112 protein-coding genes (2 of these 112 only partly in view) are annotated in these 111,762 nt (G+C 64.3%); 55 read left to right on the top strand and 57 right to left on the bottom strand.

What is annotated here, in order from left to right; all coding sequences use genetic code 11:
* On the bottom strand, positions 1-416 hold the beginning of the coding sequence (locus CSQ92_RS03130; protein ID WP_099393214.1) for a TonB-dependent receptor plug domain-containing protein. It extends 1,582 nt beyond the left edge of the window; the window shows 416 of its 1,998 coding nt (coding positions 1-416); its start codon is at positions 414-416; its stop codon lies off the left edge, out of view.
* A gap of 277 nt (positions 417-693) precedes the next feature.
* Between CSQ92_RS03130 and CSQ92_RS03125 the strand changes: the two genes are divergently transcribed.
* The 8 genes from CSQ92_RS03125 to CSQ92_RS03090 all read left to right on the top strand — a co-directional run bounded on the left by CSQ92_RS03125 (position 694) and on the right by CSQ92_RS03090 (position 8,837).
* Positions 694-1,518, top strand: a complete 825-nt coding sequence (locus CSQ92_RS03125; RefSeq protein WP_099393213.1) for an IclR family transcriptional regulator — start codon at positions 694-696, stop codon at positions 1,516-1,518.
* Between the two features lie 39 nt (positions 1,519-1,557).
* Positions 1,558-2,712 (top strand): acyl-CoA dehydrogenase family protein, encoded by a 1,155-nt coding sequence (locus tag CSQ92_RS03120; protein ID WP_034782861.1) that lies wholly within the window; start codon positions 1,558-1,560, stop codon positions 2,710-2,712.
* A gap of 11 nt (positions 2,713-2,723) precedes the next feature.
* On the top strand, positions 2,724-4,262 hold the full coding sequence (locus CSQ92_RS03115; RefSeq protein WP_099393212.1) for a class I adenylate-forming enzyme family protein: 1,539 nt from the start codon (positions 2,724-2,726) through the stop codon (positions 4,260-4,262).
* Positions 4,263-4,322: 60 nt separating this feature from the next.
* Positions 4,323-5,489: an ABC transporter substrate-binding protein gene (locus CSQ92_RS03110; protein ID WP_034782864.1), complete on the top strand. Its 1,167-nt coding sequence runs from the start codon at positions 4,323-4,325 to the stop codon at positions 5,487-5,489.
* Positions 5,490-5,593: 104 nt separating this feature from the next.
* Entirely contained in the window at positions 5,594-6,466 is an 873-nt protein-coding gene (locus CSQ92_RS03105; protein ID WP_034757323.1) for a branched-chain amino acid ABC transporter permease, read from the top strand.
* Positions 6,463-7,425 (top strand): branched-chain amino acid ABC transporter permease, encoded by a 963-nt coding sequence (locus CSQ92_RS03100; RefSeq protein ID WP_099393211.1) that lies wholly within the window; start codon positions 6,463-6,465, stop codon positions 7,423-7,425. The genes CSQ92_RS03105 and CSQ92_RS03100 overlap by 4 nt, the downstream gene beginning before the upstream one ends.
* Positions 7,418-8,131 carry an ABC transporter ATP-binding protein gene (locus CSQ92_RS03095; protein WP_099393210.1) on the top strand — a complete coding sequence of 238 codons (714 nt, stop codon included), beginning with the start codon at positions 7,418-7,420 and terminating at the stop codon, positions 8,129-8,131. Before CSQ92_RS03100 ends, CSQ92_RS03095 begins: the two co-directional genes overlap by 8 nt.
* Positions 8,132-8,135: 4 nt before the next feature.
* Positions 8,136-8,837: an ABC transporter ATP-binding protein gene (locus CSQ92_RS03090; protein ID WP_034782870.1), complete on the top strand. Its 702-nt coding sequence runs from the start codon at positions 8,136-8,138 to the stop codon at positions 8,835-8,837.
* A 40-nt stretch (positions 8,838-8,877) separates the two neighbouring features.
* Here CSQ92_RS03090 and CSQ92_RS03085 read toward each other — a convergent pair whose 3' ends face one another.
* On the bottom strand, positions 8,878-9,876 hold the full coding sequence (locus tag CSQ92_RS03085) for an HDOD domain-containing protein (RefSeq protein ID WP_099393209.1): 999 nt from the start codon (positions 9,874-9,876) through the stop codon (positions 8,878-8,880).
* 158 nt (positions 9,877-10,034) lie between these two features.
* Here CSQ92_RS03085 and CSQ92_RS03080 point away from each other — a divergent pair, with 158 nt between their 5' ends.
* Positions 10,035-10,619, top strand: a complete 585-nt coding sequence (locus tag CSQ92_RS03080) for a DinB family protein (protein ID WP_099393208.1) — start codon at positions 10,035-10,037, stop codon at positions 10,617-10,619.
* Between the two features lies 1 nt (position 10,620).
* Here CSQ92_RS03080 and CSQ92_RS03075 read toward each other — a convergent pair whose 3' ends face one another.
* Entirely contained in the window at positions 10,621-11,013 is a 393-nt protein-coding gene (locus tag CSQ92_RS03075; protein WP_099393207.1) for a VOC family protein, read from the bottom strand.
* 79 nt (positions 11,014-11,092) lie between these two features.
* Here CSQ92_RS03075 and CSQ92_RS03070 point away from each other — a divergent pair, with 79 nt between their 5' ends.
* From CSQ92_RS03070 to fghA, 5 genes are all read left to right on the top strand, one after another.
* Entirely contained in the window at positions 11,093-11,644 is a 552-nt protein-coding gene (locus CSQ92_RS03070) for a GNAT family N-acetyltransferase (RefSeq protein ID WP_099393206.1), read from the top strand.
* A 223-nt stretch (positions 11,645-11,867) separates the two neighbouring features.
* Positions 11,868-12,539: a signal peptidase I gene (gene lepB / locus CSQ92_RS03065; protein ID WP_034782876.1), complete on the top strand. Its 672-nt coding sequence runs from the start codon at positions 11,868-11,870 to the stop codon at positions 12,537-12,539.
* Between the two features lie 48 nt (positions 12,540-12,587).
* Complete coding sequence (locus tag CSQ92_RS03060) at positions 12,588-13,451, top strand: NAD-dependent protein deacetylase (RefSeq protein WP_099393205.1); 864 nt, start codon at positions 12,588-12,590, stop codon at positions 13,449-13,451.
* The gene (locus CSQ92_RS03055; protein ID WP_099393204.1) at positions 13,451-14,005 is read left to right on the top strand and encodes a hypothetical protein; all 555 of its coding nucleotides are present in this window, start codon (positions 13,451-13,453) and stop codon (positions 14,003-14,005) included. The genes CSQ92_RS03060 and CSQ92_RS03055 overlap by 1 nt, the downstream gene beginning before the upstream one ends.
* 72 nt (positions 14,006-14,077) lie before the next feature.
* Entirely contained in the window at positions 14,078-14,944 is an 867-nt protein-coding gene (fghA, locus tag CSQ92_RS03050; protein WP_099393203.1) for an S-formylglutathione hydrolase, read from the top strand.
* A 9-nt stretch (positions 14,945-14,953) separates the two neighbouring features.
* Here fghA and CSQ92_RS03045 read toward each other — a convergent pair whose 3' ends face one another.
* The 4 genes from CSQ92_RS03045 to CSQ92_RS03030 form a co-directional block, all read right to left on the bottom strand.
* Positions 14,954-15,619 carry a dienelactone hydrolase family protein gene (locus CSQ92_RS03045; RefSeq protein WP_052140159.1) on the bottom strand — a complete coding sequence of 222 codons (666 nt, stop codon included), beginning with the start codon at positions 15,617-15,619 and terminating at the stop codon, positions 14,954-14,956.
* Positions 15,620-15,804: 185 nt separating this feature from the next.
* Positions 15,805-18,123: a xanthine dehydrogenase family protein molybdopterin-binding subunit gene (locus tag CSQ92_RS03040; protein WP_099393202.1), complete on the bottom strand. Its 2,319-nt coding sequence runs from the start codon at positions 18,121-18,123 to the stop codon at positions 15,805-15,807.
* Entirely contained in the window at positions 18,116-18,583 is a 468-nt protein-coding gene (locus CSQ92_RS03035; protein ID WP_099393201.1) for a (2Fe-2S)-binding protein, read from the bottom strand. Before CSQ92_RS03035 ends, CSQ92_RS03040 begins: the two co-directional genes overlap by 8 nt.
* Positions 18,584-18,609: 26 nt before the next feature.
* The gene (locus CSQ92_RS03030; protein WP_099393200.1) at positions 18,610-19,908 is read right to left on the bottom strand and encodes a cytochrome c; all 1,299 of its coding nucleotides are present in this window, start codon (positions 19,906-19,908) and stop codon (positions 18,610-18,612) included.
* 207 nt (positions 19,909-20,115) lie between these two features.
* Here CSQ92_RS03030 and CSQ92_RS03025 point away from each other — a divergent pair, with 207 nt between their 5' ends.
* The 7 genes from CSQ92_RS03025 to CSQ92_RS02995 all read left to right on the top strand — a co-directional run bounded on the left by CSQ92_RS03025 (position 20,116) and on the right by CSQ92_RS02995 (position 26,167).
* A complete protein-coding gene (locus CSQ92_RS03025; protein WP_034782883.1) occupies positions 20,116-21,768 on the top strand; it encodes a Na+/H+ antiporter in 1,653 nt (550 codons plus the stop codon).
* Between the two features lie 194 nt (positions 21,769-21,962).
* Entirely contained in the window at positions 21,963-22,550 is a 588-nt protein-coding gene (locus CSQ92_RS03020) for a YfiR family protein (RefSeq protein ID WP_257219108.1), read from the top strand.
* Positions 22,547-23,818 carry a diguanylate cyclase domain-containing protein gene (locus CSQ92_RS03015; RefSeq protein WP_034782885.1) on the top strand — a complete coding sequence of 424 codons (1,272 nt, stop codon included), beginning with the start codon at positions 22,547-22,549 and terminating at the stop codon, positions 23,816-23,818. Before CSQ92_RS03020 ends, CSQ92_RS03015 begins: the two co-directional genes overlap by 4 nt.
* A gap of 16 nt (positions 23,819-23,834) precedes the next feature.
* On the top strand, positions 23,835-24,338 hold the full coding sequence (locus CSQ92_RS03010) for an OmpA family protein (RefSeq protein WP_034782886.1): 504 nt from the start codon (positions 23,835-23,837) through the stop codon (positions 24,336-24,338).
* Positions 24,335-24,838, top strand: coding sequence for a gluconokinase (locus tag CSQ92_RS03005; RefSeq protein ID WP_257219107.1), 504 nt, complete (start codon positions 24,335-24,337; stop codon positions 24,836-24,838). Before CSQ92_RS03010 ends, CSQ92_RS03005 begins: the two co-directional genes overlap by 4 nt.
* A gap of 70 nt (positions 24,839-24,908) precedes the next feature.
* Complete coding sequence (locus tag CSQ92_RS03000) at positions 24,909-25,226, top strand: DUF3144 domain-containing protein (RefSeq protein WP_034782889.1); 318 nt, start codon at positions 24,909-24,911, stop codon at positions 25,224-25,226.
* The gene (locus CSQ92_RS02995) at positions 25,226-26,167 is read left to right on the top strand and encodes an acyl-CoA desaturase (protein ID WP_099393198.1); all 942 of its coding nucleotides are present in this window, start codon (positions 25,226-25,228) and stop codon (positions 26,165-26,167) included. Before CSQ92_RS03000 ends, CSQ92_RS02995 begins: the two co-directional genes overlap by 1 nt.
* On the opposite strand, the gene CSQ92_RS02990 is transcribed toward CSQ92_RS02995, so the two are convergent.
* From CSQ92_RS02990 to CSQ92_RS02970, 5 genes are all read right to left on the bottom strand, one after another.
* Positions 26,140-26,682 carry a gamma carbonic anhydrase family protein gene (locus CSQ92_RS02990; RefSeq protein ID WP_070259099.1) on the bottom strand — a complete coding sequence of 181 codons (543 nt, stop codon included), beginning with the start codon at positions 26,680-26,682 and terminating at the stop codon, positions 26,140-26,142. The two genes, CSQ92_RS02995 and CSQ92_RS02990, sit on opposite strands and share 28 nt — an antisense overlap.
* A gap of 31 nt (positions 26,683-26,713) precedes the next feature.
* On the bottom strand, positions 26,714-27,457 hold the full coding sequence (locus CSQ92_RS02985; RefSeq protein WP_099393197.1) for a CPBP family intramembrane glutamic endopeptidase: 744 nt from the start codon (positions 27,455-27,457) through the stop codon (positions 26,714-26,716).
* 86 nt (positions 27,458-27,543) lie between these two features.
* The gene (locus CSQ92_RS02980) at positions 27,544-28,680 is read right to left on the bottom strand and encodes a benzoate/H(+) symporter BenE family transporter (protein WP_257219230.1); all 1,137 of its coding nucleotides are present in this window, start codon (positions 28,678-28,680) and stop codon (positions 27,544-27,546) included.
* 177 nt (positions 28,681-28,857) lie between these two features.
* The gene (gene pdxR / locus CSQ92_RS02975) at positions 28,858-30,333 is read right to left on the bottom strand and encodes a MocR-like pyridoxine biosynthesis transcription factor PdxR (protein ID WP_099393195.1); all 1,476 of its coding nucleotides are present in this window, start codon (positions 30,331-30,333) and stop codon (positions 28,858-28,860) included.
* The gene (locus CSQ92_RS02970; RefSeq protein ID WP_099393194.1) at positions 30,330-31,265 is read right to left on the bottom strand and encodes a hypothetical protein; all 936 of its coding nucleotides are present in this window, start codon (positions 31,263-31,265) and stop codon (positions 30,330-30,332) included. The genes pdxR (CSQ92_RS02975) and CSQ92_RS02970 overlap by 4 nt, the downstream gene beginning before the upstream one ends.
* 149 nt (positions 31,266-31,414) lie before the next feature.
* Between CSQ92_RS02970 and CSQ92_RS02965 the strand changes: the two genes are divergently transcribed.
* Entirely contained in the window at positions 31,415-31,876 is a 462-nt protein-coding gene (locus CSQ92_RS02965; RefSeq protein WP_099393193.1) for an META domain-containing protein, read from the top strand.
* Positions 31,877-31,931: 55 nt separating this feature from the next.
* On the top strand, positions 31,932-32,642 hold the full coding sequence (locus tag CSQ92_RS02960; RefSeq protein ID WP_099393192.1) for an HAD-IA family hydrolase: 711 nt from the start codon (positions 31,932-31,934) through the stop codon (positions 32,640-32,642).
* Here the strand turns inward: CSQ92_RS02960 and CSQ92_RS02955 are convergent.
* From CSQ92_RS02955 to ssuE, 5 genes are read right to left on the bottom strand one after another with little or no spacing between them, the layout of a single operon-like run.
* A complete protein-coding gene (locus tag CSQ92_RS02955) occupies positions 32,599-33,429 on the bottom strand; it encodes an ATP-binding cassette domain-containing protein (protein ID WP_099394564.1) in 831 nt (276 codons plus the stop codon). The genes CSQ92_RS02960 and CSQ92_RS02955 overlap by 44 nt on opposite strands.
* A 17-nt stretch (positions 33,430-33,446) precedes the next feature.
* Entirely contained in the window at positions 33,447-34,238 is a 792-nt protein-coding gene (gene ssuC, locus CSQ92_RS02950) for an aliphatic sulfonate ABC transporter permease SsuC (protein ID WP_099393191.1), read from the bottom strand.
* A gap of 1 nt (position 34,239) precedes the next feature.
* Entirely contained in the window at positions 34,240-35,400 is a 1,161-nt protein-coding gene (gene ssuD, locus CSQ92_RS02945) for an FMNH2-dependent alkanesulfonate monooxygenase (RefSeq protein WP_070279091.1), read from the bottom strand.
* 33 nt (positions 35,401-35,433) lie between these two features.
* Positions 35,434-36,438 (bottom strand): sulfonate ABC transporter substrate-binding protein, encoded by a 1,005-nt coding sequence (locus CSQ92_RS02940; RefSeq protein WP_180276917.1) that lies wholly within the window; start codon positions 36,436-36,438, stop codon positions 35,434-35,436.
* 24 nt (positions 36,439-36,462) lie between these two features.
* Positions 36,463-37,083 (bottom strand): NADPH-dependent FMN reductase, encoded by a 621-nt coding sequence (gene ssuE, locus CSQ92_RS02935; RefSeq protein ID WP_070279089.1) that lies wholly within the window; start codon positions 37,081-37,083, stop codon positions 36,463-36,465.
* A 253-nt stretch (positions 37,084-37,336) separates the two neighbouring features.
* On the opposite strand from ssuE, the gene CSQ92_RS02930 reads away from it, so the two are divergent.
* From CSQ92_RS02930 to CSQ92_RS02890, 9 genes are all read left to right on the top strand, one after another.
* Positions 37,337-38,551: an acyl-CoA dehydrogenase family protein gene (locus tag CSQ92_RS02930; protein WP_099393190.1), complete on the top strand. Its 1,215-nt coding sequence runs from the start codon at positions 37,337-37,339 to the stop codon at positions 38,549-38,551.
* Positions 38,552-38,572: 21 nt separating this feature from the next.
* Positions 38,573-39,400, top strand: a complete 828-nt coding sequence (locus CSQ92_RS02925) for a MetQ/NlpA family ABC transporter substrate-binding protein (protein ID WP_099393189.1) — start codon at positions 38,573-38,575, stop codon at positions 39,398-39,400.
* Between the two features lie 3 nt (positions 39,401-39,403).
* Positions 39,404-40,795: an LLM class flavin-dependent oxidoreductase gene (locus CSQ92_RS02920; RefSeq protein WP_099393188.1), complete on the top strand. Its 1,392-nt coding sequence runs from the start codon at positions 39,404-39,406 to the stop codon at positions 40,793-40,795.
* A gap of 28 nt (positions 40,796-40,823) precedes the next feature.
* A complete protein-coding gene (locus CSQ92_RS02915; protein WP_034785689.1) occupies positions 40,824-41,813 on the top strand; it encodes an aliphatic sulfonate ABC transporter substrate-binding protein in 990 nt (329 codons plus the stop codon).
* 6 nt (positions 41,814-41,819) lie between these two features.
* Positions 41,820-42,650 (top strand): ABC transporter permease, encoded by an 831-nt coding sequence (locus CSQ92_RS02910; protein ID WP_099393187.1) that lies wholly within the window; start codon positions 41,820-41,822, stop codon positions 42,648-42,650.
* Positions 42,651-42,665: 15 nt separating this feature from the next.
* The gene (locus CSQ92_RS02905; protein ID WP_099393186.1) at positions 42,666-43,400 is read left to right on the top strand and encodes an ABC transporter ATP-binding protein; all 735 of its coding nucleotides are present in this window, start codon (positions 42,666-42,668) and stop codon (positions 43,398-43,400) included.
* Positions 43,401-43,476: 76 nt separating this feature from the next.
* Positions 43,477-44,259: a hypothetical protein gene (locus CSQ92_RS02900; protein ID WP_099393185.1), complete on the top strand. Its 783-nt coding sequence runs from the start codon at positions 43,477-43,479 to the stop codon at positions 44,257-44,259.
* Positions 44,260-44,324: 65 nt separating this feature from the next.
* Complete coding sequence (gene bla, locus CSQ92_RS02895) at positions 44,325-45,230, top strand: subclass B3 metallo-beta-lactamase (RefSeq protein ID WP_099393184.1); 906 nt, start codon at positions 44,325-44,327, stop codon at positions 45,228-45,230.
* 85 nt (positions 45,231-45,315) lie between these two features.
* A complete protein-coding gene (locus CSQ92_RS02890) occupies positions 45,316-45,795 on the top strand; it encodes an META domain-containing protein (protein ID WP_099393183.1) in 480 nt (159 codons plus the stop codon).
* Positions 45,796-45,888: 93 nt separating this feature from the next.
* On the opposite strand, the gene epsC is transcribed toward CSQ92_RS02890, so the two are convergent.
* A complete protein-coding gene (gene epsC / locus CSQ92_RS02885; protein WP_099393182.1) occupies positions 45,889-46,827 on the bottom strand; it encodes a serine O-acetyltransferase EpsC in 939 nt (312 codons plus the stop codon).
* A 189-nt stretch (positions 46,828-47,016) separates the two neighbouring features.
* Here epsC and CSQ92_RS02880 point away from each other — a divergent pair, with 189 nt between their 5' ends.
* Positions 47,017-48,204 carry a multidrug effflux MFS transporter gene (locus CSQ92_RS02880; protein WP_099393181.1) on the top strand — a complete coding sequence of 396 codons (1,188 nt, stop codon included), beginning with the start codon at positions 47,017-47,019 and terminating at the stop codon, positions 48,202-48,204.
* 127 nt (positions 48,205-48,331) lie between these two features.
* Here the strand turns inward: CSQ92_RS02880 and CSQ92_RS02875 are convergent, their stop codons facing one another.
* Both CSQ92_RS02875 and CSQ92_RS02870 read right to left on the bottom strand, forming a co-directional pair.
* Entirely contained in the window at positions 48,332-48,628 is a 297-nt protein-coding gene (locus CSQ92_RS02875; RefSeq protein ID WP_099393180.1) for a hypothetical protein, read from the bottom strand.
* 80 nt (positions 48,629-48,708) lie between these two features.
* Positions 48,709-49,149: a carboxymuconolactone decarboxylase family protein gene (locus tag CSQ92_RS02870; protein WP_099393179.1), complete on the bottom strand. Its 441-nt coding sequence runs from the start codon at positions 49,147-49,149 to the stop codon at positions 48,709-48,711.
* A 104-nt stretch (positions 49,150-49,253) separates the two neighbouring features.
* Here CSQ92_RS02870 and pdxR (CSQ92_RS02865) point away from each other — a divergent pair, with 104 nt between their 5' ends.
* Positions 49,254-50,726 carry a MocR-like pyridoxine biosynthesis transcription factor PdxR gene (gene pdxR / locus CSQ92_RS02865; RefSeq protein ID WP_099393178.1) on the top strand — a complete coding sequence of 491 codons (1,473 nt, stop codon included), beginning with the start codon at positions 49,254-49,256 and terminating at the stop codon, positions 50,724-50,726.
* On the opposite strand, the gene CSQ92_RS02860 is transcribed toward pdxR (CSQ92_RS02865), so the two are convergent.
* The 5 genes from CSQ92_RS02860 to trxC all read right to left on the bottom strand — a co-directional run bounded on the left by CSQ92_RS02860 (position 50,695) and on the right by trxC (position 53,640).
* On the bottom strand, positions 50,695-51,285 hold the full coding sequence (locus CSQ92_RS02860) for a DUF1287 domain-containing protein (protein WP_070259133.1): 591 nt from the start codon (positions 51,283-51,285) through the stop codon (positions 50,695-50,697). The two genes, pdxR (CSQ92_RS02865) and CSQ92_RS02860, sit on opposite strands and share 32 nt — an antisense overlap.
* A 189-nt stretch (positions 51,286-51,474) precedes the next feature.
* Positions 51,475-51,840, bottom strand: coding sequence for a DUF6616 family protein (locus tag CSQ92_RS02855; RefSeq protein WP_099393177.1), 366 nt, complete (start codon positions 51,838-51,840; stop codon positions 51,475-51,477).
* A gap of 24 nt (positions 51,841-51,864) precedes the next feature.
* Positions 51,865-52,611 carry a DNA alkylation repair protein gene (locus CSQ92_RS02850; RefSeq protein ID WP_099393176.1) on the bottom strand — a complete coding sequence of 249 codons (747 nt, stop codon included), beginning with the start codon at positions 52,609-52,611 and terminating at the stop codon, positions 51,865-51,867.
* Positions 52,608-53,117: a MarR family winged helix-turn-helix transcriptional regulator gene (locus CSQ92_RS02845; protein ID WP_218964053.1), complete on the bottom strand. Its 510-nt coding sequence runs from the start codon at positions 53,115-53,117 to the stop codon at positions 52,608-52,610. Before CSQ92_RS02845 ends, CSQ92_RS02850 begins: the two co-directional genes overlap by 4 nt.
* 70 nt (positions 53,118-53,187) lie before the next feature.
* Positions 53,188-53,640: a thioredoxin TrxC gene (gene trxC / locus CSQ92_RS02840; RefSeq protein ID WP_070279071.1), complete on the bottom strand. Its 453-nt coding sequence runs from the start codon at positions 53,638-53,640 to the stop codon at positions 53,188-53,190.
* A 147-nt stretch (positions 53,641-53,787) separates the two neighbouring features.
* On the opposite strand from trxC, the gene CSQ92_RS02835 reads away from it, so the two are divergent.
* Positions 53,788-55,218, top strand: a complete 1,431-nt coding sequence (locus CSQ92_RS02835; RefSeq protein WP_099393174.1) for a coniferyl aldehyde dehydrogenase — start codon at positions 53,788-53,790, stop codon at positions 55,216-55,218.
* A 4-nt stretch (positions 55,219-55,222) separates the two neighbouring features.
* Here CSQ92_RS02835 and CSQ92_RS02830 read toward each other — a convergent pair whose 3' ends face one another.
* Positions 55,223-55,828 carry a LysE/ArgO family amino acid transporter gene (locus CSQ92_RS02830; RefSeq protein WP_034785705.1) on the bottom strand — a complete coding sequence of 202 codons (606 nt, stop codon included), beginning with the start codon at positions 55,826-55,828 and terminating at the stop codon, positions 55,223-55,225.
* Positions 55,829-56,030: 202 nt separating this feature from the next.
* Between CSQ92_RS02830 and CSQ92_RS02825 the strand changes: the two genes are divergently transcribed.
* A complete protein-coding gene (locus CSQ92_RS02825) occupies positions 56,031-56,921 on the top strand; it encodes a LysR family transcriptional regulator ArgP (RefSeq protein WP_092610448.1) in 891 nt (296 codons plus the stop codon).
* A gap of 105 nt (positions 56,922-57,026) precedes the next feature.
* On the top strand, positions 57,027-58,058 hold the full coding sequence (locus CSQ92_RS02820; RefSeq protein WP_099393173.1) for an alpha/beta hydrolase: 1,032 nt from the start codon (positions 57,027-57,029) through the stop codon (positions 58,056-58,058).
* A 105-nt stretch (positions 58,059-58,163) separates the two neighbouring features.
* Here CSQ92_RS02820 and CSQ92_RS02815 read toward each other — a convergent pair whose 3' ends face one another.
* From CSQ92_RS02815 to CSQ92_RS02790, 6 genes are all read right to left on the bottom strand, one after another.
* Positions 58,164-58,802, bottom strand: a complete 639-nt coding sequence (locus CSQ92_RS02815; RefSeq protein ID WP_034785710.1) for a phasin family protein — start codon at positions 58,800-58,802, stop codon at positions 58,164-58,166.
* A gap of 280 nt (positions 58,803-59,082) precedes the next feature.
* Positions 59,083-59,418, bottom strand: coding sequence for a hypothetical protein (locus tag CSQ92_RS02810; protein WP_052140423.1), 336 nt, complete (start codon positions 59,416-59,418; stop codon positions 59,083-59,085).
* Positions 59,419-59,444: 26 nt separating this feature from the next.
* Complete coding sequence (locus CSQ92_RS02805; protein ID WP_170846428.1) at positions 59,445-59,816, bottom strand: VOC family protein; 372 nt, start codon at positions 59,814-59,816, stop codon at positions 59,445-59,447.
* A 108-nt stretch (positions 59,817-59,924) separates the two neighbouring features.
* Positions 59,925-61,196, bottom strand: coding sequence for a YVTN family beta-propeller repeat protein (locus CSQ92_RS02800; protein WP_099393172.1), 1,272 nt, complete (start codon positions 61,194-61,196; stop codon positions 59,925-59,927).
* A 55-nt stretch (positions 61,197-61,251) separates the two neighbouring features.
* Complete coding sequence (locus CSQ92_RS02795; protein WP_099393171.1) at positions 61,252-62,022, bottom strand: creatininase family protein; 771 nt, start codon at positions 62,020-62,022, stop codon at positions 61,252-61,254.
* Positions 62,023-62,294: 272 nt separating this feature from the next.
* Complete coding sequence (locus CSQ92_RS02790) at positions 62,295-62,762, bottom strand: SRPBCC family protein (RefSeq protein ID WP_257219106.1); 468 nt, start codon at positions 62,760-62,762, stop codon at positions 62,295-62,297.
* Positions 62,763-63,146: 384 nt separating this feature from the next.
* On the opposite strand from CSQ92_RS02790, the gene CSQ92_RS02785 reads away from it, so the two are divergent.
* A complete protein-coding gene (locus tag CSQ92_RS02785) occupies positions 63,147-63,563 on the top strand; it encodes a hypothetical protein (RefSeq protein WP_143450269.1) in 417 nt (138 codons plus the stop codon).
* A 45-nt stretch (positions 63,564-63,608) separates the two neighbouring features.
* On the top strand, positions 63,609-64,025 hold the full coding sequence (locus CSQ92_RS02780; protein ID WP_092610436.1) for a DUF4279 domain-containing protein: 417 nt from the start codon (positions 63,609-63,611) through the stop codon (positions 64,023-64,025).
* A gap of 211 nt (positions 64,026-64,236) precedes the next feature.
* Here the strand turns inward: CSQ92_RS02780 and CSQ92_RS02775 are convergent, their stop codons facing one another.
* The 3 genes from CSQ92_RS02775 to CSQ92_RS02765 form a co-directional block, all read right to left on the bottom strand.
* A complete protein-coding gene (locus CSQ92_RS02775; RefSeq protein WP_099393168.1) occupies positions 64,237-65,883 on the bottom strand; it encodes a methyl-accepting chemotaxis protein in 1,647 nt (548 codons plus the stop codon).
* Positions 65,884-65,962: 79 nt separating this feature from the next.
* Entirely contained in the window at positions 65,963-67,084 is a 1,122-nt protein-coding gene (locus tag CSQ92_RS02770; RefSeq protein ID WP_099393167.1) for a patatin-like phospholipase family protein, read from the bottom strand.
* A gap of 313 nt (positions 67,085-67,397) precedes the next feature.
* On the bottom strand, positions 67,398-68,324 hold the full coding sequence (locus tag CSQ92_RS02765) for a LysR family transcriptional regulator (protein ID WP_099393166.1): 927 nt from the start codon (positions 68,322-68,324) through the stop codon (positions 67,398-67,400).
* A gap of 115 nt (positions 68,325-68,439) precedes the next feature.
* Between CSQ92_RS02765 and CSQ92_RS02760 the strand changes: the two genes are divergently transcribed.
* From CSQ92_RS02760 to CSQ92_RS02705, 12 genes are all read left to right on the top strand, one after another.
* Positions 68,440-70,014, top strand: a complete 1,575-nt coding sequence (locus tag CSQ92_RS02760; RefSeq protein ID WP_099393165.1) for an MFS transporter — start codon at positions 68,440-68,442, stop codon at positions 70,012-70,014.
* Between the two features lie 238 nt (positions 70,015-70,252).
* Positions 70,253-71,470 carry a maltoporin gene (locus CSQ92_RS02755; RefSeq protein WP_034783044.1) on the top strand — a complete coding sequence of 406 codons (1,218 nt, stop codon included), beginning with the start codon at positions 70,253-70,255 and terminating at the stop codon, positions 71,468-71,470.
* Between the two features lie 310 nt (positions 71,471-71,780).
* Complete coding sequence (locus CSQ92_RS02750) at positions 71,781-72,794, top strand: substrate-binding domain-containing protein (RefSeq protein ID WP_099393164.1); 1,014 nt, start codon at positions 71,781-71,783, stop codon at positions 72,792-72,794.
* 291 nt (positions 72,795-73,085) lie between these two features.
* The gene (locus CSQ92_RS02745) at positions 73,086-74,723 is read left to right on the top strand and encodes an alpha-amylase family glycosyl hydrolase (protein ID WP_099393163.1); all 1,638 of its coding nucleotides are present in this window, start codon (positions 73,086-73,088) and stop codon (positions 74,721-74,723) included.
* A 222-nt stretch (positions 74,724-74,945) separates the two neighbouring features.
* Positions 74,946-76,031 carry an ABC transporter ATP-binding protein gene (locus CSQ92_RS02740; RefSeq protein ID WP_099393162.1) on the top strand — a complete coding sequence of 362 codons (1,086 nt, stop codon included), beginning with the start codon at positions 74,946-74,948 and terminating at the stop codon, positions 76,029-76,031.
* A 98-nt stretch (positions 76,032-76,129) separates the two neighbouring features.
* Positions 76,130-77,350 carry a maltose/maltodextrin ABC transporter substrate-binding protein MalE gene (gene malE, locus CSQ92_RS02735; protein ID WP_070259175.1) on the top strand — a complete coding sequence of 407 codons (1,221 nt, stop codon included), beginning with the start codon at positions 76,130-76,132 and terminating at the stop codon, positions 77,348-77,350.
* A 140-nt stretch (positions 77,351-77,490) separates the two neighbouring features.
* Positions 77,491-79,002 carry a maltose ABC transporter permease MalF gene (malF, locus tag CSQ92_RS02730; protein ID WP_099393161.1) on the top strand — a complete coding sequence of 504 codons (1,512 nt, stop codon included), beginning with the start codon at positions 77,491-77,493 and terminating at the stop codon, positions 79,000-79,002.
* A 10-nt stretch (positions 79,003-79,012) separates the two neighbouring features.
* Complete coding sequence (gene malG / locus CSQ92_RS02725) at positions 79,013-79,903, top strand: maltose ABC transporter permease MalG (RefSeq protein ID WP_034783032.1); 891 nt, start codon at positions 79,013-79,015, stop codon at positions 79,901-79,903.
* Between the two features lie 2 nt (positions 79,904-79,905).
* Positions 79,906-81,540, top strand: a complete 1,635-nt coding sequence (locus CSQ92_RS02720) for an alpha-amylase family glycosyl hydrolase (protein WP_099393160.1) — start codon at positions 79,906-79,908, stop codon at positions 81,538-81,540.
* On the top strand, positions 81,537-82,448 hold the full coding sequence (locus CSQ92_RS02715) for a carbohydrate kinase family protein (RefSeq protein ID WP_099393159.1): 912 nt from the start codon (positions 81,537-81,539) through the stop codon (positions 82,446-82,448). The genes CSQ92_RS02720 and CSQ92_RS02715 overlap by 4 nt, the downstream gene beginning before the upstream one ends.
* Positions 82,449-82,542: 94 nt before the next feature.
* Positions 82,543-83,829, top strand: coding sequence for an O-acetylhomoserine aminocarboxypropyltransferase/cysteine synthase family protein (locus CSQ92_RS02710; protein ID WP_099393158.1), 1,287 nt, complete (start codon positions 82,543-82,545; stop codon positions 83,827-83,829).
* Positions 83,830-83,878: 49 nt separating this feature from the next.
* Complete coding sequence (locus CSQ92_RS02705) at positions 83,879-84,871, top strand: AraC family transcriptional regulator (RefSeq protein ID WP_218964029.1); 993 nt, start codon at positions 83,879-83,881, stop codon at positions 84,869-84,871.
* Positions 84,872-84,889: 18 nt separating this feature from the next.
* On the opposite strand, the gene CSQ92_RS02700 is transcribed toward CSQ92_RS02705, so the two are convergent.
* On the bottom strand, positions 84,890-85,693 hold the full coding sequence (locus tag CSQ92_RS02700; protein WP_099394562.1) for an SDR family NAD(P)-dependent oxidoreductase: 804 nt from the start codon (positions 85,691-85,693) through the stop codon (positions 84,890-84,892).
* Positions 85,694-85,859: 166 nt separating this feature from the next.
* Between CSQ92_RS02700 and CSQ92_RS02695 the strand changes: the two genes are divergently transcribed.
* Positions 85,860-86,423 (top strand): TetR/AcrR family transcriptional regulator, encoded by a 564-nt coding sequence (locus CSQ92_RS02695; RefSeq protein WP_099393157.1) that lies wholly within the window; start codon positions 85,860-85,862, stop codon positions 86,421-86,423.
* On the opposite strand, the gene CSQ92_RS02690 is transcribed toward CSQ92_RS02695, so the two are convergent.
* The 9 genes from CSQ92_RS02690 to CSQ92_RS02650 form a co-directional block, all read right to left on the bottom strand.
* Positions 86,395-87,423 carry an AAA family ATPase gene (locus CSQ92_RS02690; RefSeq protein WP_099393156.1) on the bottom strand — a complete coding sequence of 343 codons (1,029 nt, stop codon included), beginning with the start codon at positions 87,421-87,423 and terminating at the stop codon, positions 86,395-86,397. The genes CSQ92_RS02695 and CSQ92_RS02690 overlap by 29 nt on opposite strands.
* Positions 87,420-88,787 carry an AMP-binding protein gene (locus CSQ92_RS02685; protein ID WP_099393155.1) on the bottom strand — a complete coding sequence of 456 codons (1,368 nt, stop codon included), beginning with the start codon at positions 88,785-88,787 and terminating at the stop codon, positions 87,420-87,422. Before CSQ92_RS02685 ends, CSQ92_RS02690 begins: the two co-directional genes overlap by 4 nt.
* The gene (locus CSQ92_RS02680) at positions 88,784-89,377 is read right to left on the bottom strand and encodes a hypothetical protein (protein WP_099393154.1); all 594 of its coding nucleotides are present in this window, start codon (positions 89,375-89,377) and stop codon (positions 88,784-88,786) included. The genes CSQ92_RS02685 and CSQ92_RS02680 overlap by 4 nt, the downstream gene beginning before the upstream one ends.
* 86 nt (positions 89,378-89,463) lie before the next feature.
* The gene (locus tag CSQ92_RS02675) at positions 89,464-91,230 is read right to left on the bottom strand and encodes a vWA domain-containing protein (protein ID WP_099393153.1); all 1,767 of its coding nucleotides are present in this window, start codon (positions 91,228-91,230) and stop codon (positions 89,464-89,466) included.
* Complete coding sequence (locus CSQ92_RS02670; protein ID WP_099393152.1) at positions 91,227-92,198, bottom strand: hypothetical protein; 972 nt, start codon at positions 92,196-92,198, stop codon at positions 91,227-91,229. Before CSQ92_RS02670 ends, CSQ92_RS02675 begins: the two co-directional genes overlap by 4 nt.
* 9 nt (positions 92,199-92,207) lie before the next feature.
* A complete protein-coding gene (locus CSQ92_RS02665) occupies positions 92,208-92,693 on the bottom strand; it encodes a hypothetical protein (protein WP_099393151.1) in 486 nt (161 codons plus the stop codon).
* Positions 92,690-94,270, bottom strand: a complete 1,581-nt coding sequence (locus CSQ92_RS02660; RefSeq protein ID WP_099393150.1) for an AAA family ATPase — start codon at positions 94,268-94,270, stop codon at positions 92,690-92,692. Before CSQ92_RS02660 ends, CSQ92_RS02665 begins: the two co-directional genes overlap by 4 nt.
* A 75-nt stretch (positions 94,271-94,345) precedes the next feature.
* A complete protein-coding gene (locus tag CSQ92_RS02655; RefSeq protein ID WP_099393149.1) occupies positions 94,346-94,951 on the bottom strand; it encodes a glutathione S-transferase in 606 nt (201 codons plus the stop codon).
* Positions 94,948-95,805, bottom strand: coding sequence for an alpha/beta fold hydrolase (locus tag CSQ92_RS02650; protein ID WP_099393148.1), 858 nt, complete (start codon positions 95,803-95,805; stop codon positions 94,948-94,950). Before CSQ92_RS02650 ends, CSQ92_RS02655 begins: the two co-directional genes overlap by 4 nt.
* 99 nt (positions 95,806-95,904) lie before the next feature.
* Here CSQ92_RS02650 and CSQ92_RS02645 point away from each other — a divergent pair, with 99 nt between their 5' ends.
* Positions 95,905-96,789 (top strand): LysR family transcriptional regulator, encoded by an 885-nt coding sequence (locus CSQ92_RS02645; protein WP_099393147.1) that lies wholly within the window; start codon positions 95,905-95,907, stop codon positions 96,787-96,789.
* Here CSQ92_RS02645 and CSQ92_RS02640 read toward each other — a convergent pair.
* The 9 genes from CSQ92_RS02640 to CSQ92_RS02600 form a co-directional block, all read right to left on the bottom strand.
* On the bottom strand, positions 96,786-97,304 hold the full coding sequence (locus tag CSQ92_RS02640; RefSeq protein ID WP_143450268.1) for a hypothetical protein: 519 nt from the start codon (positions 97,302-97,304) through the stop codon (positions 96,786-96,788). The two genes, CSQ92_RS02645 and CSQ92_RS02640, sit on opposite strands and share 4 nt — an antisense overlap.
* Positions 97,305-97,306: 2 nt before the next feature.
* Positions 97,307-98,455 carry an ABC transporter permease gene (locus CSQ92_RS02635; RefSeq protein ID WP_099393145.1) on the bottom strand — a complete coding sequence of 383 codons (1,149 nt, stop codon included), beginning with the start codon at positions 98,453-98,455 and terminating at the stop codon, positions 97,307-97,309.
* Entirely contained in the window at positions 98,452-99,633 is a 1,182-nt protein-coding gene (locus tag CSQ92_RS02630) for an ABC transporter permease (protein WP_099393144.1), read from the bottom strand. Before CSQ92_RS02630 ends, CSQ92_RS02635 begins: the two co-directional genes overlap by 4 nt.
* Before the next feature lie 6 nt (positions 99,634-99,639).
* The gene (locus tag CSQ92_RS02625; RefSeq protein WP_099387282.1) at positions 99,640-100,614 is read right to left on the bottom strand and encodes an HlyD family secretion protein; all 975 of its coding nucleotides are present in this window, start codon (positions 100,612-100,614) and stop codon (positions 99,640-99,642) included.
* 2 nt (positions 100,615-100,616) lie between these two features.
* On the bottom strand, positions 100,617-102,026 hold the full coding sequence (locus tag CSQ92_RS02620) for a TolC family protein (RefSeq protein WP_225317275.1): 1,410 nt from the start codon (positions 102,024-102,026) through the stop codon (positions 100,617-100,619).
* Positions 102,027-102,203: 177 nt separating this feature from the next.
* Positions 102,204-103,814 carry a bifunctional aspartate transaminase/aspartate 4-decarboxylase gene (locus CSQ92_RS02615; protein WP_052140176.1) on the bottom strand — a complete coding sequence of 537 codons (1,611 nt, stop codon included), beginning with the start codon at positions 103,812-103,814 and terminating at the stop codon, positions 102,204-102,206.
* Between the two features lie 56 nt (positions 103,815-103,870).
* The gene (gene aspT / locus CSQ92_RS02610) at positions 103,871-105,559 is read right to left on the bottom strand and encodes an aspartate-alanine antiporter (protein ID WP_034783003.1); all 1,689 of its coding nucleotides are present in this window, start codon (positions 105,557-105,559) and stop codon (positions 103,871-103,873) included.
* 56 nt (positions 105,560-105,615) lie between these two features.
* Positions 105,616-107,298, bottom strand: a complete 1,683-nt coding sequence (aspT, locus tag CSQ92_RS02605; protein ID WP_099393143.1) for an aspartate-alanine antiporter — start codon at positions 107,296-107,298, stop codon at positions 105,616-105,618.
* A gap of 261 nt (positions 107,299-107,559) precedes the next feature.
* Positions 107,560-108,426, bottom strand: coding sequence for a substrate-binding periplasmic protein (locus CSQ92_RS02600; RefSeq protein ID WP_081345835.1), 867 nt, complete (start codon positions 108,424-108,426; stop codon positions 107,560-107,562).
* 248 nt (positions 108,427-108,674) lie between these two features.
* Here CSQ92_RS02600 and CSQ92_RS02595 point away from each other — a divergent pair, with 248 nt between their 5' ends.
* On the top strand, positions 108,675-108,938 hold the full coding sequence (locus tag CSQ92_RS02595) for a heavy-metal-associated domain-containing protein (protein ID WP_099393142.1): 264 nt from the start codon (positions 108,675-108,677) through the stop codon (positions 108,936-108,938).
* A gap of 23 nt (positions 108,939-108,961) precedes the next feature.
* On the opposite strand, the gene ubiT is transcribed toward CSQ92_RS02595, so the two are convergent.
* Genes ubiT through ubiU form a run of 3 tightly spaced genes read right to left on the bottom strand, consistent with a single transcriptional unit; the run spans position 108,962 to position 111,453 of the window.
* Entirely contained in the window at positions 108,962-109,489 is a 528-nt protein-coding gene (gene ubiT / locus CSQ92_RS02590; RefSeq protein WP_081345836.1) for a ubiquinone anaerobic biosynthesis accessory factor UbiT, read from the bottom strand.
* Positions 109,490-109,509: 20 nt separating this feature from the next.
* Positions 109,510-110,406, bottom strand: a complete 897-nt coding sequence (ubiV, locus tag CSQ92_RS02585) for a ubiquinone anaerobic biosynthesis protein UbiV (protein ID WP_099394561.1) — start codon at positions 110,404-110,406, stop codon at positions 109,510-109,512.
* 9 nt (positions 110,407-110,415) lie between these two features.
* Positions 110,416-111,453, bottom strand: coding sequence for a ubiquinone anaerobic biosynthesis protein UbiU (ubiU, locus tag CSQ92_RS02580; protein WP_412101868.1), 1,038 nt, complete (start codon positions 111,451-111,453; stop codon positions 110,416-110,418).
* 162 nt (positions 111,454-111,615) lie between these two features.
* Between ubiU and CSQ92_RS02575 the strand changes: the two genes are divergently transcribed.
* Positions 111,616-111,762, top strand: the beginning of a protein-coding gene (locus CSQ92_RS02575) for a hypothetical protein (RefSeq protein ID WP_099393141.1). Its footprint extends 264 nt past the window's final position; only the first 147 of its 411 coding nucleotides appear in the window; its start codon is at positions 111,616-111,618; its stop codon lies beyond the right edge, outside the window.

Raw genomic sequence — 111,762 nt, 5'->3', positions numbered from 1 at the left:
TTGGCCACCTGGATGGCGGCCAGGTCGCTGGTGGTGAAGCGGTTGAAATCGACATAGCCGTCATACGGCACGTAGACGGGAATGCCGTCGATGTACAGCGGCACCTGGCGCGAGTCGAAGCCGCGGATGGCGACGGTTTTCTCATTGCGCGCATTGGTCGACAGCGACACGCCGGACAGCAAATTCAGAGCATCGCCCACGTTGTCGCGGTTGAAGCGGCGCATCTCGGCGCGGCTCACTTGCGCCCCCACCTGCTGTTCCATCTGCCCTGCCTGCTCGCGCTGGCCGATCACCGTCACCGTGCCCAGCACGAACGGCGCCGCCTCGTCCTTGCCGGCGATTTGCTGCGCCCGCGCCGTCTGTGCCATGTGCGCCAGCGCCAGCATCACGGCACCTGCCAATACCTGTTTCAACATCGTTTCGATCTTTCTACTGTCGTTATATAGAGTCTCATATAGCGATACTCAAAAAAGCGGCCACTCTTGCGGCGGCCGTCACCCAACAGCGCAATATACAGACGTATATAACGAGGCTCAAGCGACAAGCGCCAAAACGCCTGCGCAGGTCAATTTTCCGAGAAAAATTCATGCAGCGCAGCATTTCGCTGTGCGAACGAATGTTTCACAAAATGGTTGACACGCCGATTTTGGCTAGGCAAACTGATTTCCAGGGAGCCTGAAAATGAATGCAAATATGATAAATATTCAGACCGCAGCAGATCCGGAACTCATCGTCTTCAGCGACGAGGAGGAAGGCAAGGACCGCCAGTTCGTCAACGCGCTGGCGCGCGGGCTGGAAGTACTGCGCTGCTTTCGCCCCGGCGAAGTATTCCTGTCGAATGCGGACATGGCCAGGCGCACGGGCATCCCGAAACCGACGATTTCGCGCCTCACCTACACCCTCACCAAACTCGGCTACCTGAATTATTCGGACAGCCTGGGCAAGTACCAGCTGGGCGCCGGCGTGCTGGCCCTCGGTTACCGCATGCTGTCGAACCTCGATGTGCGCAAGATGGCGCGCCCGCTGATGGAAGAACTGGCCGAGCATGCGCAGGCCTCCGTTTCGCTGGGCACGCGCGACCGTCTCAGCATGGTGTACGTGGAAACGTGCCGCAGCAGCGCCAACGTCACCCTGCGCCTCGACGTCGGTTCGCGCATCCCCCTGATGACGACGGCCATGGGCAAGGCCCTGCTGTGCATCCTGCCGCAGGCCGAACGCGACTACCTGATGGACCATGCGCGCGTGCACGAGACGGAACGCTGGCCGCGCATCAAGGCCGGTATCGAACAAGGCTTCAAGGATTACCAGGACCGGGGCTTTTGCATCTCGGCCGGCGAGTGGCAGAACGACGTGCATGCCGTGGGCGTGCCCATGCTGGGTGCCGATGGCGAACAGGTGATGGCCTTCAATTGCGGCGGCCCCGCCTTCCTGCTGTCGCGCGAAAAACTCGAATCGGACCTGGGACCGCGCCTGGTCGCCCTGGTCAAGACAGTGGAAAAAAACCTGGGCCGCGGTTAGACTGCGCGCCCCCTCTCAATATCGCCTCCGAGGACCCTGATGATACGCGACGAAGAAACCCTGAACATCCTGCTCGACAGCATCGCCCGTTTCGTGCGCGAAGTGCTGGTGCCGAACGAGGCGCTGGTGGCCGAAACGGATACGATCCCGCCCGCCATCGTGGCGCAGATGCGCGAACTGGGCCTGTTCGGCCTGTCCATCCCGGAAGCCTACGGCGGCCTGGAACTGAGCATGGAAGAGGAAGTCAGGGTCGCTTTCGAAATCGCCCGCACCTCGCCCGCCTTCCGCTCGCTGATCGGCACGAACAACGGCATCGGTTCGCAAGGCATTGTTATCGACGGTACGGAAGCGCAAAAACAATACTATCTGCCCAAGCTGGCGGCGGGCGAGATCATCGGCTCGTTCGCCCTGACGGAAGCGGGATCGGGCTCCGACGCGGCGTCCCTGCGCACGACGGCCGTGCGCGACGGCGACTTTTACATCCTCAATGGCAGCAAGCGCTATATCACCAACGCGCCAGAAGCGAGCATCTTTACCGTCATGGCGCGCACGGATCCCGTCAAGCGGGGCGCCTCGGCGATTTCCGCCTTCATCGTGGAAAAGGACACGCCCGGCCTCTCGCTGGGCAAGATTGATAAAAAAATGGGCCAGCAAGGCGCACATACCTGCGACGTCATCTTTGAAAACTGCCGTGTGCCGGCCGCGAACATCATCGGCGGCAAGGAAGGCGTGGGCTTCAAGACGGCCATGAAAGTGCTCGACAAGGGCCGGCTGCACATCGCCGCCGTCTGCGTGGGCGCGGCCGAGCGCATGCTGGCCGACGCCCTCGCGTATGCGATGGAGCGCCAGCAGTTCGGCCAGCCCATCGCGGAATTCCAGCTGATCCAGGCCATGCTGGCCGACAGCAAGGCGGAGATTTACGCGGCGCGCAGCATGGTGCTCGACGCGGCGCGCCGGCGCGACAACAAGGAAGACATTTCGACGGAAGCGTCGTGCTGCAAGCTGTTCGCCTCCGAAATGTGCGGCAGGGTCGCTGACCGCTCCGTGCAGATCCACGGCGGCGCCGGCTACATCAGCGAATACGCGGCCGAGCGTTTCTACCGCGACGTGCGCCTGTTCCGCATTTACGAGGGCACGACGCAGATCCAGCAGATCGTCATCGCCCGCAACATGATCAAGGCAGCGCAAAAGTGAAGGAGGCCGCGATGGACATCCCCACCCTGCTGGCCGGCTTGCCGGCGCGCCTGTCGGCCATCCCTGCCTACTGGGCCGCGCGCGCGCCGGACGCGCCGGCGCTGCATGAAGGTGGCCGCAGCTGGACCTACGCGCAGCTGCAGCAGAGCGTGGAAAGTGCAGCGCAGCTGCTGCGCAACCTCGACGTGCGCGCCGGCGACCGCCTGATGGTGGTGGGAGAGAATGGCGCGCTGCAGGTGGCGCTGATCTTCGCGGCCGCCGGCATCGATGCGTGGATCGTCAACGTCAATGCCCGTCTGTCGGCGCGCGAGATCGATACCATCGCCGCGCACAGTTCCGCGCGGCGTGTGCTGTTCCTGGCAGGCGCCTCGCCGGAAGCGGCCGCGCATGCGGCGCGGCGCGGCGCCCGCCCTGTCACCGTCGATGGCATGGGCGAGCTGCTGGCCGGCGAATTGAACGACGCCGCCATCGCGGAAGACACGGTTCCCGGCAACGAACAGGTGGCCGCGCTGATCTACACGACGGGCACGACAGGCCAGTCAAAAGGCGTGATGCTCACGCACCGCAACCTGCTGTTCATCGCCGCCGTCTCCAGCACATTGCGGGGCCTGACGCGCAGCGACCGCGCGTATGGCGTGCTGCCGATTTCGCACGTGTACGGCCTGGCCTCGGTGGCACTGGGCACCCTGTATGCGGGCGCCGCGCTGTATCTGGTGCCGCGCTTTTCCGTCGATGGCCTGCTCTCGGCCTTGAAAGACGATGGCTTGACCATCGTGCAGGGCGTGCCCGCCATGTACGCCAAGCTGCTGCAAACCCTGGGCGGCGCCGATACGCCGCTGCCCACGCGGCTGCGCTTTGCGTATGCGGGCGGCTCGCCGCTGGCGCCATCGCTCAAGCGCGACGTGGAAAAGCTGCTGGGTACCGCGCTGCACAATGGCTACGGCATGACGGAAAGCGCGCCCACCATCAGCCAGACCCGCCTGGAAGCGCCGCGACGCGACGATTCCGTCGGCATGCCGATCCCGGGCGTGGAAGTGCGCGTGGTGGACCTGGCCGGTACGGACGTGACGCCGGGCGAGCCGGGAGAATTGTGGATACGCGGGCCGAACGTCATGGCCGGCTATTACCGCGAACCGGCCATGACGGCGGCCACCATGCGCGACGGCGGCTGGCTCAATACGGGCGACATGGCGCGCCAGGATCCAGACGGCGCGCTGTTCATCGTGGGACGCACCAAGGAATTGATCATCCGCTCCGGCTTCAATGTGTATCCGCTGGAAGTGGAAACGGCGCTGAACGCCCACCCTTCGGTGGTGCAGTCGGCCGTAGTGGGGCGCACCCTCGCCGATGGCAACGAGGACGTCATCGCCTACGTGGAACTGGACCCGCGCCAGCCCGCCAGCATGGCAGAATTGCAGGCATGGCTGGCACAGACCCTGTCGCCGTACAAGTGCCCATCCGCCATCATCGTCATGGAAGCGCTGCCAGCGGCCGCCACGGGCAAGATTTTAAAGGGGCAGCTGCGGCAAATGGCGCAGAATGCACGATAAGTTGACCATGCTGTACCAGACAAGACAATAAAACCAAGCCACATCACCGGAGGAGACACGATGAAACGCACCTATACACGCATCGCCATGGCAGCACTGGTTGCCAGCGCCTGGATGGCACAGGCCAGCGCCGACGAATTTCTGGTCGGCGCGGAAATCCCGCTGACGGGCAACCTGGCGCGGGTCGGCGCAGGCATGCAGGAAGGGATCATGGTCGCGGCCGAGGTATTCAACAAGACCAACGGCAAGCACACCATCAAGATCATCACCGTCGACGACGAATCGGCGCCCGCCAAGGCCATCGCCGCCGTGGAAAAGCTGGCCAGCCAGGGTGTGGTGGCCATCACGGGCGGCTATGGCTCGAACAATATCTCGCCCGCCTCGGACACGGCGAATAAACTGGGCCTCGTCTACATCACCTCGGGCGGCGTGGACGACAGCCTGGTGTCCAGCGGGCGCAAGAATTTTTTCCGCATCAATAACACGGCCGGCTACGAAAAAGCCATGCTGGGACTGCTGCAGGATGTGGGCGCCAAGTCTGTCTCCATCGTGTATTCGACCAAGGACGCCACCACGGGCCTGGCGAAAGACGTGGAAAAGGCCCTGGCCGCCAAAGGCGTAAAAGTGACGACGCACTCGTTCGACCCGGCCATTACCGACTTCAAGCCCATCATCAACAAGATCAAGCTGCAGGATAAATCGGAAGTGGTGGCCATGGTCGGCTACGAAAACGATTACGTGGGCATCATCCGCGCCGCCCGCGTCCTGAAGCCGAAGATCAAGGCCATGGTGGGCGTGTGGTCGCTGGCCACGCCGAAAATGGCGGCCGACTTCCCCGACCTGATGCCGAACGTGTTCGGCACGGCCCTGCTGCCCTTCCCCACGGAATTCAAGACGGCCGACGGCAAGGCCTTCAGCGACGCCTACAAGCAGTTGTACAAGAAGGAGCCCGACTACCTGGGCCAGTTCGGCTATGTGCAATCGATGCTGCTGTTCGAAGCCATCGCGCGCGCGGCCGACAAGGGCACGCTCAAGAAAGGCGGCGTGGCCGAGGAAATGCGCAAGACGGACCGTGAAACCCTGATCGGCCGGGTGCAGTTCGCCGCCAATGGCGACAACCAGAATTTCGTGCACCGCATGGCGCAGCACCAGGACAAGAAAGTGGTGATCGTCTGGCCGAAGGAACACGCCACGGGCAAGCTGGCCTATCCAGCCCTGCCCTGGTAGGCAGCCTCCCGCTGCACACGCGCACGCCTGCCAGGCGTGCACCGATGAACGGCGGTCCTGGTGCATCTTCGCGATGCGCCAGGAAAGCCTGACGGGATGACGACATGACAGAATTAATCTTGCAAGCCTTGTATTCTGGCTTGCTGCAGGGCGGCTCCTACGCCCTGATCGCACTGGGACTGGCGCTGGTCTTCGGCACCATGAAAGTGATCAACCTGGCGCACGGCGAGCTGGTGCTGCTGGCCGCCTACATCGCCTACAGCGTGGAGTCGGGCCTGGGCCTGGGGCCCATGTTCGCCATTCCCATCGCGCTGGTGATCGTCAGCCTCACATCCGTGGGCGTGTACCTGATCGTCAGCCGCATCAAGAAAGACCGCGAAATCAATTCGCTGATCCTCACCTATGGCATCGGCGTCATCCTCACCAATTTCATCCTGCTCGTATGGAAGGCGGACATCCGGTCGACCTCGTCGAGCTGGCTGCAGGAAGGCATCGAGATCGGTCCGTTTTTCAGCATGCGCAGCGAAGTGATTTTCTTTGGCGTCAGCCTGGTGCTGATGGCGGCCCTGTGGCGCTGGCTGTCCACCAGCTGGTATGGCCGCGCCGTGCGCGCCGTCTCCAGCAACCGCGACGCGGCCAAGCTGATGGGCATCGACCCGGGCCGCACGGAACTGGTTTCCTTTTTAGTCGCCGGCATCCTGGCTGCGTTTGCCGGCGTCGCCCTGTTCAGCTATGGCGTGATCCAGCCTGCCTACGGCGGCGCGCTGACGGTGAAAGCCTTCATCATCACGGTCCTCGCCGGCATCGGCTCGATACCCGGCGTGCTGCTCGCCGCCGTGCTGCTGGGCGTGGCCGAAGCGCTGACCGTCACCCTGGCCAGCTCCGCGCTGCAGGAATTGTCCGGCATGGTGCTGTTCCTGCTGGTGCTGTTCATCATGCCGAACGGCCTGTTCGGCGCACAACGGAGGCGCGGATGAGCCGTACTTCACTGATGTCCACGGCGGCCCTGCTGCTGGCCGCCTATATCGCCGTGCCGCTGGCCCTGGGCGGCAACCAGTATGTGATGAGCATGGTGGTGGCGGCCCTGATCATCGGCGGCGTGGCCATGTCCTGGGCCCTGCTGGGTAACCTGGGCGGCATGGTCAGCTTCGGCCATGCGGCCTTCTTCGGCGTGGGCGCATATGTCTCCGCCCTCGCTACCGTGAAACTGGGCTTGCCCGTGTTTGCCGCCATGCTGCTGGGCGGCGTGGGCGCGGCCATCGCCGCCGTCATCATGCTGCCCGTGCTGCGCCTGCGCGGGCCGTATTTTGCGCTGGCCATCCTCGCCTACGCCCACATCTTCCGTATCCTGGCCACGGAATGGAGTTCCGTGACGGGCGGCGCCGGCGGCATCAACAACATCCCGACCTTGCCCACCGTCCTCGGCTTCGATTTGGCCAGCAAGACGGGCGCCTACCTGGTGGTGCTGACCCTGGTGGTGGCGTGCGCGTTTGCCTACAGCCGCATCCGCGCCAGCCACTACGGCATCGCCCTGCGCGCCATGCACGACAGCGAAGACGCCACGCGCGTCGTCGGCGTCAACAGCACTTTGCTGAAAGGCGCCATGCTGCTCGTGTCGGCCTTCATGGCGGGCCTGTTCGGCGCCTTCAACGCCCACTACATCAACTTCCTGGAGCCGGACTACGCCTTCAACAGCCTGTGGGTGACGTTGCCGATCGTGGCGGCCATCTTCGGCGGCTACCGCACCATCCTCGGCCCCGTGCTGGGCGCCGTGGTGGTCTACCTGGTCGACCAGCTGATTTTCAAATCGCTGATTCCCACGGGCCACCAGCTGGTGCTGGGCGTGCTGCTGGTGGCGATGATCGTCTTCAGTCCGAACGGCCTGCTGCCGCTGCTACGCAAGGCGTTCAAAGCGAAGGAGAAACAACATGCTTGAACTCGATAATGTCTGCGTGCGCTTCGGCGGCCTGACGGCCGTCGATTCCGTCACCCTGAACGTGGGCAGCCACGACGTGATCGGCCTGGTGGGCGCGAATGGCGCCGGCAAGACCACCCTGTTCAACGCGATCTCCGGCCTGGTGCGCCCCACCAGCGGCAGCATCCGCTTCGAGGGGCGCGACATCATGGCCACGCCCATGTACCAGCGCGCCCGCCTGGGGCTGGGCCGCACCTTCCAGATTCCGCAACCGATGCATGAATTGACGGTGCGCGAAAACCTCATCGTGGCGCAGCGCTTCGGCACCGGCAAGGTGGACCCGCGCAAGATCGATGAAATCCTCGACTTCACCAGCCTGGCGGACAAGGCCGGGCGCGACGCGGCCAGCGAACTGGCGCTGACGGAACTCAAGGCGCTGGAAGTGGCCAAGGCGCTGGCCACCAATCCAAAGCTGCTGCTGCTCGACGAAGTGCTGGCCGGCCTGGAAACGAACGGCAAGCGCCGCTTCATGGGCATGCTGAAGGACTTGCACGCGGCCTTTGGCGTGGGCATCGTCATGATCGAGCACGACATCGAAACCATCAGCAATCTGTGCCAGCGCGTGGCCGTGCTCAATTTTGGCCAGCTGATCGCCGACGGCACGCCCGATGCCGTGTTCCGCGATCCGGCCGTCATCGAAAGCTATACGGGAGCCGCGCATGCCTGAAACGATGCTTGACATAAGTAAACTGCGCGCCGGCTATGGCGCCATCAATGTGCTGTGGGATGTATCGCTGTCGATCCAGAAGGGCAAGCTGACCACCATCATCGGCCCGAATGGGGCCGGCAAGACCACCCTGCTGCGCGCCATCATGGGTTTGCTGCCCGTGGGCGCGGGCAGCATCGCGCTCGATGGCGTGGCCATCAACGGCACGCCCACGTGGAAGATGAGCGACGCGAGGGTCACCATGATCCCCGAGGGCCGCATGACATTTCGCGACATGAGCGTGGAAGAAAACCTGATCATGGGCGCGTTTCCGAAAGAGCACCGCAGCCACATGCCGGCGCGCCTGGCCGAAGCCTACGCCATGTTCCCGCGCCTGCACGAACGGCGCAAGCAGCTGGCCGGATCACTGTCCGGCGGCGAGGCGCAGATGCTGGCGATGGCGCGGGGCTTGATGTCCGACCCGTCGCTATTGATCATCGACGAACCATCGCTGGGCCTGGCGCCGCTGGTGGTCAACGAGCTGTTCGAGATCCTCGCGCGCCTGAACGACGGCCGGCGCACCATCATCCTCGTCGAACAGAACACGGCGCGTGCCGTGGGCGTGGCCGATCACGTCTACCTGATGCAAAGCGGCAAAGTAGCGCTGTCGCAGGCGGCTTCCGAGGTCGATCTCGATCACCTGCACGAACTCTATTTTGCGCGCTGAGCGATATCCGCCGCATGCCCATCGTGACGGCCTGCGGCCGTCACTCCTCGTCGTCCTCGTCGGCCAGCTTGTCGAACACCTGCAGCTCGGCCTTGCTCAATCCCGTCATCACGAAGGGATCGTCGGCAGGAAAGCGGCCAGTATCGACCAGCATGCGCAGCTTGCTCAAGCGATCTCCCAGCGACAGCGCTCGCGCCTGCGGATCGGCATCGGCTTGGGCATCGACGCCGGCATGCCCGATCGCGCGGGTCACGGACTCGGGAAACTCCCATAACTCGGCGATCCGTACCGACAGGATGCGCGCTTGCACAAACACCTGGGCAATGAAGGCGTCCGATTGCGGAAAGGCATCGGGCGCATGCATCTGGTCGATCAGCCGGAATGCCACCACCAGGCCGACATTGGCCATCAGTCCCGCCAGATAGGCATCGAAGGCGTTGGCCTGCATGGCCGGTGCGACCAGGTTGGCCGCCAGCGCGCATTTCTCGGACTGGCGCCAGATCAGCGGCGCCGTGCGTATGGTCAGGCCGCCGCTCTGCATGCTGACGATGGGACGGAAGGCGACGCGGGCGAGCAGCATGCGCATGCCGTTTTGCCCCAGCAGCATGATGGCGCCTTCCATGTTGTTGATCGACGGGCTGGCGTTGTAGCGCGAATGGTAGCGTGGCCGGTTCGCTTCGCGGTAGACCTCGGCGACCAGCAGCACGTCCTGGGCCAGTTGGCGCGACAGCTCGGCCGCGCTCATGTTTTCATTTTGCAAGGTACGCATCAACTGCGGAATGATGGCCGGAATGCGCGGCACCAGCGCGGCGCCGGCGACCGGTTCACTGGCCAGGCGCGTCAATTCATCCAGCATCTGCTGTTCGGCCTGCTTTGTCGCCTGCGTCGCACCCGCGGCCGCCAGCCAGCGGTAGTAGATGGCATCGATTTCGGTGATGGTGGCTGGCTGCCGTGCCATCTCGGGTGCCGCCCCTGCCGTGGCTGGCGCGAGCTTGTTTTTTTCGTCGCCGCCGTTCAGTAATTTTCCTATCCAACCCATTGCTATTCCAGCCTTATATGCATCACTATCGCGACATCCGCTGCGCGATTTTACTTGATGACAGCCGTGCCGGTGCGGCGGGCGTGGCCGGCTTGGTCCACCTGCCGCAAAGTGCTACAGTGGCGCTCTGGCAGTTCCCCCTCTTTGCAAGGTACATCATGAGCAACATGCTGGCCCAGTACGTCACCAGCCAGGCGTACAACAACGCCTGGGCCAACCACCGCCTGCTGAAAGCCTGCGGCGAGCTAAGTCTGGCCGAATTTCAGGCCACGCGCGTCAGTTTTTTCCCCACCATCCAGTCCACCCTGAACCACATCCTCACATGCGACTGGTTTTATCTCGATGCGCTCGAACGCGAGCTGCGCGGCGAAGCGCCCCATGCCGACTGCTATGTCTTCTTTGAACAGGATGAGCCATTTACCGACTGCGCCACGCTGCAGGCGGCACAGCATGCAGCCGACGCGCGTCTGATCGCCCATTGCCGCAGGCTGTGCGACGCGGACCTGGCGCGGCCCGTGACGATCCTGCGCGACACGCCGCAAGTCGACACGCGCCAGCGCATGCTGTCGCATCTGTTCCAGCACCAGATCCACCACCGGGGGCAAGTGCACGCCATGCTGGCCGGCACGCGCATCGCACCGCCGCAGCTCGACGAATTCTATTGCGCCGGCGAAGCGGACGAGCGGGCGCAGGATTTTGCGGAGCTGGGCTGGACAGAGGAAGATATCTGGGGCCAGCGCTGAACTATTCCTCGGTGTGGCAGCACACGCACAGCTTGTTGCCGTCGAGGTCGCGGAAGTAGGCGCCATAGTAATGGGCGTGGTAATGGGGCCGCAAGCCGGGCGGCCCTTCGCACGCGGCGCCCAGCGCCAGCACGGCCTGGTGGCAGCGGTCCACCTGGGCGCGGCTGGCCGCCAGCAGGGCCGTCATCTGTCCATTGCCGGGCGCGGCCGGCAAGCCGTCATGCGGCGCCGTCAACACGAACAAGGGACGCGGCGCGTCGTGCGCCATCCAGCCTGCCCATGGCTTGACGGGGTCATGAAATTTCTCGATCAAACCGAGTTCTCCCAGCAGAGCCGTGTAGAAGGCGTAGGCGCGGGGAAAGTCGTTGGTTCCCAGGCAGATATGGGACAGCATGCTGCTCCTTCATGAATTCAGATGTGCGGCGAAATGCGCCAGCTGATTATAATGGCGCATCGCTTTCCGACACGCTCCCATGCCAGACCTCGACCGCCTTCAGCTACACCCGCCGGCCAGCAGCGACCTTCCCGCTTTGCTGGCCTTCGAACTGGAAAACCGCGCGTATTTTGAAAACTGGGTCACGGCGCGCGCGCCATCCTACTACCACCTGGAAGCCATCGCCGCCGCCATCGAGCAGGCGCAGCGCGAGCGCCAGCAAGACCTCGCTTACCAGTACCTGGCAAAACTGGACGGGCAAATCATCGGCCGGGTCAATCTGACGGCCGTCACGCGCCCCTATTTCAACAAGGCAACGCTCGGCTACCGCATCGGCGAACGGTTCGGCGGACGCGGCTACGCCACGCGCGTGGTCGCCCTGCTGCTGGAAGAAGCGTTCGGCACACTGGAACTGTGGCGCCTGGAAGCGACGGCGCGGCCGCAAAACCTGGGCTCGGTCGCCGTCATGCGGCGCAACGGCTTTCACCAGTATGGCCGCTCGGAAAAAGCCATGCGCTTCCAGGATGCCTGGTCGGACCTGCTGTATTTTGAACGGCGCAACACGCAAACCATGGCTGGTGGCGCTTGGTGAGCTGTGGGATGGCATGCACGACAAGCGCCTGCATCGCTGAAGCCGGCGTAGTGATGCGTGCACGCAACAGCGGTACGCCATCCCCGCCATTCACCTGCGCATTGGTGGCCGCATTGGCGCCATTTAAGACTGGCTTCAGCCTCGCCGTGCATCGTGAATAGGTCGCCAGCAGCAATGGCGACTCCCTTCACCATCACGGGCACAGCCCAGCGAAAGAGCCGACATGAGCACATGGATGCGCGCCAACAAAGGTTTTTTGATGTTCCTCCTGCTGTTCGGCGTGTTCCGCACGGCCGTGGCGGACTGGAATCCGATACCGTCGGCGTCCATGCGCCCCAACCTGCTCGAAGGCGACGTGGTTTTCGTCAACCGCCTGGCCTTCAACCTGAAAGTGCCGCTCACCGATATCGTGCTGCAGCGCCTGGGCGAACCGCAGCGGGGCGATATCGTCACCTTTTCTTCACCAAAAGACGGCACGCGCCTGATCAAGCGCATCATCGCCCTGCCCGGCGACACGGTGGAAATGCGCAATGAGCAGCTGGTCATCAATGGCCAGCCTGCCCAGTACACGGCGCTCGACACGGCGCCGGAAACCATCGCCCACGTGGGCCAGTTGACGGCCCAGCGCATCAGCGAACGCAACCAGACCGAGCAGCACCGCATCCAGGTCTTGCCGCAAATCGCTGGCGCGCGGCGCAGCTTTGCCCCCGTGACGGTGCCGGCCGACCATTTTCTCATGCTGGGCGATAACCGCGACAACAGCGCCGACTCGCGCTATTTCGGCTTCGTGCCCCGTGCATTGCTGATCGGCAAGGCCGAGCGCATCCTCGTCTCGGCCAATATCGAGGAACATTGGCAGCCGCGGCTGCAGCGCTTCGGCATGAAACTGGAGTAAATATCGCCCTTGCAACGGCGCCCTGCTTTTCGGTTAGCATGGCGCATCATGCAAAATTTTTCCTTCGCCAGCCAGCAGCCAGCCAGCAGCCACCACGCCCTCGATCAGCTGGCGCAGTTCCTGCAACGCCATCCCGACGTGCTGCTGCTGACGGGCGCCGGCATCAGCACGGCGTCCGGCATTCCCGACTACCGCGACACGGAGGGCGTGCGGCGCGGCAACGCGCCCGTGCAAGGTCCCGATTTTCGCCGCCAGGAAGCCGTGCGCCGCCGCTACTGGGCGCGCAGCATGGTGGGCTGGCCGACCCTGGCGCGGGCCGTGCCGAATCCCGGTCACCTGGCCATCGCGCAACTGGCCCGGCGCCAGAGAATAGGCGGCCTGGTCACGCAAAATGTGGATGGCCTGCATCAGCAAGCGGGCAGTCCGGCCGTCACGGAGTTGCACGGCAGCATACATGGCGTCGTGTGCCTCGATTGCCATACCCGCCACACGCGCCGCCTGATCCAGGATCAGCTCGAACGCGACAATCCGCAGTTGCTGGGCGCCACGGCCACGCCGGCGCCCGATGGCGATGCCTTGCTGGAACCAATGCAACTGGCCACCTTCCACGTGCCCGCCTGCCCCCGCTGCGGCGGCACCCTGCAGCCGGACGTGGTGTTTTTCGGCGATGGCGTGCCCGCCGCCTGCGCGGCCGAAGCCGAGCGCAAGATGATGGCAGCTGGCGCCCTGCTGGTGGTGGGTTCATCCGTCATGGTGTATTCCAGCTTTCGCCTGTGCCGCATGGCGGCCGAAACGGGCAAGCCCGTGGCCGCCATCAACCTGGGCAAGACGCGCGCCGACCATTTGCTGGCATTCAAGACCGAAGCGCCGGCACAGGACATCCTGCCGCTGGTCGCGGCCATGCTCGATTGATGGCGCCCCCGCCGTTGCCACGGGAATCGGCACGCATGCTGGCCGGTGCCGGCATCGCCGTGCTGCTGCATGTGCTGCTATGGCAAGTGCTGCGTTCAAACAAGCTTCCGGCACCACCGTTGCTGCCACAGCGCAGCACCCAACTGCTGTTGCTGGCCCCCGTGACGCCGCCCGCGCAACCCCTGCCGCCAGCAATCTCAAAAAGCCAGGCACGGCCCCGGCATACGGTAGCCATCACGCCCGCGCCGGTGTCCGCAGCAATGCCCGCACCCGCTGCCGCTGGCGACGTGGCAGCCGCATTGCCGCCTCCCGCTGCGCTCGACCTTGACGCCTTGAAACGCCAGGCCAGGGAAGCGGCACGCCAGACTGGCCCATCCATCACCGGGCCAGCACTGACGTCCAGCGACAGGACGGCGCAAGCCATCGCCAGCGCCGCGCGGCCCAAATGCGACAACGATTACAAGCCGCGGCTGGGCAATGTGGAATTCGCCGGCCTGACCAAGCTGCCCTTCCTGCTGAAAGGCGCAACGGGCGACAGCGGCTGCAAATGGTGACGCGTGCTTGCCGCTCTGCTATTCCAGCCGCCTGCCACTCTGGCTATACTGTGAGATTAACGAGGAGAATTCATGCTGGAACTGTTGAGTGAACACGCCTGTTTTGGCGGCGTACAACGCTTTTATCGCCACGACGCGCAAGCCATCGGCTTGCCCATGCGTTTCTCGGCCTTCATTCCCGACACGGCGCCAGGCGCCACGGTCAGCACCAAACGTCCCGCCCTGTTTTACCTGGCCGGCCTGACCTGCACGGAAGAAACCTTCATGATCAAGGGCGGCGCGCAGCGCGTGGCGGCAGAAGAAGGACTCATCCTGATCGCTCCCGATACCAGCCCCCGTGGCGCGAACATCGCGGGCGAGAGCGCATCCTGGGATTTCGGCGTGGGCGCGGGCTTTTACGTGGACGCCACCGAGGCGCCGTGGAGCAGCCACTACCGCATGTACAGCTACATCCTGGAATTGCGCGCCCTGCTGGAGCAGGAACTGGCGATCGATGCGCAACGCACGGGCATCTTCGGCCATTCGATGGGCGGCCATGGCGCACTGGTGCTGGCCTTGCGCAACCCGGAACTGTTCCGCTCCGTCTCCGCCTTCGCCCCCATCGCCGCACCGAGCCAATGTCCATGGGGCAAGAAAGCGTTCACAGGCTACCTGGGCAGCGATGCAGCCAGCTGGCAGCAGTACGACGCCAGCGCGCTGATGCGCGGCCGGCAGGGGCAGCCAGCATCATTTCCCGATGGCATCTTGATCGACCAGGGCCTGGCCGACAAATTCCTGCCCGAGCAACTGTACCCCGAAGTCTTCGAAGCGGCGTGCCGCGACGCCGGCCAGCCTGTGCAGCTACGCCGCCATGCCGGCTATGACCACGGCTATTACTTCATCGCCAGCTTCATGGAAGAGCATGTGCGCTTCCATGCGAAGAACCTGCGCGCCGCCTGATCTGCCACGCTACTGCGACGTGCTGGTATGCCCGTTGAAATGGCGCGTGTACCAATCCGTGGCCAGCAAGGCCGCCTGGTGGCGCGTGTCGGGGCCGCCGGGTGCGGCGATCTGTTCCAGTTGTTTGTCGCAGCGCAAGGTGGCGAACGCCATGCGGTTCAGGCCAGCCACGTCGGGATCGCGCCCGCCCACGATCAGCAACGATGGCACGCGCACATTTTCCAGCGCCGCCTTGCCCGCCATTTCCACCTGGCCATCGCACACGGCCAGCGCTGCGATTTCCGCGCTGCGCCAGGCCGCCAGTTGCATGACGACGGCCGCGCTGGTGCCATAGCCATACAAGCCGCAGGGCAAGCGCCGCGTGGACGCGTCCATCTGCAGCCAGCCCAGGGCTTTTTCCAGCTGGCGCGCCAGCAGCACGATATCGCTGCGCACGAAATACGCGTGGCCATTGCTGCCGCCGCCAGGCCCGACGCCGCCCTGGTCGAAGCGCAGGGTGGCAATGCCCGCTCGCAAGAAATCCTGGGAAGTGGCGTGGCTGGAGGCGCCCAGGTAGTCGCTGTCGGCGCCTGCGCCGTGGGCAAACAGGACGATGCCGACCGGCCGCTCGGGCATTTCAAGCACGCCATCCAGTTGAAGTTCATCGGCCGTAATGCTGACAAATTGTTCTTGCATGGTTGCCTCCGCAATCGAGCTGGGATCAAGCTAAAGCTGAAGTCGAGCTGTGCGCTGATTTTACGCTGATCTTGCCGGGACGGGCACAGCCTGCATACCCGGGGCGGCTAACCTCAGTGTAGCAGCCCGCAGCCATTCCTGCGCAGCCGTTCGCGCACCGCCGCCAGGAAAGCAGGATGGCAAGACTACACGGCGCCGTGCCGGTCCAGCCCCTTCAGCACGGCTTCCGGGCGGATCGGCAAATGCCGTACGCGCGAGGCCACGGCGGCAAAGATGGCGTTGCCAATGGCGGGCGCCACGGCCGTCGTGGGCGGTTCGCCCATGCCCGTCGAAGTTGCCGTGCTGGCAACGAATTCAATATCGAGCTCGGGCACGTCGGCCATGCGCAGGGGCGTATAGGTATTCAGGTTGGTGTCCTTCACTTCGCCATTCAGGAAGGCCGTGCCTTCATGCAAGGCCATGCTCACGCCCCACAAGGCGCCCCCTTCCGCCTGCGCCTGCGCGCCATCGGGGTCGACGATGCTGCCCGCGTCGATCACCATGAACAATTTTTCGACTTTCACCATGCAAGTGCTGCGGTCCACCTTGACCCGCGCGACGCAGGCCGTCCAGGTGGGCATGTCGCGTTCCTGGCCGAACGTGGCGGCGATGCCCAGGCCCGTGTCGGGCGGCATGGCCTTGCCCCAGCCTGCCTTGTCCGCCACCCGCTGCAGCACGCGGGCCAGGCGCGCGGCGCCGCCGACGGCGTTCGGCGCGCTGCCCGCGTTGCGCCCCGTGCCCTGCAGCAAGGACAAACGGAACGCCAGCGGATCGACCTTGGCCGCCTGCGCCGCCTCATCCATGAAACTTTCCACGGCCCAATTCGTCCAGCCGGGCCCCACGGAGCGCAGCCAGCCGGGGCGGAAACTGCTGTTGGCCAGGTCGTTCGACACGGCCCGCACGCGCTGCGCGCCTACCGTGTACCAGTGGTCGGCGCCGGCGATGGCGAAAGGGTCATACGGATGGCCCTGCTTATCCTTGGCCAGGAAGGCGGGGATCATGGCTTGCGTGGGCCAGCCCGCGCTCGCTTCGTGCACCATCGCCGACACCTTGCCGGCGTCGTCGAAGGCCATGCGTACATGCTGCACGGATGGTGAACGGGGCGAATCGAAACGGGCATCGTCGGCCCGCGTGCAAATCATCTTGACGGGGCGCCCCACGGCTTGCGCGGCCAGCGCGGCCGGCACGCAATAATCGCCATTCAGGCGCCGCCCGAAGCCGCCACCGAGCATATAGGTGTGCAGCATGACATTGCTCTCGGGCACCTTCAATGCTTGCGCCAGCACGGGCAGGATCAGGGATTGCCACTGGTTGCCCGCATGAATGTGCCAGACGCCGTCGATTTCCTGCGCCACGGCATTCACGGGTTCCAGCTGGAAATGCAGCACGGTGCTGGTCGTGTAGTGGCGTTCCAGCTGCAGGCTGGCATCGTGGAACGCTTGCTCCACGCCATCATCATCGACCACGCGGGCGCCCAGGCTGGCATCGGCCAGCTGCTTGGCCCCATAGTTGAGGATATCCTGCTCCGCCACGTGGGCCGCCGCGCCGGCCCGCCATTTCACTTGCACCAGCTCGGCCGCGCGCATGGCGGCCGCATACGTTTCAGCCACCACCATGACCCAGCCGGGCACCGTTCCGCTAGGGTCCTGCAAGGCGAACGAACGCAGGTAGCCCTTGACCTTTTTCGCGGCCGTATCATCGATGGACACCACTTTTGAGCCATAGCGCGTGGGCGGGATCTTCGGGCGCGCAAACAGCATGCCCTCGACCTCCGCATCGATGCCGTACACGGCCGTGCCATTGATCTTCGCGGGGATGTCCAGCGCCTGCACCTGCTGGCCGATCAGGCTGCGCTGCGGCGGCGTTTTCAGCACGATGGCCTTCAATTGCTCGGGCGTGTACTGGCGCGCCAGCTTGCCACGGCGCACGATGTCGCCATAGCTGATCGAGCGCCCCCGGCCATGCACGACGCCCAGTCTGGCGTGGCAGGCGGACGCGGGCACGCGCAGCAGGCGCGCGCCTTCCTCGACGAGCGCGAGGCGCCCGGCCGCACCGGCACGGCTGAGCGGGTCGAAATTCTGCCAGACGGACCAGCTGCCGCCCGTCACCATCAAACCCCACTTCGGGTCCGTGTCCACGTAATGCAGGCGCACCTTGCTCCAGTCCGCTTCCAGCTCCTCGGCCACGATGCGCGCCAGAGCAGTGCCGATGTGCTGGCCCATTTCCGCCTTGGCGATATTGACGGTGACGATGCCGTCGCGGCCGATCTGGAACCAGATGCCGGGATCGAACACAGGCGCGATGCCTTGTTCTGGCGGCACGGGCGCCGCCTTGCCGGCGGCCAAGGAGCTGTCGGCCCGCAAGAAGGCCAGGGTAAAACCCGTGCCGGCGGCGGCGATCAGGAAACCGCGCCGGCTCAGCGGGCTGGGACGGGCACTGGTAGTTTCTTTTGGCAGCTTAAACACCGGGCGCCTCCGACATGCCGGCCGCCAGCTTGATGGCCTTGCGGATGCGCACATATGCCATGCAGCGGCACAGGTTGCCGCTCATGACGGCATCGATATTCGCATCCGTCGGCTGCGGATAGTCTTTCAACAGGGTGGCTGCCTGCATGATCTGGCCCGACTGGCAATAGCCGCACTGGGGCGCCTGCGTGGCGAGCCACGCCTGCTGTAGCGGGTGCGTGCCGTCTGGCGAGAGGCCTTCGATGGTGGTGATGGCGCAGCCGGCCACGGCGGCAATCGGCGTGATGCAGGAGCGCATGGCGCGGCCATCCACGTGCACGGTGCAGGCGCCGCACATGCCGATGCCGCAGCCAAACTTCGTGCCTTTTAACCGGGCTTCGTCGCGTAGCACCCACAGCAGGGGCGTCTCGGCATCGGCCTCGGTGCCGAAGGGTTGGCCATTCACGGTAATGTTATACATAGATATTTTTAAGAAACTTTCAAGAATTACTTGCCGGCGCGCGCGCGCCCCACGGCCGCTTCCAGGTTCGTCCAGGCCGGCTGGTGGCTGCGGCTGCGGCGCAGATAGGCGGCCAGCTGGGCCACGTCGTTGTCCGTCAGCGAGGCGGCAAAGCCGGGCATCAGCACGCCGGGCATGGCGGCATCCTTGCTGATGCCGTGCAATATCACCTGGATCAGGTTAGCGGGATCGGGCGCGCTGACGGCGCTGTTCAGGCTCAGTTCCGGGCGCAGGGCCACGGGTCGGCCGTCGCTGTTCGAATGGCACGACGCGCAGGCGGCCACGTACAGGCTGGCGCCACGGTCATTGTCGACCAGGCTGACGCGCTGCGAGCGGGCGATGCCGGCCTTGACCACGGTATCGGTATCCACCTGGCGTTGCTCTGCCCCGGCCACGCCGGCAAAATACGTTACCAGCGCGCGGATATCGCTGTCGGGCGAGGCGCCCATGCCTTCATGCACGACGGCCGACATGGGGCCTGCCGCCACGCCGTGCAGGGCCGTCGCCCCCGTGCGCAGGAAGGCGTACAGCTCGTCTTGCGTCCATGGCAAGGGCGCCGTGTTGGCGCTGGTCAAGGCCGGCGCATACCAGTGGTCGATGGGCGCGCCCAGATAGGACGAACCGGCAAGCTCGGCGCCCAGCGCATTGCGCGGCGTGTGGCAGGCGGCGCAATGGGCCAGGCCTTCGGCCAGATAGCGACCCCGGTTCCAGTCCAGTCCTTGTGCAGGATCAAGCTGGAAAGTCGCTGGCTTGAAAAACAGCAGCTTCCAGCCCGCCTGTAGCGGCCGCAGGTTCAGGGGAAACGGCACGCTGTTGGCGGGCGCCACCGCATACACGGGCGGGCGCGTCATGACATACGCGTACAAGGCCGTCAGGTCCGTATCCGAGACCAGGTTGAAATGGGTGTATGGAAAGACGGGATACAAATGCGCGCCATCGCGGCCCACGCCTTCGCGCATGGCCCGCTGGAAGGCGGCCAGCGACCAGCGGCCGATGCCCGTTTGCCTGTCGGGCGTGATATTCGTCGCGTAAATCGTGCCGAACGGCGTGGCCAGGCCGTGGCCGCCCGCGTAATCGGCGCCGCCCTTGGCCGTATGGCAGGCGGCGCAATTGCCCATGCCGGCCAGGATGCGGCCCTGTTCCACCACTTGCGGGGAAAATGCTGTGGCGGCAGGCGGATCGATGGGCGCCAGCGCGGGGCGCCAGTAATACAGATACGCGGCCAGGGCCGCCACGATGAGCAATGCCAGCGACAGCAGCAGTCCGGTGAAGATTTTCTTGAGCAAAACAGGAACCAGTGAAAAGTAAAGGCCAGGGTAACAGCAAAGATATCAAGCAAGGCGACCAGCCGCCGGCCAACGGCGGCGGCAGCAGGGCCACAGTGGCAATCTTACCGCGATTGTGACTTGTTGTATGTACGCAATGACACGCAGGCGGTGCCTACAGGCGGGCCGCGCCTTATAATCAGCGTTTCAGCACGCCGCCGCTCCTTCATGCATACCGTTACCATCATCCTCATCCTCGTTCTGACCGTCGTCCTGTGCGGCTTTCTCGCCCGCTCGCGCTGGGTCAAGCTGCCGCTGCCCTTGATCCAGATCGCCGGCGGCACGGGATTGGCCGTGTTTGGCGTGCAAGTGCCGCTCGATCCCGACATTTTCTTCCTGCTCTTCATCCCGCCACTGCTGTTTCTCGATGGCTGGCGCATCCCCAAGGGCGCCTTCTTTTCCGACGCCCGTTCGATCCTGATGCTGGCCATCGGCCTGGTGCTGTTTACCGTGCTGGGCATGGGCTTTTTCATCGACTGGCTGATCCCCAGCGTGCCGCTGGCCGTCGCCTTCGCGCTGGGCGCCATCCTCTCGCCGACGGACCCCGTGGCCGTGTCGGCGATCGCCGCCGGCAACCCGATCCCGCCGCGCCTGATGCATATCCTGGAAGGTGAATCCCTGCTCAACGACGCGTCGGGCCTCGTCTGCTTCACGTTTGCCGTGGGCGCCATGATGACGGGCGGCTTTTCCATCGGCGCCGCCTCGCTGAGTTTCCTGCAGGAAGCGGGCGGCGGCATCATCATCGGCCTGGCCATCTCGTGGGGCGTGGGACTGGCGAATAAATGGCTGGTGAGCAAGGTCGGCGAAGAGCCGGGCCTGCAAATCCTCATCAGCATCCTGATCCCGTTCGCCGCCTACCTGGGCGCCGAGCAAATCCACGGTTCCGGCATCCTGGCCGCCGCCACGGCGGGCGTGTCCATGCATTACGCCGACCTGATCGGCCGTCCGCTGGCCGCCACGCGCACCCAGCGCAAGGCCGTGTGGGATACCGTGCAACTGGTCTTGAATGGCGTGATCTTCGTCATGCTGGGCGCGCAGCTGCCCACCACCGTTGCCGGCTTGCCGGCCGCCTCCGCCGAAATTGGCGCCGGCAGCGCCTGGAAACTGCCGCTGTTCGTCATCGCCATCACGGTGGGACTGACCTTCATGCGCTTCCTCTGGGTCTTCATTTCCATGAAACTGACCCTGTTCAAGCACCACAAGAAAATGGCGGGCGAACCGAAGGACGCGGCGCTGCTGGCGCGCCCCAGCCTGCGCCTGCTGCTGGTGGCGTCGTTCGCGGGCGTGCGCGGTGCGCTGACCCTGGCCGGCATTCTGACCCTGCCCTTGTTCTTGCCCGACGGCACGCGCTTTCCCGCGCGCGACCTCGTCATCTTCCTGGCCATGGGCGTGATCTTATTGTCGCTGCTGCTGGCCAGCGTCACCTTGCCCCTGCTGACCAAGGGCCTCGTGTTCGCGCCGCCCGCGCGCCGTTCGACGGAAGAGCGCAATGCCCGTGCCGCTGCCGCCGAAGCGGCCATCGCGCGGCTGGAAAAAGTGTGCGAAGGCATCGACAAAAATGACAAGCAGCAAGTCGTCACGGAGGCGGCCAACCGCCTGATCGAAGCCTACCGGCGCCGCCTCGCGTATGGCGAAAGCAGCAACGACGAAGCGATGCGGCTGCAGGAACTGGCCAAGGCCGAACGGGCGCTGCGCCTGGAAGCGCTGAATGCGGAGCGGGATGAACTGTTCCGCCGCCGCATCTCGGGCGAACTGGACGACACCATCCATTTGCGCCTGCTGCGCGAAATCGACTTGCTGGAAGCGACACTGGAAGAATAGCAACACTTTGGCACGCCACGGCAGTGTTGACAAGTAATTCTCATGGTAAAGAATGCAAGTTTTCACATTCGTGTTTATAATGCAAGGTTTATGGCGTAGCGCCGTGATTTACTTTCAACAGGGACTTCCGTAGAGTCTGTGTTGCTGAGTAACTAGTTGAATAGCAACCCGACCTGCATAAAGACACCGACGCCGTGCCCTCCTTCCCTCGCCACCGGCAGCGCTCCGCGCCGCCCGCCCTGCTCGTCGTGCTGCTGGCCTCGCTGCTGGCATCATTGCTGGCCTGCACGGCGCTGGCCCCGTGTGCGTGGGCGCAAACGGGCGCGGCGGTGGACGCTAGGCGTCCCGCCGAGGTGGCCCAGGTCCTGTTTGGCATCATCAGCTATGTGCGCTGGCCCGTGGCGCGCCAGGAAGTGCGCGTCTGCATGCTCGGTGCGCCCCGTTACGGCGCGGCCATCGTCGACACGCCCGCTTCCAGCCTGGGCCAGCGCATCCGCGTGAAAATCCCGGCGGCAGCCGCCGCTGTCAGCGAATGCGACGTCGTCTACCTGGGCAGCCTGCCCGAGGGCGAACGCGAGCATCTGCTGGCGCAGATCATCGGCAAGCCGATTTTATCGGTGGCCGAACCCGGCACGTCCTGCGCCGTGGGCACCATGTTCTGCCTGCGCCTCGCCGAGGCGCAGATCGGTTTTGACGTCAACCTCGACGCCATCGCCCGCAGCGGCCTGCGCGTGCATCCGAACGCCTTGCAAATTGCACGTCGCAAGGGACCGCCGCCATGAGCGCCCGGATGAGCAACAAGCCTGCCCGCCGGCCCCGCCCGACGCTCGACAGCGTGCTGCGGCGCGCCCACCTGAGCGTGTCGCTGATCGCCGTGCTGGCGGCCGGCCTGACCCTGACGGCCGTGGCGCTGCTGGCCCTGCGCGTGTATTCGGACCAGAACCTGCGCCTGGTGGCCCGCTCGATGAGCTACACGGTGGAAGGGGCCGTCGTCTTTGGCGATTCCATGGCCGCCAAGGAAGCGCTGGCCTTGATCGGTGTCAATGAAGATATCGACCAGGCGCAGGTGAGCGACACGGCCGGCAACGTGCTGGCCCGCTGGGAACGGGGCGAACACGGCACGCGCTACTACATCGAACGCGCGCTGACGGGCTGGATGCTGCCCGATTCGCTGACCTTCCCCATCACGCGCAACGAACAGGCCATCGGCAGCATCAAGCTGGTGCCGCACAGCCGCAGCCTGCTGCCCTTCCTGCTCAGCGGCCTGACCTGCCTGCTCGCCTGCCTGGTGCTCAGCCTCGTCGTCGCTGTGCGCCTGTCGCGCAGCATGGAAACGGAGATCACGTCGCCCCTGCGCCACCTGGCGGAAACGGCCCACCGCGTGCGGCGCGACCGCTCGTTCGAACTGCGCGTGCCGCCGGCCAATATTGCCGAGCTGAACCAGATCAATGACGACTTCAACGCCCTGCTCGACGAACTGGAAGCATGGCAAAGCCATCTGCAAAAGGAAAACGCCTCGCTGTCGCACCGCGCCAACCACGACAGCCTGACGGGCCTGTCTAACCGCGCCTTCATGGAAGCGGAGCTGGAACGCGCCATCCTTGAAGCGCGGGTCGGCAATGGCAAGGTGGCCGTGCTGTTCCTCGACAGCGACCGTTTCAAATATATAAACGACACCTTCGGCCATGCCTCGGGCGACCGCGTGCTGGTGACGATCGCCGCGCGCATCAAGCAGCAATTGCGCGAGGGCGACCTGGTGGCGCGCCTGGGCGGCGACGAATTCGCCATCCTGCTCAAGCCGCTGCGCAACAGCAGCGACGCCATGCACATCGCCGACAACATCATCGCCGCCATGGCGCAAGCCATTGAGCTGCCCACCGGCAATAGCATCGTCAGCTCGCTGACCATCGGCGTGGCCGTCTTCCCCGATCACGCCATCGACGCCGTTTCGCTGGTCGGCGCGGCGGACGAAGCCATGTACCGCGCCAAGCAGGCGCAGCGCGGCACGCGCCAGGTGGCGCGCCTGCCGCAACCCCATACCCACCCCTGAATCAAGGAGCAATACCATGCAATCCATCTACAAGCAATTACGCCGCGTCTTCCTCGGCTTGTTCATGCTGGGCCTGCTGGCCGCCTGCCAGAGCACGCCAGAGAAAAAACCGCTGTTCAATGCCGAGCAAGTGGCCACCTTGAAGGAGCAAGGCTTCAACCAGACCGAAGAAGGCTGGGAGCTGAGCTTTACCGACAAGCTGCTGTTCGATTTCGGCGCTTCCAGCCTGACGGCGCCGAGCCGGGCCGCCATCCAGAAAATCAGCGCCGCCCTGCTGAAAGTGGGCATCACGCACATGCGCGTGGAAGGCCATACGGACAACGAAGGTGCCGAAGTGCTGAACAACAAGTTGTCGCTGGCGCGCGCCAACGTGGTGGCCGATGCGATGGGCGTGGCCGGCATTCCACGCGGCAATATCACCGTCAAGGGCCTGGGCATGAGCAAGCCGGTCGCCTCGAACGCCAGCAAGGCCGGCAAGGCGGAAAACCGCCGCGTCACCGTCATCGTCTCGGCCCCATGAGGACAGGCGCGCCCGCCCGCTGGGTCGTGATGGGCGTGTCCGGCTGCGGCAAGAGCGCCGTCGGCAGCCTGCTGGCCAGCGCGCTGGGCGTGCCGTATGTGGAAGGCGACGACGTGCATTCCCCGGAAAACGTGGCCAAGATGGCGGCCGGCATCCCGCTCGACGACGCCGACCGTGCCGGCTGGCTGGCCGCCCTGCGCGAGCGCATCGCCACGGCCAGCGCGCAAGGCGACGGCCTCGTCGTTTCCTGCTCGGCCCTGAAGCGCGCCTACCGCGACGTGCTGCGCGAGGGCGACCCGGCCCTGCGCTTTGTCCACCTGGACGGCCCGCGCACCGTGCTGGAAAGCCGTTTGCAGCGCCCCGGCCATTTCATGCCGGCCAGCCTGCTCGACAGCCAGCTGGCCACGCTGCAACCGCTGCAGGCGGACGAGGCCGGCATCGTGCTCGATATCCGCCAGCCGCTGGCCGTGCTGCTCGGACAGATCCTGCAAACGCCCTGACTGGCGGCCGCGCGGCTGGACAGCCCGCGGCCCCCTGTGTAGACTGGCGCGCACTTTCATGAGGGATTTTATGAGCACACCAACCACCAAACCAGCACCGGGCCCGGAATTCTGGGAACGCGCCGACCAGGTCATCGCCCTGGCCAATGAGCAATGCATGCACAGCGGCGGCAATGAAGTCGCCACCTCGCTGCTGTACGCGGCCGCCCGCTTCAACGCCTTCCTTGTCGCCAGCAAGAGCAACGACGTGGCCAAGATGCAGGAAGAGAAGGAAGGCGCCGTGGCGTTCTTCACGGAACAGTACAAGCGCATGCTGACCGACAACTTCAACGACTACATCACCAACTTCGACAAGTACACGCAACCGTCGTCAGCCCCCAAGGGTTGATGTCCGCAGCCAGCCTGGCCAGCCACCGCGCCCGCGCCACCTACGCCGACAGCGTGCTGAAAGGTTCAGTACGCTTTGCGCCTTTGCAAGCGCTGTGGCTGATAGCCATGCTGGCCGGCGCCGTGACGGGCGCCCTGCTCTGCTTCAGCTGGACCGGCTTGCTGCTGTTTGTGAGCGGCACGGCCATCGTCCTGCTGTTCGGCCATTCGCTGGGCAGCCACCGCAAGCTGATCCACGACAGCTTTGAATGCCCGCAATGGCTGGCATATGTACTCGTGTACCTGGGCGTGCTGGTGGGCCTCAGCGGCCCGCTGGGCCTGCTGCGCCAGCACGAACTGCGCGACTATGCGCAGCGCCTGCCCGATTGCCACCCGTATCTGCGCCACGGCGCCGGCTTCTGGAGCGATGCCTGGTGGCAATTATTCTGCCGCCTTGACCTCGACCACCCGCCGCACATCGCCATCGAGCCGCGCATCGCGCACGACCGCTTCTATCGTTTTCTGGAAAGAACCTGGATGCTGCAGCAACTGCCGTGGGCCGTGCTGTTCTACGCCTGGGGCGGCTGGGGCCTGGTCTGCTGGGGCGTCTGCGCGCGGGTCAGCGCCGGCGTGCTCGGTCACTGGCTGGTCGGCTACTTCGCCCACAACCATGGCCAGATGCACTTTCATGTCGATGGCGCCGCAGTGCAGGGCCGGAATATCCGCCTGACATCGCTGCTGACCATGGGCGAATGCTGGCACAACAACCATCACGCGTACCCGGGCTCGGCCAGGCTGGGCCTGCTGCCGGGCGAATGGGACCCGGGCTGGTGGGTACTGCTGCTCTTGCGGCGCCTGGGCCTCGTGTCCAGCTTGCGCCTGCCGCACGACCTGGCGCCGCGGCCGGAACTGCGCCGCATTGATACCGCTAGCGCTCAGGCGCCGTCGCCACCGGCCAGGTAATTGTTTTTGACGCGCACGTAATGCTCGGCCGAATAGCGCAGGTAGGCGATCTCGGCTTCGGTGAGCGCGCGCACCTTGGCAGCGGGCCGGCCCACGTACAGATGGCCGCTTTCCAGCACCTTGCCCGGCGATACCAGGCTGCCCGCACCCAGCATCACGTGCTTTTCCACCACCACGTCATCCATGACGATGCTGCCCATGCCGATCAGGCACTCGTCGCCGATGGTGCAGCCGTGCAAGATCACGGAGTGGCCGATGGTCACGTAGTTGCCGATGGTCAGCGGTGAACCATCGGGCTTGGCCGCATTCCTGTGCGACACGTGGCCCATGGAAAAGTCCTGGATATTGCTGCCTTCGCCGATGACGATGCGGTTGACGTCGCCGCGCAGCACGCTGTTGCACCAGATGGAGCAGTCGTCGCCGATCTGCACATCGCCGATCACTTGCGCCGTGTCATGCAGGTAGACGCGCTCGCCCACGACGGGGCGGGTATTCAGGTAGGAACTGACAGGCATCGCTTTCTCACTCTTCATAAATAGTAAACATTCACACCCAGCCGGCGGCCAGCGCAAAAATCGCCAGCCCATGCGCCAGGGACGCGCCCAGCAAGCCGGCACGGCAATATACCAGCCCCGCCACCACGCCTTCGATCACGGTAAACACGAGGATGGGCGCGCCCACCTGCGTGACGGTGGTGGCGAGGAAGGCGTGGCACAGGCCGAACAGCAGGCCCGACACCAGCGCCGCGCGCCAGGCCGGCAGCCAGGCGCGCAATTGCTGCTGCAGCAAGCCGCGAAACAGCAATTCCTCATAACAATTGGCCGCCAGCGCAAAACCCAGCAGCAAGGGCAGCGCGGATGGCGCGACGGGCGCCAGCGAGGGCAAGTTAAACACGGCTTTCAAGCCCGTCGCCAGCGCGATGATCAAAGCGGCGCCCGCTACGCCCAGCAGCACGGACAGGGCTGGCCGCATGCCGAACCAGTGGATCTGTCGGCGCGCCTCGCTTTCCAGCCAGCACGTGCTGGCCACCAGCCCCAGCGACATGGCGCCCAGCGCCAGCAAGACCAGCGGCGGCGCCGTGAAACGCAAGCCGCCCGCCGCCACCTGCCAATAGCCGTGCGCCGTCATCGCATCGCGCGCCAGCACGAAAAATAAAATGTGCACGAGCACGCGCAGCAGCGGCACCGAGCGTGGCACAGTACGTGGCAACACCAGCAGCAAGGCGCCGTAAACGAGGAAGGCGGGCGTGATCGCCAGCAGATACTGCGCCAGGGAAGTGATCTCGGGCATCGTTCGGCTCAAGTCGGATTACGGTGCCAACGGGCACGGGCGCAGCAATTGTATGCGCCGGCTGGCAAAATGGGCAACCTATCTTGCTATGCCGCCTTGCGCCATCCATGCATCAGGCCATGCGCCGCCAGTCCGGCCGCCAGCCCCCACAGGGCGCCGCCCACGCCCAGCAGTGTCACATTCGCGGCCGTCGCCAGGAAAGTAATCAAGGCCGTTTCGCGCATGCGCACGTCTGCCATCGCCTGCGCCAGGCTGTTGCCGATGGCGCCCAGCAGGGCCAGGCCCGCCAGCGCCGTGATGAAGCTGCGCGGCAAGACCATGAACAGGCTGGCCAGGGTGACGCCGAAGATGCCCACCAGAATGTACAGCACGCCGCAAGCGAGCCCCGCGACATAGCGCTTCGACGGATCCGCATGCGCATCCTTGCCCGTGCAGATGGCGGCCGTGATGGCGGCCACGTTGAAGGCGTGCGCGCCGAATGGCGCCATGAGCAGCGAACCGAGGCCCGTCACCGTCAGGATGGGATTGGCGCTGACCTGGTAGCCGTCATTGCGCAGCACCAGCATGCCGGGCATGTACTGCCCCGTCAGGGTAATCAGGAACAGGGGCAGCGCCACGCCCAGCAGGGACGCCACGGAAAAGCGCGGCATCTCGAACACGGGCGCGGCCAGGGCCAGTACTATGCCTTGCGCATCGATGCGTCCCTGCGCCAGCAGCAGGACCAGGCCGATCAGCATGATGCCGACGACGGCAAAGCGTGCCGTGAAACGGCGCAGCACGGCATACGACAGCAGCAATACCACCACCAGCAGCGGGTCGGCGCTGGCGCCGCCAAACGCATTCACGCCAAACTGCAGCAGGATACCGGCCAGCAAGCCGGCAGCGATGCCGCCAGGAATCAAGCGCACCAGGCGCTCGAAGGCGCCGGACATGCCCAGCACAATGAAGGCGATGGCGGAGATCATGTAGGCGCCGATCACCTCGGCATACGGCGTGTGTGGCATGACGGTGGCCAGGAAGGCCACGCCGGGCGTGGACCAGGCCGTGATGATGGGCGCGCGATAGCGGTAGCTGAGCCAGATGCCCGTCACGCCCACGCCGATGCTCAGCGACCAGACCCAGGATGCCGTCTGCGCCGCGCTCAGCTGGGCCAGCTGGGCTGCCTGGAACACCAGCACGAAGGTGCCGCCATAGTTGACGAGGACAGAGATGAAGGCGGCCATGGCGGGGGACGCCAGGTCGCGCCAGCGCGCCTGGCGCCTGTTGCCGGTTGCGGCCGATGATGTGGAGCTTGTGTGCATGCGTGTGCCCTTGCCTGATGTTCAAAAGGGGCATCTTAACGGCCATATGGACTGCTCAAACAGGCCACTTTACGCATGCATAACAGACCACTTGAGCATTCACCCCAGCGCGCGGGCCAGGCGGACGATGCCGCTGTCGATCTCGTGCGGCGTGAGCGCGGCAAAGCCCAGCAGCCAGCCGCCCCGCGCGGGCGGCATCGCATACAGCCGGCTCATGCCCGGCAGCACGATGCCCGCCTGCGCCGCCAGGCGTATCGTCTCCAGCTCGTCCCTGCCCTCGTGCAGCAGGCACGGCATCTGCAAACCGCCCGGCGGCAGCTGCGCCGCGACCACGTGCGGCAAGTGCCGCTGCACGGCCTGCGCCATCGCATCGCGGCGCACGGCGTAGACCTTGCGCATGGCGCGCACATGTGCCGCGAAATGGCCATCGGCGATGAAACGGGCCAGTGTCAGCTGGTCCAGCTGCGGCGTGTGGCCATCGAGAATGCTGCGCGCATGGGTCATCGGCTTGACCAGCGCGGGCGGCAGCACCATGTAGCCGATGCGCAGGCCCGGATACAGCGACTTGGCGAAGGTACCCAGGTAAATCGTGCGCTGCTGCGTGTCCAGCCCCTGCACGCACGCCGTCGGCAAGCCCGCGTAGTGAAACTGGCTGTCGTAATCATCCTCGATGATCCAGCCCTGGCGTTCCGCAGCCCAGGCAGTCAGGGCCAGCCGGCGCTCGAGCGCCAGGGTGGCGCCCGTCGGGTATTGATGCGAGGGCGTGACGTAAATCGTGTTGGCGCCGCTGCGGTCCGTGCGCAGGTGCTCGATGGACAAGCCATGCGCATCGACGGGTACTGGCACGACCTGCAATTGCGCCATCTCGAAGGCCTTGCGCGCGCCGAAATAACCGGGGTCTTCCATCAGGATGGGACCGTGCGCGTCGGCCAGCACCTGCGCGCACAGGTACAGGGCCTGGCGCGTGCTGCTCAGCACCAGCACCTGGCTGGCCGTGGCCCGCGCGCCCCGCTCCAGGTTCACATAGTCGGCGATGGCCTGGCGCAAAGGCCCGGCCCCTTGCGGGTCGCCGTGCAGCAGCATGCCGGCCTGGTGTTCGCCTGCCGCCTGGCGCCGCAAGCGCTCCCACACGTCGAGCGGAAAGGCCCGCGTTTCCGGCAAGCCCGTGGCGAATGCCTTCACGCTCTGCTGGTCGGCCACGCCGCCGCTGGCGAGAATCTGCGCACCGCGCGCGCTGAGGGCCACCGGCTGCGCGGACAAGGGCGGCAGCGTCATCGCAGGCTTGCCCAGCAAGCTCGCGCCTATCGTCGGCGAGACAAAACTGCCCGATCCCGCCTGCCGCCGCAGATAGCCATCGAGGCGCAGCTGCGCATACGCCATTTCCACCGTATCGCGCGACACCCCCAGCGATTGCGCCAGCGCGCGCGTAGCCGGCAGGCGCAGGCCGGGCGCCAGCACGCCGTCGAGTATCAGCTGGCGCAGCGCGCGCTGCACCCGCACGCGCAAGTCGAGCGCCGCCAGTTCAGGTGCGGCGATGCGGATTTTCAGGGTGTCGAGTTCGAACTGCGGCGTCATATGGCCTTGGCGCGGGCCGCATCCACGGCAGCCATGCTGCTGGCCAGCGAAAACCCGTGCTGCTGCAGCACCGCCACCAGCTGTTCGCCGGCGCAGCCCAAACGCAGGTTTTCCGCCACCCAGTCTTGCCAGGCGGCGCCGATCTCCGGCATCGGCTCATCTTCCAGCGTGAGACCAAGTATGCATGCGGCCAGCAAGCCGTTGATGCGCTTCGTGTCGATCAGGTGCTGCACCACCGCGTGGCCCGACTGGGGATACGGGTGCAGGGTGCAGCGGCCGAACGCGGCCAGGCGCTGCGCGTGCATGGCGTCGAGGTTGACCGATTCGCTGGCGCCGGCGCCGGCATGTGCCACGTCGGGCCGCGTGCCGAACACCAGGTGCAGCTGCGTATCGTCCGTCGCCCTGGCGCGGCACAGGGCCGCCAGGTCGTAGTAGCCAGACGGCGGCGGGTCTTGCGCCAGCGATTCCATCACGGGCAGCCAGCGCAGCTCATGGTACAAGCGCGCCTGCTGCACGTCGAGGAAGGACAGCGGCCCGAAGGCGACGATCTGCTGCGCGTCCAGCAGCAAGCCATACATGACGGCCGCGTACGCGCCCATGGATTGGCCGACGGTGGTGACTTGACTGGGCGCGATGCGGCGCACGAGTTCGCGCAGGGCCTGCGCCGTTTCATCCACATGGCTGCCCAGGCCCGCGATGCGGCGGTGGTACCAGGCATTGCCCGAATCGCGCACGAGGATCTTGTTCAGATGCTGGCCGCTAGCCTGCTCCAGCTTTCTCAGACGCCCGTAAAAATCGAAGGCGGGACGCGTCGTCCACGACACGAAACCGAAGGCGATCACCAGCGGCGCGCCGGGCACGATGCGGTCGACCAGCACATCGTCGGCACTGGTGGCGACCAGTCGATTATCCAGCGCTTGCGCTTGCAGCATCGGCCCGGCTCCCCGATCAAGGTTAAAACAATAGAAAGCATGAGTGTAATGCCAGTACTGGCAAAATGAAAACATTCACCGCTGCGGTACGCCGGCCGGCGCGAAAAATCTGCTAGTGTGCAGGCATTTCCCCCTCACAGGAGCGCCCCATGCTGCATCGCCTGACGCATCGTCTCACCTACCTGTCCTTCGCCGCCGCCATCGCCGGCGGCTGCGCCGCCACGCCCGACAGCGCCAAGCCGGACACCGGCCTGACACCGATGTACAGCCTGACGAATACCTACTGGAAGCTGACGCAGCTCGATGGCGCCGACGTGACGATGGCGCCGGAGCAGGAGCGCGAAGTGCGCATCACCCTCACCGACGATGGCAAGGTCCATGGTTTCACGGGCTGCAACCAGGTCATGGGCGGCTACACGCTGGCCGGCACCGCCCTGCGCTTCACGCAGCTGGCCGGCACGCGCATGGCCTGCCCGCCGCCCCTGATGCGGCTGGAAAGCGCGGTATTGGCCAATTTGAACAGCGTGACGGGCTACCGCTTCGAAGGCGAGTACCTGATCCTGCTCAAGGATGGCGCGCCTGTGGCCCGGTTTGAATCGGTCTACCTGTGAAATAAAAATCGACTGCCGTTACAATGGCTTCCAGCCCATCATCCGGAAGGAAGCCATGTCCGCACTGCCCTCGCCGTCTTCATCCCCGACACCATCGGCCGCCGGCCGCTACCGGGCTTTTCTTTTTGATATGGACGGCACCGTCATCAATTCCATCGCCGCCGCCGAACGCATCTGGGGCACGTGGGCGCAGCGCCAGGGCCTCGACGTGGCGGCGTTCCTGCCCACCATCCATGGCGCGCGCTCGGTCGACACCATCGCCAAGCTGCGCTTGCCCGGTGTCGACGCGCAGCGCGAATCGCAGGACATCACGGATGCGGAAATCATCGATGTGGAAGGAATTATTGAAATCGCCGGCGCGCTGCGCTTCTTGCAGTCGCTGCCGCCCGCGCAATGGGCCATCGTCACCTCGGCGCCGAGGGCGCTGGCCACGGCGCGCCTGAAGGCCGCCGGCATGCCCATCCCCGCCATCATGGTGACGGCGGAAGACGTCAAGGCCGGCAAGCCAAAACCCGATTGCTATTTGCTGGCGGCCGAAAAACTGGGCGTGGCGCCCTCAGACTGCCTGGTATTCGAGGATGCCTCCGTCGGCATCGAGGCGGGAGAAGCGGCCGGTGCGAAGGTCATCGTCGTCACTGCCACGCATGCGCATCCGCTGGCCACGCGCCACCCGGCCATCGACAGCTACGAACGCATCGTGGCAACCGTCGATGGTGACGGCTTTATTGTCCTGGCGGAGATGGCTGCAACACCCGCGACAAGATAGCTTGCTCCAGCGCGGCGAAAGCCGCATGGCCGCGCTGTCGCGGGCGCGGCAAATCCACCTGCACGTCCATGGTGATCTGCCCATCCTCGATCAGCAGCACGCGGTCGGCCAGGGCCACGGCCTCGGCCACGTCATGCGTCACCAGCACGGCCGTGAAGCCGCGCGCCAGCCACAGCGACTCGATCAGCTGCTGCATCTCGATGCGCGTCAGGGCGTCGAGCGCGCCCAAGGGCTCGTCGAGCAGCAGCAGTTGCGGCTCGTGCACAAGGGCGCGGGCCAGTGCCACCCGCTGTTTCTGACCGCCCGACAGGGCCGACGGCCAGTCGTCCGCCCGCTCGGCCAGGCCCACCGTCCACAGCGAAGCGGCCGCCGCACCGACGGAACGGGGCAGGCCCAGGGCCACGTTGTCGAGCACTGTCTTCCACGGCAGCAAACGCGATTCCTGAAACATGATGCGGATGTCGGGCGCGCCGATGCCGCTGCCGATGGCGATTCTGCCGTCATCGACGCTTTCCAGGCCCGCGATCGAGCGCAGCAAGGTACTCTTGCCGCAGCCGCTGCGCCCCACGATGGCGACAAACTCGCCCGCTTCCAGCTGCAGATCGACGTTTTTCAGCACGGGGCGGCTGGTGTAGGATTTGCTCAGGTTCGTCAGCTCCAAGGGTACGCCACGCCGTTGCAAGGGAGCCTGTGGGGCTATCTTCGCCTGCGGCGGCGCACTGGCCGGGTCGTACTGCACGAAGTGCGACAGGAAATCCGTTTCGATCTGGATGGGGGCAAGCAGCATGGTGTCTTCTTTCGTCATTAGCGGTAAGCAGGATTCCAGCGCAGGCAGTGGCGCTCCAGCCGGCGCGAGAACAAATCGGCCAGCTTGCCCAGCAAGGCATACAGCAGTATCCCCACCAGCACCACGTCCGTTTGCAAAAATTCGCGCGCATTCATCGTCATGTAGCCGATGCCGGCCTGCGCCGAGATGGTTTCGGCGACGATCAGCAGCACCCACACGAGGCCCAGCGAAAAGCGCACGCCCACCAGAATGGAAGGCATGGCGGCCGGCAGGATCACGTCGCGGTACAAGGGCCAGCCGGACAAGCCATAGCTTTTCGCCATTTCGATCAAGCCCTGGTCGGCCGAGCGGATGCCGTGGAAGGTATTCAGGTAGACGGGAAAGAACACGCCGACGGCCAGCAGAAACAGCTTGGCCGTCTCGTCGATGCCGAACCACAGGATCACCAGCGGAATCAGGGCCAGGGCCGGGATGTTGCGCACCATTTGCAGGGTCGTGTCGAGCAGTGTTTCCGCATGGCGGAAGCTGCCCGTCAATAGCCCCAGCAGCAAGCCCAGTCCCGCGCCGATGGCGAAACCGACCGTCGCGCGCCACAAGCTCGTTTTCAGGTGCAGCCACAGTTCGCCCGACACGGCCAGGTGCCAGAAGGCTTTCGCCACGGCCCACGGCTCGGGCAGGATGCGGCTCGACAGCCAGCCCCACTGCGCCGCCAGTTGCCAGGCCAGCAGCAGCGCCACTGGCAAGGCCCATGGCGCCAAGGCATTGCGCCACGGCGCGGCGCCTGCCCGTTGTAGGGAGCCGGCCGCCATCTCAGGCCGCCTTTTTCTGCGGCGCGGCCGGCACGATATTGCTGGCCATGACTTCGCCGAAGGGCCCCGTCAGTGACTGCTCACCCACGGCCTTGCCCTTGCCCAGCAGCGGAAATACCAGTTCGGCGAAGCGGTACGACTCTTCCAGGTGCGGATAACCGGAGAAAATGAAGGTATCGATGCCCAGGTCCGCGTATTCCTGCATGCGCGCCACCACGGTCGGGCCGTCGCCGACCAGGGCCGTGCCCGCGCCGCCGCGCACCAGGCCCACGCCGGCCCAGAGATTCGGTGACACTTCGAGCTTGTCGCGCCGCCCGCCATGCAAGGCCGCCATGCGCTGCTGGCCCACGGAATCCATCTTGCCGAAGGCCGCCTGCGCCTTGGCGATGATGTCGTCATCCAGGTGACTGATCAGTTCATCGGCCGCGCGCCAGGCCGCCTCGTTCGTTTCGCGCACGATCACGTGCAATCGGATGCCAAACCGGACTGTGCGGCCTTTTTTTGCTGCGCGCGCGCGGATGTCGGCGATTTTCTCGGCCACGGCGGCCGGCGGCTCGCCCCACGTCAGGTACACGTCCATCTGCTCGGCCGCAAGTTCATGCGCCGGCTCGGACGAGCCGCCGAAATACAGGGGCGGATACGGTTTCTGCACGGGCGGGTACAGGGTTTTCGCGCCCTTTACCTGGATATGCTTGCCCTCGAAATCGTAGCCGGCCGCGCCGCCCTCGCCCGCCAGGGTGGCGCGCCACACCTTGATGAATTCATCGGAAATTTCATAGCGCTTGGCGTGGTCGGCAAACAGGCCGTCCGCTTCCAGCTCGCCCTGGTCGCCGCCCGTGACGACATTGATCAAGAGGCGCCCGTTCGACAGGCGGTCAAAGGTAGACGCCATGCGCACGGCCAGGCCGGGTGTGGACAGGCCGGGGCGGATAGCCACGAGGAATTTGAGCTTTTGCGTCACGCTGATCAGCGACGACGCCACCACCCACGCGTCCTCGCAGGAGCGGCCCGTGGGCAGCAGCACGCCGTCGTAGCCCAGGGTATCGGCGGCCACGGCCACCTGGCGCAAATAATCGGCATCGACGGGGCGCGCGCCCTGCGACGTGCCCAGGTAGCGGCTGTCGCCGTGGGTAGGGATGAACCAGAAGACATTCAATGACATGGCGTGCTTTCCTTTGCTTGTTTCTTTGCTTGTTTATTTTGTGCTGGTGGCCAGCTGGCGCGCCGGCAGCAGCGCGTCCTTGACGACGATCGGTTTCGGTATCAGCTTCAGGCTGGAAAACGCGTCCGCCACCCTTTGCTGCGAAGCGATGACGTCGACCGACACGGGTTTGACGCCATATGCATAGCGCGAAGCGGCCAGCGCCACGACATCCTTGCTCAAGCCCGTCTGCGCGGCGAGAATCGTCGCCACTTCTTCCGGATTGTTGCGGCCCCAGTCATCGACCTTGGCCACTTCATCGAGCACGATGCGCAGGATCTCGGGATTTTTTTCCGCATACGTGCGCGAGGCCAGGTAGAACTGGTAGTTCGCCACAAGGCCCTTGCCATCGGCCAGGACGCGGGCGCCCAGCTGCTTTTCGGCGGCCGCCAGGAACGGATCCCAGATGGCCCACGCGTCCACGCTGCCCCGCTCGAAGGCGGCGCGCGCGTCGGCCGGCGGCAGGAACACGGGCTGGATGTCGGCGTACGCGACACCGGCCTTTTCCAGCGCCTTCAATAACAGGTAATGCACGTTCGAGCCCTTGTTCAGGGCAATTTTCTTGCCCTTCAAGTCGGCCAGGGTGCGCAGGCCGGAACCCTTGGGCACGACGATGGCTTCGCTGGCCGGCGACGCCGGCTCATTGCCGACATACACCAGGTTCGCGCCGGCCGCCTGGGCAAAGATCGGCGGCGCCTCGCCCACGGTGCCGAAATCGATGCTGCCCACGTTGAGGCCTTCCAGCAGCACGGGGCCGGCCGGGAACTCCGTCCATTTCACGCCCACGCCCTGCTCTGCCAGGCGTTTTTCCAGGGTGCCGCGCCCTTTCAGCAAGGTCAATGTGCCGTATTTCTGGTAGCCGATGCGCACCTGCACCTCCCCCTTGGCCTGCGCCTGCGCCGCGACCGGCATGCCGGCCGCCATCACGCCCGCGGCGGCGGCAAACAGCAGGCCCAGGGTGGTACGGCGCGAGAGTCGTTGTGCGTGGCGGTGTGTCATGGCAGTTCCTTGGTCGGTGAATAATCAGGCGGCTTGATACTGGGGCGCGTAAGGCTGGTCTTGCAGCGAACGCACGGGCAACGGGATATCGGCCGGCGCGGGCGGACGCTGCCCCTGCAGCACGAACAGGCCGGTGGAGAGTTCCTCGATGCCGGCCTGCACGCGTTCGGCAATCGGCGCATCCAGGCTCAGGCCCCGCTCTTCATGCCACGCCAGCTGCTGCGCATTGGCGTAGATGCTGGTGAAGACTTGCTTGGCGCCCAGCGCATGCAGCACGGGGCGCAGCGCATAGTCGAGCGCCAGGGTGTGGGCATGGCCGCCGCCCGTGGCCAGCGGCAGCACCAGCTTGCCGGCCAGGCCATCTTGCGGCAACAGGTCGAGGAAGGCTTTCAGCAATCCGGTATACGACGCCTTGTAGATGGGCGTGGCGATCACGATGGCGTCCGCGTCGGCCACGGCGCGCACGGCGCGGGCAATCGCCGCGTCGTCGTAGTCGGCCAGCAGCAAGGCATGTGCCGGCAGGTCGCGCACATGCAGCTTGGCGTAGCTGTGGCCCTGCAGCGCCAGCTGTTCGCCGATATGCAGCAGCAGACGGCTGGAACTCGATGGGAGTTGCGGGCTACCGCCCAATAACAAGATGCTCATGTGATGCCCGTCCCTGTACGTTGTCGGATTGGAGTTGCTCGGATGCTTGCAGCCTATCGCCATCAGCAGCCGTGTAAAACGAATGCTTTCGCGCTTCGATATGCGTTTTTTGACTATCCGGGTCTGACGCCCCGCAAGCGAAGTCGCCGCTCCTTGCTCGGCTTTTTTCGCATATCCATGCGCGGTTTTCTTCGTGTACGGCGCGTGCCTGGCGGTGCAATATCGGCGTCATCGTCTTTCTGGAATGTCACCCATGTCTAGCGTTTTTCTCCATGCCGCCCGTCCCCAGCCACCTGTGCCGGAACCCCTGCAGGACGCCATCAGCATCGCCACGTCGCTGGCCGCGCGCCTTGCTGAAACGGCCAATGCCCGCGACCAGGCCGGCGGGCACGCTGCGCAGGAACGCGAATGGCTGCGCGAGTCGGGTTTGCTCACCTTGTCGATCCCCGTGGAATTCGGCGGCCAGGGCGCGTCGTGGCCCCTCGTGTACCAGGTGATCCGCATCCTGGCGCGGGCCGACAGCGCACTGGCGCATGTCTTCGGCTTCCACCACCTGCAGCTGGCCGGCCTGCAGCTGTATGGCAGCGCGCAGCAGCAGCGCCGCCTGCTCGCCTTGACGGTCGACGAGCGCCTGTTCTGGGGCAATGCCTTGAATCCCCTCGACAAACGGGTCACCGCGGCCGACAGCGACGACGGTTTCACCCTCGACGGCATCAAGAGCTTTTCTTCCGGTTCCGTGGGGTCGGACTGGCTGACCGTCTCCGCCTGGCATGCGCCCACGCAAACGGCGCTGATCGCCGCCCTGCCCACGCGCCAGGATGGCGTGACCGTGCAGGCGGACTGGGATGCCTTCGGCCAGCGCCAGACGGACAGCGGCAATGTGCATTTCCACGGCGTCGCCCTGCCGCGCGAACTGGTGCTGCAAGCGCCCGCGCAGGCCGCCACGCCGCAAGCCACCGTGCGCTCGCAGATCGCGCAACTGATCATGGCCAACCTCTATCTGGGCATCGCCGAAGGCGCGTTCGAAGCGGCACGCCGCTACACGGACGAGCAGGCGAAAGCCTGGTTTGCCTCGGGCGTGGCCAAGGCAACGGACGACCCATTGGTGCAGCACCGCTACGGCCAGCTGTGGCTCTTGCTGCGTCCCGCGCAAGTGCTGGCCGACGCGGCGGCGCAGGAACTGGAAAAGGTGTTCCGCAAGGGCGCGCTGGTGACGGCGCGCGAACGGGGTTTGCTGGCCGTCGCTGTGGCCGAGGCCAAGTGCCTGGCGCACAAGGCTGGGCTGGAAATCAGCAGCCAGATGTTCGAACTGACGGGCGCCCGCTCCACCTCGACCCAGTATGGCTACGACCGTTTCTGGCGCAACGTGCGCGTGCATACCCTGCACGACCCCATCGACTACAAGCTGCGCGACCTGGGACGCTTTGCCTTGACCGGCACGGTGCCCGAACCAACCGCGTATTCATAATTCACCCACCAAGGAGCCACCATGACCATCGCCCGCCGCAGCATCCTCCTCACCGCCCTGACCCTGGCCTTGACGGCCACCTTCGCCCACGCCAAGGACCCGAAGGACATCACCATCGGCACCAGCGCCGGGCCGTATGCGGACCAGATCAAGCTGGGCATCAAGCCCATCCTGGAAAAGCAGGGCTACAAGGTCAAGCTGGTGGAATTCAACGACTACATCCAGCCGAACTTCGCGCTGGCCGAGGGTTCGCTGGACGCCAACGTCTTCCAGCACATCGTCTACCTGAAGAAATTCGCGCTGGAGCACAAGCTGGCGCTGACAGACCTGATCACGATCCCCACGGCGCCGATCGCCATCTACAGCAAGAAGCACAAGACCCTGGATGACGTGAAGGAAGGCACGACGGTGGGCTTGCCGAACGATCCGACCAACCAGGCGCGCGCGCTGGTGCTGCTCGACCAGCTGGGCTGGATCAAGCTGCGCGCCAGCTTCGACCCCGTGCGCGCGTCGGAAAAGGATATCGCCATCAACACGAAGAAAATCAAGCTGCTGCCGCTGGAAGCGGCGCAGCTGCCACGCTCGCTGGGCGACACCGACTACTCCTTCATCAACGGCAATTACGCGCTGGCGTCGGGGCTGAAACTGACGGATGCGCTGGTGGCCGAGAAAATCTCGCCCAACTACATCAACCTGGTAGCCGTGCGTACGGCGGACAAGGACAAGCAGTTCGCAAAAGACCTGGCGGCCGCCTACCGCTCGCGCGAATTCCTCGATATCACGAATAAACACTTTGCCGGCTATTCGAAACCCGACTACCAGCAAGCCTTGCAGACGGCGGCCAAGTAAACCATGGCAAAGACGATACGCTTCAACGCCTTCCAGATGAATACCGTCGGCCACCAGTCGCCGGGCCTGTGGACGCATGCGCGCGACCGCAGCCACCGCTATACCAACCCGGAACACTGGACGGAACTGGCGCGGCTGCTGGAAGCGGGCCTGTTCGACGCGGTGTTCCTGGCCGACGTGCTGGGCGTGTATGACGTGTACCGGGGCAGCCTCGATGCGGCCCTGGAGCACGGCGTGCAGGTGCCGCTGAACGACCCGCTGGCCCTCGTGCCCATCATGGCGCAGGCGACCACGCACCTGGGTTTCGGCGTCACCTGCGCCCTCACCTATGAACATCCGTACACGTTCGCGCGGCGCATGTCCACCCTCGACCACCTGACTGGCGGGCGCATCGGCTGGAATATCGTCACCGGTTATCTCGATAGCGCGGCGCGCAACCTGGGCCTGAACCAGCAACTGGGCCACGACGAGCGCTACGACCTGGCCGACGAATACCTCGACGTCGTCTACAAGCTGTGGGAAAAAAGCTGGGACGACGACGCCGTCGTCAACGACAAGGCACGCGGCATCTATGCCGATCCGGCCAGAGTCCATCCGATCAACCATGCCGGGCGCCACTACCAGGTGCCCGGCATCCATTTGTGCGAGCCGTCGCCGCAGCGCACGCCGCTGCTGTACCAGGCGGGCACTTCGCCGCGCGGCACGCGCTTCGCGGCGCGCCATGCGGAAGCCACCTTTGTCAGTGGCCCCAGCAAGACGGTGGTGAAACGCTACGCCGACGACCTGCGCGCCGCCGTGCGGCAGGCCGGCCGAGATGGCGACGCGCTGCTGATCTACGCGCAGGCGCTGGTCATCACGGGCGCCACAGAGGAAGAAGCGCGCGCCAAGCATGCCGACTACCTGCGCCACGTGAATATCGAGGCGGCCCTCGTGCTGCTGTCCGGCTGGACGGGCGTCGATTTCAGCCGCTACCCGCTCGACGCCACCATCGACTACATCGATTCCCCGGCCGGCCGCTCGGCGCTGGCCTCGTTCAGCCAGGCCGACCCGAATCGCACGTGGACGGTACGCGAAGCGGCCGAATACATCGGCCTGGGCGGACGCGGCCCGGTGCTGGTGGGCGATGCGCGCCAGGTGGCCGACCAGCTGGAAAACTGGCTCGACGAGACGGGCATCGACGGCTTCAACCTCGCCTTCGCCGTGGCCCACGACAGCATGGCCGACGTGGTGCAACACATCGTGCCGGAACTGCAGCGGCGCGGCCGCTACCGCACGCAATACGAGGAAGGCAGCTTGCGCCACAAGGTCTTCGGCCAGGGCCCGCGCCTGCCCGCCGATCACGCGGGCCGGCAGGTCAGCATCGCCCCCGTCAACGCCGCCCTGGCAGCGGCCTGACGCATCAGATTCCCCATTCAAGGACACCATGAAACGCAGAACCATCTTGCAACTGGCCGCCAGCGGCGCCACCCTCGCCGCTTTGCCCGGCCTCACACGCGCCGCCACGCCTGCGCCGCTGAAGGAGCTGCGCCTCGACTACGCCTATTATTCGCCCACCAGCCTGGTGCTGCGCCGCTTCGGCTGGCTGGAAGAAGCATTCAAGCCGGACGGCACCAGCATCAAGTGGGTACTCAGCGCGGGCAGCAACCGCGCGCTCGAATACCTGAACGCCAACAGCATCGACATCGGTTCGAGCGCCGGCCTGGCTGCCCTGCTGGCGCGCGCCAACGGCAACCCTATCCGCGCGCCGTATATTTTTTCGCGACCCGAGTGGACGGCGCTGGTGGTGCGCAAGGATAGTCCCATCCGCAGCCTGGCCGACTTGAAGGGCAAGAAGGTAGCCGCCACCAAGGGTACCGACCCGTATCTGTTCCTGCTGCGCTCATTGAAGACGGCGGGCCTGAAACGCGGCGACATCGAACACGTCAGCCTGCAGCATGCCGATGGCCGCGCGGCGCTGGAACAGGGCAAGGTCGATGCCTGGGCCGGCCTCGATCCGCACATGGCCGCCAGCGAACTGGAAGCCGGTTCGCGCCTGATCTACCGCAACGTGGCCTTCAACACCTACGGCTTCCTGAACGTGCGCGAGGACTTCCTCGCCAGCCGCCCCGTCGAAGTGGGCAAGGTGATACAGGCCTACGAGCGGGCGCGCGCCTGGATACGCGCCAATCCGGCAGAGGCGGCGAAGATCCTGTCGGAAGAAGCCAAGGTCAGCCTGCCGGTGGCGCTGCTGCAGGTGAAACTGCGCAGTGACTTCAGCAATCCGCAGCCGTCGAGCGAACATGTGAAGGCCCTGCTGGTGGCCGCGCCCATCCTCGCCGAGGAAGCGCTGGTCAAACCCGGCGCCGACCTGAACCGCGCCATCGCGGACCTGGTCGACACGCGCTTTGCCGCGCCCTTCATCAGCAAGGCGTAGGCGCTCATGGCCAGAGACACGCTCGCCGCGCCGGCACCGGCCCACGACACGGGCGTCCGACACAAACTCTTTCGCCCGCCCTTGCCACGCGCGGCGCTAGGCCTGCTGCTCCCCGCCCTGGCGCTGCTGGCGGCGGAACTGGGCGTGCGCACGGGCGCCATCCCCGCCAACCTGCTGCCGGCGCCCAGCGACATCGGCGCCACCATCGCCGAACTGGCGCGCCAGGGCCTGGCCGGCCATGTGCTGGCCAGCACCGCGCGCGTGGCCACCGGCTTTGCGGGCGGCGCGCTGCTGGCCATCGTGCTCGGTGCGGCGGTGGGCTTGAACCGCACGGCGGAAGCGCTGCTCGACCCCACGTTCCAGGCCCTGCGCGCCATTCCCTCGCTGGCCTGGGTGCCCTTGCTGCTGCTGTGGCTAGGCATCGATGAAGCGCCAAAGCTGGTCCTGATCGGTATCGGCGCCTTCTTTCCCGTCTACATGGGCGTGGCGTCGGGCATCCGCGACGTGGACCGCAAGCTGATCGACGCGGCCCGTTTATACCGTTTGAGCCGCCCCGCGCTGGCGCGGCGCGTACTGCTGCCGGCCGCGCTGCCGGCCATCTTCACGGGTTTGCGCAACGGTTTGAGCCTGGCCTGGATGTTCATGGTGGCGGCCGAACTGATCGCCGCCAGCCAAGGCCTCGGCTACCTGCTCAGCGACGGGCGCGAAACGAGCCGCGCCGACATCGTGCTGGCGGCCATCGTGCTGCTGGCCGTGCTGGGCAAGGCCAGCGACAGCCTGATGCAGCACCTGGAAACCCGCTTGCTCGCCTGGCGCGACAGCTATGCCACTGCCTGACGAAAGCCCCCACGCATGACTGCCCTGCTCGACATTGCCATCCATGACAAAGCCTATGGCCCGCGGCGCGTGCTGCACAACCTGCAATTGCAGCTGCGCCAGGGCGAGATCGTCAGCCTGATCGGCGCCAGCGGCTGCGGCAAGAGCAGCCTGCTATCCATCGTGGCAGGTCTCGATACGGACTTTCGCGGCACCGTGCGCCTCGACGGCAAGCTGCTGGCGGGAGTGCATGCGGACATCGGCCTGATCTTCCAGGAACCGCGCCTGTTTCCCTGGCTGACAGTGGCGCAAAACATCGCCTTCGGCCTCGGTCCCAAAGGCGAAGACGATCCCAAGGTCGCGCAATTGCTGGAGGAAGTGGGCTTGCAGGGCCATGCGGACAGCCTGCCCAAGCAGTTGTCGGGCGGCCAGGCGCAGCGCGCGGCGATTGCCCGCGGCCTGTTTGGCCAGCCCCGCATCTTGCTGCTGGACGAACCGTTTTCCGCCGTCGACGCGTTTACGCGCATGAAGCTGCAAGACTTGCTGGCCGCCATCGCCGCGCGCCACGGCTTGAGCGTCCTGCTGGTGACGCACGATATCGATGAAGCGCTGTACCTGAGCGACCGCATCGTCATGCTCGACACGCGCGCCGGACCGCCACGCGCCCAGTACGACGTGGCCGCGCCCCGGCCCCGCCTGCGCACGCCGGCGGCGCAGGCGCAATTAAAAGAGGCCATCCTAGGCGAACTGCACGCCGCGCACGCGATCTGACTCTGGCGCGGCGGCGCCAGTGACAAGCCTGGGCATTCATGTTAGTTTGCCAGGTTAAAAACAGACAGGCGGCTACGTGCACCTTCCTTCCCTTCCCATCCTCGCCATCCTGGCCCTAGGCCACATCGCGGCGCACGCCGGCACGCAGGCTGACGCAGCTCCAGAGGCGCCGGCCGACACCAGCCAGTCCGTCCACGTCAGCAGCATACGCAACCCGGAACTCAAGTCCTACCGCGTGATGGCCGCGGGCCTCGATGCCTTTGACGACCACCATGCACTGGCGCCCAGGGCACGCGAAGTGCGCTTCCAGCTGATTCCCGCCCCCGGTGTCGCGGCCGATGCCCTGCGGGACGCAACCTTGCGCATCGTCGGCAACGAGACGGCGATCAGCGTGCCCCTGTCTGCCGATGGCAGCTTTGTGCTGCCCCGCAGCGCGCAAGCCGACAGCGACGACGCGGACCTGGTCACCAACCAGAAAAAAGATCGGTTCCGCTGGCAGGCCGTCGTCCGCAGCGACGATGTACCGCCCGGCATGCGCCGCCTGGGCGACCTGCGCCTGCAGTGCCAGGTCGGCATCGCCATTGCCAAGAAAGAGACGCCCTTCTTGCTACGCACCCTGGTCGCCACCAAGCTGCGCACCACCGACTGGTGCTCCGCCATTGAACTCAAGATGAGCACTTACAGCGATCCGGCCATCGCCAGCGCCACCCTGCTCGATGGCGAGCGCCGCGTCGCGCTGCAGGTGAAAAATGGCGGCACGTCCTTCCTGGCCCCCTTGGGCGACACCCGCTATGCGGACGATACCCTGATAGAACTGGTGTACCTTGATGCCGCCGGTGCACCGCCCGCATCCTTGTGACCATTTGCGTCGCGCCCCGTTCCATGTCAGCATATGCCACCCTGGCACCACGGATAAGGATCGCAATGCCCCCCACTCTTACGCGCGCGCTGGCACTGGCGCTGCTGGCAGGCCATGGCTCCCTGGCATTGGCGCAAGCGCCAGTCACGCCGCCGACGCCTGGCTGCGATGTCTGCGCCACCTGGAATGCGGACCAGGCGCCCTTTCGCATCTTCGGCAATACCTATTATGTGGGCGTAAAAGGCCTCAGTTCCGTGCTGGTGACGTCGCCGCAGGGCCACGTGCTGATCGACGGCGGCTTGCCGGAATCGGCGCCCAAGATCATCGCCAATATCGGCACGCTGGGTTTTCGCATCGAGGACGTCAAGCTGATCCTCAATTCGCACGGCCATATCGACCATGCGGGTGGCCTGGCCGAACTGCAGCGGCGCAGCAATGCGCTGGTGGCCGCCAGCCCGTCGGCCGCGCTGGACCTGGCGTCGGGCGAAGTGGGGCCGGACGACCCGCAATACCACGCGCTGCCCAAGTACCCGCCCGTCAAGGACATGCGCCTGGCGCGCGACGGCGGCCGGTTCAACGTCGGCCCCGTCAACCTGACGGCGCACGCCACGCCGGGCCACACGCCCGGAGGCTTGAGCTGGACGTGGCAATCGTGCGACGGCCCCCGCTGCCTGAACATGGTCTATGCGGACAGCCTCAACGCCGTCTCGCGTCCCGGCTTCAAGTTCAGCGCCAGCAGCGAATATCCAAACGCCGTGGCGGACTTGCACCGCAGCTTCGAGACCCTGGAAAAACTGCCTTGCGACGTGCTGATCTCCGCACACCCGGAGGCGTCGCAGCTGTGGGAGCGGCTGGAAGCGAGTACCACGGCCGGCAGCGAGGCGTTCATCGACCCGCAGGCCTGCCGCGCCTACGTGGCGGCGGCGCGCACCGTGCTCGAGTTCCGGCTGGAACAGGAAAAGCAGCAGTGAGCTTACCAATGAGCTTGTCAACCGTGCACGCTGGCGTGGCGCCGATCTGCTACGCTGGCGCCATTCATTTAAAGAAGGAACCGCTATGTTCAAACTCGCCAGCCTGATTCCCCTCGCCGCCATCGTCGCCATCACTGCCGGCTGCGCGCAAACGCCGGTGCGCAGCGACGCTGCCGCCGCCGCGCCGGGCGCCACCTCGCCCGCCAAGCCGGTACCGAAGCTGACGGGCACGCAGTGGAAGCTGAAGGAATTGAAGGGCAAGCAAGTGGTGCGCAAGACGCCCGAGCAGCGCGAAGTGACCCTGCTGCTGGCTGAAGGCCGCGCCAGCGGCAACAGCGGCTGCAACCAGATGATGGGCGGCTACACCAGCGATGGCGTCAGCACCCTGAACTTTGGACAGATGGCCGGCACCATGATGATGTGCCAGCCGCAGGACATGGACCTGGAACGCCTGCTGCTGACCACCTTGGGCGAAGTCAATGGCTACCGCTACGCCGACCAGGAATTGCTGCTGCTGAAGGATGGCGTGCCCGTGGCGCGCTATGAAGCGCTGACGGTGAAGTAAAACTGCTGCCTTCCCCCAAAGGCAAAGACTGGGGTCGTACCCTCAGGGTACGACCCCGGCATCTGTCAGGGGCTTGCTCCACCTCCACCGCACCTAATCATTGCGCATCTGCGCCTGCGATACATTGCTTTCTGGCAGCACGCTCTGCGTCAGCCACACATTCCCCCCGATAGTCGATCCCGCGCCGATGGTGATGCGCCCCAGCACGGTCGCGCCCGCGTATATGACCACGTCGTCCTCGACGATGGGGTGGCGCGGCGTGCCCTTGATCAGCGCGCCGGAAGCATCGGCGGGAAAACGCTTGGCGCCCAGGGTGACGGCCTGGTACAGGCGCACGCGCTGGCCGATGATGGCCGTCTCGCCGATCACCACGCCCGTGCCGTGGTCGATGAAGAAGGAGGCGCCGATGTGCGCGCCCGGGTGGATGTCGATGCCCGTCAGCGTGTGCGCGATGTCGGCGATCAGGCGCGCCAGGAACGGCGCGCCGAGCGCGTGCAGGCGGTGCGCCAGGCGGTGGTACAAAATGGCGATGGTGCCCGGGTAGCACAGCATGATCTCGGCCACCGAGGTGGCGGCCGGGTCGCCCGCATACGCGGCCTGCACGTCCGACACCAGCAGGGCGCGGATATCGGGCAGGCTGGCGGCGAATGCGCGGGTGATGTCGCGCGCCTGCTGCGCCAGGGCCGCGTCGTCGCTGGCGGCATCCCCCTCATCGCCGGCCGGCACTGAGAACAGCAAGCCGCGCCGCACCTGTTCGCTGAGGCGGTTCAGGGTGGTGTTGAGGGTGTCGCCGACAAAATAATCGATGCTTTCGTCCGTCAGGTTGGGCCGCCCGTAATGCGTGGGGAACAGGGCTGCCGACAGGCCGTTGACGATGGTAGTGAGGGCTTCGCGTGACGGCAGTTCGCGCACCCTGCCGTTATGGCGGATCTTGTGCTTGTCTTCGCGCGAGCTGCGCAAGGCCTGGATCACGGGCCCCAGGTTCCACTGGGCCGTGTCGTCGGCGGGCGCCGCGGGATAAATACTGTGCATGGCGTATCACTTCCAGAAAATGGCAAACAAGCCGGGTCGCCCCAGCATAGCGGTGGCGACAAGCGATGCAAACGAAGAATTTCAAGATTCCATATGCGAAAAACACATATGGATGACAAACAAGGCCGGCGCCAAACCCGATTGCGTCCACTAGCGTAAAATGACGGGCTAACAAAAACACTCTTCAACATGACTAAATTATTAACATGGATTTTGGCGGGCCTGGCGATGGTCGGACCGCTTGCAATTGACACCTATCTGCCGTCGTTCCCCGCCATCGTGCAAGATTTCAATGCCAGCCCCCTGCTGGTACAGCAAACCCTGAGCTTTTTCCTGTTCACGTTCGCCTTCATGATGCTGTTTTACGGCACCCTGTCCGACTCGTTCGGCCGCCGCCCCGTGATTCTCGTCTCGCTGGTGCTGTATGTGATCGCCTCCGTGGGCGCCGCGCTGGCGCCGTCGCTGGGCTGGCTGCTGGCCTGGCGCGTGCTGCAGGGACTTTCGGCGGGCGCCGGTTCCGTGATCGGGCGCGCCATCGTGCAAGACCGCTATTCGGGCGCCGCCGCGCAAAAAATCCTCTCGCACATCATGATGGTGTTCGCGCTGGCGCCGGCCATCGCCCCCGTGCTGGGCGGCTGGCTGCAAGTGGGCCTGGGCTGGCGCTGGATCTTCTGGTTCCTGACGGCGTTTGGCGTGCTGATGTTCGTCGTCGTCTGGCGCGCGCTGCCGGAAAGCTTGCCGAAGGAGCAGCGCCACGCCTTCCACCTGGGCGATATCGCCGTCAATTACTGGAAAGTGCTGTGCCACCGCCAGTTCCTGCTGCTGTCGACGGCCATCGGCGCCGCCTTTGGCGGCTTCGCCTTGTACATCGGTTCGGCCGCCTACTTCATCATCAACATCCTGCACCTGCCGGAAACGGCGTTTGCCTGGCTGTTCATTCCCCTGATCAGCGGCATGGTGTTCGGTTCGGCCCTGTCGGCGAAGATCGCCCACCGCTACAGCCAGCGCCAGATGATCTGGGCCGGCTTTATCCTGATGCTGGTGGCGGCTGCAGCCAACATCGGCTACAACTATGTCTTCGCCGCCGAAGTGCCGTGGGCCGTGCTGCCGCTGTTCTTCTACTCGTTTGCCCTGTCGATCGCCATGCCGCCGATGACCCTGATGGCCCTGAACCACTTCCCCAACAACAGCGGCCTGGCATCGTCGATGCAGTCGTTCATCCAGATGCTGCTGTTCGCGCTGGTCTCGGGCCTGGTGGCGCCGCTGCTGTTCGACAGCGCCCTGAATCTGGCGTATGGCGTGATGGCGGGACTGCTGGTGAGTTTGGTTTGCTGGGTGTTTGCGCAGGGCGGGAAAACGGAAGCGGTCAAGCAGTAGCTTTTACGGCGGATTTTTCAGGTCGGGAGCACCTGAAAAACGTTCAGGACAAGGCGCCGTGCCGCAGGCAGTACGCTAGTACGGCAAGGCACGGCAACGCAGTCATGGACGTTTTCTCAGGCGCTCCTCAAGGCCAGGGCGCGGGCGTCACGTCCACATACTGCGCCCCACCCTGCTCCGGTTCCGCTTCATTTTGCTGCGCCGGCTGGTTCAGGGAACCGGCCGGCGAACGCAGACTCAAGATTTCCTTGCGCGCCTCGACGAAGTCGGCGGAACTCAAGGGGTTGTGCTGGTCAGGCCAGTGGCTGACGGCCCATTCCTGCAAGGCTTCAAAGCGCCGCCACAGTTCGGCGACGAATTCGCGGCGCGTCTCTTCCAGCTGTTCCGGAGTCTTTTCAATTGCTTCGCTAATATTGACTTCCATGGCCGTTCCCTCGCTGACAAGTTATTTTGCCAGCCTACCCAGGGACCAGCCAGGCGTCTGTTCGCGAACGAACACAGGATTTATTCGGGCATCTTGCGGAAACCCACGGCCAGGCGGTTCCAGGTATTGATGGAGCCGATGGCCAGGGTCACGTTGACCATTTCCGCCGGCGTCAATTGTTCCGCCAGCGCCGCATACACGTCATCGGGCGCCTGGCTTTGCGGCAGCAGGGTCAGCGCCTCCGTCCAGGCCAGCACGGCCCGCTCGCGCGGCGTGAAGAACGGCGTTTCGCGCCAGACGGACACGGCATACAGGCGGCGTTCCGTTTCGCCGGCCTTGCGCGCGTCGCTCGTGTGCATGTCCACGCAAAAAGCGCAGCCATTGATTTGCGAGGCGCGCAGGCGGATCAGCTCGAGCAGCGAGTGTTCCACGCCCAGCTTGGCGATCGCCGCTTCCAGCGCGTACATGGCCTTGACGGCGTCCGGCGAAGCTTGCGTGAAGTCGAGTCGTTGCTGTGTCATGATGCATTCCTTGATAGAGTAAAGATGCACTATTGTAGAAGCGCAAGCAGTACGCGCGGCAGGCCAATCCCCCCGAAAAACAGCAGACCACCAGCAGACACACCATGGAATTACATATCCTGATCGACGGCACGCGCGACCTGGGCGGCCAGCTGTACCGCCAGCTCAGCGAAGCCATCCGCTCGGGCCGGCTGACGGACGGCCAGCAATTGCCGCCCTCGCGCCTGCTGGCTGGCCAGCTGGGCCTGTCACGCAAGACGGTCTCCGACGTGTATGACAAGCTCGGTTATGAAAAGCTGCTGGTCGGCAAAGTGGGCGTGGGCAGCTTCGTGCAGACGCCGCACGCCTCGCCGCAGCGCCGCCACGCCAGCACGCCGCTGGCCAGCGCGCAGCGCATCGCCCGCTGGGAAGCGACACCCACCCCCTTGCGCCGTGCCAGCCAGGAAGAGCCCGCGCGCTACGCCTTCATCGGCGGCCGCGCCACGCCCGCGCACTTCCCGCAGGATGAATGGCGCGCCTGCATGCTGCACGCGCTGCGCCAGGGTGGACAGGCGCGCGGCCGCTATGCGCCTGTCGCCGGCTTGCCGTCCTTGCGCGCGGCGATTGCCGGCCATGCCGCCTTCAGCCGCGGTATCCATTGCACCGAGGAACAAGTGCTCGTCACCAGCGGCGCGCAGCAAGCCTTGCACCTGCTGGCGCTGACCTTGCTGGAGCCCGGTGACACGGTTGCCGTGGAAGAACCCGGCTACCCGGTGGCGCGCGCCGTGTTCGCCAGCCAGGGCGCCCGCGTGGTGGGCATCGAAGTGGACGAGGATGGCCTCGTCGTCGGGCAGATTCCCGACGGCACGCGCTTGATCTATGTCACGCCCGCGCATCAATTTCCGCTGGGCATGCCGATGAGCATGGCGCGCCGCCATGCCTTGCTGGAGCGGGCCCAGCAACTGGGTGCCATCATCATCGAGGACGACTACGACAGCGCCTTCCGCTACGAAGGCCGGCCCGAGGATTCCCTGCAAAGCATGGACCGCTACGGCGTCGTGGCCCATGTGGGCAGCTTTTCCAAGATCATGCTGCCGGAATTGCGGCTCGGCTATGCAGTACTGCCGCAAGCCATCGTGGCCGCCGTGGAAACGGTGAAATACCTGAGCGATTGCCATACGGCCAGCCTGGGCCAGCATGCGCTGGCCAAGTTCATCGGCGACGGCCATTTGCTGCGCCACATACGCCGCTGCCACGACATTTATGCGGGCCGCCGCGAGCGGCTGCAGCACTGGTTCAACGGCCCGTTGGCGCCGTGGTTCCGCCTCGTGCCGGCCAGCGCCGGCTTCCACGTGGCGGCCCTGGCCCAGGCGCCGCTCGACATCGCCGAATTGCTGCGCCGCGCGCGCCTGGCCGACATCAGCCTGTATGCGCTATCGGGCTTTTACCATGGCGTGGCGCGTCACGAAGGCCTGTTCCTCGGCTATGGCGCCATCGACAAGCTCGACATCAATACGGCGCTGGCCCAGGTGCTGGCGATCCTGCAGGAAATAGCACCGCTGGCCGTCAACGGGGCTGCCAGCGATAGTGTCCCGTGATGGGATAGCTGAATAAAATATTTTCCTCGCGCGCACCCTCGCCGATGTTGTGGATGATGAGCGGCACGCCGCTCCATGACTGCTTGTCGCTGACGATGCCGATGTGCGTGAGGTTGCGCGGCAGGCGCCAGGTGACGATGTCGCCCGCGCGGTAAGCGTTCGCTTCCTTGCTTGGCGACAGGCTGGTGCCGTGGCGGGCAAAGTACGTGCCCAGATTCGGCACGCGGCGGTGATCGATATTGCGGTCCGGCCCCTTCATTTGCCAGCGTCCCTGCTGCTGGTACACCTGCCACGCCTTGCGCATGTCTTCGTGCACCAGCACCTGCAAATCCTGCCCCAGCTGGCGGTAGGCGCGCACGACCACGTCCGTGCACACGCCCCGCTCTATCGGCACGTCGCCGCCCGGATAGGCGAGCCGTTCGTAGCGCGGGTCGTACTGCAGGGTCACGCCCACCTGCTTGCGGGCGGCGACGACGAGGGCTTGCGGGGTGGCAGGGATGGCCGACGCCAGCATGGGCGCCAGGGCAAGCATCAGGATGGGGAGCAGTTTGGTCGGCATCAACGTCGGTGATCGGATGAAAATGCCAACTTTACCGCAGCGGCAAGGAAAACGCCGTACGGCTAAGTAACCCCCAATAAATTATTGTGATTTCTGACTTCCATAACCGGCGCTCTGCGGCGTTGCCCGCTGCTAGCAGTGCTCGCACTGCTAGCAGCGGGCGCCTTGCATAGCATCCGGTTCTGTTCGTCATAATTTCACAATAATTTCCTGAGGATTACTTACGCCCGCCAGCTGCGCCAGGTGGCCAGGAAAATCCACGGCCGGGCCGGCCGCATTGATGGTATCGAAATAATCATGCCAGCCCGTAGCGGCGATGCCAGCCAGCAAGGCGTTCAGTGCCGCCTCGTCCGGGAAGCGCCAGACGGCATAGAATTGCTGGACAGCCGCATGCAGCTTGCCGCCATTGATGGCGCCCATGGCCAGCGCTTCGGCGCCCGTGCCGGACAAGGCCGCCATGCCGGGGCCCACCGTATCGAAATACGCCTGGCGCGCGGCGCCATCGAGGGCCAGCCAGGCCGGTTTCGGACTGTACAGTTCCAACAGATAATGCATGTTTTCTCCTTCAGTGATCCATCGTCAGGCCAGCGAGCGCTGGGCGCGCTTGCAGATACGTTGCGTGGCGGCATTGGCACTTTCCAGCAGCCATTGCGCACACAGGCTGCGTACCCAGTCGGGCCGGCTCTTGGCCGCATCGTTGAGCCAGTTGGCCACGGAATCCTGCACGTAGACGGCCGAGTCGGCGCGCAAGGCGTGCAACACGGGCAAGGCCAGCTGCGGCTGTTCTTTTAGCTGGGCGATATGCGCGCACCAGACGCCGCGCGGGCGCAGCGCTTCGCAGGCGAAACGGCGGACTCTTTCCGACGGGTCCGACGTCCACGGCGCCAGCAAGCGAATGGCGTCGTCAAGATGCGCCGCCAGATGGGGCCGCAGGGCGAGCCAGGCCCATTCGCGCACGCCAAAATGGCCATCGTCGGCCAGCGGCCGCATGGCGGCCAGCTGTTGCGGCAAGGTCCAGCCAGACTGGGCGGAGATGGCAAAGCAGACCCAGCCTCGTACCGTGTCGGAAACATGCGCTTGCAATGGCGCCAAGTCAACTTGTGCGTCGAGCAGCAATTGTGCCGCCAGCGCCATGCGTTTGGTGATGCCGGCTGCGGCCTGCGCGCGCATCTGCTCCAGCCGGGCCGCGCCGATAGCGGGCACGGCCGCTGCCAGCAGCTGGGCGAAATCGATGGCCAGCCCTTCCGTCAGGGTGGCGCTGGCCACGCTTCCCCCGTTCAGCAGCGCCAGGCGCGCGGAAGCGATGTCGGCGACGCCACGGCTCATGCGGCACCTCGGTCCGTCTTGCGCCAGGCTTTTTCCAGCAGCGCGCTCAACAACTGCATTTCTTCCGGCGTGAAATCGGCAAACAGGCTGGCGATCCATTGCGCGTGTTCATCGACCAGGGTGGCTGCGGCCGCTTCGCCCTTGGCGCTCAGGCGCACCAGCAGCTTGCGCCGGTCGACCTGGTCCGCATGGCGCGCCAGGAAACCATCGCGTTCCAGGCCGTCGAGCAAGCCCGTGATGGTGCCGCGCGTCACGCCGGCCCGCTCGGCCAGCTCGTGCGGCGACAGTCCGCCGGGCACGTCGCGCAGCAGGGCCAGCAAGACAAACTTGCCTTCCGACAAACCATGCCGGCCCAGACGCGCGGCGCAATCGCCATCGATGGCGGAGGCCAGGCCCAGCACTTCAAAGCACAGGCGCAACTGACCGATGGAGCGCGTCATGTCGAGACCGCTGGCACGCCGCTGCACGTCGCCCAGCAGGGCCGTATATTTTTGTTCGAGTTTTATCATATGGCGCAATATAATATGGCACCATATTAACTGTCAAATGGAAACCCTCGATGGTTTTCCTGCCGGCTCAAAAACGGGCTTTGTCCCGCGCCCAGGCGATGATGGCATTCGCATCGATGGCACCGGGCTGGCGCGCCACTTCCACGCCGCGCATAAACAGGGCCAGGGTGGGAATGCTGCGGATATTGAAACGGCTGCCCAGGTCCGGCGACGCTTCCGTATTCACCTTGACGACGCGGAACGCGGGCTCCAGTGTCTTGGCGGCTTGCACATAGAATGGCGCCATGCTGCGGCATGGACCGCACCATGGGGCCCAGAAATCGACCAGCACGGGAATGTCGCTGCGTTCGATATGCTTGAGGAAACGGGCACTGGCCAGGTCCACGGGCTGGCCAGTGAATAAATCCTTCTGGCACTTGCCGCACGTGGGCTGTTCAATCAGGCGCGCTGCCGGCAGTCGGTTGACGGCGTCGCAATGGGGGCACACGATGTGCAGGGAGTCTGGCGGGGTCGAGGTCATGGCATTCCTGGAAAGCGTAGTGTCAAGTTGATGGACATTTTACGGTGTATCGTACAACGCCGCCGGCACGCTGGCGGCACTTATCCGCAGAGTCCACTATAGTGTGCTGGAACGGCGCGCACATTGCCGAGCCGGCCAAGGAAAACAATGCCTGATGTCGCAGAAAACATGGAATTGAAGAACACCGAGCTGGCTACTGCCCTGGCCATGCAGCGCACGGCCTGCCTGGCCCACCCCGTGCCGACCCTGGCCGAGCGCCAACGCGACCTGCACACCTTGCAGCGCTTCATCCGCGACCACAAGGACGCGTTGTGCGCGGCGATCAGCGCCGACTACGGCAACCGTTCCCGGCACGAAACCTTGCTGGCGGAGATCTTTCCCGCCATCGATGGCATAGCCCATGTATTAAAACACTTGAAAAAATGGATGCGGCCGCAGCGCCGCGGCGTGGACTGGCGCAGCTTTCCTGGCGCCCGCAACCGCGTGATGCCCCAGCCGCTGGGCGTGGTGGGCGTCATCGTGCCGTGGAATTTTCCCGTGAACCTGAGCCTGGTGCCCTTGACCTACATTTTCGCCGCCGGCAACCGCGCCATGGTCAAGATGAGCGAAAACTCGCGCCACCTGGCGCAGCTGCTGATCAACACGATGCCCGCCTACTTTCCACCGGAAAAACTGCAGTTTTTTGACGAGACGGGCGGCGTGGGCATAGCTTTTTCACAATTGCCGTTCGACCACCTGCTGTTTACGGGTTCCGGCCAGACGGGCCGCACCGTGATGGCGGCGGCCGCGCGCAATCTATGCCCCGTCACCCTGGAGCTAGGCGGCAAGGCGCCGGCCATCGTCTGCGCCGATTTCGACTTGCGCACGGCAGCCGAGCGCATCCTGTTCGTCAAATTCCTGAACGCGGGACAAATCTGCACCAGCGTCGACCACGCCTGGCTGCCCGAGGCCAGCATCGCCGCCTTCGTCGCGCATGCACGCGACATCGTGCCCACGCGCTACCCGCGGCTGGACACGCCCGACTACACCTCCATCATCGACGAGGCCGCTTTTGAGCGCCTGCTGCTGGCGCTCGACGAGGCGCGGGAACGGGGCGCGCAAGTGATTTCGCTGTTGCCGGGCCCAGCGTACGACCGCGCCACGCGCAAGATCGCGCCGCACATCGTGCTCGACGCGCCCGACGATTGCCTGTTGCTGACGCGGGAAATCTTCGGTCCCATCCTGCCGCTGCGCGGCTATGCGAACCTTGACACCGTGATCGCCAGCATCAACGCGGGTCCACGCCCGTTGGCCATCTATCCGTTCAGCAAGCAGGCAGACACGGTGCAGCTGCTGATCGACCGCGTGATGTCGGGCGGCGTGTCCGTCAACGACGCCCTCTTCCACGTGGGCCAGCACGATCTGCCCTTCGGCGGCGTGGGCGAATCGGGCATGGGCCACTACCATGGCGTGGAAGGCTTCCACACCTTCAGCAAGCTGCGGCCCGTGTTTTACCAGGCCCGCTACAGTGTGCTGAAATTGCTGTGGCCACCGTATGGCAAGCTGGCCAGCCGCGTGCTGGCCTTCCTGACGCGTTGATGCTTTACAGGAACAGCGAGGCGGCGATGGCCCACATGACGAGGGCGATGATGCCGTCGAGCACGCGCCAGGCCATGGGCTTGGCAAACACGGGCGCCAGGTAGCGGGCGCCAAAGCCCAGCAGGAAGAACCACAGGGCCGAAGCCATGATGGCGCCGCCGGCGAAGTAGAAACGTCCCACGCCTTCATGCTGGCCGCCGATCGAGCCGAGCAGGATGACCGTATCGAGGAAGGCGTGCGGGTTCAGCAGGCTGAACGCCAGCGCCGCGCCGATCACGGCCCAGTAGCCTTCGGGCGACTTGGCGGCCGATACCGTCAGGGCCGTTGGGCGCCAGGCCGACTTGGCGGCGCGCAAGCCATAAGCGATCAGGAACGTGGCGCCGCCGGCCTTGGCCCACAGCAGGAAATTAGGATTGTCGGCAATGAACGTGCCCATGCCGGCCACGCCGGCCGTGATCAGGATGGCGTCGCACACCAGGCAGACCAGGATGCAGGTGAGCACGTAATGGCGCTTCAAGCCCTGCTTGAGCAAGAAAGCGTTTTGCGTGCCGATGGCCACGATCAGGCTCGCTCCGAGCCCCATGCCTTTCAAGAAGATTGCGCTGTCCATATCGATTCCTTTATTGCTTTCCATCACGCGCACGGCCGCCCACGCTCTGCCGGCAACGGCAAAGTCATCAAAGGTAGGTGGAGGGTGTAGCGGTACCAGCAGGACCGCGCGGGAGAGTGGAGTTGTTACCCTATTTCAACAGTGTAAAGAAAAAGTAAATATAAGTATAATGAATGATTCTAACCATATATAAGAGAAACTTATGCGCGTCGTCGATTACCGTGGATTGGCCGCCCTCGACGCCGTGATCGGCCTGGGCAGCTTTGAAAAGGCCGCGCAGGCGCTGGCGATCAGCCAACCGGCCGTGTCGCAGCGCATCCGCACCCTGGAAAACCTGGAAGGCACCCTGCTGATCATCCGCAGCCACCCGCCCTTGCCCACGGAAGCGGGCCAGCGCCTGATCGCCCATTACCGGCAAGTCAAGCTGCTCGAAGCGGCGCTCGACGCCCAGCCCGGCCCCACCACGCATTTGCCGGAGCTGGCCATCGCCGTCAACGCCGACAGCGCCGCCACCTGGATCCCGGAAGCGCTGGGACCGCTGCTGTCGCCGCCGTCGTGCCTGCTCGATATCCGCCTCGACGATCAGGACCACACCCTGAGCCAGCTGCGCGAGGGGCGCGTGTTTGCCTGCGTCACCAGCGCCAACGACCTAGTCGCCGGCACCACGGCCACGCCGCTGGGCGGCATGCGCTACCTGTGCGTAGCCTCGCCCGCGTTCTCGCAGCAATGGTTTCCCCATGGTTTTACCGTGGAAGCCGTCAGCCAGGCGCCGGCCATCACGTTTGGCAGCAAGGATGCACTGCACGAACGCTACCTGCAGCACCGCCTCGGCTACACGGGCCGCTATCCGCACCATGTGCTCGGTTCGGCGCGCGACTTCGTGCGCTTCATCGAAGCGGGCTATGCTTATGGCATGGTGCCCTTGCTGCAGGCGGAAACGGCGCTGGCCGCCGGCAGGCTGGTCGACGTGGCGGCCGGGCAGGCGCTCGACGTGCCCCTGACCTGGCATGCCTGGGATATCCAGACGCCCCTCACACGCACCCTGTCGGACGCCGTCATCGCCACGGCGCGCAAATGGCTGTTACAGGACTGATTGACGCATGCAACATTTATCTATGCCAGACAGCAACTTCTCCGTGTGCGCCCAGCCCTGCCTGGCCTACACTGCAAGCATCAGCCATCACCATCAGGAGCAAGCATGACGATCCTGCGCACCACCCTGCTCGGTTTGCTGGGGGCCATCCCGCTGGCTGTCGGCCTGGCCGCCTGCTCGCCCTTGATAGCCATCAATGCCTTGTCGTCCGGCAACGCCTCGCAAGTGACGCGCGGCCTGGCCTACGGCCCTCTGCCACGGCAAAAGCTCGATGTCTACGCCCCCAGGACCCGTACGGGGCCCGTGCCCGTGGTGGTGTTCTTTTACGGCGGCAACTGGACAACGGGCGAGCGCGCCGACTATGCCTTCGTTGGTCACGCGCTCGCGGCGCGCGGCTATCTGGCCGTGATCGCCGACTACCGGCTGTATCCGGACGTGCACTATCCCGAAATCTTGCAGGATGCGGCCCGCGCCGTGGCATGGGCCGCGATGGAGTCCAGCCGCCATGGCGGCGACCCGGCGCGGCTGTTCGTCATGGGCCATAGCGCCGGCGCCTACAATGCGGCGATGTTAGCGCTCGACGCCAGCCTGCTGGCGCGCCACGGCATGCGTCCGCACGACTTGCGGGGCTGGATCGGCCTGGCCGGCCCCTATGATTTCCTGCCAATAGAAAACACCATCACCCGCCCCGTTTTCTTTTACCCGGACACGCCCGCCGCTTCGCAGCCCATCCATCACGTGACTGCCGAAGCGCCGCCCGCCCTGCTGATCGCACCGGCGCCCGGCAAGGATAAGCTGGTCGATCCGCAACGCAACACGGGTGGCCTGGCCAGGGCCTTGCGGGCGCTTGCCAGGCCCGTGACGGAAACGTATTTCGACAAGGTCAGCCATACCACCCTGGTCGCCTCGCTGGCCAGCCCCTTGCGCATGCTGGCGCCCACGCTCGACGCCGTGAGCGCCTTTATCGACGCCAACAGCAAGACAGACAAGGCGGCGGACAACACGGCAAACAACGGAGGCACGCCGCAAGACACCAGGCCAACGCCTCCGGCCACGCCGCAGCAGCCGGCAATGGCGCATGGCACCGCCACGCAGGCTGCCGCGGCGCGCGTCCACGACAAAACGCCCGCCCCCTGAGGGACGGGCGCTCTGCCTGGCCACGACGCGCAACGCTGCGTGTCAACCAGCCGCACCTCAAGGCTCGGCCCCCGAATGCGGATTCAGTTGACTGCAGCGGCCCGCTTACTCTTTACGGCTGGCGCTGCTGCTTTTGCTTTGGGCGGAGCCCGCTTGCGAGACGCTGCCGCTGGCCGAGCTTTCGCTGCCGGCCGACTGCTGGCTACCCTGATGGCTGCCGCTTTGCAGGCTTTGACCGTCACGGCTTTGCGCACCGCGCTGCTGGTCGCGGCTGGCGCCGTTCTGATGATAGGCCTGGAACGGTTCGGCGATACGCTGCATGGCTTCCTGCTGCTTGCGCACGTTTTTCTCCGTTTCTTCCGAAGCAGTACGGGCCACTTCTTCGGCCAGGGCCTTGGCAGTACGGCTCGTTTCATTCACATGCCGCTCTGCCACGTTGGCCAGTTCGACTTGCGTATCGGCTGCCAGGCGCGCTACCTGTTGCTGGTATTTGCGCAGTTGCTCGGCGGCAGGTTGGCCCGAGGCGGCAGCCACCTGGAACACATCTTCAGCGCGCTCGACCGTCAGCAGGTTCTGGCTGGTGACCGTGGTTTCTTCCAGCAAGCCTTGCGCCAGCTGCATGTTCAGGTCACTGAAGTGCTGCACCGACTGGAACAGCGACTTCGACAGTCCATTAAAGAAAGCCAGCTGGGCTTCCAGGTGGTTTTTGGCGGCAGGGGTAACACTACGGGAATATGGATACATGGAGTTCCTCATTAAATAGCGGTTGGGTGGACACAAACAGATGGCGACACCACCGGCAGTCGAACGGTGAGGCAAACGGCCAGGCTACGCCACGAAACGCGAAAAAACATATCCGATTGGTGGGAAGATGCTTTGCAACGCGAGTCCCAAGGCTACGTGAGCACCGCTGGTGAGGGATGATCTGGATCAAAGGTGCGCTAGGCTGCGCAGAAAGTTTTGGCTGGACGGCTTGCCTTTGGCAAACGTCAGTGACGGGAAGGAAAATCTGTGCCAGGCAAGCTCAACAAGCGGCGCCCGCGCCCGGCACGACGGGCTTGTAGCCATGGCTGCGCAGCGACGCTTCCAGCCAGCGATTGCCATACCAGCCACGCGCCAGCAGGTAACTGAGCTCCGAGACAGCCATCAGCAGCATCATCGGGCCGATGCGCAGTTCGGTGGCCAGATGGCTGCCAAACCACAGGCACGCATCCATCGCCAGCATGAGCAGCAGCAGCCACCAGCGGCGCTTGGCGACGGCCCAGAACGAGCCCAGGAACAGGGCCGGCCAGGAAAAACCCGCCTTGACGTAGGCATAGCGGCCGGCATCGTCGGCAAACAGGGTGGCGCTGTGCTTCATGCTGCTCTCTTCAGGAAATAACGGTGTCAGGGCTCGGGATGGTGGCAGACTGCTTCGACATTGTGACCGTCCGGCCCCAGCACGAAAGCGCCATAGTAATTCGGGTGATACAGGGCGCGGATGCCTGGCGCGCCGTTATCCTTGCCGCCCGCTTCCAGCGCGGCCTTGTAAAAGGCGTCCACCTGGGCACGGTTGTCCGCCGCGAAGGCGAGATGCATGCCGGCATGCGGCGTACCGCCCACGCCGAACCAGAAATCGGGCTTGCCATCCTTGCCCAGGCCGACCCAACCCTGCTCTTCCATCACCACCGCGACGCCCAGGGGCGCCAGCGCGGCCGAAAAGAAGGCCTTGCTGGCCTGTGCATCGCTGACATTCAAACCGATGTGATCAAGAATCATGATGGCGCTCCCTGGCGATAGTGAAATGGAAGTACAGTATGCGCCAACATTGCCTTTTAAGCAACAACAACTGCGAATCCGGCTGCTCAGGAAACGCCATGCGCCAGCCTAGCGCAGGTTGCCCGTGTGGCCCAGCGAATAGCGGCCCGGCTGCGGCCATACGGTCAAGCCGTGCGGTTCCTGGCCAACTTTGACCTTGGCAACGTCGCCGCTGTTCGTATCGATACGGTAGACCACGTCGTCGAAACGGCCGGACAGCCACAGGTACTTGCCATCGGCGGACACATTGCCCATGTCGGGGCTGCCGCCGCCAGGTATCGGCCAGTTCGACACGACTTTTTCTGTGGCGAAATCGATCACGCTGACGCTGCCCTTGCCCTTGGGCTTGCCGTGGATGCGGTGCGTGCCGCGGTTGGCCACGTACAATTTCTTGCCATCGCGGCTAGGGTACAAGCCGTGCGCGCCCACGCCCGTCTGGATGAAGCCGATTTCCTTCAGGGTGGCGCCATCGACGATGTGCACGCCGTCGGCGTCCATGTCGGCGATATAGAATTTCTTGCCATCCGGCGAGATGCGTATGTCTTGCGGCATACCCTTCTTGACGCTGCAGATTTCATTTGCCGGGCCGCCCACGGGGCCGGATTCGGCAAAGCGCTTGGCCGGCATCTGCAATTTCAGGTAGCCGTCGACCTTGCGGCCCACCAGGTCGATCTTGGCGATGGTGCCGTCGAACTCGCAGGTGAACATGGCGTAGCGGCCGTCATTGGAGAAATCGGCATGGTTGATGCCGCCGCACTGGGGCGTGTCGATCGAATACTGCACCGCCATGGTCTTCGGATCGCGGAAATCGAGGCGGTGGCGCGCTTCGGCCACGACGATGGCCGATTTGCCGTCCGGCGTGTAATACATATTGTAGGGATCATCGACGGGCACTTCCTTGCCCGGCTTGCCGCTCAAAGGGTCGATAGGCGTCAAACTGCCCTTGTCCGTGCGCTCGGCATTGTTCGCCACCCACAGGGTGCGCAAGTCCCACGACGGCACCACGTGCTGCGGGCCGCTGCCGACCTTGAACTTGTCGACCACTTTCAGGGTCTCCTGGTCGATCACGTAGACATCGTTCGAGCGCAGGTTGGGCACGTAGACACGGCGCAAATGATCCTTGACGACGGGGCTCATATTGCTGCTGGCGATGCTGCCGTACACGTTTTTCGGATCCACCAGCGGCGGCATGCCCGGCAGCGGCGAATAGGCGGCGGTCGGCGCGACGGCGGCTGGAGCCGCTGTGCTGGCGCCGGTGACCTGGCTGGCCACGCCCAGGCCGGCCAGTGCGGCAGCCAGGGCGGACAAGGTGACGATGGTGCGTCGTTGAGATTTTTTCATGTGATTTCGCGTCGTTTCGTTGCAAAAGCCGGAAGTTCAGCACTTCCAGCGGAAGTTATTTATTACGTTTCAGCAGCTGTTTGATGGCAGCCACCGAGGTATCCACCTGCAGCTTGACACCGATCTGGCCCAATTCAGCCGTGGCGCGCGTCGCGTCGCCGCGCACGCCGTCCGCCACGCCGGGCTTGGGTCCGTGGGCCATGGCGTCGCTGCGCACCAGCGACGGGTCCGTCGCCAGCATCAAGGCCGCATCCGCCAAGCCCGCGTGCAGGCCGATCTCGGCGCTGCTGTGGCCGCGTTTCTGCAACTCGGCAATATAGGCCGATTGCGTGATGTCATAGTAGTCGAGCAAGGCATAAGCGCGCGCATCCTTGCCGGAGGAAGCCTTGCCCCAGGCGCGGTTCAATTTGTTGGCCACGTTCTGCTCGTTTTTTTGATAGCCGCCATGGTCGCCGAGAAAGATGATGTCGCGGAAACCATGCTGGCGCAGGCTGGCGGCCGCCCCTTCCAGCACGGCTTCGAAGGCGGCAGGCGGAATCGAGATCGTGCCGGCAAAGCGCATGTGGCCGGCCGGCGGAGAAACCGCGCCTTCCGGCACGTAGGAGACGACGGGCGCGACGATGGTATTGCCCAGCTTTTGCGCAATCTGCCGCGCCAGCAGGCCGGCGCGCACATTGTGCTTGCCCAGCGCGATATACGGCCCGCTCTGCTCGACGCCGCCAATCGGCACCAGCACGGTCGTGGCGCCGTGGTCGATACGGCTGCGCAACTCCGTGCTGGTCAGTTCTTCCAGCAGGACGCTGCTGCTGGCAGGCGCAGCCGCCATGACGGGCGCCGTGACCAGCAGGCACGAAAATGTCAGGACGAACAGGGAAACGGGGGGCTTGCGTGAAATGCGGAGCGTGGATGGCGCGCAAGGCGCCGTTCGCTGAGGGAACTGCAGAGTCATAAGCCAACATCTTTCCAAGGTCAAAGGCGCCGTGCCCGGCCTTGCCAGGCAAGCTGGCTGCCACGCAGGAATTGTATTCCATCATGACGGGAACGGCACGTTAATTTGACGGGGCAGTTTGCAAGGAATTGACGAAGAGAAACTATCTATCAGGCTGTTGTCGCTTTAGCTCCGCCCTCCTCGGCGCTGTGGCGAGTGTCGTTGCGCTTCTCGGCATAGGCCTTGAGCGAGCGCATCGTCCTGGGAAGCCCGTCCCGGACTTGCCTGGCAACGCCTGGGCCGAACAGAAAGGCAAGGGCTCCCGTGAACCACACGCGGTGAACGACTTGCGATCCGCCCTCTGCCGCAACAACCGTGTGCTCGAAGTGGATGCGGAACCAAGGGATGTAGCCCTCGACGGTGAACGAGCGGCCTGCCGAGCGCTCCGTGACCAGCATCGCAATACCCATCCCCTTGCTGGGAACTATCCTGCCCTGTGTTCCCACCGCGAATGGTCCATTGAGCCGGGCTTGCTTTGTATCCGGATCCCACAAGTGCCAGCGGTCGACCTCGCTCCAAATTTGATCGATGACCGTAGGCGGGACGGCAATGTGGATGCTTTCTTCAATGTGCGCCAATTTGGGGGATCTCCCTATCATTGTGTGAAAGTAACTGGGCCTGTTATCCGGCGTCGCGCAGTATATGGAAATTGGGGATATAGGCCCGCAGCATAGCATTCATCACGCAGTATCGCCATGCCATTGCGCCAATTCAAAGATACTCCGCCAGCAGAAACAAACGCCGCAGCCATTTCTTTGCCTCGACAAAAAATATATCCGCTGAAATTGCAGGATACACTGTTTTTTTATCATGCCAATAGAATCAGATTCTGGTTATACTGGTCGCAGATAAAGTCGGTCCATGATGACAGCCTTGTTTTGCGCCAGGATCAAGGGATGCTCCGGATTCGACCGCAAGCTGCTGCTCGCCATGGCCATGAGCATATGAAACTTTGAGAAATGATGAACACAGCACATTGGCGGGTTCAGGAACTACAGCATCACTCAGCGGATATCGCCTGGCTGAATGCCGAAGACGCCCGCCGCGCCTATGAGGTAGCATGCCTTCACGACTCAAAGACCCATTTCGGCCTGAACGTTAACACCGTTGACTCGATCGAGCGCCTCGTATTCGGAAATGATGCGGCCACCGCAAGCAAATGGTTACGCGCCCGTATGCCTGGAACTCAGCAGATCGTAGTGGTGTTTGGAGAAGACGAATGTTTCTTGTGCAGCAGTGTGTTCCTGGTCGAGAATTGGTCGGATATTTTTGTCCCATCACGTGACGACGCGATGATCTATTCGAACGGCACGCCGCTTATCCTGTTTTATTGCCATGAGAATGAATTCGAAGTGGGACAGCGAATTGTTTTTGATTAGAGACCGAGTTCGGCCAGAAGCAGTCAGTCGTAAACAGGGAGACAGATGGGCCTAATCAACAGATGTGAAGCGTCGATACGATTATTTGGCGACGACCTCATTCCCGAAGAGGTGTGCCGTCTATTCGGCCATTTCCCTTCGAAGGCATGGATGAAGGGTTATCAATATACGACTTCATCCGGTGCGACCGTCCTGCGAAAAACCGGGGCGTGGATACTTGATGCCGACCTTTCAGAAACTGGCGACTTCGATGGCCAAATCTCCCAGCTGCTAGCGCAAATTCCGATAGGGACCGATGTCTGGTTGGAATTAGGGAAACGATTCGAAATCGATATTTACTGCGGCTGGTTTATGCACGGATCAAGCGAAGGGGTTGCCATATCGCCGCAGTCGCTGCTGATGCTGGGCGAACGCAACATCGCACTTTCAGTCGAAATCTACGCGTCGTTCAATGATGAGTGACCGCACGCGACTGACCGCAACGGGGCGAAAGCGGACTCACGTGTGCGAAAGGCAGGCACCCTGACTTGCGAAACAGGGCAGTGCCCTCCTTCCCTGTCAGCCCGGGAAACCTTACTTACCGTCGTCACAGATACCGAACATCAACGCCCCCCCGAATAGAACAATGACATCACCAAAACCCCGGCGTACCGGGGCAATTCAATGACTAAACTTAAGCGCGGGCACTGCGGCCAGGCAGCGCCAGGCGCCGGCTGGCTGAGGCTGAAGCCGGGGCCTGCAAGCCGCCCGCCACTGTCAGCGCTTTGCCCTGGGCGTCGCCACGCAGGCGGAACACGGCCACCACGTCGACCAGTTCCACGGCGCGATCCTGCAGCGACGACGCGGCGGCGGCCGCCTCTTCCACCAGGGCCGCGTTTTGCTGGGTGACCTGGTCCATTTGCGAAATGGCCTGGTTCACCTGCTCGATGCCGGCGCTCTGCTCGTGGCTGGCGTTGGCGATGTCGCCCATGATGTCCGTCACGCGACGGATGCTGGCGACGATTTCTTCCATCGTCGCGCCCGCCTGGTCGACCAGCGCGCTGCCCGTGTTGACCTTGTCGACGGAATCCTCGATCAAGCCCTTGATTTCCTTGGCCGCCGCCGCCGAGCGCTGCGCCAGGTTGCGCACTTCCGTGGCCACCACGGCAAAGCCCCGGCCCTGCTCGCCTGCGCGCGCCGCTTCCACGGCCGCGTTCAGCGCCAGAATGTTGGTTTGGAAGGCAATGCCGTCGATCACGCCGATAATGTCGGCGATCTTCTTCGCCGATTCGTTGATCGAACCCATCGTACCCACCACTTGCGCCACCACGGCGCCGCCCTTGCGGGCCACGTCCGAAGCGGACACGGCCAGCGAGTTCGCCTGGCGCGCATTGTCCGTATTCTGGCGCACGGCCGAGGTCAGCTCTTCCAGGCTGGATGCCGTTTCTTCCAGGGAAGACGCCTGCTGTTCGGTGCGCACCGACAAGTCCGCGTTGCCGGCGGAAATCTGCGCGGCCGCCACGCTGACCGTATCGGCCGAGGCGCGCACGGTGGCGATCACGCCGACGATGCGCTCGAGGAATTTATTGAAGGCGGTGGCCGTGCGGCCCACTTCATCCATGCGCTCGACGGGCATGGCGGCGGACAGGTCCAGCGAAGCGCTGACGCGCTCCAGCGTGTGTTCGATATTGCCCAGGCCGCCGCTAATGGTGCGGTAGATATGCCAGGCCAGCGCACCCGTCAGCAACACGGCCACGCCCAGCACGGCCAGCATGGTGTTGAACGCCGTGTCGTAGGCGGCCAGGCTTTCGGCCTTCACGTCATCGACCAGCTTGTTGTTGTAGGCGATATGGTCATCCATGCTTTTCTTGGCGGCGGCTGCCGTGATGGCCAGCGGCGTGCCGGCCAGCAAGGTGGCGCGTACGCCATCCATGTCGCCCGCGTAGGCGGCGGCAAAGAATGGCGCCAGCGCGCGGCGGTAGGCTTCCATCGCGGCCTGGTCGGCGTCGAGCATCTTGCTGTCCGTCGCGTCATACAAGCGCTCGGCGCGGTAGGTGGCGATGACCTTGTCGAAATTTGTGTTGGCATCGGCTACGGCCTTGTCCAGCGCCGTCTTGTCGGCCAGGTTCGAGAATACGGACAGGCGGTAGCCGGCCAGGCGCGAGTCGGCCAGGAAACCCTTGGCCGCATTCAAGCCCTGGATGCTGGGAATGATACGGTTTTGCACGGTATCAAAACGCTCCTGGGCGCGCTGCAGCTGGATGGCGCCACCGGCGCCCAGCAATAGCAGGGCCAGCAAGGCGATGGTCAGGGTCAGAATTAATTGCTTGGTGATATTCATGGTGTGTCACAGTAAAAAGGTAGCCTGGCAAGGCCAGGCAGGATAAGTAGCTGCCGATCAGGTGGCCGGGGATCGGTTGCTAGGCCGCCAGCGGGGAAGCCTCGGGCGCGCGGCGCAGCAAGTCGCCATGCTGGCGGCAAAACGCCAGGCCCGCCTTGTGGCCCACGTCGAACAGCAACTGCATGTTCGAACTGGACCAGTCCAGCGTATCGGGCCAGTGCTGCTCCGGGATGCCGCCCATCAAGTCGAGCTTGAGCAGGCGCCGCTTGGGCTGGCCCGTGCGCGCATCCGTGTTGTGTTCGAGTTCGAACAGGCGCAGCTCGCTCTTGGAAATTTTCACCAGCGGCGTGATGATGGAGCGCACCCAGGCGTCGTACAGGTTGCGCGGCTTGCGCAGCAGTCGCTCGTCGCCGAGGATGTCGAGGATGACCAGCGTATCGGCGTCAGCATGTTCACCCTTGCCTTCGATGAACGGGTCGAAATTGAGCGTATCGAGCGCCGCGCCTTCGATATAGTCGTCGCCGGCGATGGTCGTGGGTGCATACAGGAAGGGGAACGACAACGCGGCGCGCACGTGGATAGCTTCGATCTCGTGCTTGCCCCAGATTTGCATGCGGTGCTCGCTGAGGTTGTAGGCATTGATGTAGAAATCGGGGCGCATGCGGGCCACGCCCGAGAAATCCACGGCTTTTTCCAGGAAGGGCAAGTGCGCGCACAGGCCCAGGCTTTTCGCCGACAGGTCCGACGGCGACAGCGACGACACCATCAGCTTGCCCCAGTCCGACCAGGCCGTGGGCACGCCCGCAAACGTTTGCTGGAAGGCCTGAAAAAAAGGATTGTTGGCCGGCGGCTGGAAGGCGTCGCGGAAAGTGCTCGCGTGCATGCCCGGCTTCTGGAATACCTTGTAGTTGATCGGAATCATCTTGTAGATGCTGTCGGCCACGCCCGTGTCGGCCCAGCTTTGCAAGGCCTGGCGCGGCGTGGCCTCGTGCGGCGTCGTGTAAAGCAAACCCATCAACACGCCGGCGCCCGAGGCGGAAATAACATCGAACTCGATGCCCTCGTCAAGGAAAGCAGCCAGGGCGCCGGCGATCAAGGTGGAATTTGGTGCGCCGCCACCCAGCAGCAAACCCGTTTTGCGGGCCGGTTTCGCTGTCGTGGCTGGCGCCGGATCCTGCGGCGTCGTAGTGACTGTCTTCATGCACACTCCCTGAACGGAACGGGGTTACCATCCCTTAATTGTTGGTTACTACACGCTTATGGCGCCTAATCCTGCACATGTTCCCGCAAGCGACCAGCTGATGCAATGTTGCAGAAACAGATATGAAATTAACATAAATAAATTCCTTATGGCAATTTCCATAACGAATGACGGGTATTCAGGAAGACCATAAGTTGATGCCGTGCGGCATGGCGTGATGCGGCGCAGCAAATATAAATCCAGCGGCGTTAGGAATAATCGTTTTGGGGTAGGAATATTCCCCAAGCAGCCGCCAGCGCGGCGGCCAGGGCCATCAAAGGGATGATGCAGGGTCGGGAGGGGACCGAGAAAAATGCAGGTGGGTACACAAATGGTCAACAAAGACACGGATTTTGGGTGACAGGTGACGGCTCGACGGCCACAGCACCCAGAACTTGCTCGAGTACAACAGGCAATCGGCCAGCACGGCTTGCAGTTCGCCACGCGCGATGGCGTCGCGCACGATAAAGTCAGGCAGGTAAGCCAGGCCCACGCCCTGCGTGGCGGCGCCGATCAAGGCCTCGATATTGTTGCAGGTCAAGGCGGTCGGCAAGCGCAACTCGCCACCGCTGTCGCCCTCGGCGCGCTGCAGCGCCCATTCCTGCAGCTTGCCCGTGGTGGGAAATTTATAGCGCACGCAGGCGTGCCCTTCCAGCGCGCGTGGCGTGGCCGGCACGCCGTGACGGGCGAAATATGCGGGAGAGCCCACGATGGCAAAAGCAAACGGCCCCAGCTCGCGCGCCATCAGCCGCGAATCGGTCAAGGTGCCGCTGCGCACGGCCACGTCGACGCCTTCGGCCACCACGTCGACCAGGCGGTCGTTGAAATCGAGGTCGAGCTCGATCTCCGGGTACCGCCGCGTAAACTCGGCCAGCAGGGGCAGGATGATGCGGTAGCCGATCACGGGCAGGCTGACGCGCAGCTTGCCGCGCGGCGCATCGGCCAGGTGCGACAGTTCCGCCTCGGCATCACCGAGGTCGGCCAGGATGCGCTGGCAGCGTTCGTAAAACAGCGCACCCTCGTTGCTCAGGCTGATGCGCCGCGTGCTGCGGTTGAGCAGGCGCACACCCAGCTTTTCTTCCAGCCGCGCCACGCTCTTGCCCACGGCCGAGGCCGACACGCCGAGCAGCCGCCCGGCCGCCACATAACTGCGCGTTTCCGCCGCGCGCACGAAGGCGGCAATGCCATTCAGATTATCCATGCCATCTCGCCATCTCGATTAGGGAATATTTGTCCGTTATGAGTGGATTTTCAGCCACTTTTTCATTGATTGCGCCCATATTATCATCGGATTCCCTCTTTATGGAATCATTCCCATGGATACGAATCTTCCCGCGCAAGCTCCGGACCAGGCGACTGCACGGCGCACGCTGGTGCTGGCCGCCGTCTGCCTGGCCGCGCTATGCATGCCGCTCAGTTTTACGGGACCGGCCATCGCCATTCCCGCCATCGCCGCCGACCTGCACGGCACGCCGCTGGCGCTGGCATGGATCACGAATGCATTCATGCTCAGCTTTGGCGGCTGCCTGATGGTGGCCGGCGCCCTGGCCGACCGCTATGGCCGCAAGCGCGTGTTCTTGCTGGGCATGGGCGTGTTTTCCGCCGCCGCGCTGGCACTGGCGGCCGCGCCCGGCATCCTGTGGCTCGACGTGCTGCGCGCCGTCCAGGGCCTGGGCTGCGCCATGGCCCTGTCGAGCGGACTGGCGGCCCTGGCACAGGAATTCGACGGCCCCGCCCGCGCGCGCGCCTTCAGTCTGATCGGCACGACCTTCGGCGCGGGCCTGGCCTTCGGCCCCTTCCTGGCAGGCACCTTGATCACCCACACGGGCTGGCGCGCCATTTTTGTCGCCACTGCCGCGGCCGGCCTGGCCGCCCTGCTGGCCGCCGCGCGCGCCATGCGCGAATCGCGCGACCCGCAGGCGCAAGGCGTAGACTGGCCCGGCGCCCTGACGTTTACAGGCGCCCTCTCCTTGTTCACCTATGGCTTGCTGCAGGCGCCCGACAGCGGCTGGGGCAGTGCCGTCAGCCTGGGGCTGCTCGGTGGCGCGGCCGTGCTGCTGGGCGCATTCATCCGCGCGGAGCGGCGCGCGGCGCGGCCCATGCTGGACTTGACCCTGTTCCGCCTGCCTGCTTTTGCTGGCGTACAACTGCTGGCGGCAGCGCCCGCGTTTTCCTTTGTCGTACTGCTGGTACTGCTGCCGGCCCGCTTCATCGGCATCGAAGGCTACAGCGCGCTGGAAGCGGGACGCATGATGATCGCCCTGTCGGCACCCATGCTGGTGCTGCCGATCCTGGCCGGCATGGCGGCGCAGCGCATTGCCGCCGCCCACATTTGCGCCAGCGGCCTGCTGCTGGCGGCGGGCGGCTTGCTGTGGCTCTCCACTTGCGCGCCGGGCCAGTCGCCCGCCACATTGATCGGGCCGCTGCTGCTGATCGGCTGCGGCATCAGCCTGCCCTGGGGCTTGATGGATGGCCTGGCCATCAGCGTCGTGCCCGTCGAGCGGGCCGGCATGGCGGCCGGCATCTTCAATACGACGCGCGTGGCGGGCGAAGGCCTGGCGCTGGCCATCGTCAGCGCGCTGCTGGGTACGCTCACCGTCGCGGCGCTGGGCAACGCTGGCATTGCCGGCATCGGCGCGGAGCAGGCGGCGCATGCCGGCCCCTTCCTGGCGCTGGGCGAGCTGCGCCATGCGGGCGCGTTGTTGCCGCAGGCCGGCGCCGCCGAACTGGCGCAAGCCTATGGCGCCGCCTTCCGCCACTTGCTGTATGTGCTGGCCAGCATCACCACGGCGTCAGCCCTGCTGATCCTCGCCTTCCTGCGCCATCCGGCGAATGCAGCCTACGCCGCACGGGACACAGCCGCCCTGCCCGCCTGCAAGGCGCCAAACTAAGCCGCCCGGCTTTCCCGCGGCAACCATCCCCTGCCCCGCCATACCCGGCGGCGCCCACGCGCCGCCGCCCGCCTTTGATGTTTCTCTGCAACACCTCAAAAGTTTTCAAGAACAAAACGAGTTTACTTATCAAAGCGCTTTGAACTATACTCAAAGCGCTTTGAAACATAGTTAAAGCGCTTTGGTTTCGCAAATTGATGCGCGCCGATCCCACACCTATAAAAACACTGGAGACACAATGAACAAATTTTTCTTGAAAGCGTTGCCAGCGGCAGTGCTGATGGCCTTGAGTGCGTCGGCCCAGGCCGCCCTGCCGATCGACTTCGGCGGCTATATCCGCTCGGGCTTCGGCACCAGCAGCGAAGGCGGCAAGGAAGCGTGTTTCGGCCTGGCCGGCGCCTCGTCCAAGTATCGTCTGGGCAATGAGTGCGAAACCTACGGCGAACTGAAATTCGGCGGCGAAGCCTTCAAGGCAGCCAACGGCACCACCTTCCGCATCAATACCCTGGTGGCGTTTTCCGTCAACCAGAACCAGGACTGGGAGCAATCAGACCCGTCGTGGCGCGAAATGAACGTGGTGGCTGACAAGATCGGCACGGGCGCCTTCGCCGAAGCGCGCGCCTGGGTCGGCAAGCGCTACTACGACCGCCAGGACGTGCACATCACCGATTACTACTTCTGGAATAACAGCGGCCCTGGCGCCGGCCTGGAAAACATCGACCTGGGCGCCGCCAAGCTGGCCTACGCCGTCGTGCGCACGGCCGACGACGGCGACAGCAAGCGCATGGGCCTGTCCCACGACTTGCGCTTCTCCGGCATCAAGGTCAACCCCGATGGCGAACTGACCTTGGGCCTGCAATTCAACCAGAAACGCAATGCGCAAGGCGCGGCCCCCATCGCCAGCGGCCACTTGCTGACCATCATGCATACGCAAGGCAATCTGCTGGGCGGCTTCAACAAGGTGGCATTGCAGTATGGCAAAGGCAGCGCCGCCAACACGGGCGGCTTCAGCCTGGGCGCCGGCAAGGATGACAAGGTCGTGCGTCTGACGGAACAGATCATGATCCAGCCCAAAGGCGCCTGGTCGGGCATGGGCACCTTCGTCTATGAAGACAAGGAAACGGCAGGCGTGAGCAGCAAGTGGACATCGATCGGCGCGCGCCCCGTCTACCACTTCACGGACAACTACAGCCTGGCCGTGGAACTGGGCCACGACATCGTCAAGCCGGAAGGCGGCGAAAGCCGCAACCTGACCAAGCTGACGTTCGCGCCGCAACTGTCGGCCGGCAACAGCTTCTGGTCGCGTCCCGTGCTGCGCGCCTTCTACACCTATGCCAAATGGAACAAGGCAGCCCAGTCGGCCGCCGCCGCGGAATCGGCCCTGTCGTCGACGGGCGTGTTCGGTGGCAAGACCAACGGCAGCTCCGTCGGTTTCCAAGTGGAATCCTGGTGGTAATCGCAGGCTGCTAGAACGTTGGCAAGCGTCCCCGGACGCTTGCCGGTGGCAGCAACACCGCCCGCATTTCGGGGCAGGCAGTATCCGGACCCACCATTTCGCCGCTGCACGCGATGGCCGGCAGCTTCAATGTAGTGATTCAGCAGTATCCTCTTTTAGCGCGGGCGCCCCTGGGTTTGCCCGCGTATTTTTTTGGGCGCTGCCGCCGCTTGTCATACCCCTGATCATTCCGGCATTTATCAGATAAACTACCCGTCATCGCACCGCATCGCTCCCGACCCACCCTGGATAGACCCCAACTGCAGCATCCATGAACCTCAAAAATCTCGCCAAAACGCTAGGAATATCCGAAACCACCGTCAGCCGCGCCTTGAATGGCTATCCGGAAGTGAGCGAACGCACGCGCGAGCGGGTGCTGGCCGCCGCGCAGGCGGCCGGCTACCGCCCCAATCCCATGGCGCGCAGCCTGGCCGTGGGACGCACGAATATCGTCGGCATCATCTACCCGCTGATGCCGAACGACCTGGCCGACCCCATGTTCATCGATATCGTGGGCGGCATGTCGGAAGCGCTGGAAGCGCAACAGATGGACATGATGATCGCGCCCGCCTCGGCCACCAACGAATTCCACACCTATGAACGCATGGTCAAGGGCCGCCGCATCGATGGCCTGATCGTCGGACGCACGAAACCGTTCGACGAGCGCATCGCCTACCTGGCGCAGCAGGGCATGCCGTTCGTCGCCCATGGCCGCACCCAGCTGAACCAGCCGCACGCGTGGTTCGACTACGATAATGAGGCCGGCATGCGCCTGGCCGTCGAGCGCCTGGCGCAGCTGGGCCATCAGCGCATCGGCCTGATCAGCGCCACGCCGGACCTGAACTTCGTGCGCCAGCGCGTCGAGAGTTTCCAGCACGCCATGCAGGCGGGCGGCCTGGCCGTCGACCCGGACAACCTGGTCGACAATGCGCACGACCGCCGCGCCGGCTACCAGGCCATGCAGCGCCTGCTGGCCCGCTCGCCCCGCCCCACGGCCGTCATCGTCGACAATCACATGTCGGGCGTGGGCGCCGTGCGCGCCCTGCTCGACGCGGGCATCGCCATCGGCAGCGAAATGTCGCTGATCGTCTGGGGCGTGATGGAGGATTCCCTGGCCGGCCACAACGTCACCACCGTCGTCCAGCCCGACCCGCGCGGCGCCGGCGCGAAGATGATCCACATGCTGCTGGCCCTGATGGATGGCACGCCCGTCACCGACCTGCAGGAACTGTGGCCGTGCGAACTGCTGCCGGGAGAGTCGGCAGGGCCCGTAATACACGCATAATTCAGCCTCTCACCGCGCAACCCGCGAAATACCGGGGTCAGACCCTGAGGGTCTGACCCCAGCCCTTGCATAGGGTTTCGTCTTCGGCCAGGGGATGAACATCCCCTCCCTGAATCACCCTCATAAAAAAATCGTATGTCTGGCGCGTGTATCGCTTTACTTTTCAAAGCGCTTTGAACTATACTCATTTCATACCCAAAGCGCTTTGAATTTTAAAATAAGACGTTCGCCTACCAACCAGCAGCGCTGCCCTGATAGCCACGGCTACAGGCAACTTTTAAGAAATCATTCATGCCGACCATCCAGAACAATCTCGCCCACCTGCCCGCCGACTGGTGGCGCAGCGCCGTCATCTACCAGGTATATCCACGCAGCTTCCTCGACAGCAATGGCGACGGCATCGGCGACTTGCCTGGCATCACCTCCAAGCTCGATTACATCGCCGCCCTGGGCGCCGACATCGTCTGGATCTCGCCCTTCTTCACATCGCCGATGAAGGACTTCGGCTACGACGTGGCCGACTTCTGCGACGTCGACCCCATGTTTGGCACCCTGGCCGATTTCGACCGCCTGGTGGCGCGCGCCCATGAGCTGGGCTTGAAAGTGATGATCGACCAGGTGCTGTCACACTCGTCCGACAACCATCCGTGGTTCGTGGAAAGCCGCTCCAGCCGCGACAATGCCAAGGCCGACTGGTATGTGTGGGCCGACCAGAAGCCGGACGGCACGGCGCCGAACAACTGGCTGTCCGTGTTCGGCGGTTCCGCCTGGCAATGGGAGCCGCGCCGCGGCCAGTATTACCTGCACGATTTCCTCGCCAGCCAGCCCGACCTGAATTTCCACAATCCGGCCGTGCAGCAGGCCCAGTTGGACAACCTGCGTTTCTGGCTCGAGCGCGGCGTCGACGGCTTCCGCTTCGATTCCTGCAACTTCCCGTATCACGACCAGCTGCTGCGCGACAACCCGCCCGCCGTGCAGCGCGACGCGAGCAGCGTGTCGGCCATCAACCCGTACGGCATGCAGGCGCACGTGTACGACAAGACGCAGCCGGAAAACATCGCCTACCTGCAGCGCGTGCGCGCCATACTTGACGAATATCAAGCCATTTCCATCGGCGAAGTGGGCGACGACAATGCGCTGGCCACCATGGCTGCCTACACGGGCGCCGACAAGCTGCACATGGCCTACAGTTTCAACTTGCTGACGGCGGAGTTTTCGGCCGCGCACATCCGCACCCAAGTGGAAGAATTCGAGGCGCAAGTGGCCGACGGCTGGGCTTCCTGGTCCGTGGGCAACCACGACAGCGTGCGCGTCATGACGCGCTGGGGTGGCGAGAATCCATCGCCATCGCTGGCCAAGGTGGTGCTGGCCGTGCAGGCCGCGCTGAAAGGCACGCCTTGCCTGTACCAGGGCGACGAGCTGGCCCTGACGGAAGCGGACATTCCTTTCGAGGCGCTGCAAGACCCGTACGGCATCCCGTTCTGGCCCCAGTTCAAGGGCCGCGACGGCTGCCGCACGCCGATGCCGTGGGTGGCCGATGCGCCGCACGGCGGCTTCAGCAATGCCAAACCTTGGCTGCCCGTGCCGCCCGAGCATCTGGCGCGCGCCGTTGATGTCGAAGAAAACGATTCCGCTTCGCCATTGCAGTTTGCGCAGAAGATCCTCGCCTGGCGCCGCACCCTGCCGCAATTGCTGCGCGGCGATATTGTCTTCTTCGATGCGCCGGAGCCCGTGCTGGCCCTGCGCCGCGACTTGCCTGGCCAACCGTCGGTCCTGGCCGCCTTCAACCTGGGCACGCAAGCGGTCACCTTCGCCTGGCCCGATGCGGCGCCAGCGGCCGACCTGGCCGGTCACGGCTTGCCCGGCAGCAAGGATGGCCAACAGCTCAGCCTGCCTCCGCATGGCGGCTGGTTCGGCACCCTGGCGTAAATCGCAGGCTTTGGCGGCCATGCCGCCAATTACAATAACGAGCCCCGCGCATCAGCGGGGCCAAATAACAGCGTATCAGTGCCTGGCAAAATCGTAGCGAGCGGATAAGAGTTGTGGCAGAGAAGCGCAGCTGTGCGAAGGCACAGTGAGCATCGCCAGCCGCAAATCTCGACGCGCAGTAGATTTGGCCAGGCACATTCAGTGAGATTGAGGACGACAGACATGGCTGGACTGAAGTTAACAGGCCTGAAGAAGGCATATGGCGACGTGCAAACCCTGCACGGCATCGACCTGGAGATCGCCGATGGCGAATTCATGGTGTTCGTGGGCCCGTCGGGTTGTGGCAAATCCACCTTGCTGCGCAGTATCTGCGGCCTGGAAGAGATCAGCGGCGGCGATTTATTCATCGGCAAGACCCGCATGAACGACGTGCCGCCCGCCAAGCGCGGCATCGCCATGGTGTTCCAGAGCTACGCCTTGTACCCGCACATGAGCGTGGCGCAGAACATGGCGTTTGGCTTGAAGCTGGCCGGACAGAGCCGTGTGCAGATCGCCGACGCCGTGCAACGCGCCGCGCAGATCCTGCGCATCGAACCTTTGCTGGAACGCAAACCGAAGGACTTGTCGGGCGGCCAGCGCCAGCGCGTGGCTATCGGCCGCGCCATCGTGCGCAAGCCCGACGTCTTCCTGTTCGACGAGCCGCTGTCCAACCTCGACGCTTCGCTGCGCGTGCAGATGCGCATCGAACTGGCGAACTTGCACCGCGAATTGCGCTCAACCATGATTTACGTCACGCATGACCAGGTCGAAGCGATGACCCTGGCCGACCGCATCGTCGTGCTCAACGCGGGCCGCATCGAACAGGTGGGCGCGCCGCTGGAGCTGTACCACCATCCCGCCAACCTGTTCGTGGCCGGCTTCCTCGGTTCGCCCCGCATGAATTTCCTCAAAGGCAAGATCCACAGCTACGCGGACGGCGTGGCCACCATCGCCACCAACGCGGGCGGCCTGCTGCAAGCCGTCCTGACGCAGCCGCTGGCCAGCGGCACCCCCGTCACCGTCGGCGCGCGTCCCGAACACGTGCAAGCATGCGCGCCCGGCGCCACCGCCGCCATCACGGCCACCGTGCAGGCGGTGGAAAAACTGGGCGACATCAGCTATCTGTATGTGCAGGTACCGGGCGGCGACGAGCCGCTGGTGGTGCGCGCCGATGCGGAAACGGACTGGACCATTGGCCAAAGCGTGGCGCTGCAAGTGGCGCCCGCCCGCGTCCACGTGTTCGACGAGCATGGCCAGACCCGTACCTGATTCCGAATTTAAAGGGCCAGGCGCTACAGGCGCCGCCTGGCCTGGTTGTATCGTCTCAGCCTTGATACTTAACATAAAAAAAGACACTGGAGATTGACATGTCCTTCACACACGCGAAACGCAGCTTCATCAAAACCACCCTGATCGCCGCCGCCCTGGCCGGCATCGGCAACCTGGCCGCCGTCAGCATGGCGAACGCGGCCGAAGCAGGCACCCTCTTGATCTGGATCAATGGCGACAAGGGCTACAAGGGCCTGGCCAAGGTCGGCGAGGAATTCACCAAGAAGACGGGCGTCAAGGTCGTCGTCGAGCATCCGGAAGATGCGCCGAACAAATTCCAGCAAGCGGCGGCCGCCGGCAAGGGTCCGGACATCTGGATCTGGCCGCATGACCGCATCGGCACCTGGATCGACGCCGGCTTGCTGCAACCATTGACGCCAAGCAAGGAAGCGCGCGCCGCCATCCTGCCGCTGGCCTGGAACGCCTTCACGGTGGGCGGCAAGACCTGGGGCTACCCGATCTCCATCGAAGCCGTCGCCCTCGTCTACAACAAGGACCTGGTGCCGACGCCACCAAAAACCTTCGAGGAAATCGCCGCGCTGGACAAGAAATTGTCCGCTCAGGGCAAGAAAGCCATCCTGTGGGATTACACGAACACCTATTTCACGTGGCCTTTGCTGGGCGCGGGCGGCGGCTTCCCGTTTGAAGTCAAGGCCGACGGCCGCTACGATGCGGCAAAAACGGGCGTGAACAATGCCGGTTCGCAGGCAGGCGTGAATGCGCTGATGACCCTGATCAACAGCGGCGCCATGCCGAAGGGCGCGGGCTACGCGGAAATGGAAGCCGGTTTCAACCAGGGCAAGATCGCCATGATGATCAACGGCCCATGGTCTTGGGACAATGCGCGCAAGTCGAAGATCAACTTTGGCGTGGCAACGATCCCTACCGTGGCAGGCAAGACGGCCACCCCGTTCGTGGGCGTGCTGGGCGCGATGATTTCCAAGGCTAGCCCGAACAAGGACCTGGCCACGGAATTCCTGGAAAACCAGATGCTGCAGATCAATGGCCTGAAAACCATCAACGCCGACGTCCCGCTGGGCACGCCAGCGAACAAGGTGCTGTTCGCGGAATTGAAAGCCAACCCGAACATCCAGGCGACAATGGAAAGCGCGCAAGCGGGCCGTCCGATGCCGAACAACCCGGAAATGGGCCGCTTCTGGTCGTCGATGCAATCGGCGCTGGAAAACATCACGCAAGGCCGCCAGACGACCAAGGATGGCCTGGATGCGGCGGCAAAGCGGATTACGACCGCCAATTAAGCAGGTCAAGGCGTAGGTCGGATTAGGCCTGAAGGGCCGTAATCCGACACCAGCAGCCAACAATGTTGTCGGATTACGCGGCATAGCCGCTAATCCGACCTACGCCATCTCGTATCACTCCATCTTCACAGGTATCCATCGTGCGCAAGTTTATCGGCCCTACGGTATTGACCATCAGCATGGCGCTGGGTCTGTATCTGCTCTTCATGTTGTACATTTCCGGCCAGACCATGCTGGCCGCCGTTTTCCTCGGCTTGCTGACCCTGACGACGTTTGTCTTCACATCGCCGCGCGCCTATGCCTACCGCTATCTGTTTCCCGGCATTACGGCGGTCATCGTCTTCGTGCTGCTGCCGATGGTGTACACGGTGTCGATCGGCTTTACCAATTTCAGTTCGCGCAACCTGCTCACGTATGAGCGGGCCACGCAATACCTGCTCGACGAGACGCAGCGCGTGGAAAGCGCCGGCTATGCCATGACCGTGCATGCCGACAACAAGGAATACCGCCTGCGCCTGGAAAGCCCGGACACGGGCGAAGTGCTCTTGACGCAGCCGCTGGCCCTCAAGCGCGCCGTCCCCCTGAACGTGGAAGTGGCGCCGCTGGACCCCGTGCAGGCGCCCGTGCTGGCCGCGCCGCTGCCCATCAAGGACATCATCGCCCTGCAAAAGGACTTGAAGCTGCTCACCCTGGTCATGCCGAACAGGATCGAGCTGCGCATGGTGGGCTTGCGCGAATTCGGCCCTGTCGCGCATGTCTACAAACAACTGCCCGACAAGACCCTGAAGAAAATCGCCACGGGCGAGCTCGTGACACCGAACTTCAAGACGGGCTTTTATGAAATGCCGGACGGTACCAAGCTGGAACCGGGCTTCAAGGTCAATGTCGGCTTCGCCAACTTCGTCAAAATCTTCTCCGACGAAGCGTTCCGCGGCCCCTTCCTGCGCATTTTCGTGTGGACCATCGTTTTCGCCCTGATCAGCGTGGCCACGACGACGGGCCTGGGCATGGTGCTGGCCGTGCTGCTGAACTGGGATGCGCTGCGCTTCCGCGGCCTGTACCGCACCCTGCTGTTCCTGCCGTACGCCGTGCCGGGTTTCATCTCCATCCTGGTCTTCAAAGGTTTGTTCAACAATAACTTTGGCGAAATCAACCTCGTGCTCGACGCCCTGTTCGGCATCAAGCCCGCCTGGTTCTCCGACACCACGCTGGCCAAGGCCATGATTTTGATCGTCAACACCTGGCTCGGCTACCCCTACATGATGGTGGTGTGCATGGGCTTGATCAAGGCGATCCCGTCGGACCTGTACGAAGCCTCGGCCCTGGCCGGCGCGGGACCGCTGACGAATTTCTTCAAGATCACGCTGCCATTGATCATCAAGCCACTGACGCCGCTGATGGTGGCCAGCCTGGGTTTTAACTTCAATAACTTTGTACTGATCAGCTTGCTGACGGGCGGGCGTCCCGATTTCCTCGACACCACCTTGCCGGCCGGCACGACGGACTTGCTCGTGTCCTACACCTACCGCATCGCGTTCGAGGATTCCGGCCAGAACTTTGGCCTGGCCGCCGCCATCTCGACCCTGATCTTCTTCCTCGTGGCCGCGATTTCGCTGGTCAACATGCGCCTGACGCGCATGAACAAAGCATAAAGGACAGCATATGGCTATCGTTGTCGACCGTTCCAACCGCTGGCGCATCCTGGCGGCCCACGTCGCCGTGATCGCGCTGATCGCGCTGGTGATGTTCCCCTTCCTGATGATCTTGTCGATCTCTTTGCGCCCTGGCAACTTCGCCTCGGGCAGCCTGATACCGCCCGAGATCAGCTTCGAGCACTGGCGCCTGGCGCTGGGCATGTCTTACCAGGCGCCCAACGGCGCCCTGGTCGAGCCGGATTTCCCCGTGCTGCTGTGGCTGTGGAATTCCATCAAGGTGGCCAGCATGAGCGCCACCGTCACCGTGCTGCTGTCGACCACCTGCGCGTACGCATTCGCGCGCATGCAGTTCCGCTTCAAGTCGCAAACCCTGTCCGCGCTGATGCTGCTGCAGATGTTCCCCGCCGTGCTGGCCCTGGTGGCCATCTACGCCATCTTCGATGTGCTGGGCAGCTACGTGCCGTGGCTGGGCATCGACCACCACGGCAGCCTGGTGCTGGCCTACACGGGCGGCATCGCCCTGCATATCTGGACCATCAAAGGCTACTATCAAACCATCCCCATCGAAATCGAGGAAGCGGCCAAGGTCGACGGCGCCACGCAGTGGCAGGCGTTCATCTACGTGCTGCTGCCGATGACGGTGCCGATCCTGATGGTGGTATTCCTGCTGTCGTTCATCGGCGCCATCATCGAATACCCGATCGCCTCCGTGCTGCTGCATGAACAGAACAACCTGACCCTGGCCGTCGGCTCGAAACTGTTCCTGTACGAGCAAAAATACCTGTGGGGCGACTTCGCCGCGGCAGCCATTTTGTCCGGCTTGCCCATCACGGCCGTATTCCTGCTGGCGCAGAAATGGATGATCTCCGGCCTGACGGCTGGCGGCGTGAAAGGCTGACCATGCGACGCTCCCTGACTACGCTGGCCGCCCTGTTACTCAGCGCTTCGGCGCAGGCAGGGAGCTTTGCGGACAACCCCATCGTCTACTTCGCCGTAACGGACCGCTTCGCCAACGGCAATCCCGGCAACGACCACAGTTATGGCCGCGCCGCCGACCCGGCAGGCGGCGATGTGGGCAGCTTTCACGGCGGCGACATCGCCGGCATCACGCAGCAGCTCAAAGCCGGCTACTTCCGCGACCTGGGCGTCAACGCCCTGTGGATCACGGCGCCGTACGAGCAGATCCACGGCTGGGTGGTGGGCGGCAAGCAGCAGTTCCAGCACTACGCCTACCACGGCTACTGGGCGCTCGACTACACGACCATGGATGCCAACATGGGCACGCGCGAGGAACTGCGCGAAATGATCGATACGGCCCATGCGCAAGGCATCCGCGTGCTGTTCGACGTGGTACTGAACCATCCCGGCTACGCGGACTTGCGCACCCTGTCCGAATACAAGGTGCCGGTCCTGTGGCCCGGCCATGAGCAGGCCGTGCTGCGCGACTATCACAGCTTCATCGACTACAACAACTTCGAATTCAAGCAGTGGTGGGGCCCGGACTGGGTGCGCGCCGGCTTGCCCGGCTACGCCGACGGCGGCAAGGATGATTTCACCATGCAGCTGGCCTACCTGCCCGACTTCCGCACGGAGAGCGGCAAGGCCGTTGGCTTGCCGCCGATTTTGCAGCGCAAGGCCGACACGCGCGCCGTGGCCCTGCCCGATGCGACTGTCCGCACTTACCTTGTCAACTGGCTGGCCGACTGGGTGCGCGAATTCGGCGTCGACGGCTTCAGGGCCGACACCGTCAAGCACGTGGAGCCGGCAAGCTGGCTGGCCCTGCGCGCGGCGGCCACCGATGCCCTCAAGGATTGGAAAACCCGCCATCCGCAGCAAAAGATCGATGACGCGCCGTTCTGGATGACGGGCGAAGCGTGGGGCCACGGCCCCGAGCGCAGCAGCTGGCATGACGCCGGTTTCGATTCGATGATCAATTTCGACTTTCAAAGCCGCGCTGGCGGCGACTGGAAAAGCATCGATGGCGTCTACCGCCAGTACGCGGGCTTGCTGGGCAAGGGCCCGGCCCCCCGCTACGACATCCTGTCGTATATCTCGTCGCACGACACCAGCCTGTTCCCGCGCGACCGGCTGAAACATGGCTTGTCCGCCCTGCTGCTGGCGCCGGGCGGCGTGCAGCTGTTCTATGGCGATGAAAGCGGGCGCCAGCCTGGCGCGGCGCCCGTCGGCGACGAACAGCAGGCCACCCGCTCCGACATGAACTGGAGCTCGATGGATGGGGCCACCCTCGCGCATGCGCGCAAGCTGGGCCAGTTCCGGCTGCGCCACCCTGCCCTGGCGCGCGGCGAACACCGCTTCATCGATGAAAAACCGTACGCATTCGCCCGTGTGACACAGGACGACGCCATCATCGCCGTGCCCGAGGCGCAAGGCCCGCTCGAATTGAAAGTGCACGGCGTGTTCGCCGACGGCACCAGTCTGCGCGACGCTTACACCAATCAAACCTATATCGTAAAAAACGGCACCGTCGCGGTGAACGCGGCCGGCACCGTCCTGCTGGAGAAAGCTGCACCATGAGTACCTATGACATTTTAGTGGTCGGCGGCGCCGGCATCGACACGATCGTGCGCGTCCCCGACCTGCAATTGCCCGTCGCCGATTCGCTGCACGTGCCGCCCATCCGCGACTACGTGGCGCACACGGGCAATGGCGTGGCGCTGGGCTGCCACGCGCTGGACTTGCGCTGCAAGTTCATCGACTTCATCGGCGACGATGCGCAGGGCGCGGCCATCCTGCAGCGCTACAAGGAAGCCAGGCTCGATTTTTCACACCTTGTCGAACCCTCGGGCACGCGGCGCAGCGTCAACCTGGTCGACCCGCAAGGGCGCCGGCTGTCGCTGTACGACGGACGCCATCCGGAAGACGTGCGCATGCCGGCCGCTTTTTATCTTCCCTACCTGGGCCCGGCGCGCCATGCGCACTTTTCCATCATGGGCTGGGTGGCCGAGCTGTTTGACGATGCGCAAGTGTGCGGCACCACGGTGTCGACGGATTTGCACGACTGGGATGGCGTCAACCCGCACCACAGGGTCTTTGCGCTGCGCGCCGACCTGGTCTTCCTCAGCACTGCCGCGCTGGGCGAACGTACGGAGTCCGTCATGCGCGCCATTATCTCGGAAGGCCGCGCGCAGGCCGTCATCGCCATGGCCGGAGCGGATGGCGCCTACCTGCTGGAACGGGGCGGCGAGATCGTGCGTCACACGCCGACGGCAGGCTTGAAGCTGCCCGTGGTAGACACGAACGGCGCCGGCGACTCGTTCGTGGCGGCCTTCCTGCATGCCTGGCTGGGCGGCGCGGGCCTGGACGCCGCCATGCGCCGCGGCGCCATGGGCGGCGCATTTGCCTGCGCGCAGAACGGCACACATGAACGGTTCATCGGGCTGGCAGAGCTGCATGACTTATATCAAGACAGCACTAGCTTATGAATTAAAATTCTATCAAGCGTAGCAACCAGCTAACGGGCGCATGGCACAATGGCTGCGGATTTCACCACCGCATACCATAGCAACCGGAGACCACATGAGAATCGAAACCCTGGCCGTGCACGCCGGCTACACCCCCGACCCGACCACCAAGGCCGCCGCCGTCCCCATTTACCAGACGGTGGCCTACGCCTTCGACAATGCCCAGCATGGCGCCGACCTGTTCGACCTCAAGGTCGCCGGCAATATCTACACGCGCATCATGAATCCCACGCAGGACGTGCTGGAAAAACGGGTCGCGGCGCTGGAAGGCGGCGTGGCCGCGCTGGCCGTGGCGTCGGGCATGGCGGCGATCACCTATGCGATCCAGACCATCGCCGAAGCGGGTGACAATTTCATCTCCGCCAGCCAGCTGTATGGCGGCACCTACAACCTGTTTGCCCACACCCTGCCGCAGATCGGCATCGAAGTGCGCTTCGCCGACGCGCGCCAGCCCGAGACCTTCGCCGCCCTGATCGACGCGCGCACCAAGGCCATCTTCTGCGAATCGATCGGCAACCCGTTGGGCAATGTCACCGATGTAGCGAAACTGGCCGAGATCGCGCATGCGCACGGCATCCCGCTGATCGTCGATAACACGGTGCCGAGTCCCTATCTGTTCCGTCCCATCGAGCATGGCGCCGATATCGTCGTGCACTCGCTGACCAAATACCTGGGCGGCCACGGCACCACCGTTGGCGGCGCCATCGTCGACAGCGGCAATTTCCCGTGGGCCGAACACAAGGAACGCTTCAAGCGCCTGAACGAACCGGACGTGTCGTATCACGGCGTCGTCTACACGGAAGCGTTCGGCCCCGCCGCCTTCATCGGCCGCGCCAGGGTCGTCCCGCTGCGCAATATGGGCGCGGCCATCTCGCCACTCTCCGCCTTCCAGCTGATCCAGGGCATCGAGACGCTGGCCCTGCGCATGGACCGCATCTGCGACAACACGCTGGCCCTGGCCAGGCACCTGAAGCAGCATCCGAAGGTCGCGTGGGTCAATTACGCGGGCCTGGAAGACCACCCGGACCACGCGCTGGTGAAGAAATACATGAATGGCCGCGCCTCGGGCATTTTATCGTTCGGCCTGAAACTGGCGGCTGGTGAGGATCCACGCGCGGCCGGCGCCCGCGTGCTCGACGCCCTGCAACTGTTCACGCGCCTGGTCAACATCGGCGACGCCAAGTCGCTGGCCACGCACCCTGCCTCCACCACGCACCGCCAGCTCAATCCCGAAGAACTGGCGAAGGCAGGCGTGTCGGAAGACATGCTGCGCCTGTCCGTCGGCATCGAGCATATCGACGACTTGCGCGAAGACCTGGAGCAAGCCTTGAACGCGGCGTAAGCCTCTTTTCCACGCCGCCCGGAGGGGACTTCATGCCATAATCGGCGGCATGTCTTCCCCTCCTACTCCCCCTGAGCAGCCGACATCCGGCCATTTCCGCGCCGAATACGCGCGGCGCATGAATGCCGTGCTTGACCATATCGACCGCCACCTCGACACGCCGCTGGACCTGGCCCAGCTGGCCGACGTCGCGCATTTTTCACGTTTCCACTTTCACCGCGTATTCGCCGCCTGGATGGGCGAGACGCTGGGCGACTATGCGCGCCGCCGGCGCCTGGAAACGGCCGCCCTGCGGCTGGCCTGCCGTCCCGACGAAACGATACTGGACATCGCGCTGGCGACGGGCTTCGGTTCCGGCGAAGCGTTTGCGCGCGCCTTCAAACTGAAATTCGGCTGCACGCCAACGGCCTGGCGCGCCGGTATCGCCGCAAAAAACGCTGCCATGCTCGCAGCCATGCGCCTGCGCCGGCAAGATAGCAATCCGGATCAGGCCATGCGCAATCCTGGTCAGGAAAACGGGCCGAACTTCCAGCACCATGGGCACTCCAATCCACTTCATAGAGAGAGTCCCATGCAAGTCACCATCCTCGACCTGCCGCCCGCCACGGTGGCGTGCCAGCGCCATATCGGCCCCTACGGTCCCGCCATCGGCGCCTTCTGGCGCGACACCATCGCGCCATGGATGCAGTCGCACGGCCTGGGCGACGCGACGTGCTACGGCATCGGCCATGACGATCCCAGCATCACGCCGCCAGACAAATGCCGCTACGACGCCTGCGTCACCGTGCCCGATGCGTTCCAGTCGGGCGGCCGGGCCAGCATCACCACCCTGCCGGGCGGGCGCTATGCGGTGGCGCAATTCAAGGGACCATCCAGCGCCATTGCCGAAACATGGACGCGCATGACGCGCGAATGGCTGCCGGCCAGCGGCCTGCAGTGGGATGAGCGCCCGTGCTTCGAGCGCTTTTCCGCGGCCACGGCGCTGGACCCGGCCACCGGCGAATTCTCTTGCGACATCTGCATCCCCGTGCGGCCCCTGTAGCTTCCTCTTTCGCGTGTATCAGCCCGCGATACCATAACGCGATGCCGGCTTGCCGCGCATCGCGCCTGCGAACAGGGCCAGGCGGGCAGAGTCAAACTGCTCCCACAAGGCCTGGTCTTCGACGGAAGGCAAGGTCACCAGTTCGCCCTGATCCAGGCCCGCCAGCGCCGCATCGACGCAGTCTTCGGCGCGCATGACGGTGGCCTGGTCCAGCTGCGCCAGCGGCACGCCGCTCAATTCCCAGATTTCCGTTGCCGTCGATGCGGGCAGCACCAGCTGCACCGTAATACCCGTGCCGGCCAGCTCCTGCTGCAAGCCCCGCGTGAAATTCATCACATAGCCCTTGGTGGCGCTGTAGATCGTGCTGACGGGCAAGATGTGGAAGGACAGCACGGAACCGATATTGATGATGGTGCCGCTGTTGCGCAGCTTGAACTGCGGCAGCACGGCGTAGCTCAACTCCGCCACGGCCGTCACGTTGACCTTGTCCATGGTGGCGATGCCCGCTTTCGGCGTATCGACGACGGGCGCCAGGGTCGAGGCGCCCGCATTATTGACCAGCATGGTGATGGCCGGATTGCTGGCCAGTTCATCGGCCACGCGCTGCAGGTCGGCCGGCGCGGACAGGTCGGCCGCCATGGCACGCACGGACACGCCATACTTTTCTGCCAGCGACTTGGCCAGCACGCCCAGGCGTTCGACCCGGCGTGCCACCAGGATCAAATCGAAGCCACGGCTGGCCAGGCGGTCCGCATACACGGCGCCCAGGCCCGACGATGCGCCGGTGACGAGGGCCGTGCCTTGGGTAGTAACTGCATTCATGATCATTCCTTCTTCAATATAGGGGGTGGGCTGGCGTCATAAAACATGACAGCCATCATGCTTCAACACATTAAATATGACGGTCATCATGTTTAATGTGTTGAAGCATGACGAACATCATGTATCATGTCAACCATTATTTTTGAACCGCGATCAGGAGCCTGTCATGCGTTATCCCGCCGAAGAAACCGCCGAAAAGCACCAGCGCATCCTGACGCAAGCGGCGCGGCTGTTCCGTGAAAAGGGCTACGACGGCGTCAGCGTGGGACAGATCATGCAGGCGACGGGACTCACGCATGGCCCCTTTTACAACCACTTCGCTTCGAAGGAAGCGCTGATGGCGGAAAGCACCCTGCATGGCTCGGAACACTCGCGCGTGGCGCTCGATGCGGCAACGGAAAGCCCGGAAGCCATGCGCCAGTATGTGCGCGATTACGTGAGCGCGGCCCACCGAGACGCGCCGGGCGATGGCTGTTTGCTGGCCGCCCTGGCCGGCGACGCGCGCAAGCAGCCGGCCGTGCGCCCCGCCTTCACCGTCCACCTGAAATCCATCATCGGCAAGCTGGCCACGCATTTTCCGTGGCAGAAAAAACGCAACCGACAACAGGAAGCCATCGTCATGCTGTCAGCCATGGTGGGCGCCGTGGCGCTGGCGCGCGCCGTCGACGATGCCGCGTTTTCCGATGAGATCCTGGCGGCAGTCAGCGCAACACTTGCGCCACCTGCCTGACCCTGTCGGCCACCGTGCCGGACACATTGATAAAAGCGATCCCCTGCCGCGCCAGCTCGTCCTGGTACCACGCATGCTGGCGCGCGCGAAAATCCCCGTCGCGGCGCGTGCCATCCTGGATGAAGGGGAAGTCTGGGGCGCACAGCAGCACCAGATCGTAACGGTGTTCTGCCAGCCGCGCCAATTCCTGTTCGGCCCTGCCAAACATCTCGACACAGTAAAAATACGTCGTCATGGGCGAGGTATCGCAAAACAGCCAGCGCCGCGCAGCCAATAGCGCCTGCGCTTCGCGGCGCAGCTGTTCCCGGCCGATCTTCAGCAGATCGTCATAGTTCAATATGCCATCCTGGCTTTCCCACAACTCGCGGCCATATTCGGCCACCCAGGCCGTCTCGAAATGCGCCGCCAGTGCTTGCGCCAAGGTCGTCTTGCCGCTCGATTCGCCACCGAGCACGCACACGCGCGTGACAAAATCGGCGCGCACAATCGGCGACAGGAAGGCGCTGTGCGCATGCGGGTCTTGCCTGGCCCGCGTGCCGGACACGGGTACCACAGTTCTCGCCTGGTCCACGCTCACATGCGCCACCGGCCCGCTTGCATAATGCCGTTCCAGCACCCGCGCAAAACCGGGGCCATAGTCCTCGCTGGTGAAGACGGCATCGACGGGCAGCGCCAGCACCGTCCAGCACAGCCAGCCCATGAAATGGCGGTGCGCGTCGCCATCGTCGTCGTTGTGCGGCAGCGTACGCGCCGGCACGCCGCGCGCCGCGCACAGGGCGGCCAGGCGCGCATCGTCCAGCACGACGATGTGCGCCTGCGGGAATTGCGCGCGCAGCCACCGTTCCCGGCGCGCCGGCTCGTAACCGGGAAATTCGGGCCTGGTGTAGCTGACCACCAGCAGTTCTTCGCTGGCCTCTTGCGCACGATGGATCAACAGTTCGTGGCCCTGGTGCAGCGGGCAGAATTTACCGACCACGAGGCCGCGTTTATAAAGGTTCATGCCACTGCTTCCTGCAAATCCGAAGTGTATTGAATGATCTTGTCTTCCGCCAGCAAGGTCTCGACCGTGATGGTGCCGAAAAAAGGCGCGAGCAAGGCGCGGGCCCGGTCAGCCTGCGGCATGGCGTTCGGCGCCAGGCGCAGCGCGATGGTGCCGTCGCCATGCTGGTGCACGCCGAACAGGGCGATGGCCAGCGGTTTCAGGGCATGCGTAATGTCGATATTGTTGATCCATTCGCCATTGATCGTCCTGTAGCGCAGGGGACTGCGGCCGGCCAGGCCCACCAGTACGGGACCATGCGGGCCATGCGCCAGCGAAGCGTAATCACCAGTGCGGTAGCGAACCAGCGGCAGGCAAAAATTGAAGCCGCCCGTCACGGTGATTTCGCCGCGTGCGCCATCCGGCACGGGCTGGCCCGCGCTATCGAGGATTTCCACGTACAGCCGGTGCTGCAGCAGCACGTGGCCGCCCGCCTGTTCATCGTAGACGGCCACGGGCCCCACTTCATTGAGCGAATAGATATCGAGCACGGGGCAGCCGAACGCCGCTTCGAGGCGCGCGCGCATGCCGGGCAACAGCATCATCGACACGGACAGCAGCGCGGCCGGCTTGTGCGTCATGGACAGGGTCAGCAACTCGGCAAACGAGATGGGGTCGCCCGCGATCAGCTCGGGCGCCATGGCATCGAGGTAGCGCGCGCGGTCATCCGGGTCGCGCCAGTCGTCCTCGTGCAGGTTGATCTTCGCCAGGCCCGATTCGTTCATCGTCGGCGTGACGGAGACATAGGTGAAGCAGCGGCGCTGATGCCCCAGCAGCATCACGCCCACCTGGCCCGCGCCATGGCGCAGGGTGACGCCGAAGCGGCGCAGCGCGCGTTTGTGGAAGGCCAGGTAGCGCCCCGCCACCAGCGGGTGCGAGGCGATCAGCAGCGGGTGGCCAGTCGTGCCTGTCGTCTGGAAGTTGATCATGCGCGCCAGGTCCGCGTCGTCGGGCACGAAGGCGGCGATGTCGTAGGCCAGTTCGGCGCGGCTGATGGGCGCCACGTCCGCAAGACGCGCGGGCGGCGAACCGCAGGCGCGGTAATGCGGCACGGTGGCGTAGGTCGTCCTGAGAAAATCCGCCAGCCAGGGCAGCGGCGCGTCTTTGCTCCAGCCGATCTCCGCCTGCATGACTTCCTGCTCGTAGGCGCGCAGCGCTTCGACCTCCCCGGCCAGCAGCTTGTTGCCGCTGCGGTTGCGGTACCGGGGTGCCGCGGGATGGCTGCGCAGTTTTTCCAGCATGCGCGCCCCCGCCTGCGTCAGGGTGGGACAGTAGTCGCAGTCCGATTCCCAGGCGCCGCCCGGCAAATTGACGTCCACACTCATTCGCGCGACCACTTGTCGGCCGATTCCTCGGCCGCTTTCTTTGCCAGCGCTTCGCGGATTTCGCGCGCACGCTGCTCGGCCAGCCGGCTCGCTTCGAGCAGGCGGCGGCGCTCCGTGCCGCTGATGGCGGACAAGCGGTCCGTGGCCTGCGCCACGCTTTCGTCGCGAGGCCGAAAGCCCAGGCGCGCCAGCACGATGCGCGCCAGTTCCTCGCGCCGCTCGGGGTCTTGCGTGAACTGGTGGGCCGGCGTGGCAGCGGCCAGTTCGCGCGCCGCCTCGCCCAGCACCTGCAACAAATCGTGTTGCGGCAACTGCTGGCCGATGAACCAGTCGTCGGCCAGCAGCCAGCACAGGATCATGGCCAGCGCCAGCCGGTTGCGGTCTGCCTTCACCTGCGCGCCGATAAAACCCTGCAAGGATGCGGCCGGCGCGCGCGCGCCATGCAGCAGCAAAATATCGTTGACCAGCGCGGCCACCGCCACGGCCTGTGCATTGTTCACGCCCGCGATGCGCGGTTCACACAGGAACTCGACGGGCGTGTCGGCCAGGCGGTGGGTTAATATTTCGAGTAGTGGGCCAAGAGTGTTCATCGCTTTACTTTTAAAATCCAACCCTAAATGCAAATGCCGGGGTCGGACCCTCAGGGTCCGACCCCAGATTTCGCCGTTGGGGTAATTTAAACATAGTGGCGCCGGCTGAACGCCCGCGCAAAGTCCAGCAAGTCCTCGTAGCGCTCGACGGCGTGGATATCCCAGCCCTGCTCGCGGCGCGCGCGCTTCAGATCGTCATAGGTCTGCTGCAGCCACTTATGGGCCGCCGCGCCATCCCAGTCGCGCTCCAGGTTCAGGGCCATGGTGCCGCCCGCGCCGCCCTGCGCCAGCGCTTTCGCCGAGATATCCCAGCCGCTGTTGCCCAGTTCATCCTTGTCGAACATGGTGGTGATGCCGTCGTCGGAAATCATCAGGATGTGCGCGGGCCGTTCGCGCCTGGCCGCATAGGTCTGGCGCAGGCGGTGGATGGGGAAACAGGTGCCGCCGCCAAAAAATTCCGTCAGCACGCCCAGGATCATGTCTTCATCGCGCACGAAGCCTGGCGTTTGCATCACCTCGTTCTTGCCGCTCCACAGGGTCACCTGCACCTTCGCGCCGGCGCGCAGGGCGGACAAGGCGATGACGGCGCCAGCCAGTGTCAGGAACGAGGTATGCGCCTGCGGGTTCGGCATGGAGCCGGAACTGTCCACGTACATGTCCAGGTCGACGGGCACGGCATCGGTGGCGCGCGCCGGTTCGCGGCCGTACACGCGGCGCACGGTGGTCACGCCCGGCACGGGGCGCGGCGATTGCATCACCGATTGCAGCCAGTCGATGTCTTCCAGAGGGTCGCCGATTTCCCATGCTTCCAGCCCTTCCATCTGCGGTTCCTGCGACTCGGGCGCGGGGCGGCTGGGGAACGCCACCAGGTGCGGCAATGCCCGTTCGCGGTAATAGCGGATGGCGATTTCATGGTCGCTCAGGTTCACGCCCGACGCCTTTAAAATGTCGCCCAGCTCGAACGGTTCGCGCAGTTGCCCGCCGCCCTGCCTGGCGGGCGCCTCGGTCACAGATTCCTCGCCATCAAGGCCGGAAATGCGCTTGTCGTGCACCGGGTGGATGGCGCCGTCCGCCTCGTCATCCTCGATCTGCTGCGCGCCATAGGTCTGGCAGCCACGGGCCGCGTCGCGCGTATCCTGCAGATAACGGCTAGGGTCAATGTCACCGAGGGCATCCGTATCTTCCACCAGGTAAGGCAGCAGCAAGGTGGCGAAGCGGCCCGCCGCCAGCATCCAGTCGTTCGCGTAAACACGGATTAGGCGCGCTCCCAGCCAGGCATCCGTGTCCAGGCGTTCGTCTGCACTACCGCCTCCGAGTTCGCCCTTTTGCAGCTGCCACAGGTTTTCATAGATGCGCATGTACAGCGTCCACACGCCGCCGCTACCCTTGGCATCGGCTTGCGCAGAGCGCCCCTGCTGCAGTTTGCGGTAGATATCGGCCATGCGCAAATTCGCCTGGCGCTGCAAACGGTCGTTGATGAACAGGTCCGTGTACAGGTTGGCCACCATGGGCGCATGCTGTTCCAGGGTCGGCAAGGCGCGGCGCATGCGCGCCAGCAGGCGGAACTGGTCGCTGGCACTGCCCGGCGCGAGAATGTGGTGGCCGATTTCATGGGCAAGCACTTCCAGCGCATAGTCGTCCAGGCCCAGCTCCGTCACCAGCGGCAAGTCCACCACCACGCTCTGGTCCAGCAAGCGGATCATGGCGAAGCTGCCGGACAAGCCCTGCTTGCTGGCCTCGACGCGGCTGGCGCACAGGTTCGGGTCGCGCAGGCGCGTAAATTTGCTCCACGCGGCCAAGGCCTCGGGCCAGGCGGCGCGCCAGCGGTCGATCAAGTCGGCATCGTTCTTCATGCGAGCGGCAGCAGGCGGATCGCATGCGTCCACGGTGACGTGACGGCCAGCGTATGCGCATTCGCGGCAAGCGCGATATCACCGGCCGGCAGGTCGAGCGCGATGCTGCGCGCGCCGATATGCACGGTCGCCCCCTCGAGGCGCACGGACGCCGGCATGGCACTTGGCGCCTGCTCGAACTCCTGCGCCGTCGCGCTGTGCAGCACGGCGCCATAGGCGTCGGCCACCAGCAGGTAGTGGCGCTCGGCGCTGCGCACGACAAAACCGTCCTTCGTGGCGCGCACTTGCGGCGGTGTGCCGAAGTCGCCACCGAGGCCGCTGAAGCTGCCGAACGCCCTGCCCTCGGCATTGCCGCGCCAGGGATTCGCCAGCAACTGCGCATGCACCTGCGGCCATTGCGCGCCCAGCTCGCCAAAGGCGGCCAGCGCCAGCGCTTGTGGCAAGGTGTCGGCGGCGGCCAGCGCACCCAGGCGGAAATGCGCGACGCCGGCGCGCCAGGCCAGCACCTGGCCCACGGCACGCAGCTGCGCGACACTGGCGACTTGCGGCGCCACGGCAGCCATCCCGGCCTGCCATTGCGCGGGCCGCGCTCCCGCCACGGCGCCAATGTGGATGGCGGCGTTGCTGAGCATGCCCAATACATCCACGGACGCGGTGGCCAGCAACGGCGCAAACGAGGGCGCCAGTTCGCGCCAGACGGTATTCAGCAAGGAATTTTTCGCGGCAGGCCCGGCCAGGCCATGGCCCACCAGTTCCAGCGCCATGTCATAGGCGGCAAAGGTAGCGCCGCCCACGCGCTCGGGCGCGGCGGCGGCCAAGGCCACCACCAGCGGATCGACGCCGTCGTGCAGGAAGGCGCCAAAGGCGGCCATGTCGAGCGCGGGAAAGCGCCGGCGCGCCTCCACAGCGCGCGCATTGAACTGGGCGCGGCCGCTGGCAAGTATCGAGGAAAAGGCAGGAGAAATCATCGCAGCCTGTCAATCGCTGTGCGAAAAGTGCAGCAGATAGCGCCCATCCCCTGACTCGAAGGCGATCTCGTCCCAATGAATCGCGTACCAGACACCAGGTGGCGGCGTCATCGTCACGCCGTGCACGGTGAATCCGGCCAGCGACATGTCCAGCGCTTCGAGGAAAGCGTTGACGAGGCAGGCGCGAAAACGGCCGGGCGGCGCCGTGCGCATGTGATCCGACGAGAAGAACCAGCGCTGGCACACCTGCTCCAGCTGCGCGCGCCCGCACGGCACCGCCGCGATCTGCCACAAGGCCTCCGGCAAGTCGCGCGCGGGTTCGATGACGGTCAAGGCATAATCTTCGATGCGCAAGCCCAGCGCCGTGGCCAGGTCTGGCGCGTCGGGCAGGCGCTGCAGCTCGTAAGTTGCGCACAGGTCGCTGGCCTCGCTGTTCAACATGGCCAGCGCATCGAGAAACCCGCGGCAGTGATCGATATTCAGAGCGTAATTCATTGCGAACGCAGCCAAGTGCGGTAGTTCGTATAGCGCTGGTGCAGATACTTGAGCTTCAGCAGGTCGTCGTACAGGGGACCGTACAATTTTCTGCCCTTCGTGCGCTCGCCGATCAGCTTTTCGATGCGGTTCAGGCGCGCCAGGGTCTCGCGTTCGCTGACGCCATCGAGGCCCAGGTCGAATTCGGCCGACAGGACGCCGACAGGATCATCGCGGTCCAGGTCCAGGCGGTTGAATTCATCGTTCGACAAGTCGAACAAACGGCGCAGCCAGCCTAGTCTGTCGCTGCGGTAGGCGACATTTTCCGGCAGCGCGAAAAATGGCGCGTCCGGATCCGGCTGCAGCTTGTTATGCAGGACGAACGGCAGCACCTGGCGCAAGTCTTCCAGCGCCACCTCGCCATTGCCGCGGAAATAAGCCATGGCCTTGGCGTAGATCATCAGTGCCATCAAGGTGCGCACGGAGATCCCGTTGAGGGTCTGGCAGCCCAGGTCCTTCAGGCGGTCGCGCCCATTGTCGGCCGCCTGCGCGGCGCCCCGGTCGGCGCCGGCCAGGCGGGCCGTATCCTTGGTCATGTATTCGAACTGGCCACCGGCCGTCTCGAACAGCTCGAACTGGCTGGCGAAGAATTCCAGGCGGCGGCGTACGGCGTCGGGTATGGCCACCTGGCGGATGGATGCGCCGATCTGATCCACCTCCCCTTCCGTGAAGATGATATCGGGCGGCACCAGCTCTTCGGGCCGCACGTTTTCTTCCACGCGCAGCAGCAGTTCGTTCAGGAAGCGCGGGTTGAAAGCGAGCGCCTGCACCGTCACGTCGACCCGGTCGCGCAGCGCTTCGATCACCTGGTACGTGCCGCCGCCCTGGTCGTCGTTGGCCGTCAGATACCAGGCCGCTTCCGGGCATTCGTAAATATGGTTCAGCACCTCCGCGTAATTGTCGCCCATGACGGTGAGCAGCGCGCTTTGCGTGCGCGTGGGGATGCGGTTGTATTCATCGACGATCTTCACGCGCATGCCCAGCCAGGCGCGCCAGGCGATGCGGATATCGTCCATGCTTTGCGCGTTCACCAGGTCCGCCGGCAGCGGATTGCCCAGCAAATCGGCCACCGTCATCTGCGGGTGGCCATGCTGCATGGCGCGCTTGACTTCCTTGACGGTGGAGCCGGCAAGCACGCCCATCAGCAGGGCGCTGGCCGTCTTGCCCCGCCCCGGCCCGCCGACAAACAGGCATTTGCGGCGCGTGGCAAATGTCAGCAGGGGCAGCAAAATAAAACTGGAATAGCTTTGCGCCGACGGCAGATTCAGGGTGCGGCGGCTGTCGCCCACGGAATACGTCTGCGACGGGCCATCGTTGTATTCGATGTCGTAATGGGGGCTGATGATGGCGTGATTGACGATCCAGAAATACGCCTGGCGCAGCTTTTCATCGAACGGCCGCGCTTGCGCCTCGCCTTCCGCTCCCAGCGCGATGGGGCCCTGGTACAGGTCCGCCACGTCGAACTGCCGCGCGGCGGGCGCGGACTTGGGTTTGGTGGGGGCCTGGGACAGGCGCTGGAACAGGTTAAAAGACGGCATGGCAATATTCTTCCATTAAGGAAATGAAATTATTGCACAAGCCACCTGCAAGCACCGGTTCGGATGACAAGCAGCTCAGAGCGCCATCGGCGTGGCCAAAAACACCGGCTGCTGCTCGGCCAGCGCCGTCAAAGCGGCCACGGCCGGATAATCGCTGTCTGCCATCACGTCGGGCACCATCTGCTGAGCAAAACTCCAGGCCACCGCAATGGTGATGCCGGCAATACTCAAGCAGTCTGGCGCCTCTTCGCGCAATGACGCCTCCAGCTGCGCCCAAGCCCCATGCAACTGCAACTGGACGCGGTCCAGCCAGGGCTGGTGCTGCTTTTCCTGCGGGCGCAAGCGCCGTTCATAGACGATCTGCACGGCTTTGTCGCAGGCGGCCAAAGCATAGCTGGTTTGGCACAGCGCGCGCAGGCGTGCCGGACCCGGCTCCGGCCTGATGCGGGGAGCATGTGCGGCCAGTTCCTCCAGATACGCCAGGATCAGGGTCGAGTCCATCAACACCTGGCCGTCGTCCGTGACCAGGGTCGGCACTTTGACGGCCGGGTTAATGCTCCGTACCTGGTCGGCATCGGAAAACACGGACACGGGCCGGTGTTCGTGCTCCAGGCCCAGCACTTTCATACCGATGGCAACGCGCCTGACGTAGGGCGAATCGAGCATGCCGATCAATCTCATGGCCTTCCCCTCTCCATCTGCTGAATAAACGCGATGACTTGCGCCGCGACGGGCAATGGCGCGTCTTCCATCAGGAAGTGCCCGGCCTCGTCAAACAGGTGCAAGGTGGCGCCGGGAATATCGCGCTGCAGGCGATGGCCGTAAGCCACCGGCTGCCACTCGTCCTGCTGGCCCCATAACACCTGTACCGGCACTGTCAACTGCGGCAGTCTTTCGGCAAAGTCCATCGTATAGCAGGCGTTATAGTGCGCCACCTGGTGCTGGTAGAACGAGGGCTGGCCCACCACGCCGCACAGCGGCTCCAGGTAGCAACGCAGCAGCTCGCCCTGCATCCTGTCCTTGTGAAAAACGGCCATGCCCAGCTGGCGCGCCATCGTGCCGCGATGCTCGCTGGCCGGCGTCAAGGCACGCCGGGCGAAATCATCGCGCAGATGCTTCCAGGTGGGCGACGGCCAGGAATCGTAGCTGGGCGCGTCGGCGATGCTCAAGCTGCGCAGGCGCGACGCGTGGTCGAACGCCAGGCGCAGCGCAATGGCGCCGCCGATATCGTGGCCGAACAAATGGGTGGTCGGCAGTTGCCAGTGGTCGAGCAAGGCTGCCAGCAAGGTCACCTGCGCCGCTACCGAGGTATCGGCCTCGACGGGCCGCTCCGACCGTCCAAAGCCCAGCAAGTCATACAGGTGCACCCGGAAACCGGCATCGACGAACAGCGGTACCAGTTCGCGCCAGATAATACTGTGCGCCGGCGTGCCATGCACCAGCACCAGCGGCGTGCCTGCGCCATGGATGCCGGTGGCGATACGGTGGCCGTGGATCAGGGCGTGGCCATTCAACAGCGGTTCTTGACTCGTCATCAGATGTCCTTTTGTTTGCGGAACCTGCAGACTAAGGCTTGACTGAACATGACGCCAGTGACATTCTTTTGACCTTCAATCCAACTTTTGTCATGACCCATGAATTTGCGCCTATCCGTCGATGCCCTGCGTGTGTTCAGGGCAGTGGTACAAACCGGCAGCATGAGCCAGGCCGCCAGCCTGCTCCATCTGAGCCAGTCGGCCGTCAGCTGGAAAATCAAGCGACTGGAGCAGCAGCTCGATTGCCAGCTGCTGGCGCGCAGCGGCGGGCTGTTTGGCACGACCGACCAGGGAGCCGTGCTGCTGCGGCATGCCGTCAACATACTCGATGCCCACGATGACGCCGTCGCCCATTTTTCGCCGTCGGCGATGCATGGCCGGCTGCGCATCGGCGTGACGGAGCAGATTTCATTGACGGACGTGTGTGCGGTGCTGTCGCAGTTCTCGCATCACCACCCCAAGGTGGACGTGCAACTGGTGGTGGAGCAAAGCCAGGTATTGCGCGAACGCTTTGCCGACGGCGTGTTCGATGTGATTTTGCACCAGGATTTTGCCGGCATGGCGGCGCCGGCCGACACGCTGTTATGGACAGAAACCCTGCATTGGTGCGCTGCCACGGCAGAGCAGACTTTGCCGGGCGAGAGCGTCAAGCTGATCACCTATGGGCCGCACTGCTTTTACCGCCGGCTGGCCGAGGAAAAGCTGGGCCAGGCCGGCATGGCCTGGAGCGTGGGCCTGGAATGCCCGTCGGTGGCGGGAGTGCTGACCGCGATTGCCGCCGGCCTGGGCATGGCGGTGGTCAATGAACGCAACCTGGGCCAGGGCGTGCAGCGGCATGCGGCACTGGAACGGCTAGCGCCGCTACCCCGTGTCGCCAGCCTGCTGCGGGCCAATGACAACCTGCCCGACCCCGTGCGTGACGGTTTTTGCCAGCTGCTGCTGGCAGCATTGCAGAACAGGAGGAACGATGGATCCCGTCGCTAGCGATGCGGCCAGAGCAGGTCAACCTTCTCGTCGTCGCTCAGCCACCAGCGCTTTCCGTCCTTGTCCTTGTGCACACCGAATATTTTCTGGTAGTTGTAGGTCTTGCAGTGCAGCTTCAGCCAGGCGTGGTAGTAGTCATCAAGAAAAGCGCTGAATATCTGCTGGAAGCGTGGTTCGCTGGCGTCTTTTTCGGGCAACTCGAAGGTGCCTAACCTGGCAACGATGTGCGCGATGTCCGCCCTGCTGACGCCGTCGAGTTTCACGGGATCGGGCAAGGCGATCCTGAACGCCAGCACTTCCGCGCCCTCCTCTTCCCACCACTCGCGCAAATTGAAGCGGGAAATATCTTTTCCGCTTAGTGCCTGCAATTGATCCGCGAGTCTGTCGTATTCGGCGTTGTCGTCGTCGCCATGTGTATCACAGAACTGCGTATAAGCCAGTATCGATGCCAAAATCGTGGCATATCTTTCTTCCGCCACAGCCAGTGGGGGCTCCAGCGCTTGCTCTGGTTTCATGGTCATCCTTGTTTGATGACGGGTGCTGGCGCCTCGGCGCGCCAGCGCCACCAGCCCAGCGCCACGCAAGCCAGCAGCAAGGCCAGCAAGCCCGCCACTTCATGGCGGATTTCATACAGCGAGGCGCCCATCTGGTTGAGCGCGACAAAGCCCTGGATGCCGGCCGTCGATGGCAGCAGCCAGCGCAGCCATTGCAGCACGACGGGCATGGACGACACGGGCCAGGTCAGACCCGCGAGGAACAGCACCGGCATCGAGGTGGCGATCATCAGCTGCGTACCCCGTTCGCGCGTGCGGAACAGCATGCCCAGCAGCATGCCGAAGGCCGCTTCCGCCAGGGAAAACAGCACCAGCAGCAAGAGCATGCCGCCAAAGTTGCCGCCACGGGGGTAATCCTGGAACCAGAAGACGAAACCGAAGAAATAGCAGCAGTTCAAGAAGGCCACGCAGGCGAACGCCAGCAGCATGCCCATATACCCACCCGCCGTGCGCTTGCCGGCTACGGGGAAACTCTTGCGCTGGTACCAGGTGCCGAACAGCATGGTCATGCCAATCAGCAAGGTCTGCTGCACGATCAAGGTCGCCACGCCCGGCACGACATACGCGCCATAGCCTTCCTTGACGTTAAACAGGGGCACGGCGTCAAAGGCGATGGGCGAGCGCTGCTGGTTGGCCTGGAAGGTGGACGGCGTGCCCGCGCCCAAACGCTTGAGCTCAATACCGGCCGACACCGTGCCCACCACTTCGGCCAGCCCGTTCAGGGCCACCTTGTTCAACATCAGATACAAGCCATTGCCCGCCACCTGCGCGTGGGCGGCGCGGCCGGCCAGCACGTCCGTCTGCAAGCCATCGGGAATGATCAAGACGCCCATGACCTGGTCGCGCCACAGCAAATCTTGCGCGACGGGCAAGTCCGGCGTGACGGCGATCACGTGCAGCGACGGGTGGGCCATGGCAAAGCGCGTCAGCTGGCGCGACATGGCGCTGCGGTCCTGGTCGACGACGGCCACGGGCACGCGCTGGACGATTTCCGTCGAGTACGGCAGCGGATAGAAGAAGGAATAGATGATGCCGCCGATGAACAGCAGGGTCAGCGCGCCCTTGTCCGTCAGCATGGCGCGCCAGGTGGCGAGAAAGGCCGGCCACATCATGCGCGTCCCCAGGCGGCCGGCGCATTCGCGCGGCGCGCCAGCAGGAATACGCCCACGGCGCCGCAGCCGATGGCAAAGCCGGCCAGTATCAGCATTTCCTGCACGCCATAGCGCCACGGCGCGCCGGCCAGCCAGTATTTCGTTTGCAGCTGCAGATAATGCGTGAGCGGCAAGGCTTCCGCCCAGGCGCGCGCCGGCGCCGGCATGGCCATCAGGGGAAAGGCCTGACCCGCAAACGCAAAGGCCGGCGCCGTGATGAAGGCGGCACCGGACAGCGCCAAGCGCAGCGACAAGGTGGCGGCGATCAGCAAGGTAGCCAGGCCGCAGTAGGCCAGCACCAGCAGCAGCATGCTTAGCAGCAAGGCCGGCAAGCTGCCCGCCACGGCCCAGCCCCGCGCCAGGCTGAAGAACAGCAAGTACAGCAGCGCCAGCGCAAAATAGGCAAGCAAGGGAAACAGCAGCTTGGCGCCGATGGCGCGCAACCAGCTGCCATCGGCCGAGGCCAGCCATTGCGGCACCGTGCCGTCGCGCAACTCGCGGCCGATACTGGTGACGATGGCAACGACGATGAAAATCTGCAGCATGGCCGGCATCAGGGCCAGGGTCAGAAACGCTTCATAGCTGGTGTTTTCGTTGTATAAACTGTTCAAGGTCGTGCGTATCGGTTCGAACTGGGCCGCCGCCTGCACGCCCGACATGCCTTTCTTTATCCGCGCCGTCATCTCGATGCCGGCCGACAAGGTCGTGCTGACCGTGCGCACGTCGCGCAGCAAGGCGCCCGCGTGCGAGGAAAACTGCGCGTTGTACAGCCATTGCACGGTGGCTTGCCGGCCGCCCAGCAGTTTCTGCTCGAAATCGTTCGGGATCAGCAGATAGCCGAACGCCGTGCGCTCGCGCAGCCGGTGCAGGGCTTCGTCGCTGGACGCCACTTTCGCCGCCACCTCGATGCCGGGCGAGGCGTCGAGCCAGCGCGTGAGCTGGCGCGACAGGGTGGAATTGTCGTTATCGATGACGACGATAGGCAAGTCGCGCGCGATGCCGGCGGAAAATACCAGCCACAACATGCCGCACAGCACGACCGGAATCCAGCTGAGCATGCCGAAGTCCCAGAAGTCGCCACGCAAGCGCCGCCACTCGCGTGCCAGCGCTGAAACCGGCCCTTTATCCGCTTCGTTCATCGCTTATCAGAGCGGTGGGAACACGACCGACATGCCCGGGCGCAAGCCCTCGACCTTGATGGCGGGACGCAAGCGGATTTCAAACGTGCGCAAATCCGTGCCGCCCGGACGGGCCGCGCGCCACGTGGCGAAGTCCGGCAGCACGGCCACGGAACTGACCTTGAAACTCAGTTGCTGTTTCAGCGCCGGCACATTCGCCGTATGCGTGCTGCCCATGGAAAACGCCGCCATTTCATCTTCGCGCACTTGCAGCACGGCCCAGGCGTCGTCGAGGTTCACCAGGGTGATTACGGGAAAGCCCTGCGGCGCCAGTTCGCCCGGCTGTATCTGGATCTTGCTGACCTGGCCCGCCACAGGCGCGGCGATCTTCGTCTCGGCCAGGGCGATCTGCGCTTCCGTCAGCACGGCGCCCACCTGGCGCGCCTGCGCGGCGGCGGCCGTCTTGTCTTCGGGACGGGCACCCTTTTGCGCCATGTCATATTGCGCGCGGGCAGCTTGCGCCAGCTGGTCGGCCGCGCGCCATTGCGCTTGCGCCTCGTCGCGTTTCTGCTGAGCGATCACGCCTTGCTCGAACATATTGTTGACGCGGGTGTATGTGGTCTTGGCGATGGTGGCCCCTGTCTGCGCCCGCTCCCAGTTCGCCTTGGCGGCGGCGATTTCTTCCGGTCGCGCCCCCGCTTCCGCTTTTTTCGCCACGGCATCGGCCGCTTGCGTGGCGGCCGTCGCTTGCGCGATCTTCGCATCCACTTCCGGGCTCGTCAGCTGGAACAGCAGCTCACCTTTCGGCACCGTCTGGCCCAGCTTGACGTACAGCTCGCCCACCCTGCCCGGCACTTTCGACGAGACATTGACTTCCTGCGCATCCATCTGTCCCTGCAAAGGCAGGCGCTGCGGCTGGAATGCCTGGTACAAGCCCCAGCCCACGAAGGCCAGGACGATGACGGCGGCGACTATGGCCAAGGGTTTTTTGGAGGTACTCATTATTATTTGTCCACAGGTAATTGGATATCGGCCGCTGCCGCCAGGCTGCCCAGGCGTTGCGTCTCGCCCGTCGCTTCCAGCAATTGCGCCAGCCCCATCACATAGTTATAGGCCGTCTGCGCGCGCTGGGTCTCGACCTTGGCCAGGTTCAGGCGCGCATCGACCACTTCCAGCGACGTCACTTGCCCTTGCTGGAAGGCCACCGTTTGCAAGCGGATATTTTCGCGCGCCAGCTCCACCGACGAGGCCGTGGACAGGTACTGGATGCGGGCGTTTTCCAGCGCGCGCCAGTTTTTCTCGATCAGGGTGGGAATGTCGCGCTCGGCCTGGCGCGCCACCACTTCCACCCGCTCCTGGTCGAGCTTGGCGGCGGCAATCATCTTGCCCGTATTGATGCGGTGCACAAGCGGCACGGACACGACCAGGCCGATGGCCCAGTTCGAACGCACGAGTTTTTCATTGCCGCGATTCAAATTGTAGTTACCGATGGCGAAGACGGTGGGCGCGTATTCCTTGCCGTGCAGTTTCAAGGCTTGTTCCGCCTGCACGCGCTTGCTGTCGATCTTTTTCCAGTTCGCATTCTCGCGCATGCCCGTGCTGATGAACGATTGCAAAGTACCCACCGGCAAGCTATTGACGAACAGCGGCGTGCTGGGAAGCACTTGCGTGTTGACGGCAAGCAAGCGGTCGAGCGCCACCTGGGCGATTTCCTCGTCGCTGCGCGCCTGCGCTTCCTCGCTGCGGGCGCTGTCCAGGGCCACGTCGGCGCGCAGGCGTTCCGCGCGCGAAATCAGGCCACCCTTTTCCAGCTTGGCCGCGTCGCGCTGGTGCTGCGTCACGCCGGCCGTCACTTCGGCCCGCACGGCCACCACCCGCTTGGCCAGCAGCAACTGGAAATAGCGCTGCGCCACCAGGGTGGCCAGCTGCTCTTCCGCTTCCGTGCGCTCCGCTTGCGCGGCCAGGGTCAGGCTGGAAGCGAGGCCCTTGACGGCATCCAGGCGCCCACCCGTGTAGATGGGCCACATGCCCAGCAAGCCGAACGAGGTCAGGTCCGTCACCACTTCGCGGTTCAGGGAATTGGGAATATGCGGCGTGGGCAAGCCGGGAATCGGCGGCAGCACGGATTCGATGCCGCCCACCACGCCGGACAAGCCGCTCGTATCGATATTCAAGTCCGTCGACAAACGGCCGCGAAACGCCGTCAAGTCCACGGAAGGGCCATCGATATTCGACAAGGCTTCCGCCTTCAGTGTTTTCGCGCGCACGTCGAGCGCGGCGCCCTGCACGGCGCCTGAAGCCTTGGCCGCTTGCTGCAGCGCCTCGTTGAATGTCAGCGGTTCCGCCAGGGCGGGCAGGGCCGCGCCCAGCGCGCCCGCCAGCAATAATGATAAGTGTCCTTGCAATCTGCCCATGTAGCGTCCAGTCAATGAATGAGGGGAAAGCACGGGGTTGCCATGTTTATACTTTCACAATAGCAATTATATCTACGGATGTCTATTCCAGCCTGCACTATTGGTTACCGGAGCCGACACATAAAAACGGGCGCCTCTTGCGGGGCGCCCGTTGAGCTCAAGCAGCTACCCGGCGAATTACTTCTTCGCCTTCTTGCTACCCTTCTCCTTTTCCTTTTCAAATACGGCAAAGAACTCGGACGCCATGTTGCGGATGGCGCGGCCGATGTTGGCGTAGTCGTATTCGTTCAGGTTGGCCAGCGACACGCGGCCGGACGGATGCGTGGTGCCGAAGCCGCGGCCCGGCAACAGGATGACGCCCGTTTCCTCGGCCAGGCGGAACAGGGCTTCGTTCGGCTTGAGCTTTTTCAGCAGCCACTGCGAAAACTCCACGCCATGCATCTGCGCGGCCAGCGATTCCATGTCCAGCAGATGGTAGTAGCGCACGGAATTGGCGTCGTGCACCATCGGCAAGCCCAGTTCGCGGTACAGCGCTTCCTTGCGGCGCAGCACGATGCGTTTCATCGACTGCTTGTACTTTTGCTCTTCATCCATCAGCGAGAACAGGGAGAACAGGGTCATCTGCGCCTGCACGGGCGTGGACAGGCCGGCAGTGTGGTTCAGCGCCACCGTGCGGCTGTCAGCCACCAGGCGGTCGATGAATTTCAGCTCGCGCGGTTCCGTCGTGATGGAGTGATAGCGGGCATCGAGCTGCTTCTTGATGGTTTCCGGCAACTTGGCAATCTTGGCATCAAGCACATTGTTTTCATGCGTGGCCACCACGCCCATGCGCCAGCCCGTCGCGCCGAAGTATTTCGAGAACGAATACACGAGGATGGTGTTGAACGGGCAAATGGCGAACAGCGAGACGAAATTATCGGCAAAGGTGCCGTACACGTCATCGGTCAAAATGATCAGGTCCGGGCGCTTCTTGATGATCTTGGCGATGTATTCCAGCGTTTCGTCATCGATCTTGACGGATGGCGGATTGCTCGGATTGACGAGGAAGAAAGCCTTCACCTTCGGATCGAGCAGCTTGTCCAGCTCCTTCTTGGTGAATTGCCAGTTGTTCGATTGCGGCGCATCGATATGCACGGTGTTCAGCTTGTAATCGTTCAGCTGGGGAATTTCGATGTACGGCGTGAAGATCGGCATGCCCAGGGCGATCGTGTCACCTTCCTGGATGATGTGGTTCGATTTCAGGCTGGCAAACAGATACGTCATGGCGGCCGTGCCGCCTTCGACGGCGTACATGTCGAAGTTGCCGACGAATGGATGGTCGCCGATCATTTCGCGGTGGATATACTGGCCGACGATTTTCTCGGACAGGCGCAGCATGCGGTCCGGCACGGGATAGTTGCAGCCGAGGATGGCTTCGCACATCTCGTAGATGAAGTCGCCCGCGCTCAAGCCCAGCTGGTCGCGCACATACGACACGGCTGCCTCGATGAAGTGCACGCCCGGCGTCTCAGCATGCTGGCGCACGAAGATTTCAAAGCGCGCCTCGATGCCGTCGCGCGTGGGGAAACCGCCCACGTCGTCCATGTACACATAGGAACGCTCCGCTTCCGTCATGGCGAATTGGCCGAACTGGAAGAAGCCATGGCGTGGCGTAGTCGCCAGGAAATTCGGGTTGCCGCGGCCCGCATTGAGCATCAGGCGGTTGCTTTGCTTGGCCGTCTGGATCAGCGCATCCTTCAATTCAAATGGGCTCAACAGGGCGAGTTTGCTTGGGTTACTGAAATCCATTTTTGCTACTCCTTATAGACTGACAATGTTCAGGGTTCTTGCACATACATGCAGACTCAGACGAAGGCCACAATCAGCGGCCCCAGCAGGGTCAGGAAAACGTTGGCCAAGGCATACGTGATGGCAAACGGTACGGTGGGAATCGAGTTTTGCGCCGCATTCAGCACTTCGCCGAACGCGGGATTGGCGCTGCGCGAGCCGGACAAGGCGCCCGCGAACACGGCCACGTTGTCATAACGCAAGATGTAGCGGCCGATCAGCATGGTCAAGATCATCGGCAAGATGGTCACCACCACCCCCACGCCAAACAGGGTCAGGCCGTGTTCGCGCACGGTTTGCACGGCTTGCAGGCCGGACGTGAGGCCGACGACGGCAACGAAGCCGGCCAGTCCCAGGTCTTTCAGGATTTGCACGGCGCCGCTGGGCATGTAGCCAAACGTCTGGCGCTTGGCGCGGAACCAGCCGAATACCAGGCCCGACAGCAGCACGCCGCCACCGCTGCCCAGGGTCAGCGGAATCGAACCGATGCGCGCCACCAGCAAGCCCACGAGCAGGCCGACGACGAGGCCGGCGCCCATGTAGACGAAGTCCGTCTTGGCGCTCGGCACGATCATGTAACCCACTTCGGCGGCCACGCGCTTGACGTCCTGCTCGGCGCCGTAGATGGTCACCACGTCGCCCGTCTGCACGACGGTTTCCGCCTGCATGGGGAGGATCTTGCCCATGCGGCTCAGCTGCACGACAAAAATGCCGTGGCGCACGCCCGGTGCCGTGGCGCTGCGGATCTCGCCCACCGTCTTGTTGTGGTAAGCCTTGTTGGTCAGCACCATGTCGCGGCGCTGCATCACCAGTTCCATGCCTTCGACGGCCAGCAATTCCTTGCCCAGCTGGGAAGAGACGCTGAGCATGGCTTCGCGGCGGCCCACCAGCAGCACGATATCGTCGGCCGCCAGCACCAGGTCCGGGCTGACGTCGATGATCTGGCCATTGCGTTTCACGCGCTCGATGGTGATGGCCGTGTTCGGATTGGCGCTTTCGATGTCCGCCACGGAGCGGCCGGCACCGGGGCCCACGTCGTAGATGCGGCCGATCAAGTCAGGCGCGGCCGGCGTCTGGCCCGGCCCCAGCACTTGCACACCCGCTTGCAGCGCCGTTTCCGCCTTGATCGCATCTTCGCGGATGGTGCGGCCCATGAGCTTTGGCAAGATGTTGACGCAGACAATGATGGCGCCAAACGAGCCGAAAACATAGGTCACGGCATAGCCGACGGCCACGTTGCCCTGCAAGCGGGCCACCTCGTCGGCCGCCAGGCCCAGCTTGGTGATCGCGTCGCCGGCCGTGCCGATGATGGCCGACTGCGTCAAGCCGCCCGCTGCCACGCCCGCTGCCAGGCCCTTGTCCAGGCCAAACACCTTGGCCAGGATGACCACCGTCAGCAGCGCCGTCACGGCCAGCACGACAGCCAGGATGATTTCACGCACGGACTGGCGCCCCAGCGAATTGAAGAATTGCGGCCCGCTTTCATAGCCAACGGCGTAAATGAACAGGGCAAACAGCACCGATTTCACGCCGGGATCGATGGCGACGCCCACCTGGCTGACGAGTACCGCCACCAGCAGTGAACCGGCTACCCCGCCCAGCTGGAACGAGCCGAACTTGATCTTGCCGATGTAGTAACCCGCTGCCAGGGAGAGAAACAAGGCAATTTCGGGCGACTTCTTGAATAACTCATGCAACCATTCCATGCGGACCGCCTTTCGTGTTGAAGGAATTCTTTACTGCGTGTGCCCTTGCCGGCTGCTCATGCGTGCACCGACCCTGCCAAGGCAACGATCAGCGGCCCCAGCAGGGGCAGCACCACGTTCGAGATGGCATACGTAATCGTGTAGCCCAGCAAGGGCGTGGAATTGCCGGCCGCGTTCTGCACGGCGGACAAAGCCGGCGTACTGCACTGCTGGCCGGCGATGGCGCCCAGCAGCACGGGCGCTTCCAGCTTGAGGAAAAAGTGCCCCACCAGCAGCGACAGCGAGGCGGGGATGACGGCGATCAATACGCCCATCAGCGGCAGCGACAGCCCGTACTGGCGGATCAGATCGATCGCCTGCGGCCCCGACGCCAGGCCCACGCAGGCGATGAAGGTGGCCAGGCCGATATCCTTCATCATGTCGAGCGCGCTGGGCGGGATGCCCTGCATGCCCGGCTTGCGCGCCTGGTACCAGCCGAACACGAGGCCCGTCAGCAAGGCGCCGCCGCCCGTGCCCAGCGAAAACGGAATGCCGCCCAGCTTGGCGGAAAAGCCGCCGATATACACGCCCAGCACGATGCCGATGCTGGCGTAGACAATATTGCTGCGGTCGCCCGTGGGCACGCGCTTGCCGATGGCGGCCAGCGCCGTGTTCAGCTCGCGTCCTTCCGTCGTGCCGTACAGGCGCAGCACGTCGTCGCGCTGCAAGGAAAGATCAGGCAGCGGCGGCATGCTGTGTTCGCCACGAACGACGGCCGCCACGTGCACGCCGGACGGCAAGGCCAGCTGGCGCAAGGGCTGGCCCACCAGCGATGCTTGCTGCAGTACCACTTCGACGGCGGAGACAGCCATGTTCAAGCCCGTCGTGTCGGCAAATTCCTCGCCCAGGATGGCTTCGGCCGCCACCAGCGCGGGACGGTGGCCGATCACCAGCACTTCGTCGTTGTTGCGCAAGCGCAGTTCCGGTTCCAAAGGCAATACCTTGCCGTGCCGGCGCACGCGCGTGATGCTGGCGCGGCCCGCAAAAATATGCTGCAAGGCATATATACGGCGTCCCGCGCCACGGCTGATGCGGTAGGCGCGGCCCACCATTTCCGGCGTCGCCTGCACGCCGTCGCCATCGGTCTGCGCGCCGCCCATCTTTTCCCACAATTTATCGGCTTCTTCGCGCAGGTTGACGCGCAACAACAGCGGAAAGATCTGGCTGGTGGCGATGACGATGGCGATCAGGCCGAAAATATAGGTGATGGAATACGCGGTGACCACGTTGGCCTGCAGCTCGGCGATGCGGGCCGCCGGCAGCGCCAGTTTCGAGATGGCGTCCGTGGCCGTGCCAACGACGGCCGATTCCGTCGCCGCGCCCGCCATCATGCCGGCCGCCGTACCCTGGTCCAGGCCCAGGAAACGCGTGGCCAGCAGCACCAGCGCCAGCACCACCACCACTTCGATCAGGCACAGCAGCCCTAGTCGCAAGCCCTTGGCATTCAGGTTGGCAAAGAACTGGGGACCGCCCGCATAGCCGAGGGCAAAGATGAACAGCATGAAGAAGACATTCTTGACGCTGGCGTCCAGGGTGATGCCCAACTGACCGATCAGCAGCGCGGCGATCAGGGTGCCGCACACGCCGCCCAGCTGGATCGGGCCGAAGCGTATCTGCCCTACCGCGTAGCCTAGCCCCAGCGCCAGGAACAGGGCCAGTTCCGGCACCTGGTGCAATATGGACGTGATCGAATCGAGCATGGACAAACCTTCGAAAAGATAACGGATGGTTACAAGAGAACAGAGCGTTCGGCGGCTGACGGCAGCTGGCTGTTGAACGGGCGCACGGATCCTGCACGGCACTTGCGATAAACGCTTGCGCCGGAGAAATGTTGTTACGAGGAATTATGTTCGGTGAAAATTTTACAAGTGTCAACAGGTGTTCTGTTGAACTTGCTTTGCTTTTCATCAAACATCCTGCGCACGATTGAAGCACTTGTTTGACATCGATCAACAAAACTATTAGTAATGTCTCGGACGATACCAAAGTGCCTTGCGCGCCAGCGGTGTCTCTTCCGGCAAGTCGGGATTGGCCAGCTCCAGCACGTGGCGCCGGGACAGATTCAGGCCCTGCGCGAGGCGGCCAAAATGGCGCTGGAACAGCTGCGCGAAACTGCCGTCGGCAAGCATGGTTTCCAGTCCCGTTTCAATGTGGCGCGCCAGTTCCGGCCGGTGCTTGCCGACAAAAAAGTACAGCGCGGCCGGGTAGCGGATGACCAGGTGAGTGTCCAGCGCCAGCGGCAATTGCGCGTGGCTTGCCAGCTCGCTTTGCGCCTCGATCACGGAACGGGGAAAGTAATCGATGCGCCCTGCCGCCAGTTGCTGGAACAGGCCTTCATAGGTGCTCGACGTATCGAGGCGCAAGCCATTCGCCTGCAGGATGGCGGAGTCGGGCCAGTCGCGCATCTGCCCGGCAGACAGTCGCGCAAGGGCGGCAATGCTGCGCACATCGCGCAGCAGTTGCGGCTGGCGCGCCTGGATCAATGCCACTCTCCAGCCGATGAGGCCGCGGTCGATGGGGATGCGCACTGGCAACAATTGCGTTTCGCGCGCGCGGCTCGTCATCGCCCAGACGACATCGACGCTGCCCGATGCCATGGCGATTTCCTGCATCGCGCGCGTCTGCACCATGCGCAGTGCGGAGCGGCGCAAGGCATAGGCCTGGCCCGAACGGGCCAGCGCCTGTTGCAGCAAGGCCGTCACATAGCCTTGCTGCGGATCATCGAGCGCCTGATGGCGCGGATACACGAGCGGCAGCGGCGGCACCGCGCCGATGGCCGCGCCCAACGGCCACAGGGCGGCAAGCTTGAGCAGGGGGCGGCGCCGCATGGCCCCTCCTTTCCAGCGCATTCATAGCGTTCTTATCAGAATGACAGTATCGCGCAGCAGAGCACGCTTGTCGACTGGAATACGGCAACTGTGTACAAAACAACAGCAGTTTCAAACTGCAGCAGAGAGGCTGGAGTTAATCCAGATCAACAAAACCGCAAATAGGAAATAAATCTTGCGTGCTGCTCTGGACGGCATGCGCGCCCCTCGCCTACGCTGTTTTTTTATTTGAAAAACAAGAGGAACACATGCAGACAGCGCGCTTGAATATTATCGGGATGGATCACGAAGGCTGCGCCGACAGGCTGACGGGCGCGCTCGAAGCCGTTACGGGCGTGAGCACCGTGTGCGTCTCGCTGGCGCGGCACGGCGCCACGGTGCAGTTCGACGAACGTCTGGCCACGCAGGAACGCCTGCTAGCCGCCGTCAACGACGCCGGCTTCATGGGCGAAGCGACGGATGAAGAACAGCTGGCATCGCGCAGCGGCGCTTGCGGCCACTGCCGCCACTGAGCGCCTGCCCTCCCTTTTCCAGCTCAGCCTTCGCGCGCGCCCCGGTCGCGCAGATGCGCCAGCACGCGGCGCGGTCCCAGCGCCTGCAAGTCGAACGGCGGCAACTCGATGGCGTCGAGCGTATTCTTGAACAGCAAGCCCAGTTCCGTGTCGCCTTCCAGGCTCAGGCGACGGCTGAAGAACAGGGTGTCCGGATCTTCGTGGCGCCGCGCCAGCAGCATCAAATCATGCACGCTGGCCGCGATGCACAGGTCCGGCACGTCGACATAGCGCTCGGCCACAAACACCGTGCCCTGCCACTCGAAATCGAAGGCGATGCCCGCGTCCAGCAGCCGCAAGCGCAAGCTGCGCCCTTCCAGGCTGCGCCGCACGTCGTCGGGCAATTGCGGCGCCAGCAGGCGGTTCAAGCCTTGCACGAACAGCCAGGAGGCGGGATACGGGGGCAGCTTGGACAGCAATTCGGCCAGCGGTTCCGGCAAGCGGTACGACACGCCGGGCTTGCTCATGGGAGGCTTGGCCGGGATCGGCAATCTTTCCAGTTGATCTTGCATGGTGCTTCCTTTCGATGCGTTCAATGTGCGGCGTGCTGTTCCATGCCGGGCTGGCCATGCCAGTAGCCGTCGCAGGCGCCGGCCGGCTGACAGGCCGCCAGCTGGGCCTGCGCGCCGATGCCGCTGACCTGGCCACGGCGGGCGCGGTCGAAGATGGCGATGACTTGTTCCGTATGCATGGCTTGCGGGCTGATGCGCGCCACCGCCACGCCCATGTCGCGCATGGCCTCGAGTTCTCGCACCAGGTTGTAGACCAGCGCCGACTGCGTCTGCGTGCCATTCAGTACCAGGAATGGCACTTCGTCGCGCGTGCGCAGCAGCAGGCCGTCCGGCTCTTCCAGGCAGCTGTAGCCGCAATCGTCCTTCGGCAGGTTGCGGTTGCGCGCCGTGAAGCAGCGCGCGGAAAACGCCAGCGGCATGCGGCCATAGGCGAAGACTTCCGTCTCCAGCCCTTCCGGTTTCTGGCGCTGCATCTCGGCCAGCGCCGTCTGCCCCATTTCCAGCGGCATCACCCAGCGCCGCGCGCCCAGGCGCGCCAGCAGTTGCAGGCTGGGACCATTGAACAGGTTCAGATGGGGGCCGGCGACGAAGGACGTGCCCTTTTCCATGCAGTGCACGGCGCCCATGTCGTTGGCCTCGACGCCGTAGCGGCCATTGCCCGTGATGCGGCGCAGGGTCGCCAGTTCGGCGCCCGCCTCGATCAGCGCCTGCGTCGACAGCACCACTTCCTTGCCGGCGGCGGCCAGCATGTCGGCGATATCGAGCCAGTCGGCCAGGCGCACCTCATGCCGGCGCGAACAGACGGTTTCGCCCAGGTACACGATATCGACGGCGGTGCCGGCGATCTGCTGGTAAAACTCGAAGACGGTGGCACGCGGCCAGTAGTACAGCAAGGGGCCCAGTGAAAGCTTCAGCATGTTCATCCTCTATTTCCAAGATCTGTGGTAAGCACCTAATGTGTGCTGCTGGCCTTCGGCCAGCTTGTCCATGGCCGCCATCCAGCCCGGCTTGACGGCGTAGCGCGCATTGCCTTCGCGGCAGGCGTCGATCGCCTCGCGCCACACGCGCGTCACCTGCGCCACGTAGGCGGGGCTGCGCTGGCGTCCTTCGATCTTCACGGCCCGCACGCCCATGGCGATCAGTTGCGGCAGCAGCGCCAGGGTATTCAGGCTGGCCGGCTCCTCGATGGCGTAATACTCTTCATCATTGACTTCGAAACGGCCCTTGCACAGGGTGGGATAGCTGGCGTTTTCGCCGGGCGCATAGCGGTCGATCAGCACGCCGTTCAGGCGCGATTCGAGGCCGTTCGGCGTTTCCAGCCAACGCACGGATTTCGCCGGCGAGCACACGCCATGGGTATTCGGCGCCTCACCCGTCGCATACGACGACAGCGCGCAGCGCCCTTCGACCATCACGCACAGGGAGCCGAAGCCGAAGACCTCGATCTCGACTTCCGTCTTGGCGATCAGTTGCTCCACCTGCGCCATCGACAGCACGCGCGGCAGCACGGCGCGGGCGATGCCGAAGTGCTCATGGTAAAAATTGATGGCCTCGTAGTTGGTGGCCGAGCCCTGCACGGACAGGTGCAGGCGCAGCTGCGGGTGGTGCTCACTTGCGTAGGCCATCAGGCCCGGATCGGCCACGATCATGGCGTCAATGCCGGCCTGCGCGGCGCGGTCGATGGCGCTGCGCCACACGGCCCAGTTGTGCGGCTGCGGATAGGTATTCAGCGCCAGCAGCACCTTGCGCCCATATTGGTGGGCGTAGCGCACGCCCTCGGCGATGGCCTTCTCGTCGAAATTGAGGCCGGCGAAATTGCGCGCATTGGTGGCGTCGCGAAAGCCCAGGTAAACGGTGTCGGCGCCATTGTCGACGGCTGCTTTCAAGGCGGGCAGGCTGCCGGCGGGGCAGACCAGTTCCAGCGGTCCTGCCACGCGGGTGGCGGTGGTTGATTCAAGCATCATGATATTCACAGTCCTGTATCGGCTCAGGGTGCAGACTATAGCCCCGCCCATGCTGCCCAGTCCTTGACGCAGGTGAAGGAATGCATGCATGGCTGGCGCGCGTTCAACTTGCTTGACCTGGCTGTAAAATGCCCCACTTTTCTCCCTCTTCGATTGCCCGCCATGCCCCGCAAACCGCTGCTGATCTTCCTGCTCACCCTGTTCCTCACCGTGCTGCAAGTGCAGTGGGCCGCGCCCGCCGACGGCTATGTCGAAGAAAAGCTCTCCATCCTGTCGCCCGAGATACTGGGCGCGTATCCGGGCGTGCTG

It is taken from the genome of Janthinobacterium sp. BJB446, assembly GCF_002735655.1.
Taxonomy (GTDB): Bacteria; Pseudomonadota; Gammaproteobacteria; order Burkholderiales; family Burkholderiaceae_D; genus Janthinobacterium; species Janthinobacterium lividum.
Note: the sequence above shows the minus strand (reverse complement) of the source record. Positions and strands in the feature narration are given on the sequence as shown.

Coding starts and splice junctions, on each gene's coding strand:
- CSQ92_RS03125 (WP_099393213.1), top strand. CDS start 694: ATGATAAATATTCAGACCGCAGCAGATCCGGAACTCATCGTCTTCAGC.
- CSQ92_RS03120 (WP_034782861.1), top strand. CDS start 1,558: ATGATACGCGACGAAGAAACCCTGAACATCCTGCTCGACAGCATCGCC.
- CSQ92_RS03115 (WP_099393212.1), top strand. CDS start 2,724: ATGGACATCCCCACCCTGCTGGCCGGCTTGCCGGCGCGCCTGTCGGCC.
- CSQ92_RS03110 (WP_034782864.1), top strand. CDS start 4,323: ATGAAACGCACCTATACACGCATCGCCATGGCAGCACTGGTTGCCAGC.
- CSQ92_RS03105 (WP_034757323.1), top strand. CDS start 5,594: ATGACAGAATTAATCTTGCAAGCCTTGTATTCTGGCTTGCTGCAGGGC.
- CSQ92_RS03100 (WP_099393211.1), top strand. CDS start 6,463: ATGAGCCGTACTTCACTGATGTCCACGGCGGCCCTGCTGCTGGCCGCC.
- CSQ92_RS03095 (WP_099393210.1), top strand. CDS start 7,418: ATGCTTGAACTCGATAATGTCTGCGTGCGCTTCGGCGGCCTGACGGCC.
- CSQ92_RS03090 (WP_034782870.1), top strand. CDS start 8,136: ATGCTTGACATAAGTAAACTGCGCGCCGGCTATGGCGCCATCAATGTG.
- CSQ92_RS03085 (WP_099393209.1), bottom strand. CDS start 9,876: ATGGGTTGGATAGGAAAATTACTGAACGGCGGCGACGAAAAAAACAAG.
- CSQ92_RS03080 (WP_099393208.1), top strand. CDS start 10,035: ATGAGCAACATGCTGGCCCAGTACGTCACCAGCCAGGCGTACAACAAC.
- CSQ92_RS03075 (WP_099393207.1), bottom strand. CDS start 11,013: ATGCTGTCCCATATCTGCCTGGGAACCAACGACTTTCCCCGCGCCTAC.
- CSQ92_RS03070 (WP_099393206.1), top strand. CDS start 11,093: ATGCCAGACCTCGACCGCCTTCAGCTACACCCGCCGGCCAGCAGCGAC.
- lepB (WP_034782876.1), top strand. CDS start 11,868: ATGAGCACATGGATGCGCGCCAACAAAGGTTTTTTGATGTTCCTCCTG.
- CSQ92_RS03060 (WP_099393205.1), top strand. CDS start 12,588: ATGCAAAATTTTTCCTTCGCCAGCCAGCAGCCAGCCAGCAGCCACCAC.
- CSQ92_RS03055 (WP_099393204.1), top strand. CDS start 13,451: ATGGCGCCCCCGCCGTTGCCACGGGAATCGGCACGCATGCTGGCCGGT.
- fghA (WP_099393203.1), top strand. CDS start 14,078: ATGCTGGAACTGTTGAGTGAACACGCCTGTTTTGGCGGCGTACAACGC.
- CSQ92_RS03045 (WP_052140159.1), bottom strand. CDS start 15,619: ATGCAAGAACAATTTGTCAGCATTACGGCCGATGAACTTCAACTGGAT.
- CSQ92_RS03035 (WP_099393201.1), bottom strand. CDS start 18,583: ATGTATAACATTACCGTGAATGGCCAACCCTTCGGCACCGAGGCCGAT.
- CSQ92_RS03025 (WP_034782883.1), top strand. CDS start 20,116: ATGCATACCGTTACCATCATCCTCATCCTCGTTCTGACCGTCGTCCTG.
- CSQ92_RS03015 (WP_034782885.1), top strand. CDS start 22,547: ATGAGCGCCCGGATGAGCAACAAGCCTGCCCGCCGGCCCCGCCCGACG.
- CSQ92_RS03010 (WP_034782886.1), top strand. CDS start 23,835: ATGCAATCCATCTACAAGCAATTACGCCGCGTCTTCCTCGGCTTGTTC.
- CSQ92_RS03005 (WP_257219107.1), top strand. CDS start 24,335: ATGAGGACAGGCGCGCCCGCCCGCTGGGTCGTGATGGGCGTGTCCGGC.
- CSQ92_RS03000 (WP_034782889.1), top strand. CDS start 24,909: ATGAGCACACCAACCACCAAACCAGCACCGGGCCCGGAATTCTGGGAA.
- CSQ92_RS02995 (WP_099393198.1), top strand. CDS start 25,226: ATGTCCGCAGCCAGCCTGGCCAGCCACCGCGCCCGCGCCACCTACGCC.
- CSQ92_RS02990 (WP_070259099.1), bottom strand. CDS start 26,682: ATGCCTGTCAGTTCCTACCTGAATACCCGCCCCGTCGTGGGCGAGCGC.
- CSQ92_RS02985 (WP_099393197.1), bottom strand. CDS start 27,457: ATGCCCGAGATCACTTCCCTGGCGCAGTATCTGCTGGCGATCACGCCC.
- CSQ92_RS02980 (WP_257219230.1), bottom strand. CDS start 28,680: ATGGCCGCCTTCATCTCTGTCCTCGTCAACTATGGCGGCACCTTCGTG.
- pdxR (WP_099393195.1), bottom strand. CDS start 30,333: ATGACGCCGCAGTTCGAACTCGACACCCTGAAAATCCGCATCGCCGCA.
- CSQ92_RS02970 (WP_099393194.1), bottom strand. CDS start 31,265: ATGCTGCAAGCGCAAGCGCTGGATAATCGACTGGTCGCCACCAGTGCC.
- CSQ92_RS02965 (WP_099393193.1), top strand. CDS start 31,415: ATGCTGCATCGCCTGACGCATCGTCTCACCTACCTGTCCTTCGCCGCC.
- CSQ92_RS02960 (WP_099393192.1), top strand. CDS start 31,932: ATGTCCGCACTGCCCTCGCCGTCTTCATCCCCGACACCATCGGCCGCC.
- CSQ92_RS02955 (WP_099394564.1), bottom strand. CDS start 33,429: ATGCTGCTTGCCCCCATCCAGATCGAAACGGATTTCCTGTCGCACTTC.
- ssuC (WP_099393191.1), bottom strand. CDS start 34,238: ATGGCGGCCGGCTCCCTACAACGGGCAGGCGCCGCGCCGTGGCGCAAT.
- ssuD (WP_070279091.1), bottom strand. CDS start 35,400: ATGTCATTGAATGTCTTCTGGTTCATCCCTACCCACGGCGACAGCCGC.
- CSQ92_RS02940 (WP_180276917.1), bottom strand. CDS start 36,438: ATGACACACCGCCACGCACAACGACTCTCGCGCCGTACCACCCTGGGC.
- ssuE (WP_070279089.1), bottom strand. CDS start 37,083: ATGAGCATCTTGTTATTGGGCGGTAGCCCGCAACTCCCATCGAGTTCC.
- CSQ92_RS02930 (WP_099393190.1), top strand. CDS start 37,337: ATGTCTAGCGTTTTTCTCCATGCCGCCCGTCCCCAGCCACCTGTGCCG.
- CSQ92_RS02925 (WP_099393189.1), top strand. CDS start 38,573: ATGACCATCGCCCGCCGCAGCATCCTCCTCACCGCCCTGACCCTGGCC.
- CSQ92_RS02920 (WP_099393188.1), top strand. CDS start 39,404: ATGGCAAAGACGATACGCTTCAACGCCTTCCAGATGAATACCGTCGGC.
- CSQ92_RS02915 (WP_034785689.1), top strand. CDS start 40,824: ATGAAACGCAGAACCATCTTGCAACTGGCCGCCAGCGGCGCCACCCTC.
- CSQ92_RS02910 (WP_099393187.1), top strand. CDS start 41,820: ATGGCCAGAGACACGCTCGCCGCGCCGGCACCGGCCCACGACACGGGC.
- CSQ92_RS02905 (WP_099393186.1), top strand. CDS start 42,666: ATGACTGCCCTGCTCGACATTGCCATCCATGACAAAGCCTATGGCCCG.
- bla (WP_099393184.1), top strand. CDS start 44,325: ATGCCCCCCACTCTTACGCGCGCGCTGGCACTGGCGCTGCTGGCAGGC.
- CSQ92_RS02890 (WP_099393183.1), top strand. CDS start 45,316: ATGTTCAAACTCGCCAGCCTGATTCCCCTCGCCGCCATCGTCGCCATC.
- epsC (WP_099393182.1), bottom strand. CDS start 46,827: ATGCACAGTATTTATCCCGCGGCGCCCGCCGACGACACGGCCCAGTGG.
- CSQ92_RS02880 (WP_099393181.1), top strand. CDS start 47,017: ATGACTAAATTATTAACATGGATTTTGGCGGGCCTGGCGATGGTCGGA.
- CSQ92_RS02875 (WP_099393180.1), bottom strand. CDS start 48,628: ATGGAAGTCAATATTAGCGAAGCAATTGAAAAGACTCCGGAACAGCTG.
- CSQ92_RS02870 (WP_099393179.1), bottom strand. CDS start 49,149: ATGACACAGCAACGACTCGACTTCACGCAAGCTTCGCCGGACGCCGTC.
- pdxR (WP_099393178.1), top strand. CDS start 49,254: ATGGAATTACATATCCTGATCGACGGCACGCGCGACCTGGGCGGCCAG.
- CSQ92_RS02860 (WP_070259133.1), bottom strand. CDS start 51,285: ATGCCGACCAAACTGCTCCCCATCCTGATGCTTGCCCTGGCGCCCATG.
- CSQ92_RS02855 (WP_099393177.1), bottom strand. CDS start 51,840: ATGCATTATCTGTTGGAACTGTACAGTCCGAAACCGGCCTGGCTGGCC.
- CSQ92_RS02850 (WP_099393176.1), bottom strand. CDS start 52,611: ATGAGCCGTGGCGTCGCCGACATCGCTTCCGCGCGCCTGGCGCTGCTG.
- trxC (WP_070279071.1), bottom strand. CDS start 53,640: ATGACCTCGACCCCGCCAGACTCCCTGCACATCGTGTGCCCCCATTGC.
- CSQ92_RS02835 (WP_099393174.1), top strand. CDS start 53,788: ATGCCTGATGTCGCAGAAAACATGGAATTGAAGAACACCGAGCTGGCT.
- CSQ92_RS02830 (WP_034785705.1), bottom strand. CDS start 55,828: ATGGACAGCGCAATCTTCTTGAAAGGCATGGGGCTCGGAGCGAGCCTG.
- CSQ92_RS02825 (WP_092610448.1), top strand. CDS start 56,031: ATGCGCGTCGTCGATTACCGTGGATTGGCCGCCCTCGACGCCGTGATC.
- CSQ92_RS02820 (WP_099393173.1), top strand. CDS start 57,027: ATGACGATCCTGCGCACCACCCTGCTCGGTTTGCTGGGGGCCATCCCG.
- CSQ92_RS02815 (WP_034785710.1), bottom strand. CDS start 58,802: ATGTATCCATATTCCCGTAGTGTTACCCCTGCCGCCAAAAACCACCTG.
- CSQ92_RS02810 (WP_052140423.1), bottom strand. CDS start 59,418: ATGAAGCACAGCGCCACCCTGTTTGCCGACGATGCCGGCCGCTATGCC.
- CSQ92_RS02805 (WP_170846428.1), bottom strand. CDS start 59,816: ATGATTCTTGATCACATCGGTTTGAATGTCAGCGATGCACAGGCCAGC.
- CSQ92_RS02800 (WP_099393172.1), bottom strand. CDS start 61,196: ATGAAAAAATCTCAACGACGCACCATCGTCACCTTGTCCGCCCTGGCT.
- CSQ92_RS02795 (WP_099393171.1), bottom strand. CDS start 62,022: ATGGCGGCTGCGCCTGCCAGCAGCAGCGTCCTGCTGGAAGAACTGACC.
- CSQ92_RS02785 (WP_143450269.1), top strand. CDS start 63,147: ATGAACACAGCACATTGGCGGGTTCAGGAACTACAGCATCACTCAGCG.
- CSQ92_RS02780 (WP_092610436.1), top strand. CDS start 63,609: ATGGGCCTAATCAACAGATGTGAAGCGTCGATACGATTATTTGGCGAC.
- CSQ92_RS02775 (WP_099393168.1), bottom strand. CDS start 65,883: ATGAATATCACCAAGCAATTAATTCTGACCCTGACCATCGCCTTGCTG.
- CSQ92_RS02770 (WP_099393167.1), bottom strand. CDS start 67,084: ATGAAGACAGTCACTACGACGCCGCAGGATCCGGCGCCAGCCACGACA.
- CSQ92_RS02765 (WP_099393166.1), bottom strand. CDS start 68,324: ATGGATAATCTGAATGGCATTGCCGCCTTCGTGCGCGCGGCGGAAACG.
- CSQ92_RS02760 (WP_099393165.1), top strand. CDS start 68,440: ATGGATACGAATCTTCCCGCGCAAGCTCCGGACCAGGCGACTGCACGG.
- CSQ92_RS02755 (WP_034783044.1), top strand. CDS start 70,253: ATGAACAAATTTTTCTTGAAAGCGTTGCCAGCGGCAGTGCTGATGGCC.
- CSQ92_RS02750 (WP_099393164.1), top strand. CDS start 71,781: ATGAACCTCAAAAATCTCGCCAAAACGCTAGGAATATCCGAAACCACC.
- CSQ92_RS02745 (WP_099393163.1), top strand. CDS start 73,086: ATGCCGACCATCCAGAACAATCTCGCCCACCTGCCCGCCGACTGGTGG.
- CSQ92_RS02740 (WP_099393162.1), top strand. CDS start 74,946: ATGGCTGGACTGAAGTTAACAGGCCTGAAGAAGGCATATGGCGACGTG.
- malE (WP_070259175.1), top strand. CDS start 76,130: ATGTCCTTCACACACGCGAAACGCAGCTTCATCAAAACCACCCTGATC.
- malG (WP_034783032.1), top strand. CDS start 79,013: ATGGCTATCGTTGTCGACCGTTCCAACCGCTGGCGCATCCTGGCGGCC.
- CSQ92_RS02720 (WP_099393160.1), top strand. CDS start 79,906: ATGCGACGCTCCCTGACTACGCTGGCCGCCCTGTTACTCAGCGCTTCG.
- CSQ92_RS02715 (WP_099393159.1), top strand. CDS start 81,537: ATGAGTACCTATGACATTTTAGTGGTCGGCGGCGCCGGCATCGACACG.
- CSQ92_RS02710 (WP_099393158.1), top strand. CDS start 82,543: ATGAGAATCGAAACCCTGGCCGTGCACGCCGGCTACACCCCCGACCCG.
- CSQ92_RS02705 (WP_218964029.1), top strand. CDS start 83,879: ATGTCTTCCCCTCCTACTCCCCCTGAGCAGCCGACATCCGGCCATTTC.
- CSQ92_RS02700 (WP_099394562.1), bottom strand. CDS start 85,693: ATGAATGCAGTTACTACCCAAGGCACGGCCCTCGTCACCGGCGCATCG.
- CSQ92_RS02695 (WP_099393157.1), top strand. CDS start 85,860: ATGCGTTATCCCGCCGAAGAAACCGCCGAAAAGCACCAGCGCATCCTG.
- CSQ92_RS02690 (WP_099393156.1), bottom strand. CDS start 87,423: ATGAACCTTTATAAACGCGGCCTCGTGGTCGGTAAATTCTGCCCGCTG.
- CSQ92_RS02685 (WP_099393155.1), bottom strand. CDS start 88,787: ATGAGTGTGGACGTCAATTTGCCGGGCGGCGCCTGGGAATCGGACTGC.
- CSQ92_RS02680 (WP_099393154.1), bottom strand. CDS start 89,377: ATGAACACTCTTGGCCCACTACTCGAAATATTAACCCACCGCCTGGCC.
- CSQ92_RS02675 (WP_099393153.1), bottom strand. CDS start 91,230: ATGAAGAACGATGCCGACTTGATCGACCGCTGGCGCGCCGCCTGGCCC.
- CSQ92_RS02670 (WP_099393152.1), bottom strand. CDS start 92,198: ATGATTTCTCCTGCCTTTTCCTCGATACTTGCCAGCGGCCGCGCCCAG.
- CSQ92_RS02665 (WP_099393151.1), bottom strand. CDS start 92,693: ATGAATTACGCTCTGAATATCGATCACTGCCGCGGGTTTCTCGATGCG.
- CSQ92_RS02660 (WP_099393150.1), bottom strand. CDS start 94,270: ATGCCGTCTTTTAACCTGTTCCAGCGCCTGTCCCAGGCCCCCACCAAA.
- CSQ92_RS02655 (WP_099393149.1), bottom strand. CDS start 94,951: ATGAGATTGATCGGCATGCTCGATTCGCCCTACGTCAGGCGCGTTGCC.
- CSQ92_RS02650 (WP_099393148.1), bottom strand. CDS start 95,805: ATGACGAGTCAAGAACCGCTGTTGAATGGCCACGCCCTGATCCACGGC.
- CSQ92_RS02645 (WP_099393147.1), top strand. CDS start 95,905: ATGAATTTGCGCCTATCCGTCGATGCCCTGCGTGTGTTCAGGGCAGTG.
- CSQ92_RS02640 (WP_143450268.1), bottom strand. CDS start 97,304: ATGAAACCAGAGCAAGCGCTGGAGCCCCCACTGGCTGTGGCGGAAGAA.
- CSQ92_RS02635 (WP_099393145.1), bottom strand. CDS start 98,455: ATGATGTGGCCGGCCTTTCTCGCCACCTGGCGCGCCATGCTGACGGAC.
- CSQ92_RS02630 (WP_099393144.1), bottom strand. CDS start 99,633: ATGAACGAAGCGGATAAAGGGCCGGTTTCAGCGCTGGCACGCGAGTGG.
- CSQ92_RS02625 (WP_099387282.1), bottom strand. CDS start 100,614: ATGAGTACCTCCAAAAAACCCTTGGCCATAGTCGCCGCCGTCATCGTC.
- CSQ92_RS02620 (WP_225317275.1), bottom strand. CDS start 102,026: ATGGGCAGATTGCAAGGACACTTATCATTATTGCTGGCGGGCGCGCTG.
- CSQ92_RS02615 (WP_052140176.1), bottom strand. CDS start 103,814: ATGGATTTCAGTAACCCAAGCAAACTCGCCCTGTTGAGCCCATTTGAA.
- aspT (WP_034783003.1), bottom strand. CDS start 105,559: ATGGAATGGTTGCATGAGTTATTCAAGAAGTCGCCCGAAATTGCCTTG.
- aspT (WP_099393143.1), bottom strand. CDS start 107,298: ATGCTCGATTCGATCACGTCCATATTGCACCAGGTGCCGGAACTGGCC.
- CSQ92_RS02600 (WP_081345835.1), bottom strand. CDS start 108,426: ATGCGGCGCCGCCCCCTGCTCAAGCTTGCCGCCCTGTGGCCGTTGGGC.
- CSQ92_RS02595 (WP_099393142.1), top strand. CDS start 108,675: ATGCAGACAGCGCGCTTGAATATTATCGGGATGGATCACGAAGGCTGC.
- ubiT (WP_081345836.1), bottom strand. CDS start 109,489: ATGCAAGATCAACTGGAAAGATTGCCGATCCCGGCCAAGCCTCCCATG.
- ubiV (WP_099394561.1), bottom strand. CDS start 110,406: ATGCTGAAGCTTTCACTGGGCCCCTTGCTGTACTACTGGCCGCGTGCC.
- ubiU (WP_412101868.1), bottom strand. CDS start 111,453: ATGATGCTTGAATCAACCACCGCCACCCGCGTGGCAGGACCGCTGGAA.